Genomic DNA, 115343 nt, shown 5'->3' with positions numbered 1-115343 from the left:
GGTGAACTTTTTGGTGTGGCGAGCCGGGCATGCGGTGCGTCGGGCTCGGTATCGTAAGGGTATGAGACTACTGCACACCTCCGACTGGCACGTCGGGCGCAGCTTCCACGGGGCCAGCACGCTGGCCAATCTGGAGGCCGTGCTGGGGGAGTTTACCCGGATCGTGACCGAGGAGCGGGTCGATGTGATGGTGGTCTCCGGAGACATTTTTGACACCGGGACCCCCTCGGCTGCCGCCTATACGGTGCTCGGGAATGTCCTGCGTGACCTGCACCGCACCGGGGTGCGCATTGTGCTCACCTCGGGTAATCATGATTCGGCCCAGCGGCTGGGATTCCTGGCCGAGTTTGCGGCGACTGCCGGGGTGTATGTATGCACCGATCCCGAGACGCTGGATGTGCCGATCGAACTGACCGATGAGTATGGACCGGTCCTGATCTACGGCATTCCCTATCTGGAACCCGCGCTGCTGCGCTACCGCTATCCCGATGCCGATCTGCGCGGGCAGGAAAAAACCATGCGGTTTGCGATGGATCGCATCCGGGCGGATATCGCCACCCGGCCGCCGACCCGCACGGTGATTGCCGCCCACTGCTTTGCCTCCGGGGCCAGCGGGGGAGACGGGGAACGCGACATCACCGCGGGCGGCATCGACTCGGTCCCGCTGGATGTGTTTGACGGGGTGGACTATGCCGCCCTGGGTCATATTCACGGCCGAGCCACCCTGCGCGAGCACATTCGCTACAGCGGGGCCCCGCTGCACTATTCCTTTTCCGAGGTGAATAAGCCCCGCGGTGGGTGGATCGTGGATCTGGACGGCGCCGGCCTCTCCGAGGTGCGCTGGGTGGACCTCCCGATTCCGCGCCCGCTGGCCGTGCTGCGCGGCACCCTCGAGGAAATCCTCGCCGAGCCGGCCCATGAGGCGCTACGCGAGCACTGGGTGGCCGCGATCCTGACCGATCCGGTGCGTCCGCTGGATCCGATGCGCAGATTGCAGGAACGATTCCCGTTCGCGCTTACCCTGGAGCATGCGCCGGACACCGTCGCCGTGGATACCTCCACAAGCTATGCGACCCGGGTGCGCGAGCGTGGGGACGATGAGATCATTGCCGGGTTCCTGGAACTCGTGCGCGAGGGGGTGGGGCCAGACGCCGACGAGCGGGCGCTGATCGCCGATCTGATCCGTGCCGAACAGCGCCGAGAGCGCTCATGATTGACCCGATGAAAACGAGAGTGCAGGAGAGTGCGGCATGAGGATTCATCGTCTGAGCATCGCGGGTTTTGGGCCGTTCCTGGACACCCAGGAGGTCGACTTTGACGCGTTTGCCGCCGAGGGGCTATTCCTGATCGCCGGGAAGACCGGGGCCGGGAAGTCCAGCATCCTGGACGCGATCTGTTTCGCGCTGTACGACGGTGCCCCGCGCTACGACGGCACGCCGGGAAGGCTGCGCAGCGACCACTGCGGCCCCGGGGATCCCACGCTGGTGGAACTGGAGTTCAGCACCGGGGGTGAGCGGTATCGGGTGCGGCGCTCGCCGGGGTATGAGCGGCCCAAGTCGCGCGGTGCCGGAACCACCATGCAAAAGCCCACGGCGGAGCTGGCGATTCTTCGACCCGACGGCTGGGAGGTCCTCTTTGCTCAGCCGCGCGAGGTGGGCAAGGAGCTGGCCGAGATTGTGAAATTGCGGCGCGAACAGTTCCTGCAGGTGATCCTGCTTGCCCAGAACCGGTTTGGCGAGTTTCTCCGTGCCCAGAGTTCCGAGCGACTGGAACTGCTGCGGACGCTGTTTGGAACCGCTCGGTTTGAACACTATGAGCGGGACATCTTTGAGCGCATGCGGGAGGCCGAGGGCGAGCTTTCCTCCCGCAAGTCGGCCGCCGAGGCGCTGGCCGTGCGGGTCGGGGAGGTGCTTCCCGCCCAATCCTCCGCGGACGACTCCGGGGAGGGCTCCGCGGACAACCTTGGTGACGCCTCCGTGCAGGGCTCGGCGCTCGGCCCCGGACAGCCCGCCGACTCCTTCACGCTGCCCCCGATGCCCGCGGTTCCCGATGCCGACTGGTTTGCGCGGGCACGGGAGGTGTCGGCGGCGGAAGTCGCCCGCACCGAGAGTGCGCTGGGTGTGGCCGATGCCCGCCAGCAGGAGGCGCGGGAGGCGCTGCGAGAGCGCGAGGCGTTGGCCGACCGGCAGCGCCGGCTGACGGCCGCGCGCGCCGAGTTTGCCGCGCTGGGGGAGCGTTCGGCCGAGATCGACGGCGACCGGGTAACCCTGGAGGCCGCCGATCGGGCGGCGCAGGTTGAGCCCCTGGTGCAGCGTCTGGAAGCTGCTCGGGATGCCCGCGCGGCGATCGAGGACACCCACACCGCGCTGATCCGCGCGGCGGAAGCCGCGAAACCTGTGGACACGACCGCCGAGGACACCGACACCGCGCAGACGGAATCCGCGGACCTCAGCCTGGTTGCCGATCCCGCGACCCCCGAAGATGCCCTGACCGCGATCGCCGAGCGCCGCACCCGCCATCTGGGGCGGCTGGAAGCCGAAGCGAAGGCGGGCCGCGAGCTGCCCACCCTGAACGCCCGGGTCGCCACCCGAACGAAAGAGGAGGAGGCCGCAGCGAGTGCGCTGATCCGCGCCCAGGAGCGGGGAGCGGCACTGCCCGCCGACCTCGCCCGGGCGCGCGAGACCCGTAACGAGACCGCCGCGCGAGCCGCACGCCTGGATTCGCTGTTGGGGGAGACACAGTCTCTGAGTGCTCGGGCCGAGGCGCTGAGCGCCCTTATTGCCCTCGGTCCACGGCTCTCATCGGCCCGAGAGGTTGCCGCGCAGGCCGAGACGTCCCAGCAGGCGGCGGCCGCGCATCAGCGCGCGGTGCTCCGGCGTCGCCTGGCCGGTTTCGCCGGGGAGCTGGCGGCCGAGTTGGAATCCGGCGAGCCCTGTGCCGTCTGCGGAAGCACCACCCATCCGCATCCGGCCGAAGTCTCGGCGGACGCCGTGGGGGAGGAGGACGTGACCGCCGCCGAGGCGCGGGTCGCCGAGGCCGCCCGCGCGCTCGCCGCCGCGACCTCAACCCTGGGGGAACTGGCGCAGAACCGTTCGGCGCTGAGTGCCCGTGCCTTCGGTTCGGCCGACGTGCCCGAGGATCTTGAGGCCGCGCGGCACGCGCTGGTCGCCGATCTGGCCGAGGCCACCCGCATACGGTCCGAGGCCGAGCAGGCGGCCCGGGATCTGCCCGCGCGGGAGACCGAAATTGAGGCCCTGGAAGCCGAGCAGAATCGGGCTGATGCGGTGATCGCCGAGGGTCGGGACGCCCTGGCGGCGGCCGCGTCGGCGCGGGTGAGCGCGCATCAGGCGGCGGAGGACCTGTCCCGACGCCTGGCCCTCGCCCACGTCGGCTATCCGGATCTCCCCGCGGCCATCGAGGCGGTGACGCGCGCGCGGGATTTGGCCCGCGATCGTGCCCGGATCATGGGCGACCGGGTCCGGCTCCAGGCGGCCGTAGAGACCGCGCGGGAGGAGCGAGACCTGGCGCTCGCGGCCAACGGGTTCGCCCGCGAGGAGGACTGGGCGGCCGCCCGTCGCGCGGACCGCGAGCAGATTCGCGCCCGAGTCTCGGCCCATGACACCGCCCTGGCAGCGGTGTCCGGCCGGATCGAGTCCCCCGACCTCGTGGATCTGCCCGCCGAGCCGGTGGACCCGGGCGAGGCACGCGAAGCTGAGCACCGCGCCGGTCTGGACCGTGACACCGCCGCGAGTGCGCATCACGATCAGCGCAGCCGGCACCGGGATCTGGACACCCTCCTCACCTCGCTGGCCGATGCTCAGGCCGACATCGCCGAGGAGCTCACCACTTTCGAGCGGCTGCGCGCCCTGGCCACGGTGCTCCGCGGCGGGGAGAATAACGCCCGTCGCATGAGGCTGGAAAGCTTTGTCCTCGCCGCCGAGCTGGAGGAGATCGTGCGGGCGGCAAACCTGCGTCTGGCCGAGATGAGTGGCGGACGGTTCCACCTCGAACACGACGATACCGTGCAGCACGGACGGGGCCAGTCGGGCCTCGGCCTGAATATTTTTGACGGATTTACGGGAGTCGCTCGGGCAACCCAGTCGCTGTCGGGCGGGGAATCCTTCCTCGCCTCCCTGGCACTTGCGCTGGGACTGGCCGAGGTGGTGACCCAGCGTGCGGGCGACATCACGCTGGACACGCTGTTTATCGATGAGGGCTTCGGATCCCTGGATGCGGAGACCCTGGACACCGCGATGGCCACGCTGGACGGTCTGCGGGCCGGCGGTCGCACCGTCGGCGTCATCAGTCACGTCCCGGCCATGCAGGAGCGGATTCCCGCCAGGCTTACCGTGCACGCGAGTGGTGCCGGGCCCAGCCGGATCGAATACGCGGAGGGATGAGCGGAAACAGATTTAACCTCGGTTTAAGAATCGCGTTTCTTGACGCGCAATAAGTCGAAAAACTCCTGCGCCCCGTCGGGGCGTTCCCCTAGTCTCGGGTCATGGCCTGACTGGCCAGAACGTGGAGCTCCCACACCCAGGGTGGCTCGGAGAAGAGGAGAAGCGTGGACATCGACATCCGTGAACATCGTCGCCGCTGGTTGGCCCAGGAGGCCGCCGCCGATCGCATCGTTTCCCGGGTTGGTTCCCTCTATCGCGACCACGGAGTCGTGACCTCCCTCGGCGGTCGCCGTCTGATTGGGCTCGCATCGATCGACGTGCTCGGCACCCTGACGCGCACCGCCACCCACCCCGACGATCTCGCCGGAGTCGATCGTGAGCTTGCGGATCTGGAGCTGATCCTCGACGCGCTCGCCGAGATTGCCCCGGGCCCGGTATCGCTGGATCTCACGGCCCTGAGCGCCGGTTGGCGCGCGGCCGGGGGAGCAGATCCGGTGCGGCACCTGCGCGAAAGCCTGGATCTGCCGGTCGGGATCCCGGGCGAGGTCGGCACGGAAGCGCCCGAGGGGGTCGAGCCCCGCGATGTGGTGCTCTATGGATTTGGACGGATCGGCCGCAACCTGGCCCGTCTGCTGATCACGGCGGCCACGGGCTTCGCCTGCGGGCCATCGTGGTGCGCCCGGGTGGCCCGGGCGACCTACAGAAGCGTGCCAGCCTGCTGCGCCACGACTCGGTCCACGGGGACTTTCCGGGCACCGTGACCGTGGATCCCCAGGGCACAAGCATCCTCGCCAACGGCACCCTGATCCGGGTCATCTATGCCGCCGAGCCCGAGTCGATTGACTACACCGAGTATGGAATCACCGATGCGATCATCGTGGATAACACCGGTCGGTTCCGCGATGCTCAGGGGCTTGAACGTCACCTGGTAGCGCCGGGCGCCGAGCGGGTGCTGCTCACCGCGCCGGGCCGAGGCGACATTAAAAACATCGTTTTTGGTGTGAACGACGCCGCGATTGTGCCCGAGGACCGGATCCTCTCCGCCGCCTCCTGCACCACCAATGCGATCACCCCGGTGCTCAAGGTCATCAACGATGCCTACGGGGTGCGGCACGGACACGTGGAGACCGTGCACTCCTTCACCAACGATCAGAACCTGATCGACAATTTCCACACCGGGGATCGTCGCGGCCGCTCGGCAGCCCTGAACATGGTGCTCACCGAGACCGGTGCGGCCACCGCGGTGGCCAAGGCCCTGCCCGAGCTGACCGGGAAGCTGACCGGAAGCGCGATCCGGGTGCCCACCCCCAACGTATCGCTGGCGATCCTCAACCTTGAGCTTGAGCGTCCGGCCACCCGAGACGAGGTCAACGAGCGCCTGTTCCAGGTGGCCGCCGCCTCAACCCTGCGTCAGCAGATCGATTTTGTGGCCGAGCCGGAGCTGGTTTCCAGCGATCTGGTGGGCTCACACCGCGCGGGCATCGTGGATGGTTTGGCCACGATCTCCCGCGACACAAACCTCATCCTGTACGTCTGGTATGACAACGAGTTCGGTTACAGCTGTCAGGTGATGCGTGTGCTGGAGCGCATCGCCGGTGCGCACCCGCGGGTTCTGCCCGCCCGGGTGCCGGCGTAACCGCGCATCGCCGAAGCGCAAACGGCGACCGGGTCCCATCCTCCCGACAGAGACGGAGGGTGGGACCCGACAATTCTTGCTGGCGTGGGCGTCCCCGCACCAAATGCAGCGGGCCCCGTGCTCCTCGGGAATCGAGGAGCACGGGGCCCGCTGGCCTGGGTCTGAGCGACTAGGCGGACACCGCGGCGCGCGCGCCACCCTGCCACAGTGCGTCAAACGGGGCGTTGGAGGACACCCGGGCGGCGATCCCGGCGGTCACAAACGCCTTGGCGGTGCGGGCGGCCTCGAGCGGGGTCGCGCCCTTGGCCAGCTCGGCGGTGATCGCGGCGGCCAGCGAGCAGCCGGCACCCGAGACGGCGACCTCGCCCACCTTGGGGGCGCTGAGGATCTCGGTGACGGTGCCGTCGTAGTAGACGTCCACGGCATCGGGGCCGGCGATGCGCACCCCACCCTTGGCGAGGACCGCGGCACCGGAGATTTCATGGATGATCCGGGCGGCCTCGGTCAGGTCCTCAACCGAGGTGATGGTGATGCCCGAGAGGGACTCGGCCTCGAAGTGGTTGGGGGTCACGAAGGTGGCCAGCGGCAGGATCTCGGCCTTGAGGGCCTGGTCAGTGTCCAGCGCGTGGCCGGGCTCCTGCCCCTTGCAGATCAGTACCGGGTCCAGCACTACGTTCTTCCAGTCCTGGTTCTGCAGGGCCGAACGCACGGTGGAGATGGTGGTGGGGCTGCCGAGCATGCCAATCTTGACGGTGTCGAGGGATCCGGCGTAGCAGGTCTGGATGGCCTCAAGCTGGTCGGCGATCACACCGGCATCCACCGGCACGAAGCGGTGGTTCCAGTTGTCCTTGGGGTCGAAGGACACGATGCAGGTCAGCGCGGTGATGCCGTAAACGCCGAGTTCCTGGAAGGTCTTGAGGTCGGCCTGCGCACCGGCACCGCCGGTGGCTTCGGATCCGGCAATGGTCAGGGTGATCGCGGGACGCGGGGCGGTTTCGAAAGACATGCCCTCATCTTAGAAGGTCAGACCGAGCCAATCCTGCGGTGAATACATGCCAATTTCCACCCGGTGGACGGTCCGAAATCCGCGAAATACGCCATCCGCAGCGCCCGGGTTCAGTAAATAACGGCCGATTGTACGGCGATTCGTTACGCTAGAGCGCATGACTACCGTCGAGAAATCTCCGCCGTTTAGTCGCTGGGTCTTCTGGCCCGCAGCGATTATTGTCATTGTCTTTGTGGCGTTCGCGATGATCGCGCCGGATGTGGCCGAGTCCACGTTCGCCTCGATTCAATCCACGATCGTCAAGAACTTCAACTGGTACTACGTCCTCATCGCCGCCTTCTTTGTGGCCTTCTGTCTTTGGATGGGCTTCGGGAAGTTCGGCGACATCAAGCTGGGAAAGGATACCGACGAGCCCGAGTTCTCCCTGGGATCCTGGTTCTCGCTGCTGTTCGCGGCGGGCATGGGAATCGGCCTGGTCTTCTACGGGGTCAGTGAGCCGCTGAGCCACTTTGCCAATCCGCGTCCCGGAGTTTCCGGGACCGAGGCACAGATCGCCCAGCAGGCACTCTCGCAGACCTATCTGCACTGGGGTGTGCATGCCTGGGCCATCTACGTGGTGATCGGATTGGCCCTGGCCTACGCGATTCACCGTCGGGGCCGGCCGATCTCGATTCGCTGGGCGCTGGAACCGCTGCTGGGACGCAACGTCCGCGGCGGCTGGGGCAACCTGATCGATGTGGTTGCCCTGGTGGGAACCATGTTTGGTGTGGCCACCTCGCTGGGCTTTGGTGTGTTGCAGATCGGGGCGGGCCTGGAGCACGCGGGCCTGTTTAAGTCCACCGACTTTAGCAACGTCATTATCATCGTGGTCATCACCGGCGCCGTGCTCTTCTCGGTGCTCTCTGGTGTGACCAAGGGCATGAAGTGGCTCTCCAATACCAACCTGATTCTGGCCGCGATCCTGGTGCTGTTCATCCTGATTGTCGGGCCTACCCAGTTCCTGCTGCGCGACTTTGTCCAGTCCATCGGTAACTACCTACAGAACTTCATCGGGCTCTCCTTCAACGTCTCGGCGTTTGCCGGGGCCGAGGGTGAGGCCTGGCAGGCGTCGTGGACCACGTTCTACTGGGGCTGGTGGATCTCCTGGGCACCGTTTGTGGGTATCTTCATTGCGCGAATTTCGCGTGGTCGCACCGTCCGTGAGTTCATCACCGGTGTGATCCTGGTGCCCACGCTGATCACCTTCCTGTGGTTCAGCGTGCTCGGTGGTACCGCGATTTTCCAGGCCCTGCACGGCGGGGGCGGACTGATCGGCCCGAACAACACGGTGGATGTGGAGGGTGCGCTCTTCCAGATGCTGAATAATCTGCCCGGGGGATCGGTGCTCACCATCGGTGCCATCATCCTGATCGCGATCTTCTTTGTCACCTCGGCCGACTCCGGCGCTCTGGTGATGGGAATGATCGCGACCGGCGGCCAGGCCGAGCCCAAGCGCTGGATCCGGGTGTTCTTCGCCTGTGCCTCCTCGCTGCTGGCCATCGCGCTCCTGCTGACCGGCGGTCTGGAAGCGCTGAAAACAGCGGCGATCATCATCGCCCTGCCCTTCAGCGTGATCATGCTGGGTATTTGTTGGTCCACGGCGATCGCGTTTAGACGCGAAATCAGGCTCTACGATCGGGCTCGAAGATCGGCCTTTGTCAGTCAGATCGGCGATCACTACGGCCTGGAGGTGGATAAACCCAACGAGGAGGGTTCGCTCCCGCGGATGGGGGCACGCTTCCTGCGCCGTCGGCGTGGGCTGCCCCAGGTTCCGGTCGCGACCAGCGCGATTGACATCGTGGCGCAGAGTCCGGCCGATGCCGGGGTCACCCTGGTGGCCGGGGACAGCGCCACCACCGAGGCTGGAAGTACCGTGAGCGGTGCGGCGGCGGACGGTGCGGTGGCGGAGCTCCCCTCCGACGATACGCAACACCCGCGCGGCTAATTCCTCGCTACCCGATGCGCCGGGGACCACACGGTCCCCGGCGCATTCTTCTGCCCGGGCTCCCGGCGACGGGCTAGGCTTCAAGCAGCAGGTCACCCCGCCGGGGTGCTGGATGAGGGGCTCCCGATGGTAGACGCACGCATTCGCGCAACCCGCGCCGCGCTCGAGGCGGCGATCCTGCGCCTGGCCGAAACCGAGTCGGTGGCGGCGTTGACCGTGAGCCAGGTGACCGATGCCGCGGGGATCAACCGCGCCACGTTTTATCGCCATGCGGATTCGCCCACGGATCTACTGGCCAGCGTATTGCGCGAGGACCTTGACCGGATTCGCGCCGATGATTGGCGACGCCGGACCGAGCGGTTCGACGCCACCAGGCTCGGGTTGATCGCCGAATCGGTTGAGCAGGTCGCCGATCACGTGGAGCGGTTTGCCGCCGTCTACCGACGAGCCTTTGCCGAGCCCACCAGCGGGGCTGCGCGGTATGTCCTCATCGATCACTTCACCGAGTCCTGCGAGAAGCTGATGCTCGAAACCGAGCCCGACCGGCGGCCCGCGGTGCCCCCGAGTCTGGCGGCGCGGTATCTGGCCTATGGGTTCACGGGTGCGGTGGATGCCTGGACGGCGCAGGGGTCGACGATCACCCGCGCCGAATTTGTGGCCGGCGTACACGCGATGTATCCGGACTCGTGGAACTAGGGCAAGATCACGGCTGCGATCAACGCACAGCGTGAGTTAGCCGAAGCGCAGCGTGATTCCGGGGCTCGTGTTCTCGATGAGCACGGGGCTCGTGTTGTGGGTCCCGCGCACGGACACCCCGGTGACCGCGCGCAGGCGTGCCCAGTATTCGGCGTTCAGGAGCGCGTGATCGGTGTTCACCGAGGCGAGGAGGGCTCGCGGTTCACGCTCGGCCAGCCACTCGGGGGCGGGACCATCATCGCCGCCGTGGTGGGGGAGGATCCAGAATGCGTCGTGCAGGAGACCCGCGCGATCCCGTGCGTGGATCGCCTCCCAGTGTGACCCCTCACCCGCGTGGTCTCCGGCGAAGATGAGGGCGCCACCCAGACGGTCGGGGGAGGCCGTGGCGTGCTCTGCTGTCCCCACCCGGTGCAGGATAAACACGCCCGATTCGGCGTTTGCTCGCTCCGAGATTTCATGGATCAGGGCCGTGGTGGCCGCGGTTCCCTCGGCGGTCTGTGCGCGTTCGGGGGAGATGTCGGCGAGCGCCGCAACCAGACCCGGGGTGGTCACGGTATCGCCGGCTACCGGATACACGCGTTCCAGGGAGAAGCCGTCCGGTCCCGATATGGTCCATACCGTGGGATCGGTGCCGGGGGAGAAGGGCAGCAGGGTGGTGCCACCGACGCGCAGAAGTCGGGTCAGCTCGGCGAACTCCCGCACGGACTGGATCTGCCCGTCCGGGGAATCCACGTGGGCGTCGGGGCGGAAACGCTCCCGCCAGACATCACTGATCGCAGGCTCGCGAATCTGCGGGTACGGGAGGTGGGCGCGCAGCACCGAGACGGCCTTGGCGAGCGCAACCAGGCCCTGCACGTGGTCGCGGTGCAGGTGGGTGAGGATCAGGTCGTCGATTCGGGTGATGCCGTTCTCGCGCAGCCAGGTCACCGGATCGGTGCGCACCGCATATTCGCGCCGAGCACCCCCGTCGATCACGGTCACCCCGTCCCCGGTGCGGATGATCGCGCAGGAACCCTGGCCGACATCCAGGACGTCGACGCGCACGGGCGTGGAGGGGACGAGTGTGGTCATCGGGGGCCTTCCTTTGGACGTGAGATGGGGGCGTGGTGCGTGATGCGCCCAGTGTGACGGGTGTGGGTGGACGCCGGGTGAACGGGTCGTCCGCTGCCAAACACGTGTTTGGCAGGGCCAACCCGCTGGGCGGGACTTCGGCGTCTTTGCTGACCACTCTGCGCCGGGTACCTGTGGGCACACCGTGCGTGCAGCGGGCGTTCATATTCGCGCGTCCGGCAATTCACCGATCGGGACTGCCGGATACGTGCCCCGAACTGGTCTCCTGGGTGCAGGGCGCGACGGGCGTCCACCCACACACTCTTTGGAGAACACCGTGCAGAAAACTCGACTGCGTGCAGTCATTGCGATCGTTGCCGCAGCCACGATCGGACTCACCACCGTTCCGCAGGCCGCCTACGCAGCGACCTGGACTCGCACCGCCAAGTATGAGCGCTGGACCGGCTTCAACGCCCTCGAACGCGGTCAGGGTATCGCCAACGACGGCACCTACTTCTACTATTCGGGCCTGATGAGCATGGTCAAGACCCGCATCAGCGATGACCACGAGGTTGCCGAGAACAACTTCGCGATCCCGGCGGATCTGGCAAACACCTTCAAGTCCAACCACATCGGCGACATCGCCTACCACGATGGTCTCGTGGTGGCACCGCTGGAGGATGGCAAGAACGGCTACCAGAACCCGCTGCTGGCCCTGTATGACGCAAACAACCTCAACTACACCGGTCGCTATGTGAAGCTGCCGCTGGACTCGCTGCCCGGCGGTGTGCCGTGGGTTGCCGTGGACGCCGCGGCCGGCCTGGTCTGGGTGGCCCCGTGGACCCAGCGCGCCGAGGAGGGCACCGATCGCCTGATCGCCTACCGCCTGAACGACCTGCTGACCGCGGCGCCGGGGGCAACCCTGGCCGTAGACCACACGGTGAAGCTCTCGCGTCCGCTGAGCCGGATCCAGGGTGCCACCATGTACAACGGCGAGCTGTACGCGTCGGTGGACATTTCCGGCGACAAGTCGGTCTACTCGATCAACACCGTGACCGGTGCCGTCAACTGGCAGTTCAAGCAGGATGTGGAGCCCAAGGATGAGGTGCAGGGCATCACCGCCGTGGACCTCGGACCGACCGGTGGCCAGCTGCACGTGCTGAACGTGGGTTCGGGTCTGAAGTCGATCTTCATGTACCTGCAGCACTACACCGTCTCCGGACAGTAGGTTTCGCGGGGGACCGGTGTCCCCGCCGGCGCCCGGGTGGCTCAGCCGACGCATCCAGCGTCGGTCCGGTCACCCGGGCGTTGTGCTGTCGGCGCGGAGGTCACCCCCTGTCCGGTCGCCCGGGCGAGGCTCCCGCGTCCAGTCACCCGGGCGCCGTGGCGTCCGCGCGGAGACTACCCCCGTTTGGGGCGCATATCTTTGGCCATTCGCCCGGGAATTGGCTGAGTGTCCGGGGTGCGTGTGCGGCCAGCGCACCCGCCTGTTCGGCAGCACCGAACCCCGACCCCGGGGCTTCATTCGACGTTCATCGTGCGGATGGGAACCGTACCCGGGCCGGGTCTTGGTCCCGTGTCACTCTGTTTTGCGAAGGCGATCCCCCGTTCGCCCCTCCCGAACCAGTCACACCAGATGAGGACACCCGTGCCCGAAGTACTTCTCCGCTCGCTCAGCAAATCGTTCACCGGTACCCGCGGTGACCGCCACACGGTGCTGCACGATGTTGGGTTCACGGTCGCCGACGGTGAGTTCGCCGCGATCCTCGGCCCCAGCGGCTGTGGCAAGTCCACGACCCTGCGCATCGTTGCGGGCCTCGACCGTGCCGACAGCGGTGAGCTGCTAATCGGCGGCCGCGATGTCAGCAACGTCCCCAGCTCCGAGCGCGGCCTGGGCATGGTCTTCCAGAACTACGCCCTGTTCCCGCACCTCAGCGTCGCCGAGAACATCATCTTCGGCCTCAAGGTGCGCCGCGTGGGCAAGGCCGAGCGCAATGAGCGCCTGCTCGAGGCCGCCCGTCAGCTTCAGCTGGAGCCCTACCTGGACCGTCGCCCCGGTCAGCTCTCCGGAGGTCAGCGTCAGCGCGTGGCCCTCGGTCGGGCGCTGGTGGGCGGCTCGCGCCTGATCCTGATGGATGAGCCGCTCTCCAACCTCGACGCGCGCCTGCGTGCCGACATGCGCACCGAAATCCGCGAGCTCCAGCAGCGCCTGGGCCTCACGGTGTTGTATGTGACCCACGACCAGGTCGAGGCGATGACCATGGCCGACAAGGTCATCGTCATGCGTGAGGGTTTCGTGGATCAGATCAGCGCCCCCGAAAACCTCTACGCCCTGCCCGAGAACGCGCATGTGGCCCGCTTTATCGGCGCTCCGCCGATGAGCGTGATCGAGGCGCGTCGGGACGGCGATGCCCTGCTGATCGGTGACCAGCGCATCCCCGCCGCCCACCTGTTTGCCCGCTTCGGACACGACCTGCCCGAGGAGCTGTTGCTGGGCATCCGGCCCGAGGACCTGGTCCCCGGCCTCGGTGCCCCGTCGCGCGCCGAGAACGTGGTCGCCGGCACCGGCACCGGCTCTGCCGCGCTGAGTCTGCCCGGCGTGCTGGAGCGCCAGGAACTGCTCGGTGCCGACCGCCTGGCCACCTACTCGGTGGGGGACCAGAACCTGCGGGTTCGGGTGCGTGCGGCCAGCACCCTGCCGACCATCTCCCAGCTCGGTGCGAGCCTCGACCACGTGCACCTCTTCACCCGCGCCGATCAGATCCGTATCCCCGCGGCAATCCGCCCGGTCCTCGCCCAGGCGTCCTAGTCCGGCCCGCGCCCCAAAACTTTTCCTCCCCGCAACACCTTCAATCACAACCCATCCACAAGGTTCCAGAAAGGACCCTATTTCCCATGTCTTCCCCGATCCGCAAGAAGCTTCTTGCCACGGCCGGTGCCGCACTCGCATTCGCCGTTGTGCTGACCGGTTGCTCGGCGCCCGCACAGGCCGACGAAGAGGTAAGCATCGAGTTTTACTACCCCGACCAGGTGGGCACCCTGGGCACCCTGATCGACGGCTACCTCAAGGAATTTGCCGCCGAGCACCCCAAGATCAAGGTCAAGGGCGTCTACTCGGGCGACTACGACCAGACCCTCACCGCGGTCAACACTGCGATCGATGGCGGCAAGGCCCCCGCCCTGGCCATCATGGACCAGACCTTCGTCCTCGACCTGGTTGAGCGCGACGCGATCTCCAGCTGGGATGACTACCTCAAGGACGACGAGAGCAAGAAGTGGCTCGACGGCTTCTACCCGCAGTTCATGAAGAACTCCACCGACAGTGAGGGCCACGTGTGGGGTGTGCCCTTCGCACGCTCGACCATCGTCCAGTACTGGAACAAGGACTACTTCACCAAGGCGGGCCTCGACCCCGAGCACGGTCCGGCCACCCGCAGTGAGCTGCTGGATGCCGCCCGCGCCACCCAGGAGAAGGGCGGATCCAAGTACGGTCTGTTCATCCCCACCTCCACCGGTACCGCCTACTGGCTGTACCAGGCACTGGTCCAGCAGGCCGGTGGCGACGGCGCAATCAGCAACGCCGACGGCACCAAGGTCACCCTGGACACCCCGGAGAACGTGAAGGCTCTGGAGTTCTGGGCCTCGCTGGGTGCCGAGGGTATCGCCCCGAGCACCGAGGTCGCCTGGTCCACCTCGACCGATGACTTCCTCGCCGGCCAGACCGCCATGCTGTGGACCACCTCGGGCCGCATGGGCACCATCCAGGACAAGGCTACCTTCGACTGGGGCGTGTCCGCACTGCCCAAGGACGTTGCCGCCGGCGCACCCACCGGTGGTGGCAGCCTGATGCTCTTCAACGAGGGTGTCTCCGACAAGCAGCGCGAGGCAGCCGTCACCCTGGCGAAGTTCCTCACCACCCCCGAGCGCGCCGCCGACGTGTCCGTCAAGTCCGGCTACATCGCGACCTCGGACGCAGCCTGGAACGACCCCGCCATGGTTGCCCACGTGAAGAAGTTCCCGCAGGCTATCGCCGCTCACGACGCCGTTGCCGACGCCATCCCCGAGATGTCGACCCTGGATCGTGACCGTGTGGTCTACCAGACCCTGGCTCCGGCCCTGCAGTCGGTCCTGCTGAACGGTGCCGACGCCAAGGAAGCACTCACCAAGGCTCAGGCAGACATCACCAAGATTCTGGCCGAGCACAAGTAACACCCCACTCGCACCACCCCACACCCCGTTCGGGGCGGGCCCTCCCGGTCCGCCCCGAACACCCTCGAACCAAAGGCTGCCACCCGTCATGACCGACGCCCCCGCAGTCGCGCCTCCGACTGAACGTTCGTCGTGGAATCCCCTCCGCGCCGCCCGCAAACTCCCGGATGCCGGCTTCGCCTATTTCCTGCTCCTCCCCGCCTTCATCTTCCTGGCGCTGTTCACGGTGAAGCCACTGATCGGCTCGATCATCGCCAGCACCCAGCCCCGCCGTGGCGACGGGTTTACCCTCGATAACTACGCCCGCCTGGCCACCGATGACGTCTTCCTGAAGGCCCTGGGCAACAACTTCCTGTTCTCGCTGATCACCGTTCCGGTGTCCCTCGGCCTGGCGATGCTGCTCGCGGTCCTGCTGCACCAGAACGTGCGCGGCCGCGGCTTCCTGCGCGCTGGCGTGTTTGCCCCGGCGATCCTCCCGATGGTTGCCGTGGCGGTGATCTGGATGTACTTCTACCAGCCCAACATCGGCGTGATCAACTCGATCCTCGGTGCCGTGGGCCTGCCCACCCCCGACTGGCTGGGCGATCCCGGCCTGGTGCTGCCCTCGCTCATGGTCATGATGGTCTGGAAGGAGGCGGGATTCTTTATGCTGTTCTATCTCGCCGGACTACAGGGCATCGACCCCGAGCTCGAGGAGGCCTCGCGGCTGGAGGGCACCGGCAAGTTCCGCCACTTCTGGAAGGTCAGCTTCCCGCTGCTGATGCCCACCACGCTGTTTGCGGCGATCGTGGCGCTCTCGGATTCGATCAAGATGGTCGACTTCGTGTTTGTGATGACCCAGGGCGGCCCGGACAACGCCAGCAACCTGCTGCTGTTCTACATCTATAAGGTGGCCTTCGCCCAGCACTGGCCGCAGTTCGCCGCCGCCATTTCACTCGTGGTTGTGGCCGTGCTGGTGGCACTGGCCCTGATCCAGATCAGACTGATGGATCGCAAGATCCACTATCGCTAGGAGACATAGTGGATCGCATCCTCACCACCTCGGACCGGATCGAACGGGTTCTCGCCTGGGTCGCCGGCCTGCTCTGGATCGCCCCGCTGGCGTACGTGTTTGTGCGCTCGGTGATCGTGGAATCCCCCGAGGGGAGCCGCTTCGGCTTCGATAACCTCACAAACGCCTGGTCGGCCGCGCCGTTTGGGCAGTACTACCTCAACACCACGCTGCTGGTGGTGGGCATCACCCTGGCCCAGCTGGTGTTCGGGGCGCTCGCCGCCTACGCGTTTGCGCGGTTCACCTTCCCGTTCAAGAATGCACTCTTTGTGTTTGTTCTGATTCAGCTGATGATCTTCCCCGAAGTGTTCATGTCCGAGAACTATCGGACCGTGGCGGGCTTCGGGCTACTGGACACCATCACCGGAATCGGCCTGCCGTATGTGGCCAGCGCATTCTGTATCTTCTTCCTGCGCCAGGCGTTTATGACCGTGCCCAATGAGCTGGTCGAGGCTGCACAGGTGGAGGGCAGCTCGCGTCTGGGCATCCTCTGGAAGGTGTTTCTGCCGGCAGCCAAACCCAGCATCATCGCCTACGCGCTGGTGTCGGTCTCGACCCAGTGGAACAACTTCCTCTGGCCGATGATCGTGGCCACCTCGGATGAGACCCGGCCGATCACCGTGGGTCTGGTGCGCTTCCTGGCCCCCGAAACCGGCATGGACTTCCCCAAGATGGCCGCCGGTACCGTGATCGTGATCGGCCCGCTGCTCGCGGCCTTCCTGATAGGTCAGCGCGGATTCATCAACTCGTTCCTGCGCTCGGGTATCAAATAAGCACTCCGAAAAACACCGTGTGCCCATCCCCGGAGATGAGCACACGGTGTTTTGGGTTATGCCGAGGCTTGTGGACGGCGCGGTGTCGCGGCTACGGTGAAGACAATTGCCAGTGTTAGCGCTGTCAGTGTTAGCAGGATGCCGACCCATGGTGCTGCATCCAGCCAGGGATTTGTATGTAGTGTCCCAAACCTGCCCACGCTTTCATCGGCTGCATTTCCCGCTGCCGTCCCAAGCAGGAGAGTGCCGATCCCGAGCACGACTGTGAGGGCCCATGTAGACGCTGCTCTAATCATCTAAAAATCCGCCCTAATTGCAACTGTTCCTCACGAACCCTGCGTACCCTTTGTCTCGTGTGTACGCCTCGAGGTTCCAGCTAGATTTAAGTGAGGTCACTGGTCGGACGTCATAATGACAGAGGAACTGATTTTGTAGAGTTGCGGTGCGGGGCACCCCTTTTTCTGCAGCTTCCCCCCACGCAGCCCATCGTGCTGCAGCTCCAGCGCCAGCGCGTCCCCAGGGAGTCGGATAAACCATATAGCGAAATCCCTTGGGATCTTTGGTCTTCACCACACGCTCGATAAGGGAAATACCAAGCCAAGGGTCGGCTACAACGGGGAATGTCTCACTCCCGTCAAGAATTACAAGTTGTGTCAGGGTATCGCCGGAAACCTTATATGAGGTCTCAACGTTTGTACCATTGGCATCTTTTGCCCAGGGGGGAAGTATCCCGCCTAGAAAATCACCATCCGCGCCTTCAATCGTGACACTCCCGTCTAGTTCGTTTAAGACAAGTCGAGCGCCTACGGGAAGTTCGAACTTGTATTCAAACTTTGACGGGGCAGAAGCATCGGAGAGGACCGTTGTGATTTGAACGGAGCCGTCAGACTTAATTACGGGAACGGTCGTGGAGCCGTCGTTGTTGTTATAGCCAGGCTGGTCCCCAAATTTTTCAAGGGTTGTTTTCTCCGAAGTAGGAATTTCGACTTCAAACATGGAGTCGGAGCCATCTTTGAAAGATATTACGTTTTGCCCTGGACCTGGTAGGTCGACAGTCGTGCTGTGCTGGAGTCCTGCGGTCGCAGCAACATTTTCGTCTTCAGATGAATTACGTAGTTCGGCTGTTGACTCGAGAACTTCTGGTGCAATTTCTCGAATTGCATCAATAGCGTTCGTTGTCTCGCCGGAGTCTTCGGCGAAGGCTGGTGCGGTGGACATAGAGCAAATTAGTGCGGCAATTGCCGCTCCTCCCACAATGGAAGTAGTCCAATATCGCTTCATTGCGTTTCTCCTAGATCTCGCCTCAATTCCGCATCCGGATTGTGTTCTGGAAGCTTGTAAGCGGCGTTTTTCAGCGTAGAACTGGCCTATTAGATAAAGGCGCTTCTGTCGGTTATCGCTGTTTCCTATGGCGGAGGACGTAAGCCTTGTCGATCAGATTTTGGAGTTCTAAATGGGCGGTTTCGTGACGTTTCTTCAGCCTAAATATGCAACAGTGTGCCTTTGGAGAAAGCTGGCCTCGAAATTACATGACGTTCTCGATGCCCTTTTCAATTCATTAGCCCTGCGGGATCTCCAGCACGATCTTGCCGCGGGCACCGCCCGGGTGGCGCAGCGCGTCCACGGCGGCCACGTAGTCGGTCAGCGCGAAACGGTGGGTGACCAGCCAGCCCGCATCCAGGGTGCCGGCGTTGATCAGCTCCACCACCGAGCGCCAGGACGCCGAGGTCGAGGCGAAGCTGCCCAGCACGGTGAGGTCGGCGTTGATCAGCGCGTCCACATCCAGAGGGAAGCGGACATCCCGACCCAGATAGCCGAGGAGTGCCAGGGTGCCCCCGCGCCGGGTCGCGGCAATCGCGGCGGCGACGCCCGCGGGGGAGCCCGAGGCCTCGATCACCAGGTCGTAGCCCTTGGCCGCGCGCCGGGTGAGGAAGCGGTCCACCCCGGCGTGTTCGGCAAGGATCGCCTGCTCGGTGCGCAGGCCGCGCAGGTCTACCCGCTCGGGCTCCCAGACGCGGGCGAGGGCGGCGGCGAGTAGACCGATCGTGCCGTCTCCGATCACCAGGATGCGCGCCCCGGAGGCGGGAATCGCGCGCTCCATGGCCCGATAGACCACACTCGCGGGTTCGGCGATCACCGCGGCCAGCGGATCGATGCCCGGCGCAATCTCGTGCGCCAGGCTCCGCGGCACGGCCACGGCCGATGCGGCCGCCCCGTCCCGGGTGAAGCCCAGCTCGGCGTAGGTCGCGCACAGGTTTTCGCGGCCCTCGGCGCAGCGCACGCAGGTGCCGCAGGGGATCAGGCCCTCGGTGACCACGGTGCGTCCGGCGGGATCAAGCCCCACCCACTCGTGCCCGAGGGTCAGCGGATAGCGCACAAAGGCCGGGTCCACCAGGCCATCGATCAGGTCCAGGTCGGTTCCACACAGCCCCACCAGCTGCGGCCTGAAGATCTCCTCGCCGGGACCCGCGACGGGCTCGGCAACCTCGGCCAGGTGCAGGGTTCCGGGGTGCGGGATACGCAGCGCCCGCACTAGTCGCGCCCCCGCGGACGGCCGGCAATCTGCGCGGTGATCTGCGCGGCAAACCGGCGCAGGATCCCGCCCAGTTCGCTCGCGCGGCGCTCGGGGGAGCCGGTCTTAATGGTGGTGACCGACAGGGCACCAAAGACGCCCCCGTGCAGTCCGAATACGGGTGCGCTCAGGCAGTAAACGCCGATCTCATCCTCCTCATCATCGATGCCGAAGCCGCGCTCGCGGGTCCGGCGTAGGTCTTCCAAAAACCCGGGCACGGTGGTGATGGTGCGGCGGGTGCGTGCGGGGAGCCCGGTTTCCTCGGCGATGCGGATCGCCTCGCTCTCGGGCAGGTGGGCAAGAATCGCCTTGCCGGCGGCGGAGGAGTGGGGGAGCTCGCGCACCCCCATCGGTGCATGGAAGCGGATCACACCGGGAGCATCCACCCGGGAGATGAACATCGGATAGCCGTCATCGTTGATCGCCGCCCGCGCGGTCATCTGGGTGCGCCGGGTCAGATCGTGCAGCACGGGCTTGACCAGCTCGGTCAGCGGATGTGTCTCGACCGCCCGGTCACCCAGGCGAACCAGGGTCAGGCCCAGCCGGTAGCGGGGCCCGGGGTGCACCTCGCGGATATAGCCCGCGTCCACCAGCGTGCGCGCGATCGCAAAGCCCGCGCTTTTGGACATGCCGGACAGGCGGGCGAGTTCGGTGAGGGTCAGCCCATCGGTTCCGGCTTCGGCAACCACGTCCACCACGCGCAGTGCGCGGGCGACGCTGGCCACCGTGTAGTCACGGCGTTCGACGCCCTGGCGCGACGCGGGTTCGGACACGGTTTCCTCCTGATGGGTGCTGGGCCGAGGTCACTCTATGCCGCGGCGGTGTGCCGAGGTCCCGCCCGCGCGGGCTGATTCGAAGTGTTCACCCGGGCCCGCCGGGGCGGCGAGGATCGTTTACCGGTGCGTCTACTGGTGTCCACCTCCCGGCCACCAAACGCTGCTGCGATGGGTGTGCCGGGGCCCGACCGGTGCTGTGCCCGGTGCCGGCCCCGATGCCCACCCGAGAGAAGTGACCCGATGTATACACCGCGTAGTGCCGAGTGGTTTGTTGGCGATTCCGAAATCTCGGTCATGCACCGGGTCGCGCTACGCAACTCGGGCGTGACCGAGGACCTGGAGTCGGGTCGTCCGCTGATCGGGATCGCCGACTCCTCCTCGACGCTGAACCCGTGTAACCTCCCGCTGCGATCCCTGGTGGAGGATGCCGAGCGCGGCATCCGCGAGGCCGGTGGTATTCCCGTGGTGTTCCCGGTGATGAGCCTCGGCGAGGACCTGATGAAGCCCACGGCGATGCTCTATCGCAACCTGCTCTCAATCGAGGTGGAGGAGTACGCGCGCTCGTATCCGCTGGACGGGCTGCTCCTGCTGGCCGGCTGCGATAAGTCGCTGCCCGGTGCGCTGATGGGGGCGGCCAGCGCCAATCTGCCGACCCTCGCGGTGGTGAGCGGTCCGCGTGCCGCCGGGGTCCTTGACGATGCGCGGCTGGGAACCGGTACGGCCCTCTGGCGCGCCGACCATGATCGGCAGAGTGGCACCCGGGATTCGGCCGCCTGGAAGAGTTTTGAACGGGCGCTCGCCTGCGGTCCCGGAACCTGCAACACGATGGGGACCGCCTCGACCCTGGCGATCCTCACCGAGGTGCTCGGCTTCATGCTCCCGGGCACCGCGGGGGCCGCCGCTGGCAGTGTGGCCCGTGCCGATGCCGCCTATCGCAGTGGGATCACGCTGACCGAGACGGTGCTGCGTGCGGACCCCGCGGACACACCGCAGCGCATCCTCACCGAGTCTGCCTTCCGCAATGCGCTGGTGACGCTGTGTGCGCTGGGCGGCTCACCCAATGCGGTGATCCACCTGATTGCACTCGCCGGGCGGGTGGGAATCACCCTGGATGCGGACACCCTGGATCGCATTTCCCGGGAGGTCCCGGTCATCGCGGACATTGAACCCGCGGGGGCCGGACTGCTCGCCGACTTTGACCGCGCGGGCGGCACACCCGCCCTACTGCACACGCTGGACACTCTGGTCGACGCGGACCTGCGCGCCGCCGACGGACGCCCCTGGCGCACGCACCTGCGCGCCGCCGAAACGGTGCCGGGGCGGAGCCTGGTTGCGCCCGCCGCTGGTGCCGAGGCGCAGCGAGTATCCGGCTCGGTTGCGCCCGCAGACAGTACCGAGGCGCAGCCAGCTCCCGGCCCGGTTGTGCCCGCCGATGGTGCCGAGGCGCATCCAGTTCCCGGCTTTGATGCGCCCGCCGGTGATACCGAGCACGAGCCATCCGCCCGGCCGGGGCATCTCGCGGGAACCGCGCGGCCTATCCGCCCACTCACGGACCCCGTGGCTTCCGAGGCATTCGCCGTCCTGCGGGGCAACCTGGCCCCGCGCGGCAGCTTGATCCGCCTGGCCACCGCCCCCGACCTGCGCCGCGTACACACCGGACCGGCCCTCGTCTGGCACAGCTACGCGCAGATGCGCCGCGAGATTCATGATCCCAACCTGGCGGTCACCCCGGACACCGTGCTCGTCCTCAGTGGCGCGGGACCGGTGGGAGCCCCGGGGATGCCCGAGTGGGGTGTGATCCCCATTCCCCGGGTACTCGCCGCCCAGGGGGTCACCGACATGCTGCGGATCAGCGACGGTCGAATGTCCGGAACCGCGTTTGGGTCCTGCATCGTGCATGTGAGCCCCGAGGCCGCGATCGGCGGTCCCATCGGGCTCCTGCACACCGGTGACCTGATCGCCCTGGACCTGGACGCACGCACCCTGAACGTCGACCTCACTGAGGCGGAACTAGCCGCCCGTCTGGCGGCCCGGGTCCAGCCCGAACCCGCGGATCTGCGTGGATGGCCGCTGCTCTACCGCCGTCACGTGGGGCAGGCCGACACCGGTTGCGATTTTGATTTCCTCACCGCCCACACACCCGAACAGCGCCGGGTGGTGCAGCCCGTCGTGGGGCTGTCCTAGCCTCCGCCTCCCCAGAAAGCGAGCGCGTCCATGACCGCCACTTCCACCCCTGCTCCCGCTGACGCTATTGTCCCCGCAGACGCCGTCTTCTCCGCTGATGCCGCCGTTCTCGCTGGCCCGGCTGTCTCCACTGACCCGGCTGTCCCCACCGATCCTGCTGTCCCCACTGACCTCGCCGACCTGCGCGCGCTCGCCGAATCCGCCGCCCTGCGGGTGCGCGAGCACATCCTTGAGCGCCGACGCACGGGCATCGGTGCCGTGGATACCAAGTCCTCGGCCATCGACGTGGTGACCGAGGTGGATCGCGAGGCCGAGCACCTGCTGCGCGAAATCCTCCTGACCGCCCGTCCCGAGGACGGTTTCCTGGGCGAGGAGGGTACCGCGCACATCGCCGGTACCAGCGGCATCGTCTGGGTGGTTGACCCCATCGATGGCACCACCAACTTTGTCACCGGGGCCGGCCCCTTTGCCGTCTCGGTGGCGGCGGTCAGTGCCCCGGGCGACCCGGCGAGCTGGACCGCCTATGCCGGGGCGATCGCCCTCAGCCTGGGCGATGCCGCGACCACGCTGTTCTCCGCCCACGCGGGCGGCGGAGCCACCGCGGACGGCCGGGCCGTCAGGGTGCTGGACGGTGCCGACCTGAGCGCGGCGATCATCGCGACCGGTCTGGCCTATGACCCAACCATTCGTCGTCGCCAGGCCGCGTCCCTGGAGGCGCTGACTCCGCTGGTCCGGGATCTTCGAATCGGAGGATCGGCCGCCGCCGACCTGTGCGCGGTCGCCGCGGGACACGTATCCGCCTACGTCGAGCGAGGACTGGCACCCTGGGACTGGGCGGCCGGTGCGCTGATCGTTACCGAGGCGGGCGGGCTGGTTGAGGGCTCGGTGGTGGAGGGTGCGACGGTCGAGGGCTCAGCAGTGGAGGGTGCGACGGTGGAGGGTTCAGCGGTGGAGGGTTCAGCGGTGGAGGACGCAGTGAACCGCCGTGCCGATGCCGGACTACTGATCGCCGGAAGTGCGGGAATCGTCGCCGCACTGCGCCCCTACGTCTAGGTCGCGCACGAGCGCCCTGCCACACCGGAGACACGGGTTTCTGTCTGTCCCACCAGACGCGGGCAATACTCGGCAAACCGACGGGTTGAGGATCCCCGGCTTCGAGGCTCCGGGGGAGAACCCCGCAAAGTCGCGGATTCTGGGTGCATGCGTATCCGCTCCGGCAACAAAAGTTTCGGCCCCGTGTCTGTTGGTGGGGACGATAAACCGCGTGGTCATCCCGGAGTTTTGTGCCCCTCGGCGTGTACGCGGCGGTGCCGGGTTACGATGGACGCTGGCACGCCCCGTGGTGCCACTCGCGACGTCGCGACCCGTGAATGGACGAGAGTACCCGGGCATGTGTGCCTCCGGTGAACACATTCCACGGCTGGGGAATGGGAAAGAGTACAAAATTGAGTGAACCGCTGCCCACGAATACCATCGATCTTCCCTCGACTCGGCGTCGTACCGTGGTGCCCGCGGACCTCGCGCGCTCCTGGCTGCTGGTCAACGCCACCCAGCCCGATCTGATCGAGCAGGGCGTCCGCTCCTCGGCCGACGCGGTCATCCTGGACATTGAGGACGCCGTGGACCCGAGCCGCAAGCCGCAGGCACGTGAGGACGTTGCCCGCTGGCTGCACACCGAGGGCAACAGCGCCTGGGTGCGCATCAACGACTACACCACCGAGTTCTGGCGCGACGACCTGGAGGCCCTGCGTCACGCACCGGGTCTGCTGGGTGTGATGCTCGCCAAGACCGAGGATCCCGAGCAGGTCACCGCGACCCACCAGATCCTGGGTGGACAGCGTCCCGTGGTTGCGCTGGTTGAGTCGGCCCTGGGCATCGAGGATGCCGGCCGGATCGCCCGCGCGCCCGGCGCCTTCCGCCTGGCTTTTGGCTCCGGTGACTTCCGTCGCGACACCGGCATGAGCGCAGACCGTGAGGCAATGGCTTACCCGCGTGCCCGCCTGGTGGTGGCCAGTCGCGCGGCCGGTCTGCCCGGCCCGATCGATGGACCGACCGTGGGCGAGAGCCACCCGATCCTGCGCGAGCAGTCGGGCATCACCGTGATGATGGGGATGACCGGCAAGCTCTGCCTGAGCGCGGATCAGACCCCGGTGGTCAACGAGGTCATCAGCCCGACCCGCACCGACGTGAGCTGGGCCAACACCTTCCTGCTGGACTTCACCGCCCGCGGTGAGATCGTTCGCGACGGTTCGGACCTTCCGCGCCTTGGCCGCGCCCGCAAGATCATGGCTCTGGCGGCCGCGTTCAACGTGCGCCCCTTCGACGCCGACTAGATCGATTCGCCGCCGCCCGGTTCGTGTGCACCCCGCACAACCGGTGCGGCGTTGGTGGGTCACTCGGTTCGGTCCCACAACGCGTGCCCGGTTCCGCCTTCGCGGGGCCGGGCATTCGTGTCTGTGCCGTGGGTCCGGAGCGCCCGCTAGGCTGGTGCCACCCCAGGCTGGCCAACGAAGGCGGACCCATGCGCATCGTCATTGCGACCGATAAGTTCAAACACTCCCTCGACGCTCGCGCCGTGGGCACCCATCTGGCGCGCGGCCTGCGCGCGGCTGCCCACGCGGCGGGAGCTTCGGAACCGATCATTGACACGGTGCCGCTGGCCGACGGTGGCGAGGGCACGCTGCGCGCCGCACTGGATGCGGGCGCAGCCGAGGTCCCGGTGCGTGTGACCGGGCCAAACGGCACCGCGGTCGCCGCATCCTTCGCGCTGTTCCCACTCGCCGGAACTTCGCCGATGCCCGCATCCCGCACGGAATCCGGACGCACACACCTACCCGCGGACCCACCGGCCGGGTCTCGCACCGCACTGGTTGAGTTGGCCGCCGCCTCGGGCCTGGAATTGGTGCCGCCGGATCGCCGTGATCCCGGCGGAGCCACCACCCTGGGGACCGGCGAATTGATTCGTGCGGCCCTGGACCACGGGGCCACCCGCATCATCCTCGCGGTGGGCGGCAGCGCTACCACAGACGGTGGGGCTGGACTTCTGATGGCCCTCGGTGCCCGCCTGCAAGATCACGCCGGGGCACAGATCCCGCCCGGCGGACTGGGCCTGGAAAGACTCGCGACGGCGGACCTCTCGGCCCTCGACCCGCGAATCCTCGCCACCGAATTTATTCTCGCCTCCGATGTGGACAACCCACTGTGTGGTCTCCAGGGGGCTGCCCGGGTATTTGGAACTCAGAAGGGAGCCGACGAGGCCCTGTGCGCGCGCCTTGACGCAGCCCTGGCCGGGCTGGTGGGGGTGCTCGCCGCAGCATCGGGCACAGCGGCCGGTACGGTCCGTGATGCCGCCAATGCCCCGGGTGCCGGCGCCGCAGGTGGGGTGGGATTTGCGGCGCTGGGGATCCTGAACGCCACCCGGCGGCCCGGCATCGATGTGGTGCGGGAACTGACCGGTGTGGACCGACTCATCCGGGACGCCGACCTGGTGATCACCGGTGAGGGAAGCCTGGATGCTCAGAGCCTCGGCGGCAAGGTTCCGGTGGGCGTGGCCGAGGTGGCTCATCGCGCGGGTGTGCCGGTGGTGGCAGTCTGCGGGCGCTCCGAGCTCACCGCGGCGCAGGCACGGGACGCGCACCTGGGACGCGTCTTTCCCCTCGCCGAGATTGAGCCCGATCCCACCCGCAGCATGGCCGAGGCGGGGACTCTGCTGGAAACGCTTGCCGGTCACATCTGGGCGGCACTGCCGATTCCTCGGTCATATACAGCTGCCCGGGGCAGTAAAAAAACCCGCCGGGCGTGACGCCCGGCGGGAAAAAGGGGGAGGGGAATTAGCGAACCACAACCGCCACGATGATGTTGACTACGGTCAGCCCGGCGACGGTGGGGATCACCCAGCCGGCCAGAGGTTCCTTCTTCTTGTTGATCAGGGCGATCAACAGGATCGCCACCAGGATCAGCAGCTTGATGCCCACCTTCATGTGATCAACCGTCACGTCGGCGTTCATTTCGGCCAGGGCGACCAGTCCCAGGCCGCTGACCAGCTGCAACCACGAGCCGTGCAGGATGCCGGGAACCAGGCGGGCGGTACCGGTCTTAATGGCCTTGATCTGGGTCATTGCCCCGCCCAGAATGGCGGCCAGACCCACAAAGTGAAGGATGAGCAGAACGTTTCTCAGGATCTCCATGCTTAAAACCCTATCCGACAGATTGTCGGAATCATTACACCTTTTGGAGGATGGTGAGCGATACTTGAGTCATGCCACGTATCACCGCGCCCACCGTAGCCGAGCACCGCTCGCGTCGTCGGGATGAGCTGATCCAGGCCGCCACCGAGGAGCTCCTGGAGTCCGGTGTCGACGCCGTCACGCTTGCCCGGGTGGGCAAGCGCATCGGACTGGCACGCTCCAGCGTGTACGAGTACTTCAACTCCGCTACCGATCTGCTGGCCGAGATTGCTCTCGGATCCTTTGCCGAGTGGACCGGGGAGATCGAACGGGCGCTGGCCGGTTCGGCCACCGCGTCTGAGCGTCTGGACGGTTATATCTTCACCTCCCTGCGCCTGGTTGCCGAAGGCAAGCACGATGTGGCCGACGCACTGGGTGGAACCCGGCTGCCGGACTACCACCGTCGCGAGGTCATCGAACTGCACGTGGCACTGATGTCGCCGTTGCGCGACGCGGTAGACCAGATGGGTGTAGAAAACCCCAGCCTGATGGTGGAACTGATTCAGGGCCTGGTTGAGGCCGGCTCGCGTCGTATCGCGCGCGGGGACGACTACGTGCGTGTGGCCCGTGCAACCATCTCGCTGGTGCACTCGGGGCTGACTCCGGCTACCGGGATCGACACCGCCGAGTCCGCCGTTTCCGGCACTCTCGCCGCCGCGCACTAGTTCGCGCTCGTCGCGAACAATCCATCGCCGCAACGCGCGGTTCTGCGATATCCATTGCCGCAACGCGCCGTTCTGCGCTATCTGTACAGGCTTGGGCCGCGCACAACCTCGGCGCTAGTCGCGTTCGAACCCGCGCAGCTCATCGAGCGCGCGACGCTCGCGCTTGGTGGGCCGACCGGCTCCGCGATCGCGCAGGATCGGCGCGGCCGTTTCCAGCTTTGAGGGTCGCGGTGGTGTGTTGTCCTTCGCTGCCAGCGCGGCGGCGGGGGCGCCGACCCGCTTGGTGATGAGTCCGGTGACTTCGAGGATCGAATCGAAACCGGCGATGCGCACCCGCACCTCGTCGCCGAGTTTGACCTGGGTGGACGCCTTGACCGTGTCGCCATTGACCCGCACGTGGCCGGCGCGGCATGCGGTTGTGGCCTGGGAGCGTGTCTTATAGCGACGTACGGCCCAGAGCCAGCTGTCCAGGCGTACCGAGCCTTCCGTATTCATGAACACAGCCTACCGCCCGCCAACGACGAAACCCCCGTCGTCCGAAGGGACAACGGGGGTTTCGGGATGCGGAATTAGACGCCGCGGATGTTCTCGGCCTGCAGGCCCTTCGGACCAGCAACGGTCTCGAACTCTACACGCTGGTTCTCGTCGAGCGAGCGGAAGCCGCTCGAGGCGATTGCCGAGTAGTGAGCGAAGACGTCAGCCGAACCGTCGTCGGGGGTGATGAAGCCGAAGCCCTTTTCAGCGTTGAACCACTTCACAGTTCCAGTTGCCATGATTATCTCTTTTCTTTAGGTGACCCGGTACGAGTTTCGAACCGGTTCGTCGCGGTGTTCTGTGCTAGCTCCTGAAGAAAAGCGATCATGTCTTGCGAAGAAGACTTGACTGCCCCAAAACCTGTGCAATACAACAACGGTGCGACAACGTTCACCGAGGATCCTGACAGGTTTTGACCGAAATCAAAACCCCTCTGGGCTCGTGTGAACGAGTATGAACGCGCAACCGAGGTCCGGTCAACGCGAAGATCTGAGGATTCCCGGACGGAGACGACGGGGCGCGAGATCGCGACGGTCGTGTCGACGGGGGATGCCGGGCTGGCCGACATCGGGGTGGGGGACATGGAGTGAATCGACATGTCCGATGCACGACGCGGCATACCCGGTGCTGAATACAGCGCCATGGCACCCGCGATGCGGGTCGGCCGGCTCGGCCAAGACCCCAGGGCCGCCGTGGCCCGGGTCTGCGTGGTAATGCGTGACATCTAATTTCCGAGGAACCCCCGTGTGCTTTCTGGGGGTGCCCTGTGTTGGTGCGGAGTGTGTCAGCGGGGGACTTCCTCCTCGATGCACATCGAGGCGAACCGCTCAGACACACTGAGCTTGCTTCGTTCACAGTAGCGCAGAATCAAAAGAAACACACCGCTTTTGTGCGAAAGTGGCGGGTTATGCCGCGAATTGCCGTGATTCTGTCCCGCGGGTTGGGGGTACCGAGGGCGTGTTTCCATAGTCGGCGTTCGGAAAACACATCGAAAATGACTTCTATAAAGAGGTCCGAGCGTTGCACTCCCCACGGCACGTTCAATCCGATAGGCTGGAAAAAGGAGGTACACGGTGTCAATCCATGAAGATAAGAACCCGCACACGCAGTCGTTTGTGCGTCGTCCCGCAACAGGTGACGCGGGAGAACCCGCTGTCGATGCTACGGCTGCTTACAGCCAGGATCTCGGCACCACGGTTGCGCCCATCGATCGAGAGATTTCCGAGGCCGAGCAGTCGGCCATTAACGCGCTGCCCCCGGGCTCGGCGCTGCTGATCGTGCGTCGCGGCCCCAACACGGGTGCCCGCTTCCTGCTCGATTCGGATCTCTCCACCGTCGGGCGTCACCCCAACGCCAGCATTTTCCTTGATGATGTGACCGTGTCGCGTCGTCATGCGGAATTTGTGCGCACCCCAAACGGTTTTGAGCTGCGCGACCTCAACTCCCTCAACGGCACCTACCACGCCGGTGAGCGGATCGAGAGTGTGGAACTCTATGACGGTGCCGAGGTACAGGTGGGCAAGTTCCGCCTGACCTTCTACCCGTCGCGCCACGACCTGCGTGTCGACCAGCACGTACCGGGTGACGCCTAACAACGTGTCGGCACAACCCGCTCGTTCACAGACCGGTCACGCGTCCCAGGATCTGGGACGCGTGACCGGTCTGATCAGTATCGGGCAGGTACTCGCTCGTCTTTCGGGCGATTTTCCCGATCTGAGTAATTCCAAGCTGCGCTTCCTGGAGGAGCAGGGCCTGGTCTCACCGCAGCGCACCCGCTCGGGCTATCGGAAATTCTCGGGCGAGGACGTCGAGCGGCTGCGCCTGATTCTCTCGCTGCAGCGGGATCACTACCTTCCGTTGAAGGTGATCCGGGGCTATCTGTCGGATATGGATAACGGGATCACTCCGGTCCTCCCGGGCGGATCTACCTCGATGCTGCAGGGTGCACGGCGGTTGACCCGTGAGACGCTGCTGTCCGCGACGGGGGCACCTGCCTCGCTGCTGACCGAGGCGGTGAGTGCCGGTCTGATTCCCGCGGGGGAGAGCTACGCCGAGGATGCGGCAACGATGCTCTCCACCCTGGTTTCGCTGTCTCAGCGGGGTATTGAACCGCGCCATCTGCGCGGCTTCCATGCCCAGATCGAGCGCGAGGTGGGCCTGATCGAGCGGTCGGTCTCCTCGCTGGCGGCGCGTCCCGATGCGGCCAGTCGTGCCCGTGCGGCCGAGCAGGCCGCCGAGATCGGCGAGGGATTTGATCGGGTTCGCGCGGTGCTGCTGCGCGCCGCCCTGGATCGCCCGCGCCCCTAACCGACGATCGGCGTGACTCGCGCCCGGCCGGTTCCTTCCGGGCGGATGCTGTCGCGGGGTTCCTGCCGGGCGGTTACCGGGACCACATCCTGGCCTCATACGCCCCGCGGGGTTAGACTGAGTGTCCCCGTCCGCGACACGCCGTTCGGCTGGCTCCCTAGATCACGGAACGATTACGGATCCGTCGATTTGGCTCGACACGCCGCACCTTTTTGGGGGGCCTAAGCCGAGAAGTCCGCGGCTGCCGGTAGCGTGGGAGATATCACCCGCCGAAGACTGCAGAAGGGAGCGGGCACATGAACGAACCGGGTTCGGGCACAGGCCCGCGCTACGACCTTGATCCGCTGTTTACGGATGGCCTGCCGGAGCTGGACGCCGACGCGGGTTACCGCGGTAACGTCGCCGCTCGCGCCGCCGGGATCACCTATCGTCAGCTCGACTACTGGGCTCGTACCGGCCTGGTAGAACCCACCATTCGTGGTGCTGCCGGCTCCGGAACGCAGCGTCTCTACGGGTTCCGCGACATCCTGGTGCTCAAGCTCGTGAAGCGACTGCTCGACACCGGAATCTCGCTCCAGCAGATCCGCACGGCCGTTGAGCAGCTGCGTGAGGCCGGGGTCCATGATCTCGCCCAGACCACGCTGATGAGCGACGGAGCCTCCGTCTACCTCTGCACCTCCAACGATGAGGTCATCGACCTCGTGAGCCGCGGCCAGGGCGTGTTTGGCATCGCCGTGGGTAAGGTTCTGCGCGAGGTGGAATCCACGCTGGTGGAATTCGATCGTCAGCAGCACGAACCCTCGGATGAGCTTGCGGCCCGCCGTCGTGGACGCTCCGTTTCCTAGAGGTCCGCGTTTTCTTCGAGCCAGGGATTTTCCCTGGCTCGTTTGTTTTTCCCTGGCTCGTTTGATTTCCCCGGACCGTTTGAATTCGCCGGCTCGGGTGCATTTCCCCGGCGCTGAGAGTGTGCTGACTAATCTCTGAACTTTTCCCAAAGTGCTCGATTCTTCGGCGTGTCGCGGGGTCAGTACGGCCTGCACGTTTGCGCGAATTGCACCCCAAAATGGGGCAATTCGGAACTCGAGCGGGGGTTCCGGTGGGTGAATCTGGTGCCCTGACGAGGCCCCGGCCGCCGGGAAACCCGAAACGGCGGGTGTGGCGCTCACCTCGACGCACAAAAAAGCGGGCCCGGACCCGAAGGTCCGAGCCCGCTCTGACGGGTGTGTCCGGCTAGTCCGCCTGGATGGCGGCGGCGCGGCTGTTGGAGGGCTGGTCGGGCTCGGCGTACTCGCCCACCCGACCGGTGCGCAGCACGCGCTCCAGAAGCTGGTCGAAGTGCTTGGCCATCTCCTGAGCCGAGTCGCCGGGCCAGATGTGGAGCGGCTTGGCCGCGCCCTGGGCCTGCTGTAGCGAGGTGCGCTCGGGCAGCTGGGGGCTCAGCACCAGGGGACCAAACATGTCCCGCAGCTCCTTGATGCGGAACTGGTGCTCCATCGACTGTGAGCGAACGCGGTTGACGATGATGCCCAGCGGCTGCAAGCGCGGGCTGAGACCGCGGCGAATCTCCTCGATCGCCCGCAGCGCACGGTCGGCGGCGGCGACGGAGAAGAGCCCGGGCTCGGTCACGACACACACGCGGTCACTGGCCGCCCAGGCCGTACGGGTCAGGGCGTTGAGCGACGGGGCGCAGTCGATGATCACGAGGTCGTAATCGTCTTCGACGTAGGCCAGCGCCTCCTCGAGCTTCCAGATATCCCGGATCGAGGGGTGCGGACCGTCGAAGTTGATGGCCGACGGGCTGCCGATCATCACGTCAAGGGTTCCTGGGTGGGTTTTTGTCCAACCTGAGGGCGCGATCGCCTGACGGACGGTCTTCTCTTTGGGGGACGCCAAAACATCCGCTACATTGAGTCGACCGGCCACCGCGATGTCCATCCCCGTTGAGACGTCGGACTGGGGGTCGAGATCAACCACCAGGGTCCTAACGCCCTTAGCGAAGGCGGCGGAAGCGAGGCCGAGACTAACCGTAGTTTTCCCGACGCCGCCCTTGAGGCTAGAAACGCTAAGTACATGCACAAAAATAGATATTACCTTCACTAAGCTGTCTACACCTAAAACTCGCCTGAAAGATCAGGTAGGCCCCGCTGCCAGAAAGGGTTACATGTTCCAGAAAATTCTCGTGGCAAACCGCGGAGAGATCGCGATTCGCGCCTTCCGCGCCGCGTATGAGCTGGGTGCCAAGACCGTTGCCGTCTTCCCGTATGAGGACCGCAACTCGATGCACCGTTTGAAGGCCGATGAGGCGTACCAGATTGGTGAGAAGGGTCACCCGGTACGCGCCTACCTGAACGTGTCGGAAATTATTCGGGTCGCTCTGGAGAGCGGCGCCGATGCAATCTACCCGGGTTACGGCTTCCTGTCCGAGAACCCCGAGCTGGCCGCGCAGGCAGCCGCCCACGGCATCAAGTTCATCGGTCCGGCCAACAACGTGCTGGAGATGGCCGGCAACAAGGTCACCGCCAAGGAGCACGCGATTGCCGCGGGTGTTCCGGTACTGGTGTCGACCCCGGCCTCCCGTAACATCGAGGAGCTGCTGGCCGGTGCCGAGGGTGTGGGCTTCCCGCTGTTCGCCAAGGCCGTCGCCGGTGGTGGTGGACGCGGTATGCGCCGGGTGGAGACCCTCGCCGAGCTGCGTCCCGCGCTGGAGGAGGCCATGCACGAGGCCGACAGTGCGTTTGGTGACCCCACCATGTTCCTCGAGCAGGCGGTGCTGCGCCCCCGCCACATTGAGGTGCAGATCCTCGCGGATGAGCAGGGCAACGTGATGCACCTGTTCGAGCGCGACTGCTCGGTGCAGCGACGCAACCAGAAGGTTGTCGAGATTGCCCCGGCCCCGAACATCTCCGATGAGCTGCGCCAGGCCCTCTACCGTGACGCGGTGGCCTTCGCCAAGTCGATCAACTACGCCAACGCCGGCACCGTTGAGTTCCTGGTGGACACCGCCGGGGCGCGCGCGGGGCAGCACGTGTTCATCGAAATGAACCCGCGAATTCAGGTGGAGCACACGGTCACCGAGGAAATCACCGATGTGGACCTCGTTCAGTCGCAGATGCGAATCGCCTCGGGGGAGACCCTGAGCGACCTGGGTCTCGACCAGGACACCCTGGTGATCCGTGGTGCCGCACTGCAGTGCCGCATCACCACCGAAGACCCCACCCAGGGCTTCCGTCCCGACACCGGCAAGATCACCACCTACCGTTCGCCGGGTGGTGGCGGTATCCGCCTGGACGGTGGAACCATTAACCCCGGTGCCCAGATCAGCCCCCACTTCGACTCGATGCTCGCCAAGCTCACCTGCCGTGGCCGCGACTTCGGTGCCGCGGTGATCCGCGCCCGTCGCGCCCTGGCCGAGTTCCGGATTCGTGGTGTCTCCACCAACATTCCGTTCCTGCAGGCGGTACTGGATGACCCGTCGTTCGAGGCGGGCGACCTGAGCACCTCGTTCATCGACGAGCGTCCGCAGCTGCTCGCCGGACGCGTATCCAAGGACCGCGGAACCAAGATCCTCAACTGGCTCGCCGATGTCACCGTCAACCAGCCCTACGGCCCGCGTCCGAACACCATCGACCCGGCCGAGAAGCTGCCGGCACTGGATCTGACCATCCCCGCCCCGGCCGGATCGCGTCAGCGCCTGCTCGAGGTGGGCCCGGCAGCCTTCTCTGCCGAGCTGCGTGCCCAGACCGCACTGGGTGTGACCGACACGACCTTCCGTGACGCGCACCAGTCGCTGCTGGCGACCCGCGTGCGTACCCGCGACCTGGTCGCCGTGGCCCCGTATGTGGCCCGGATGACCCCGCAGCTGGTCTCGGTTGAGGCCTGGGGTGGCGCGACCTACGACGTCGCCCTGCGCTTCCTCGGCGAGGACCCCTGGGAGCGTCTGGTCAAGTTGCGTGAGGCTCTGCCGAACGTCGCGATCCAGATGCTGCTGCGCGGTCGGAACACCGTGGGCTACACCCCGTACCCCACCTCGGTCACCGATGCGTTTGTGCGTGAAGCCGCCGAGAGTGGTGTGGACATCTTCCGCATCTTCGACGCCCTGAACGACGTGGAGCAGATGCGTCCGGCCATCGACGCGGTCCTGGCCACCAAGACCGCCGTCGCCCAGGTTGCCCTGTGCTACACCGGCGACCTGCTGGACCCCAACGAGGACCTCTACACCCTCGACTACTACCTCAACCTGGCCCAGCAGATCGTGGATGCCGGTGCCCACCAGCTGGCGATCAAGGACATGGCGGGACTGCTGCGTCCGGCCGCCGCGACCAAGCTCGTGAGCGCCCTGCGTGAGCGCTTTGACGTCCCGGTGGTAGTCCACACCCACGACACCGCCGGCGGCCAGCTGGCGACCCTGCTGGCGGCCTCGCAGGCCGGCGCGGACGCCGTGGACGTGGCCAGTGCCCCGATGTCGGGCACCACCAGCCAGCCCTCGATCTCGGCCCTGGTGGCCGCCCTCGCTCACACCGAGCGTGACGCGGGCATCTCGCTGGCCGCGGTGAGCGACCTCGAGCCCTACTGGGAGGCCGTGCGTCACGTTTACAAGCCCTTCGAGTCCGGCCTGCCGGGCCCGACCGGTCGCGTGTACCGGCACGAGATTCCGGGTGGCCAGCTCTCCAACCTGCGCCAGCAGGCCATCGCGCTGGGCCTGGCCGATGACTTCGAGCTGATCGAGGACCTCTACGCCGAGGCCAACCGCATCCTGGGCCGCGTGCCCAAGGTGACCCCGTCCTCCAAGGTGGTGGGCGACCTCGCCCTGCACCTGGCGGCGGTCAAGGCGGACCCGGCCGACTTCGAGGCAAACCCCGAGAAGTACGACATCCCGGACTCCGTGGTGGGCTTCATGGCCGGCGAGCTGGGCGATCTGCCCGGTGGTTGGCCCGAACCCTTCCGCACCAAGGTGCTGGCCGGACGCAACGTGGACATCTCGATCGCTGAGGTTTCCGAGGCCGACGCCGCACTGCTGAACGGCACCTCCGAGGAGCGTCGTTCGACCCTGAACCGCCTGCTCTTCCCGGCTCCGACCGCGAGCTACGAGCGCAGCCGTGAGCAGTACGGTGACCTGTCGATCCTGGCCACCCTGGACTACCTGTATGGCCTGGAGCCGGGCGGGGAGCACGTGGTGGAGTTCTCCAAGGGTGTGCGTCTGTACGCGGGCCTGGAGGCTATCGGTGCACCCGACAGCAAGGGCGTGCGCACGGTCATGACGATCCTCAACGGACAGCTGCGTCCGGTGTTCGTTCGGGACCGTTCGATCACCGTGGAAACCGTGGTTGCCGAGAAGGCCGACGCGGGCAATCCCGCCCACGTTGCGGCGCCGTTCTCTGGAGTTGTTACTCTTAAGGGTCAGATTGGTGATGTTGTGGAGGCCGGAACCCCGGTCGCCTCGATTGAAGCAATGAAGATGGAGGCCGCAATTACGGCCTCGATCGCTGGCAAAATTGAGCGGCTCGCAATCTCCGGCACCCAGCAGGTAGAGGCCGGCGATCTGATCGCAGTGATCAGCGCGAGCGCTTAGGCACGAACTATTCGGTTCGTGCTCCCAGAGCTGGAGGCGAAGGACAATGGCATCACAGGCCGATAATGGCGCTGCCATGGACGAGCACGAAATTGAATTACCCCCGATCGATGAACTCGATCCCGGTGCCGTAACGCTCAGCGTTGCGGCACCGGCCACGGTATCGATCCCCGTGGGCGCTGCGCTTGCGCAGTATGCCGACGATGATGACTTTGATGAGGACGTCCTAGAGGACGACCTGGTGAGTGTGGACGGCAATTTTGCCGCCGACACCGCAGAACGACCGAGCCCGCTCTCGGTTGATGATCTGCACGCGGCCGAGGCCGCCGCCGAGGTTGCACTGGCCGAGCAGGTCGCTGCCGAACGCGAGGCCGAAGAGGCACGCGTGGCCGATGAGGCGGAGGCGGCCCGCATCGCCGAGGAGACTCGCGCGAATGACGAGGCCGAGGCTGCACGCCGAGCCGAGCAGGACGAGGCCGAGCGTCTGGAAGCCGAGCAGCGCGAGGCCGAAGAGGCCGAGGCCGCCCGTGTTGCCGAGCAGGCTCGTGCTGCCGAGCTGGCCGAAGCAGATCGCCTGGCCGAGGAGGAACGTCAGGCTGAGCAGGCCGAGGCGGATCGCCTGGCCGAGGAGCGGCGTCTGGCCGAGGAGGCCGAGGCTGAGCGTGAGGCCGAGGAGCGGCGCATCGCCGATCAGGCCGCGAGTGAGCGTGAAGCCGAAGCCGCCCGTGTGGCCGAAGAGGCCCGCGTCGCCGAGGAGGCGCGTATCGCCGAGGCTGCCGAGCAGGCCCGCCTGGACGAGGAAGCTCGCGTCGCCGAGGAGGAACGCCTCGCCGAAGAAAAGCGCGTGGCGGCCGCCGAGGCCGCCCGCCTGGCCGAGGAAAAACGCCAGGCCCGCGAGGCCGAGCAGGCGCGCATTGCCGAGCAGAAGCGCGCGGCCAAGGAAGCCAAGCTTGAGCAGAAGCGCGCGGCGCGAGAGGCCAAGGCCGCCCGCATCGCCGAGCAGAAGCAGCAGGCCGCCGAGGCTGCCCGTCTCGCCGAGGAGCAGCGCGCCGCCGAGAAGGCCGAGCGCGAGCGCCTGGCCGAAGAGGCCCGCCTTGCCGAGCAGGCCCGCCTTGCCGAGGAAGCCGAACAGGCGCGCATCGCCGAGCAAGAGCGACTGGCGGCGGAAGCCGAGGCTGCTCGTATTGCCGAGGAGGAGCGTGTTGCGGCGGAGGCCGAGGCTGCTCGTATTGCCGAGGAGGAGCGTGTTGCGGCGGAAGCCGAGGCTGCTCGTATTGCCGAGGAAGCCCGCGTTGCCGAGGAGGAGCGACTGGCGGCGGAGGCCGAAGCTGCCCGTGTGGCGGAGGAAGAGCGCGTAGCCGAGCAGGAGCGTCTCGCCGAGGAAGCCCGCGTAGCCGAGGAGGCTCGTATCGCCGAGGAAGCCGAAGCTGCGCGCGTGGCCGAGCACGCACGTATCGCCGCCGAAGCGGAAGCCGCTCGTGTAGCCGAAGAAGAGCGTGTAGCCGAAGAAGAGCGTGTTGCGGAGCAGGAGCGCCTCGCCGAGGAAGCTCGTATCGCTGAGGAAGCCGAAGCTGCTCGTGTGGCCGAGGAAGAGCGCGTTGCCGCCGAAGCCGAAGCTGCTCGTGTGGCTGAGGAAGAACGTGTTGCCGCCGAAGCCGAAGCTGCTCGTGTGGCTGAGGAAGAACGTGTTGCCGAGCAGGAGCGTCTCGCCGAGGAAGCCCGTATCGCTGAGGAAGCCGAAGCTGCTCGTGTGGCCGAGGAGGCCGAGTTCGAGCGCCTTCTGGCAGAGGAGCGCGCCGCCGAGAAGGCCGCAGAGGCCGAACCGGCCGATGCTGAACTGGTCGATGCTGACGCGGTCGACGCTGACGTGGTCGACGCCGAGGTGATTGACGCCGACGTGGTTGACGAGGGCGAACTCGCACACGGCAAGGAGACCGAGCCCGCGGATATCGCCGACGACCAGCGCACGACGAAAGCGGCGTCCGCAGACCAGGACGCCGAAATCGAGGCCGAATACGAGGAGGTCGACGATGAGCACACCAATTCGCCCGTTGACGACATCGCGGCGGCCGAAACTGACACCCCCGACGGCCTCGACCCGGCCGCAGACGTAGAGTCCGATACGGACACCATCACCGCGAGCGAGCCCGGCCCTGCCGAATCACTCGCCGCCCCCTCCGCCGACGCGGAGCCGACCGACGAAAGCCAGGACATGACCAACCCGTCTGACCGGACCAGCGCCGACACCACCACCGACAGGGCATCCGCCACCGGTGTGACCACCAGGACCGGGCAGCAGAGCACCGTGCGTCCCACCGGCGAGATCCCCGTCCCCGTGTCTTCGGCCGTGGTTTCCGCTGCCCGTCCCGGAGGCATTCAGCAGCAGGGCAAGGTGGCCGGTCCCGAATCGGCCGCGCTGCTCACCGCAGACCGCCTGCTGGAAACCCGCCCTTCCAGCCGTCCCGCTCCCGAGGGCTTCTGGCAGCACCTGCTGTACAGCGCCTCGGGTCACCTGATCAACGTGGGTGACGCCAAGGCGGTGCGTGAGCGCAAGGACCTGGACACCAAGATTGGTCGCTCCCTCGGCGGCGAGGCCCGTTTTGTGCCGGTGCTGACCCGGAAGGGTGGCGTGGGTAAAACCACCGTCACCGCCCTGCTGGGCATGGCCCTGGCCGACTCCCGCAGCGACCGCGTGATCGCCGTGGATGCCAACCCCGACCGCGGAACCCTGGCTGAGCGCATCGCCCACCAGAGCCGCTACACCGTGCGCGACGTCGTGCGCGACGCCGAAAACATCGTGGGCTACAACGAGTTCTCCGATCTGGTTGCCCGTGACGAGACCCGCCTGGACGTGCTGGCATCGGACACCGACCCGCACCTGTCCGAGGCGTTCAACGAGGACGACTACAACGTGGTGGCCGACCTGGCCGCCCGGTACTACTCGCTGATCCTCACCGACTGCGGCACCGGAATCGTGCACTCGGTCATGAAGGCGACCCTGGGCCGTGCCGACTCGATCATCATCGTCACCGGTGGCAGTGTGGACGACGCCAAGCTGGCCTCGGAAACGCTGAGCTGGCTCGAGGTCAACGGACACGAGGAGCTCGTGCGCAACGCGGTTGTGGTGGTCAACGCGCCCACCCCGAATAGCCGACTGGTTAAGATCGAGGAGATCGACCGTCACTTCGCCTCCCGCGTGCGTGCCCTGGTGCACCTGCCCTATGACCCGCGCCTGGCTGCCGGTTCGGCGATCGACTTCGCCAACCTGGCCCCGGAAACCCGTCTGGCAGCCCGTCAGCTGGCCGCCGCCGTGGTCGAGGGCCTGCCCAGCGGTCGGGAGAACCACCGGTGAGTGAACGCGAGATCCGCATCTTCGGCGACCCCGTTCTGAAGACCGTTTCGGACCCCATCACAACCATCGATGAGCGCGTGCGCGGACTGATCCGTGACCTGGTGGACTCGGTCAAGCTGCCCGGTCGCGCCGGTGTGGCCGCCGCTCAGATCGGGGTAAACCTCCGTGCGTTCAGCTACAACGTGGACGGGGTAATCGGCTACATCATCAACCCCGAGATCACCGAGCTGGCCGGCGAACTGGTCGAGGTGGGGGAGGGCTGCCTCTCGGTACCCGACCTGTGGTTCCCCACGCCCCGGTATGAGCGTGCCACCGTCACTGGTATCGACCTGGATGGTAACCCGATCACCATCTCCGGTGAGGGGCTGCTGGCCCAGGCACTGCAGCATGAGACCGACCACCTCAACGGCATGCTCTACCTGGACCGGCTGAGCAAGGAAAACCGTCGCACCGCAATGCGTGAGGTGCGCGAGAGTACCTGGTTTTAGCCTCCGCGAAAACGCCCGTGGCCCATCCTCTTCAGGATGGGCCACGGGCGTTTTGCCGTAGGGGCTAGGGCAGGGACACGCTCTGGGTGGGCGTCTTGGCGTAGATGCCGTCGATGACTCCGGCGAAGTCGTGCAGGATTTCGCCACGCTTGATGCTGAGCTTCGGGGTCAGGTGGCCACTGGCCTCGGTGAACTCGGTGCTCAGGATGACGAACTTGCGGATCGACTCGGCGCGCGACACCCGGGTGTTGGCGGCATCGATTGCGCGCTGAATCTCGGCCAGGATGGCCGGGTTCGTGGCGGCCTGGGCGATGTCCAGGCTCTCGTCCTGCCCGTTGTTCTTGAGCCAGGTGGGCAGCATGTCGCGATCCAGTGTGATCAGGGCGGAGATGAACGGGCGCTGATCGCCCACCACCACCACCTGGCCGACCAGCGGGTTGGCGCGGATCGGGTCCTCTAGCGCGGCCGGGGAGACGTTTTTGCCACCCGCGGTCACGATGATTTCCTTCTTCCGGCCGGTGATGCGCAGGAAGCCGTCCTCGTCCAGGGTGCCGAGATCGCCGGTGCGGAACCAGCCGTCGTCGAATGCGGCGGCGGTGGCCTCGGGATTGTTCCAGTAGCTCTGGAAGACACACACGCCGCGCACCTCAACCTCGCCGTCCTCGGCGATGCGGATGGCGTTACCGGGCAGCGGGGGACCGACGGTTCCGATGCGGGCCGTACGGGCACGGTTCACGGTTGCCGGGGCGGTGGTCTCGGTCAGGCCGTAGCCCTCGAGGATGGTGATCCCCAGCGCGTGGAAGAAGTGACCCAGTCGCGGACCCAGCGGGGCCGAGCCGGACACCGCGTACTTGATTCGGCCACCCATGGCCGCACGCAGCTTGCTGAAGACCAGCTTGTCAAACAGCGCAAAACGCAGCTTGAGCCCGAAGGGAACCGAGCCGGATTCCAGGGCGGTGGAGTACTCAACCGCGGTGTCGGCGGCCTTGCGGAAGATCTTGCCCTTTCCGCCGGCCTCGGCCTTTTGCTCGGCCGAGTTGTAAACCTTTTCAAACACCCGCGGCACCGCGAGCAGGAAGGTCGGGTGGAACGAACCCAGCGACTCAACCAGCTTGGAGGTGTCGGGCTGGTGCCCGGTCTTGACCCCCGAGTACACGGTGAGCACCGAGATGAACCGGGCGAACACGTGGGCAGTGGTGATGAACAGGAGCGTGGAGGCGCCGGGCATGTTGACCACCTCGGCCAGATCCACGGCCGAGTTGCGGGTGAGCTCGACGAAGTTGGAGTGGGTCAGCACACAGCCCTTGGGGCGTCCGGTGGAGCCCGAGGTGTAGATGAGCGTGGCCATGTCTTCGCCACGCGCCAGGTTGCGGCGGCGTTCGATCTCCTCGTCGGGGACCTCGGCACCGGCGACGATGAGCTTTTCGATCGCGCCCAGGTGCATCTGCCACACCTGTCCGATTTCGGGCAATTCGGGGTGTACCTCATCAAACTTGGCGAAGTGTTCGGGGCTCTCCAGAATCAGCGCGGTGGCACCCGAGTCGCTGAGGATCCACTGGATCTGACTCGGCGAGCTGGTCTCGTAGATCGGGACCAGGATGGCTCCGGCAAACCAGGTGGCGAAGTCGATCAGGGTCCACTCGTAGCGGGTCTTGGCGAGCAGGCCGATCTTCTGACCGGGCTCGATTCCGGCGGCGACCAGGCCCTTGGCCAGGGCGGTCACCCGATCTAAAAACTCGGTAGCGCTGATATCGACCCACTCGCTGTCGCCACGGGGAACGGCAAACAGCGCACGGTCTGGGGTGAGTCGCACTCGCTCAATCAGCAAATCGGTGGTGTTGGCTTCCGGATCTGCGGGGACGACGGCGGGTATCTCGATCTGAGCCACGGTATCTCCTTTGGTACCAGTTGGAATCGGGTACACCCCACCTTAGTTCGCAAAACGTGGGTTGGGTGAAAACGTAACCGAGTTCCCAGCGAGAATCATGAACGTTTTGCCGAATATCGGCGTGGTCGTGCAGGGCGCGCCGGGGGCCACTAAACTCGACCAGGGCGTTAATACCCAGACAGCCCGAGGAAAGGTTTTGCGCAGCATGCATGCAGTCGGTATCGACATTGGTGGCACGAAGATCGCGGGTGCGGTTGTAGACGAGCAGGGCAACATTGTGGCAGCCCGCCGAGTACCCACCGACGCGTCGGACGTGAAGAGCATCGAGGACGCCGTTGTCGCGATGGTAGAGGACCTGCGCCAGGAGTTTGAGGTGGCCGCCGTGGGCGTCGCCGCCGCCGGCTTCATCGACGCCGCCCAGTCGGAGATCTACTACGCACCGAACCTGGCGTGGCGCAACGAACCCTTCCGTGACAAGCTGCAGGCGCGAATCGACCTGCCCGTGATCATCGAGAACGACGCCAACGCCGCCGGCTGGGCCGAGTTTGTGCACGGCGCCGGCGCACTCACCAGCGACATGGTCATGCTGACCATCGGAACCGGCGTGGGTGGTGCGGTTGTGCTGAACGATCGCCTGCTGCGCGGCGGGTTCGGCGTGGGTGGCGAGCTGGGCCACATCCGCCTGATCCCCGACGGGATCCAGTGTGGCTGTGGTGTGCACGGCTGCTTTGAGCCCTACGGCTCGGGCCGCGCCCTGCAGCGCTACTGCGAGGAGATCGCGGACACCCAGGCCGACGGCATCGGCGCCGAGCTGGCCCGCGTGCGCGCCGAGAACGGCGGCGAGCTCAACGGCACGCTGATCTCCCAGCTGAGCCAGGCCAAGGATCCGGGTGCGCTGGAGGCCCTGCGCATCCTCGGCACCTACATCGGCACCGCGGCCGCCTCGCTGGGCGCCGTGCTGGACCCGCAGCTCTTTGTGATCGGCGGCGGCGTCGCCCAGGCCGGAGAGGACCTGCTGGGCCCGATCCGCGAGGCCTATCGCGCCCACCACCCCGCTCACGGTTTCCACCCCGAGGCCACCTTTGTGATCGCCGAGCTCGTGAACGACGCCGGTGTCGTGGGTGCCGCGGACATCGCCCGCCGCTATGCCGAGGGTATCCCGGCCTAGTCAGCGCGCGCTGCGACGTGCACCCGGGAGCAATTGCTTCCGGGTGCACGTCTGTTTTGAGCCCCACGCGCTATGCTCGAACGATCCGGCAACCGAAATAAGGTCCCCATGTTTTATCGGTTTATGAAGCTGTTCATCATCGCCCCCATCCTTAAGCCCCTCTTCCGGGTCTGGGTTGTGGGCGCCGAAAACGTGCCCACCCACGGTGCCGCGATCCTCGCCAGCAACCACCTCTCGGTGGTGGACTCGATCTTTTTGCCGCTGTATCTGCGCCGCCGGGTCACCTTCCTGGCCAAGAGTGACTACTTCACCGGGAAGGGCCTCAAGGGCTGGCTGGTGAAGCACTTCATGCTGGCTACCGGGCAGCTCCCGATTGACCGCTCGGGAGGCAAAGCGTCCGAGGCGGCGCTGAACACGGGTCTGCGTGTGCTCTCCGAGGGGGATCTGATGGCGATCTACCCCGAGGGAACCCGCAGCCCGGACGGGCGCATGTACCGCGGACGCACGGGTGTGGCCCGGATGGTCCTGGAGTCCGGAGTCCCGGTGATCCCGGTCGCGATGATCGACACCGAGAAGGCACAGCCGCTGGGTAAGGCCCTGCCGCGTCCGCGTCGGCTGGGCATCATCATCGGTGAGCCGCTGGACTTCAGCCGCTTCGAGGGAATGGCCAGCGACCGTTTTGTGTTGCGTTCGGTAACCGACGAGCTGATGAGTGAAATGCAGCGATTGAGCCGTCAGGAGTATGTAGATGTGTACGCCACGACGATGAAAAACAAGACCGCCTCAACTACCCGCTAGGCTGGGTATCGCTGGCCCCAATCGGTCGGCCAGGTAAGACATCAACAACAGATATAGGAAGTGCCGTGGGAAATCCATTAGAGCCGGTTGTGCAAGCAGATGACGCTGTGATTGCCGGGCTGGACTATTGGCGCGAACTTCCGATCAAGCAGCAGCCAAACTGGCCGGACAAGGACGCCGTCGCGCGTGCCTCGGCCACCATTTCGACCCTGCCTCCGCTGGTGTTTGCCGGCGAGGTAGACGTGCTGCGTGATCGCCTGGCCGCCGCCGCGAGCGGTCACGCCTTCCTGCTCCAGGGTGGCGACTGCGCCGAGACCTTTGCCGGGGCGACCGCCGACCAGATCCGGGACCGCGTTCGTACCCTGCTGCAGATGGCTGTTGTCCTGACCTACGGTGCCTCGATGCCCGTGGTCAAGATGGGCCGCATGGCCGGTCAGTTTGCCAAGCCGCGTTCGAGTGATGACGAGACCCGCGATGGCGTGACCCTGCCCGCCTACCGCGGCGACATCGTCAACGGGTACGACTTCACCCCGGAGTCGCGCACCGCGAACCCCGAGCGCCTGGTGCAGGGCTACCACACCGCCGCGTCCACGCTGAACCTGGTGCGCGCCTTCACTCAGGGCGGTTTCGCCGACCTGCGCGAGGTGCACCGCTGGAACCAGGGCTTCGCCGCCAACCCGGCCAACGCTCGCTACGAGAAGCTGGCCAAGGACATCGACCGGGCCATCCGGTTCATGGAGTCCGCCGGGGCTGACTTCGACTCGCTGCGCGGGGTGGAGTTCTACACCGGTCACGAGGGTCTGCTGATGGACTACGAGCGTCCGATGACCCGGATCGACTCGCGTACCGGAACCCCGTACAACACCTCCTCGCACTTCATCTGGATCGGCGAGCGAACCCGTGAGATCGATGGTGCACACGTCGACTTCCTCTCGCGCGTCCGCAACCCGATCGGTGTGAAGCTGGGACCCACCACGAGCGTGGACGACATGCTGCGCCTGGTGGACAAGCTGGACCCCAACCGCGAGCCGGGTCGTCTGACCTTCATCACCCGGATGGGTGCGGGCAAGATCCGCGACGCCCTGCCCCCGCTGCTGGAGGCCATCAAGGCCTCCGACGCGACCCCGCTGTGGGTCACCGACCCGATGCACGGCAACGGCTTCTCAACCCCCAACGGCTACAAGACCCGTCGTTTCGACGATGTGGTGGACGAGGTCAAGGGCTTCTTCGAGGCGCACCGTCAGGTGGGCACGTTCCCCGGTGGTATCCACGTGGAGCTGACCGGCGACGATGTGACCGAGTGCCTGGGTGGTGCCGAGCACATCGATGAGGCCGACCTGGCGACCCGCTACGAGTCGCTGTGTGACCCGCGTCTGAACCACAAGCAGTCCCTCGAACTCGCGTTCCTGGTGGCTGAGGAGCTGGCCGCGCGCAACGCGTAGTCCGCTCAGAAACGGCGATGGCCCACGTTCCCTCGGGAACGTGGGCCATCGCCGTTTTCGGGCCGCACACGGCCGCAGGAGCACCCCTACCGGCGGCGGTCGCGTGCCCCGCGGCGCTGGATCCACTTGGCGGCCAGTCCGCCACCGATAATAACCAGGGCGTAGCCCACCAGGATCAGCCAGGACCAGTCATCGGGCACCACGTAGGCGAGCCCCCACAGCGCCAGCAGCGCGGCCACGCCAACAATCAGGAGCGTTCGAAAGCGGCGCATGGGTGTGGCCTAGAAGTTGGCCTGGATGGTTACGGCGGCGCCGCGCTTAATCTTGGTTCCGCCGGCGGGGTCGGTTCCGGCCACGGTGAAGGAGTCGCCCAGCAGATCGGCCACGGCCTGGGGGATCCCCGACTTCACGGTCACGGTGAACCCGGCGTCCTCCAGGGCCTTCTTAGAGGCCTTGACCGGCTTACCGGTGACGTCGGGGACGGCGACCAGGTCGGGACCCAGCGAGACCACCAGGGTCACCGTGCCCCCGACATCGGGGACCACGCCGGCGCGCAGCTCGCTGACCGCGATCACATTCCCCGCGGGGACCGTGTCACTAAACTCGGTCTTATTTTCGCTGGCCACCTGGAGTCCCACCCCGGTGAGCGCGCTGCGGGCGGCATCCTCGGAGAGTCCACTCACCGGGGGAATCGGCCCGGCGGACACCGAGAAGTCGAGGGTCTGACCCCACTGGGTTTCCCCACTCTCGGTGATGTCGGTACCACCCACGCTGACTCCCAGAATGTTGCCGGCGGCAACCTTGCTGGAGTAGTGCTTGGTGATCGTGCCCTCGGTGAGGTTGTTCTCGGCGAGAACCGGGCGCAGCTCTTCGAGGGACTTGCCACCCAGCGCGCCGAGGGACACGTTCTTGAGGCCCAGGGACACGGTGATCTTCACCACCCGGTCCTTATCGATTCGGGTCGGCCCCGCGGGGTCGGTGGCAATGACGGTATCGGCGGGCACGGTGAGGGAGTATTCCTCGGCCCGCTCGGTCTTGATCTCAGCTTTTTTCAGGGTGTCGAATGCCTCCGCCGCGGGCTTACCCACGAGGTTCGGGACATCCAGCAGCCCGCCCGGGCCAAATCCGAAGTACCAGCCGGCAGTTCCGGAGCCGATGCCCAGAACGAGCACCAACAGGAGCACCCACCAGCCGCGCTTAGCGCGACGGTTGGAGCGTACGCTGAGCGCCGAGGTCTGATCGTGCGGATCCACCGGTCCGGTGCGCACGCTCGGCGAGGTGAGCACGCGGGTCACATCGGCACCATCATTGGCCCCGAGCAGAGCCGGAAACACGGTGGTGGCCACGGCGGTCGGGGTGGGGGGTGCCGGAGTCGAGTGGGACAGTCCCAGGTGGCGCTCCACCTCGCGCAGCCGTTCGAGCAGCTCCCCGGCATCGGTGGGGCGCTCCTCGGGCTCGCGCTCGGTGCACCACAGCACCAGGTCATCGAGATCCGCGGGGACCTGGGGGACCTTGGCGCTGGGCCGCGGTACCGACTCGTTGGCGTGCTGGTAGGCGATCTGCATCGGCTGCTCGCCCTGGTAGGGCTGCTCACCGGTCAGCATCTCGTACATCATGATGCCGAGCGCGTAGATGTCACTGCGGGCGTCGGCCTCACCGCGGGTCACCAGCTCGGGGGAGAGGTAGGCGATCGTACCGAGCAGGGCCTGGCCGCTGCCGGTCTGCGCGGTCACCGCCCGAGCGAGCCCGAAGTCACCGATCTTGATCCGGCCATCATCGGCCAGTAGCACGTTTTCGGGTTTGAGGTCACGGTGCACGATGCCGCTGCGATGGGCGGCAGCGAGGCCACTGGTGACCGCATCCATGATGTCGATGACCTGGCGGGCCGTGAGCCGGCCGTGATCACGCAGCAGATCGCGCAGGGTAATGCCCGGCAGATACTCCATGACCAGGTAGGCCATATCGGCATCCTGGCCCTGGTCAAACACGCTCACCACGTTGGGGTCGGCCAGCCGGGCGGCCGAGCGAGCCTCCTGAATGAAGCGGTTTTTGAAGTTGGTGTCGTCGGAGAGGTGCCCGTGCATCACCTTGAGCGCGACTCGGCGCTCCAGGCGCAGGTCGGTGGCCAGGTACACGGTGGCCATGCCGCCACGGGCGATACGCGAGCGCACCTGATAGCGGTCATCAATCAGACGACCGATCAGGGGATCGGGAAGTGGGCTGGACGTCACGGGTCAAGTTTACGGTCAGAGCTGCGTGGACCCTGTACAAAACGCCTTGTGGCGCGGTGTGGCGGCCCGAAATCGCCCTATCGGATGATGTTTCTGCGTCGCTGAACGCCGGGATTCGGGGTTTTTGGGCAAAAAGTGACCGCGTGTCGCGTTCAAAGTGGGCTCCCGGGGGCCACGCGTGTAAGACTTGTGGGGTGACCGATGTATATGCACAGCGTGAGTGGCTCGCAATGCCCGAGCTGGTAGAGATCCTTGACCAGACCCCGAGCCGGATTCGCCGGTTGATTGAGGACAAGCACCTGCTTGGAATCAAGCGAAACGGTGTCCTGAGTGTCCCCGCGGACTTCCTGAAGGACGGTGAACCGCTGGTGCACCTGCGCGGAACCCTGTTCCTGCTCGAGGATGCCGGCTTCAGCACCGAGGAGGCCATGGAGTGGCTGCTCTCCGAGGAGGAGACCCTGGGAGTGGCCCCGATTGATGCGCTGATCTCCGGTCGGAAGACCGAGGTACGGCGCATCACGCAGGCCCTGGCCTAACCCCAGACAACACACCGCCGCGCACCCCATGGTGCGCGGCGGTTTTGTGTGTGCGGGCTAGGCGGTGCGGCTGCTCATTTTGAGGGCCAGAGCATCCAGGGCCGCCGTGGCCTCCTCGCCGAGTCCGGCCTCATCCAGCACCGCGCGGCCGGTGGCGACACTCTCGGCGATGATGGTCTCCAGCGCGGCCACCGCGCCGGTCTCGTGCATCAGGGTCTGCAGGGCGAGGATTTCCTGATCGCTCAGATCCGGGTTGCCGATCTGCGCATCGAAGCGAGCCCGCTCGGCCTCGGGCAGCTCGCGCCGGGTCAGCGCCACCAGCAGGGTGCGCTTGCCCTCGCGCAGATCATCGCCGCTGGGCTTGCCGGTGACCCGAGCATCCCCGAAGACACCAAGAATGTCATCCCGCAGCTGGAAGGCCGTTCCCACGCTCAGGCCGTAGGCGCGCAGTGCGGCCAACTGGGTTTCCGACCCGCCGGCGACACTTGCCCCCAAAGCGAGGGGCACCTCGACGCTGTACTTGGCCGACTTATAGGTGAGGATCTGGCGCGCCCGGGTGATCAGCTCCTCATCGGAGTGGCCAAACCAGGCGCTCTCCTCGAGGACATCGAGATACTGTCCGGCGGTCACGTCGGTGCGCATGTTTTGGTACTCGGCTCGCGCGGCCGCATCGTTCTCGCGGGGGAGCGCGGCGAGGGTGTTGTACATCAGCTCGTCGCTCCAGCTGAGCAGCATGTCGCCAAAGAGGATCGCCGCGCCACGCCCGAACGTCGAGTGATCCCCACGCCAGTTTGCCTCGGCCGAGAGGGCTTCGAAGCGGCGGTGAATGGCCGGTTCTCCGCGGCGAGTGTCGGAGTTATCCAGGATGTCGTCGTGGACCAGGGCGGCCGCGTGGAAGATCTCAAGCGCCGCGCCCACACCCAGGATGATGTCGCGGGCGGCGGGTTCGTCCAGGATCACCGAGGGATCGCTCGCGCGGACACCGTGCCAGCCCCAGTAGGCGAAGATCGCTCGAAAACGCTTGCCTCCGCTGAGGAATTTCTGGGAGTACGTCGAGAACGTGGAGAGGTCGGGGGCAATCCGCGCCAGAATGGATTCATGCTCGATCAGAAACTGATCGATGCGGAGCTGGAGCTGGTCACGGAGGTGCTCGGTTTCGTTCACGCGTCTAGCTTAGCTTTCCCTGGGCGGCTAGAGTGAGAGGGCGCACTTGCGCATTAGGTTGATGGAGGAGGCGATCGGAATGCCGCTATCCGAGCAGGAGCAGCGTCTTCTTGACGAGATGGAGCGTAGCCTGTACGGGCATGACGCAGATTTTGTGTCGACCGCGGGCAGTAAACGTGGGCGTCCGAGTTACCGCAGCATCGCGCTGGGCGCGCTGCTGGCAATCGTCGGAATTGGCGGATTGATCGTCGCGGTAATGCTGAAACAGCCACTGTTTGGGATCGTCGGCTTCGCCGCGATGCTCGCCGGTGTGCTGGTGGCCATTACCCCCTCCAAAAAGGCGGCACCAACCGCGGCCCCCTCGGGTGAGTTCTTCGCCCAGCCGGCCAAGGCCAAGGGTGGTTCATCTTCCTCCCCGTCGAGCTCCTTTATGGATCGCTTGGGGGAACGCTGGGATCGTCGCGACGGCGGCGAGCAGTAGCTCTCAAGAATTTATTGACATGGGTCACCCTTCGGGGTGGCCCATGTTTGTTTGTGCGGTTCGTGTCGCATTGCTCCACATCCCTCCCCGTGGTTCTCCACCCTCCTCCCCGGAGCCCTCCACGCCCCTCCACTTGTGCTGTGGAGGGTATTTTTTTGCCCAAATTCCGGCCTATACCGGCACATAGACTCGCTGAGCGGATTTAACGCTCCATTTCCCTCCACTTTCACAGGTCGCGTATTTACTGGGCTCTCGGCGCGTTAAATCGAAAAATTAGGTTTGGTTCCTAGGAAAGTGGTAGGGGGTGGAGTAAAGTGGGGGCAAGCGGTGGATGTCGTCCGATCGGGGGAGGGAGCTGGAGACATGTTTCTCGGTACCTATGCCCCGAAGTTGGATGAAAAAGGCCGCCTGATCCTGCCGGCCAAGTTTCGTGAGGAACTCGCCGGCGGGGTGGTGATGACCCGTGGCCAGGAACGCTGCATCTACGTGTTCAGTACTCGAGAGTTCGAGGACATGCACACCAAGATTCGGCAGGCCCCGGTGACCAGTAAGCAGGCCCGCGACTATCTGCGTGTGTTCCTCTCGGGGGCGAGCGCGGAGACTCCGGACAAGCAGAACCGCATCACGGTTCCCTCGGCGCTGCGTAACTATGCCGGGTTGAGCCGCGAACTCACCGTCATCGGTGCGGGTAGCCGCGCCGAGATCTGGGACACCGAAGCCTGGGAGGCCTATCTGGCCGAGCAGGAAGCGGCGTTCGCCGACACCGCCGAGGAGGTGATTCCGGGACTGTTCTAGTCCCTGCACCCCGACCCCCCGCCGTTCATCCACGTGCCGACGCCCCTTCCCTGGCGGCGGGACGGAGCGGATGGGGATCAGGCCCCAGGGATTGCCCATCGGGCACCGGAAGAAAACACTATGGAACTCGACAAGATTCATACCCCCGTACTCCTCGAGCGTTGTCTCGAGCTGCTCGACCCCGCGCTGGCAAAGCCCGGGGCCTGGGCGATTGACGCGACCCTCGGCATGGGTGGGCACTCGCTCGCCATGCTGACCCGCTACCCGAACCTCAACCTGATCGGTTTGGACCGCGACCCGCAGGCGTTGGAGATTGCCGGTACCCGGCTCGCTGCCGTGGCCGACCGGGCCCACCTCGTGCACACCGTCTATGACGGCATCGAGGGCGCCCTGGAAAGCGCTGGGGTCTCCGGCGTGGACGCGATCCTGTTTGACCTCGGCGTCTCCTCGCTCCAGCTGGACCGCGCCGAGCGTGGTTTCTCCTACGCCCAGGACGCACCGCTGGACATGCGCATGGACGGCACCAGCGAACTGACCGCCGAGATCATCCTGGCGACCTATCGCGAGGGTGATCTGCGCCGCATCTTCGAAGACTTCGGTGAGGAAAAGCTCGCCGGTCGCTACGCTCGGGCGATCATCGCCGCGCGCAATGAGGCCCCGATTACCCGCTCGGGTCAGCTCGTGCAGATCCTGCAGGATGCAACCCCGGCCGCGGTCTCCCGCAACGGCCACCCGGCCAAGCGTGTGTTCCAGGCCCTGCGGATCGAGGTCAACACCGAACTCAGCGTGCTGTCCGCGGCCATTCCCGCCGCGCTGGACGCGCTGAATGTGGGAGGACGCATCGTGGTGCTGTCCTATCAGTCCCTCGAAGACCGCATCATCAAGCGTTTGTTTGCCAAGGCCACGGCGTCCACCGCGCCGGCCGGTCTGCCCATGGAGCTGCCCGAACACGCGGCACGCTTCCGGCTCCTGGTTCGTGGCGCCGAGCTTGCCTCGGACGCCGAGATCGAAGAAAACCCCCGCGCCAAGCCGGTCCGGCTGCGCGCGGCAGAACGAGTACGTGAGGGCTGATCATGAGTGAAAACCTGGCACGCAACGATTTCGCGTGGGACGTTACCGCCGCACCGGTCGAGGCACCCGAGCGCGGCCGGGAACGGCCGCTGCGCGCGGTCTCCCCGGGCACGCGTACCCGCGCTCAGGCCAAGCCCAAGCTGCTCTATGCGTTTATGGCGCTGGGAGCCATCGGCGCGATTGTGCTGACCCAGATCCTGCTCAGCGTGGGCCTCAGCCAGGGCGCCTATGAGCTCAATGCCCTGCAGAAGGAGCACCGTGAGCTGGGCTGGCAGAGCCAGTCGATCGGCACCGATCTGGCCGCGATCTCCTCGCCGCAGTACATTGCCGCCAACGCCCAGGCGCTCGGCATGACCTTCGGGGGCACCCCCGCCTATCTCTCGCTGAAGACCGGTGAGGTGACCGGCACTGCCGCGGGCACCGGTCCGGTTAAGCAGGTCCCGGCGAACTCGATTCAGAACTCGATGATCCAGGGGGCGCCCATCGCGACCGCCGGGGGAGATGTTGTGATCAACTCGGGCGCGGCAAACGCTCCCGCGGGCCCGGCCAACGTATCGTTGGACGCGGGACTTCCCTCACCGAAGACCCACTAGTTTCACGCGGCAACCTCGGTTATCGCGCGGGCCTCGCCCGCACCCACCGGTTCGCGTAGCCCACGCTGCGCGAACCGGTACCGTGTCGTCATCCTCGCCCTCCGCCTCGGGGGACGCAACTGAGGAGAAAATGTTCCAGGTGTTTGCATGACCTCATCGGCAATGTCCACCAGGCGGCGACTCGTCGCGGTCCTGATCGTGGTGGCCCTGATCCTGGCCGGGTTTGTTGCCCGGCTGGTTGATATCCAGGTGGTGCGGGCCGAGAGCCTGGTCGCCGACTCGCTGGAGAAGATGGGTGGATCCAGCACCATCTACGCGCCGCGCGGAAACATCGTGGATGCCAACGGCGCGGTGCTGGCCTCCAGCATCGCCCAGTTCGAAATCACCACCTCGCCGAAGGACGTCAAGGCCTTCGACCGTAAGGACGGCAAAAAGACCGTCAAGATTTCGACCCAGCAGGCCATTGCCGACATTGCCGGGGTCCTCGAGGTTGATCCCGCGACCCTGCAGGCCAAGATCGACGATGCCCTCGCCAAGAACAAGGACGCGGCCTATGCGCTGCTGGCCGAAAAGGTCAGCTACGATCAATTCGCCAAGATCCGCGCCATGAACATTCCCTGGCTCTACATCCGGCAGACCTTCGGCCGGGTGTACCCCAATGGGGCCGTCGCTGGAAACATCGTGGGCTTTGTGGGAGCCGACAACCAGGGCCAGGCCGGGATGGAGCTCAGCGCCGAACAGTGCCTCGAGGGCACCGATGGGCGTCAGCAGTTCCAGCAGTCCAAGGACCGTGTGCCCCTGCCTGGCACTACCGAGACGGTGACCGAGGCCAAGCCCGGTGGCACCCTCCAGCTCACCCTGGACAAGGACCTCAACTGGACCCTGCAGCAGCTAGTAGCCTCGCAGGTGGCCGACACCAAGGCCGAGTACGGTATCGCGATGGTTACCGAGGTCAAGACCGGCAAGATTCGCGCGATCGCCGAGGCCCCCAGCGTGGATCCCGGCAACGTGGATGGCACCCCGGCGGAATTCCGTGGATCCCGCGCGTTCCAGGTTCCGTTTGAGCCCGGTTCGATTTTTAAGCCGCTGACCGCCGCGATGCTCGTGGATGCCGGCCTTGCCGACCACAACTCGCAGGTTGTGGCACCCTACCGGTACCACCCCAAAAACGGCGCCAGCATCAAGGACGCCCTTCCGCATGAAGACGAGCGCCTGACCCTGAGTGGCGTTCTGCAGCAGTCCTCCAACACCGGGTTGAGCATTCTCGGGGAGAAGATGCCCGACGATCAGCGCTACGAGTACCTGAAGAAGTTCGGGATCGGTCAGTCCACCGACATCAAGTTCCCCGGACAGTCCTCGGGTGTGCTGCACCCCGTGGATAAGTGGGACAACCAGACCAAGTACGTGACCATGTTCGGTCAGGGTCTGTCTACCACCGCTGTGCAGATGGCCCAGATCTACCAGGGCATCGCCAACGACGGTGTGATGAAGCCGCTTGAACTGGTGGAGGGCTGCTCCTACCCCGACGGCACCGTAACCGATGCCCCTGCCAAGACCGACGGCGAGCGGATCCTCTCAGCGAGCGCCGCCAAAGAAACGATCGGTATGATGGAGACCGTGGTTACCGACGGATTCCTTGCCGACCAGCTGCGCATGCCCGGGTATCGGGTCGCGGCGAAGTCCGGTACCGGTGAGCAGTTCGTTGATGGCCAGCTGCAGACCACGTTCGTGGCCTCGATGGCGGGCATGTTCCCGGCGGACGACCCGCAGTATGTGGTCACCGTCCACCTGAAGTCTCCGCTGACCTACCGCTCCTCGGCCGCGGCCGCTCCGCTGTTCAAGGAGATCGTCGCCCAGGTCATCAAGAAGTACGGCATCCCGCCGTCGACCACCACCCCGCCCGGTTGGAAGGGCACCTACTAACACGCGCCGCCCGCACCCCGAGGCAAACGGGGGTGCGGGTCAGACTCAACACGGCCACACCCCGGTTCGTGTGCACGAAAGATCGTAAACACCATGATTGCTTTGACCCTCACCGAGATCACCGAAATTGTTGGAGGTGAACTCCACAGCACCCCCACCACGCTCTCGGCGTCCGACACCGTTTCGGGTCTCGTCGACACCGATTCACGGCTGATCCAGCCCGGCGATATCTTCGTGGCCAAGCCCGGGGAGGTCACCGACGGACATAACTTCGTGGGCACTGCCCTGGCTGCCGGTGCCGCACTCGCGCTGACCGAGCGCGTGGTGGATGAGGACATCGCCCAGATCGTGGTTGCCGACGTTGTGGTGGCCATCGCCGATCTCGCCCGTGCCGTGGTCGCCCGGGTGCGAGCAGCGGGGGACCTGAAGGTGGTCGGGATCACCGGCTCCAACGGCAAGACCACCACCAAGAACATGCTGAACGCGATCCTCTCGGCTCAGGCTGAGACCGTGGCCCCGCGTGCCTCCTTCAACAACCACGTGGGAGCGCCGCTGACGATCCTGCGCACCACCTATGACACCCGCTTCCTGATCATCGAGATGGGCGCGAGCCACGTGGGCGACATCGCCCGCCTGGTCTCGATTGCCAAGCCCGATGTGGGCATCGTGCTCAAGGTGGGCCTGGCCCACGCCGGCGAATTTGGTGGTGTGGAGCGCACGGTTTTGGCCAAGAGCGAAATGGTTACCGAACTGACACCTTCGGATGTGGCCATCCTGAACGCCGATGACTATCGGGTCATGGGCATGGCAGACAAGACCGTCGCCCGGGTGCGTACCTTCGCGATGGACACCGACCAGGCGACCTTTGGTGCCCGCGGTGTGGAGAGCACCCGTACCGGCACCGACTTTGTGCTGCACACCGAATCCGGTGCCGAGTATCCGGTTCACCTGCGCATCCTCGGCGAGCACCACGTGTACAACGCGCTGGCCGCGCTGAGCGCCGCCGACGCGCTCGGGATCGCACTCGAGGACGCCATTGCGGCGCTGGGTACCCTGGCCCGCGCCGAGCGCTGGCGGATGGAGGTCCTGGGTGGTCGTGACGACGTCACGATCATCAACGACGCCTATAACGCGAGCCCCGATTCGATGGCCGCCGCGATCCGGACCCTGGCCCAGATCACCCCGCGAGACCGGCGAACGGTCGCGGTTCTGGGCGTGATGACCGAACTCGGTGAAATCGCCGGAGACGAGTACGACCGTATTGCATTGCAGCTGGTCCGCCTCAATATTTCCCAGCTGGTGGTGGTGGGTCAGGCAGCACGCCGCCTGCACATAACCGCCATCAATGAGGGCTCGTGGGACGGGGAGTCGGTATATTGTGAGGAGGCAGATGCGGCGTTCGAGTATCTGTCCACCGCGATCCGGCCCGGAGACACGGTGCTTGTTAAGTCCTCCAATTCGGCGGGGCTGCGACTACTCGGCGACCGACTGGGAGAATTTTTCACGTGCTAGCACTGCTCTTGGCCGTTGTCCTATCAATGGTCTTCTCCCTCACGCTGACCCCGGTCTTTGTGAAGCTGTTCCATAAGCTCCAGTGGGGTCAGTTCATCCGCAGTGATGGACCCCAGTCGCACCACTCCAAGCGGGGAACCGCCACGATGGGTGGCATCGTCATCATCATCGGCACCCTGTTTGGCTACTTCATTGCCAAGCTGGTCACCGGGGAGGCCATTTCGGTTTCCGCCCTGCTGGTGCTCTTTATGATGGTGGGCCTCGGCCTCGTGGGCTTCACCGATGACTTCCTCAAGGTCCGCAAGCAGCAGAGCCTGGGCCTCGGTGGATGGTCCAAGATCGCCGGGCAGCTGGTGGTAGCCGTGGCCTTCGGAATCATGGCGATCAACTTCGCCAACTCCAACGGCGTCACCCCCGCGAGCACCGCGATCTCCTTCACCCGGGATCTGAACTTCGACCTGATCTTTGCCGGTCCGTTCATCGGATACGCGCTCTACCTGATCTGGACCTCCTTCCTGGTGGTGGGAACCTCCAACGGGGTGAACCTCACCGACGGCCTGGACGGTCTGGCCACCGGTGCCACCATCCTGGCACTCGGCTCCTACATCATCATCGGGTTCTGGCAGTTCAACCAGTCCTGCTTCAACCCGGCCCTCGCCGCCGACGTGGTGCACAAGTGCTACAACGTGCGGGACCCGCTGGACCTGGCCATTGTTGCCGCCGCTATTGCCGGCGCGCTGATCGGCTTCCTCTGGTGGAACACCTCGCCGGCCGACATCTTCCTGGGTGACACCGGTTCGCTCGCCCTCGGTGGTGCGGTGGTGGCCCTGGCCATCCTGACCCACACCGAGCTGCTGCTGATCCTGATCGGTGGTCTGTACGTGATTGAGGCCGGATCGGTCATCATCCAGCGGGCCTACTTTAAGGCCACCCACGGCAAGCGCATCTTCCTGATGTCTCCCATTCATCACCACTTCGAACTCAAGGGCTGGGCCGAGGTTACCGTGGTGGTCCGCTTCTGGATCGTCGCCGGACTGCTGTGCGCAGCCGGTGTCGGAGTGTTTTACCTCGAGTGGTTCTACCGCTAGGCCAAGAAAGAACGTATGACTGCATCGCTTGATTCCCTCAACAGCTGGTACTCGGACTGGAAGGGCCTGCGGGTCGCGGTCCTGGGCCTCGGTAAAACCGGATTCTCGGTGGCCGATACCCTGACCGAGCTCGGAGCCGAGGTTCTGGTACTGGCCGAGTCGGCCGAGAGTGACCTGGCCCGCCTGGTCCCGGTGATCGGGGCAACCCTGTACACCGGAGACCTCGGCTCGGTTCCCGCGGAGCTGAGTGCCCACAACGCAGACCTACTGATCGTGTCCCCGGGCTTCCGCCCGGACCACCCGCTGGTGCGCTGGGCCGCCGAGACCCACGTCCCCGTCTGGGGCGACATTGAGCTGGCCTGGCGAGTGCGCGATAAGGTCGGGACCCCGGCCGAGTGGATCCTGGTCACCGGAACCAACGGCAAGACCACCACAACCCAGCTGACGGCCTCGATGATTGCCGCCCAGGGGTTCAAGGTTGCCCCGTGTGGAAACATCGGTGTGCCGGTCCTGGACGCCGTGCGCGACCCCGAGGGATTCGACTTCTTTGTGGTGGAGCTCTCCAGCTTCCAGCTGCACTACCTGGCCGTCCAGGCAGGGAAGACCCCGCTTGAGCCGATTTCCGCGGTGTGCCTGAACATCGCCGACGATCACCTCGATTGGCACGGTGGGCTGCAGAGCTACATCGCCGCCAAGGGGTTCGTCTACGAGAACGTGGCCAACGCCTGCGTGTACAACAAGGCCGATGTGGTGACCGAGGAGATGGTTCGCGCGGCCGATGTCCGTGACGGTGCCCGCGCCATCGGATTTGACCTCGGTGTGCCCGGACCCAGCGATGTGGGTGTGGTGGAGGGGATCCTGGTGGATCGCGCCTTCCACGAGGACCGCCACCACTCGGCCCTCGAACTGATCACCGTCGAGGACCTGGCCAAGCGCGGCCTGGGTGCCCCGCACCTGGTTGAGGACGTGCTGGCCGCCAGCGCCCTAGCCCGCTCGGTGGGGATCACCCCCGAGTCGATCAACACCGCGCTGTCGACCTTCCGCGCGGACGCCCACCGGGTGGAGTCCATCCTGGAGGCCCACGGTATCCACTGGATCGATGATTCCAAGGCCACCAACGCCCACGCGGCGCGCGCCTCGCTCGGTGCCTTCGGCTCCGTGGTCTGGATTGTCGGTGGGCTGCTTAAGGGTGCCCACCTCGATGATCTGATCACCGACTTCGCCCCGCGCCTGCGCGGAGTGGTCCTGATCGGGGCCGAGCGGGACGAGTTGCGGGACGCGTTCGCGCGACACGCCCCCGAGGTGAGCCTGGTTGAGGTCACGGCAGCGGAAACTGGAGATGTCATGCCGCAGGCGGTCGAACTGGCCGCCGAACTGGCGCAGGAGGGCGACACCGTTCTGCTGGCTCCGGCCGCGGCATCGATGGACCAGTTTGTGAGCTACGCCGATCGTGGAACCCGCTTTGCGGCCGCGGTCATCGAGAAGTGGGGAGGAAGCGCCAGTGGACTCTCCGGTGAGCACACCGCAGGATAAAACCACCGCCCGGGTGAGTGTGGGCAAGCTGTTTTCCCCGCAGTCCTCCACCTACTACCTGCTGCTGGGCACCACGATCTTCCTGGTGCTGATCGGCCTGGTTATGGTCCTCTCCGCCTCGAGCGTGGACTCCTGGCTGGACGATAAGGGCTTCTTTGGGGGGTTCTGGAAGCAGGCCACCTTCGCGGTGATCGGGATTCCGCTGATGCTGATCATCAGCCGGTTCAGCCTGGAGTTCTGGAAGAAGTGGGCGTGGGTCCTGCTGGGGATCACCCTGATGCTGCAGCTGCTGGTCTTCACACCGCTGGGTATCGAAGACGGTGGTAACCGAAACTGGATCTCCCTGGGTGTCTTTACCGCTCAGCCCTCCGAAGCCGTCAAGCTCGCGCTGTGTATCTGGCTCGGCGTGGTCCTCGGCCGCAAGTACAACATGCTGGATAACTGGCGTCACGTGGTGATCCCGGTGGTTCCGGTGTCGATCGTGGCTCTCGGGCTGGTCCAGCTGGGCCACGACCTCGGTACCGTGATGATCATGGCCGTGCTGGTGTTTGGCGGCCTGTTCTTTGCCAACGTCAAGCTGCGCTACCTGGCCGTGCCGATTTTGTTGGCCGGTGTGGCCGTGATTTTCTTCGTGATGACCAGCCAGAACCGTACCGACCGCATCGGCTCGTTCCTGGAGGAGGGCTGCGCCGACTATAACGGTCTGTGCTGGCAGCCCCTGCACGGCACCTGGGCGCTGGCCAACGGTGGCGTGTTTGGGCTGGGCCTCGGTAACTCGCGGGAGAAGTTCTCCTGGCTGCCCGCGGCCTCCAACGACTACATCTTTGCCATAATCGGTGAGGAGCTCGGCCTGATCGGCGCGATCGTGGTCCTCGCCCTCTTTACCCTGCTGACCATCGGCTTCATCCGGGTGATTCGCTCGGCCACCGACCCGATGGTGCGCATCACCACGGGTGCGATCCTGGTGTGGATCGTCGGCCAGGCCCTCGTGAACATCGCGGTGGTGCTGCGTCTGTTGCCGGTTCTCGGTGTGCCACTCCCGCTGCTCTCCCAGGGTGGTACCGCGCTGATCACCTCGCTTGCCGCCATCGGAGTGGTGCTATCCTTCGCCCGGGGGCAGTCGCAAAATAACATGCGTGAGGCGTCCGTCGTCTCCGCCCAGAAATCGGAGTAATCCATGACCAACTACCTTCTCGCCGGAGGTGGAACCGCGGGCCACGTGAACCCGCTGCTCGCCACCGCGGACGCCCTGCGTGCCCGCGATCCCCAGGCTCAGATCTTTGTTCTGGGAACCAAGGAGGGACTCGAGGCGCGCCTCGTCCCCGCCCGCGGCTATGAGCTGCTGACCATCGAGCGTCTGCCCTTCCCGCGCCGCCTCAACGGTGCCGCCTTCAGCTTCCCCGCCCGCTTCCGCCGAGCCGTGGGGGATGTGGAGCGGATCATCCGCGACCGCAACATTGACGTGGTGATCGGCTACGGCGGCTATGCCTCCGCGCCCGCCTACCGCGCGGCCAAGCGCACCAAGACCCCACTGGTCATCCACGAGGCCAATGCCAAGCCGGGCCTGGCCAATAAGGCCGGTGCTCGCTACACCGATCACATCGGTGTTGCCTTCCACGGCACCCGGCTGCGGGGGAGTAGCTATGTGGGCATGCCGCTGCGCAGCGAGATCGTGAACCTCGAGCGCGACAGCGCCCGGGCCGAAGGCTATGAGCTGTTTGGTCTGGATCCGAAGCTGCGCACGCTGCTGGTCACCGGTGGTTCCACCGGTGCCCGCAAGCTCAACCAGACCATCGCCTCCTCGCAAGAGCAGATTGTGGCCGCGGGCTTCCAGATCCTGCACATCGTCGGTGGACGCTCCGACCTGCGCGACACCGGCGCCCCCAGCTACCGGGTGATCGAGTACTGCGACCGAATGGACCTGGCCCTCGCCGTGGCCGACTTCGCCGTCTCGCGTGCCGGAGCCGCGACCGTGAGTGAGATTTCGGCGCTGGGTATTCCCGCCGCCTACATTCCCTACCCGGTGGGTAACGGCGAGCAGCGCTTCAACGCGGCCGACGCCGTGCGTGCCGGCGGTGCGCTGCTGGTTAATGACGCCGACTTCACCCCCGCGTGGGTGCGCGACACGCTGATCCCGCTGCTGGGTGACCGAACTCGCGTTCAGGATATGGCTGTACAGTCGCGTCTGATGGGCAGCCTGGACGGGACCGAGCGCCTGATCGCGGTGATCGATGAGGCCGTGGCCGAGGGTTAGTCCCGGCCGCACACATATTTACAGCGCGGGGTGCACCCGCGAAGGAGGAAACACATCGTGATCAAACCGGACTTCTCGGTAGAGATTCCCGAAAACCTCGGCCGTCTGCACTTTGTGGGCATCGGCGGCTCGGGCATGAGCGGCATCGCACGCATGTACCTGCAGGCGGGCTTTGAGGTGTCGGGTTCGGACCGTGAGGACTCGCCCAAGCTGGCGAGCCTGCGTGAGCTGGGTGCCACCACCTCGGTGGGCCATGACGCCGCCAACGCGGTGGGCGCGGACACCCTGGTGGTGACGAGCGCGCTGTGGCCGGAGAACCCCGAGTACCGCTATGCGATCGACAACGGTATTCCGGTGCTGCACCGTTCGCAGGCCTTGGCCGGGCTGACCCGGGGCAAGCGCCTGGTCGCCGTCGCCGGCGCTCACGGCAAGACCACCTCGACCGGCATGCTGGTCACCGGCCTGCTGGGCCTTGGCGAGAGCCCCAGCTTTGTCAACGGCGGCGTGATCGAACCCTTCGGTGTCTCCAGCGACGGCGGCACCGGCGAGCTGTTTGTGCTGGAAGCCGACGAGTCCGACGGCTCTTTCCTGCTGTATGACACCGCGGTGGCACTGATCACCAACGTGGATACCGATCACCTGGACCACTACGGCAGTCTCGACGCGTTTGACGCGGCCTTTGTGGAGTTCGCCGAGAAGACCAGCGAGTTTGTGGCGATCTCCTCGGATGATCCCGGTGCCAAGCGGATCACCGCGCAGTTCTCCGCGGACACCCGCGTGCTGAGTTTCGGGGAGGCCGAGGATGCCACCGTGCGCGTGCACAATGTCCTCACCGACGGCAACGTGACCTTCACCCTGACCTACCAGGGAGTGGACCATGTGGCCACCCTGAAGGTTCCCGGTCACCACAATGCCCTGAATGCCGCGGGTGCGGTAACCGTGCTGATCGGCCTGGGCTTCGATCCGGCCGCCGCGCTGGCCGCCGTCGCCGAATTCGGTGGCACCCAGCGCCGCTTCGACCTGCACGGTGTGGCCTCCGGCGTGAGCGTGTATGACGACTACGCCCACCACCCGACCGAGGTTGAGGCCGCGCTGACCGCCGCCCGCGACGTGGTGGGGGAGGGGCGCATCATTGCGATCCAGCAGCCGCACCTCTTCAGCCGCACGATGGCCCTGGCGGGCGAGTTCGCCGAGGTGCTTGAGCGCGTGGCCGACCACACCGTGGTGCTGGACATCTGCGCCGCCCGCGAGGACCCGATCCCCGGCGTGACCGGAGAGATCGTCTCCTCCCGCTGGGAGGACCCCACCCGCGTGCACTATGAGGCCGACTGGCAGGCGGCCGCCGACTATGTGGCCACCGTTGCCCGTCCCGGTGACTTTGTGGTGACCCTGGGCTGTGGCGATGTGTATAAGATCATCCCGCAGGTGCTGACCTCCCTCGAGGAACACGGCAACTAGGTGAAGCGCCCGTCCGGAATCCCGCACACGCCCGCATCCGGTGAGGGAAAGAACACGCGTCGTCCCGCCCGGGACGAGGCGTCGCCGGTCGAGCCCACCGCGGATGAGGGTGCGGCTAACCGACAAACCGTCGAGTCGGCCGGGGAATCACCCGTTAGCTCGGAGTCCGGACGGCCGAGCTCGCCCGACACCTCAAGCACGCGAGATACCTCCTCGCCAACCGGGTGGGTAGCCGAGGCGCTCTCGCGTGCCCGGGCCGCGGCCGGGGCCCAGGCAGCCGATGCGACGGCGGCGGAAAACGCCAAGCCCTCCGCGCCGCGGAACGCTGCCGAACACCCCGTCTCGTCGTCGCCTGCCGACCGAGGAGGCGAAACGGTCTCCGCTCGCGGCGACGATGAGGCCACCCAGGACCTCTCGGCGCTGCGCGCACCCACGATTCCCGCGGGCCTCTCCGAACCGCGCGGCACGGATGCTCCTCGTCGCGAGGACCAGGTCGCACCGGCTCCCGAGCGTGCGGCGCAGACCGCGCGGGAGGCGCGCCGTGAGCGGAAGCGGTTCGAGCGCGCCGAGGTGCGTCGCTTCACCGTGCGGAGTCGACGTCGTCGCCGAGCCTGGCTGATCGGTCTCGGATCGGTAGCGGTCGTGGCGCTGCTCGCGTTGATCGTGAGTTATACCCCGATCCTCTCGGTGCGCAAGATCGAGGTGCGCGGCACCGATCGGCTCAGCGCCTCCGCCCTGGAACACAAGCTTTCCGGAGAGCTGGGTACCCCGTTCCCGCTGGTGGATCAGAGCGCGATCAAGGCCGTACTCACCGAGTTCCCGCTGATCGAGTCCTACCGGGTGGAATCTAGCCCGCCCTCGACGCTGATCCTGCGCATCGTGGAACGCACCCCGGTCGGGGTGGTGGCCGTGGACGGAGGGTTTGAGCTCGTGGATGCCGCCGGTGTGGTGATCGAACGCACCGGGGAAAAGCCCGCCGACTATCCGGTGATCACCGTGGATCGAGCGAAGTCAATGGACGCGTTCCGTGCCGCGGCCGCGGTACTGCGCGCGATGCCCGAAGACCTGCGGGCCAAGGTGTCCTCGATCGGTGCCACCACGCGGGACGATGTCACCTTCGGGCTCGTCGATTCGGAGACGGTGGTGCTGTGGGGCGATGCGAGCGATGGGGTGGTCAAGGCGAAGCTTTTGGAGGCCCTGATGCGAGCCCAGCCCGACGCGCAGCGCTTTAACGTGACCTCGCCGGAGATTGGTGTGGTCGGCTAGGCCAGGAAATCTGCCTGGGAAACCGCCCTGGACCACCCGGTCCGGGCGGTTTTTCCCATCTTTGCCGGGAAACTCTCGACACGCGGGCGTGTCGGCGGCGCGGGAGCGTTCGTTGGGCATACCGTCAGGGGAAGGAAATGCATACTGAGCATAACTTTAAGCCTCAAGTAGAGGTTGAAAGTTCTCACCGGAGGTCGACGTGACAGCAAACCAGAACTACCTCGCCGAGATCAAGGTCGTCGGCATCGGCGGAGGCGGCGTGAACGCCGTCAACCGCATGATCGAGCTTGGCCTCCGCGGCGTTGAATTCATCGCCATTAACACCGACGCCCAGGCGCTCTTGATGAGTGACGCCGACGTCAAGCTCGACGTCGGCCGTGAGCTGACCCGCGGCCTCGGTGCCGGCGCAGACCCCGAGGTGGGCCGCCGTGCCGCCGAGGACCACGCCGAGGAAATCGAGAACGCCCTCGCCGGCGCCGACATGGTCTTTGTGACCGCGGGAGAGGGTGGTGGAACCGGAACCGGTGGCGCCCCCGTCGTCGCACGCATCGCCAAGTCGATCGGAGCCCTGACCATCGGTGTGGTGACCAAGCCCTTCGGATTCGAGGGTCGCCGCCGTCAGGCCCAGGCCGAGCTTGGTGTGGCCAAGCTCAAGGAAGAGGTCGACACCCTCATCGTGGTGCCGAACGACCGCCTGCTGGAAATCAGCGACCGCGGCATCTCCATGGTGGAAGCCTTCGCCACCGCCGACCAGGTGCTGCTCGCCGGTGTCCAGGGCATCACCGACCTGATCACGACCCCGGGTCTGATCAACCTCGACTTCGCCGACGTCAAGTCGGTCATGCAGGGTGCGGGCTCCGCGCTGATGGGTATCGGTTCCTCGCGCGGTGCAGACCGCGCAATCAAGGCCGCCGAGCTCGCCGTGGCATCGCCGCTGCTGGAAGCCTCAATCGAGGGTGCACACGGTGTGCTGCTCTCGATTCAGGGTGGATCCAACCTGGGTATCTTCGAGATCAACGACGCCGCGCGTCTGGTCCAGGAGGCCGTCCACCCCGAGGCAAACATCATCTTCGGTACCGTGATCGACGACAGCCTCGGCGACGAGGTGCGCGTTACGGTCATCGCTGCGGGCTTTGACGGCGGCGAACCGCCGGCGAAGAACGTCGAGGCCATGAAGGACGCGAAGATCGGTGCGGGCGGGGTTCTGACCTCGACCGAGGAGGTTGCCGCGACCGAGATGATCGTCGACGAGCCGGCCTCGGGCTGGAACGTCACCGCCGAGAACCTCGACACCCCGCCGGCCACCGCCGACCCGGCATTCGCCGACTCGGCCGAGCTGGACATCCCGGACTTCCTCAAGTAACTAGAGATTTTCCGCATGACGCTCAGTGTGCCCGCCGGCGGCGAGGGAAATTCCCTCGCCGCCGCTGCGGCATCCACCCCGGTACTCACCGATCCTGGCCGCGCTATCGCGCTGGCCGAGATGACCGCACGGATCGAGTCTGCCGCCCGTACCGCGGGCCGCAGTCCCGAGGACATCACCACGATCGTGGTCACCAAGTTCCATCCGGCTGATCTCGTCCGCGACCTGTATGCCCTCGGCGTGCGGGACGTGGGGGAGAACCGCCATCAGGAGGCCCGGGACAAGGCCGAGGAAACCGTGGATCTTACCGGTTTGCGCTGGCACTTTATCGGCCAGCTCCAGTCCAAGAAGGCACGCCAGGTGCGGCGCTATGCCAGCAGCGTGCACTCGCTGGATCGAGCCAGCGTCGTGGATGCCCTCGCCCAGGTGGACCCCGAGTTCCCCGACGCACCCCCGCTGCCCGGGTTCATCCAGGTCAACCTGACCGATGATCCCGCCCGCGGCGGAGTACATCCCGACGATGTCCTCGCCCTGGCAACCCGCGTGCTCGAGGCACCCGCCCTGAGCCTGCAGGGGGTCATGGCCGTGGCACCACTGGAGGGCGACCCGCGGATCGCCTTCGAGCGTCTGCGCGAACTCTCAGATCGCGTGCGTACGCTCAAACCAGACGCCCGGTATATCTCTGCCGGGATGTCTCACGACTTTGCCGAAGCCATTGCCGAGGGTGCGACACACCTGAGAATTGGTTCCGCAATCACCGGCAATCGCCGCTGACCACGTTAACATTTTCCTAAGAACCGCGCGAAAATCGGAGGTACCAATGTCCAACCCGCTCAAGAAGACCATGGTCTATTTGGGACTGGCTGATGATGACCTCGAGTATCAGGAGGCTCAGCAGAAGGCTGCCGCACAGACGCAGGCGGCCGAACCCGCCGCGCCCGCCAGTGCCGCACCCGCTCCGGCTCCGGTAGCTCCGGTCCAGGCACCCGTGCGTGCCTCGGTCACCCCGTTGCGCCGTCCGACCGTGACCCGTCAGGCCGCGCCGAACGAGCTCAACGAGATCCTCACCGTGCACCCCAAGCAGTACAAGGATGCCCAGGTGATCGCCGAGACCTTCCGCGAGGGAGTGCCGGTCATCATCAACCTGTCGCAGATGAGCGACGGTGACGCGCGTCGCCTGATCGACTTCGCCAGTGGCCTCTCCCAGGGCCTGGGCGGAAAGATCGAGCGTGTGACCAGCAAAGTATTCCTGCTCTCGCCGCAGCACGTGGCAATCCTGGGTGACGCGGCCGAGTCCGCGGACGCCGAGAACACCTTCTTCGCTCAGCAGTAGTTGATTTCGCGGTGATTGGTCTTCTCCGGTTCATTATTGGGAACCTGCTCCTCCTCTACTTTCTGATCCTCTGGGCGCGGTTTGCGCTGGAGCTTTTCCGCTCCATCCGGCCGGGCTGGCGTCCGGGCCGAGCCCTCATGGTGATCGCGGAAATCGTGTTCACCGTGACGGATCCGCCGATTCGGTTCTTTCGGCGGATCCTCCCTCCGGTGCGAATCGGTGGGGCGATGCTCGACTTCGGGTGGAGCATCACAATGTTCTGTGTCCTCATTGCGATGACACTCGTAAACAACTTTCTCCGTATTTAGGCGCTTCACGGTAGGGTGAAGTGTCACGACCCTCGTCTTCTGGCGGGGTCATCCATAAAGTTTTTGGGTCCTCGCAACCGCGGGGATATCAAATCCGCAATCTGTCGTTACAAGTAAGGGTGAACAGCCATGGCGCTAACTCCGGAAGATGTAGTCAACAAGCAGTTCCAGCAGACCAAGTTCCGCGAGGGCTATGACCAGGATGAGGTTGATGACTTCCTGGATGAGGTCGTTGTTGAGCTGCGTCGTCTGACCCAGGAAAACCAGGAGCTCGCCGAGCGTCTGAAGGCCTACGAGAGCGGCAACGCTCCCGTGGCTGCCGCTCCGAGCACCACCCCCGTGGCCGCCGTGCCGGCACCGGTCTCCGCCGTGCCCGTGCCGGTTGCCGCCGCTCCGGCCGCTGCCGCGCCGTCCGGCGACGATGCAGAGAGCTCCTCGAGCCTGCTGCAGCTTGCCCGTCGTCTGCACGATGAGCACATCAAGGAGGGCACCGAGAAGCGCGACGCGCTGATCGCCGAGGGCCACGCCACCGCCGCCCGCCTCATCGCTGAGACCGAGGCCAAGCAGCGTGCACAGGTCGAGATCCTCGACAAGCAGAAGGTTGTCCTGGAGACCAAGATCGACGAGCTGCGCACGTTCGAGCGCGACTACCGCAAGCAGCTGCGTGGCTACATCGAGGGTCAGCTGAAGGAGCTCGACGAGCAGTCGGGCACCGGTTCCTCGAAGTAAGTTCTTGTCGCAGGAATCTCCGGCCAGAACCGGTAAGTGGGCAGTCCCGCTGTTGGCGATCATCGCCGCGGCGGGACTGTCTGCTGATCAGTTCGCCAAATATCTGGTCACCACCAACCTGACCCTGCACGAGCCGGTCCCGATCATCGGTGACTTCCTCGTGTTTTACTACATTAAAAACCCCGGTGCCGCGTTCTCGCTGGCCAGCGGAATGACCTGGATCTTCTCGATTCTGGCCTCCGCGGTGGTCATCGCGATTATCGTGTTTGCTCGCCGTGGCAAGATCCGCTCCCGTGCCTGGGCCGTGATGATCGGTCTGCTGCTGGGCGGGGTGCTGGGTAACCTCACCGACCGACTGTTCCGTGAGCCCTCCTTTGGGCTGGGACACGTCGTGGACTTCATCTCGACGCCGTGGATGCTGCCGGCCGTGTACAACGTCGCGGACATCCTGATCGTGTCCTCGATGGGCCTGTTCCTGATCCTCTCGTTCATGGGGATTAACCTGGACGGAACCCGCGCCCCCAGCCGCGCCGCCCAGCGCGCCGAGCGCGCGCGTGCGGAGGCCGAGGCGGCCGAGGCGATGACCCCGATTGAGCCCGATCTGATCGATGGCTCCCACATCTCCAAGGAGAACCCCGATGCAAAGCCGTAGCCTTCCCGTGCCCGACGGGCTCGAGGGCACCCGGGTGGACGCCGGTTTGGCTAAGCTGTTGGGATTCTCCCGCACCTTCGCCGCCGAGGTTGCCGATCTGGGCGGGGTTACCCTGGCCGGACGCACCCTGGGCAAGTCCGACCGCCTGTCGGCGGGGGACTGGCTTGAGGTGTCCTGGACGCCCAAGGCCGAACCCACGATCGTTCCGGTTGTGGTGGAGGACCTCGACGTGGTCTACGACGATGAGGACATCATCGTGGTGGCCAAGCCCTCGGGTGTGGCCGCTCACCCCTCGCTGGGCTGGACCGGTCCCACCGTGCTGGGTGCCCTGGCCGGTGCCGGGTACACGGTCTCGACCTCGGGTGCCGCCGAGCGCGCGGGCATCGTGCACCGCCTCGACGTGGGCACCAGTGGTCTGATGGTGGTGGCCAAATCCGAGCGAGCGTACACCGAGCTCAAGCGCCAGTTCCACGACCGCGAGGTGGAGAAGATCTATCACGCGGTAGTTCAGGGACACCCCGATCCGCTGGCCGGGACGATCGACGCCCCGATCGGACGCCACCCGCGTCACGACTGGAAGTTCGCGATCACCACCGACGGTAAGCACTCGATCACCCACTATGAAACCCTCGAGGCGTTCCTGCGTGGATCCCTGCTGGAGATCCACTTGGAGACCGGACGGACCCACCAGATTCGTGTGCACATGGCCGCGCAGCGTCACCCCTGCGTGGGCGACCCGCTCTATGGCGGCGACGCTCAGTTGGCCGAGCGCCTGGGCCTGACCCGGCAGTGGCTACACGCCCGTCAGCTGGCCTTTACCCACCCGGGTACCGGCGAGTGGGTCACCTTTGAGGCACCGTATCCCGAGGACCTGGAACACGCCCTGGAGATTCTGCGTAACGACTAGAGTCATCCCCGGTTTGACCCTCCAAAAACACCCCGCGATCACTCGCGGGGTGTTTTTGCGTGTGCCCCGGTCGGTGGTGAGGGGTATCCTAGAAGTTCATCCTCGGAAGAAGTAGCGGAGCAGTTTTGACCCCTTCGGATAAGCAGTTTGTCCACCTTCACGTGCACAGCGAGTACTCGATGCTCGATGGAGCGGCGCGGGTCAAACCGCTGATTGAGGCCGCCAAAGAATCGGGGATGCCCGCCGTCGCCGTGACCGACCACGGAAACGTGTTTGGTGCGTTCGACTTCTGGCGTACCGCGACCGATGCGGGGATCAAACCGATCATCGGTACCGAGGCCTATCTGACCCCGCGCACGCACCGCACCGACCGCACCCGGGTGCGCTGGGGCGACGGCTCGCGGGACGACGTCTCGGGTTCGGGTTCGTACACCCACATGACCCTGCTCTCGGAGACCACCGAGGGCATGCACAACCTGTTCCGGTTGAACTCGCTGGCCTCGATTGAGGGCTACTACTTCAAGCCGCGTATGGACCGCGAACTGCTGGAGACCTACGGCAAGGGCCTGATCGCCACCACCGGCTGCCCCTCAGGGGAGGTTCAGACCCGCCTGCGCCTGGGCCAGTATGACGAGGCGATCAAGGCGGCCGCGGAGTTCCAGGACATCTTCGGCAAGGAAAACTTCTTCTGCGAGCTGATGGATCACGGTCTCGGGATCGAGAAGCAGGTCATGGGCGACCTGATCAAGATCGCCAAGGACCTCAGCATCCCGCTGGTGGCCACCAACGACCTCCACTACACCCACGCCCACGACGCCAAGTCGCATGCGGCGCTGCTGTGTGTGCAGTCCGGTTCCACGCTGGATGACCCCAACCGCTTCAAATTCGACGCCGATGAGTTCTACCTCAAATCAGCCGAGGAAATGCGCCACCTCTTCCGCGACTACGAGGAGGCCTGCGACAACACGCTGGCCATCGCCGAGCGCTGCAACGTGGAGTTCAACACCAAGGCCAACTACATGCCGCGCTTCCCGGTGCCGGCGGGGGAGACCGAGGACAGCTGGTTCATCAAGGAGACCGAGAAGGGCCTGCACGAGCGCTACCCCAACGGTATTCCCGCGGATGTGCGTGAGCGTGCCAACTACGAGGTGGGCGTCATCATCCAGATGGGCTTCCCGGGTTACTTCCTGGTCGTGGCCGACTTCATCAACTGGTCCAAGAAGAACGGCATCCGGGTGGGGCCGGGCCGTGGTTCGGGTGCCGGTTCGATGGTCGCGTATGTGATGAAAATCACCGACCTGGACCCGATCCAGCACGGTCTCATCTTCGAGCGGTTCCTCAACCCCGAGCGTGTGTCCATGCCCGACTTCGACGTCGACTTCGATGACCGTCGCCGTGGGGAGGTCATTCAGTATGTGACCGCCAAGTACGGCGACGAGCGTGTGGCGCAGATCGTGACCTACGGCACGATTAAGGCCAAGCAGGCACTCAAGGACTCCTCCCGGGTGCTGGGTTTCCCGTTCGGGATGGGCGAGAAGCTCACCAAGGCGATGCCCCCGGCGATCATGGGTAAGGACATCCCGCTCACCGGCATCTTCGATAAGGATCACCCGCGCTATAAGGAAGCGGTGGATGTGCGCACGGTGGTCGAAACCGACCCCGAGGCCAAGCAGGTCTTCGAGACCGCGCTGGGCCTGGAAAACCTCAAGCGTCAGTGGGGTGTGCACGCCGCGGGTGTGATCATGTCCTCGGATCCGCTGATCGACATCATCCCGATCATGAAGCGCGAGCAGGATGGCCAGATCGTCACCCAGTTCGACTATCCGGCCTGTGAGAGCCTCGGGTTGATCAAGATGGACTTCCTGGGGCTGCGCAACCTCACGATCATCGATGACGCGCTGGACAACATCAAGTCCAACCGCGGCGAGACCCTGGTGCTGGAAGACCTGGACCTGAGCGATGTTGGCTCGTATGAACTGCTGGCGCGGGGCGACACCCTGGGTGTGTTCCAGCTCGATGGCGGGCCGATGCGCTCGCTGCTGCGCCTGATGAAGCCCGACAACTTCGAGGACATTTCCGCGGTGCTCGCGCTCTACCGTCCGGGCCCGATGGGTGTGAACTCGCACACCAACTACGCCCTGCGAAAAAACAAGCAGCAGGCGATCACCCCGATTCACCCCGAACTCGAGGAGCCGCTTGAGGAGATCCTCGGTGGAACCTACGGCCTGATCGTGTATCAGGAGCAGGTGATGAGTGCGGCGCAGAAACTCGCCGGCTTCAGCCTCGGACAGGCCGACGTGCTGCGCCGCGCGATGGGTAAAAAGAAGAAGTCCGAGCTGGATAAGCAGCAGGCCGACTTCTTCGCCGGAATGGCCAGCAACGGTTACTCCCAGCAGGCGATGGACGCCCTCTGGAAGGTTCTGGAATCCTTCGCCGACTACGCCTTCAACAAGGCTCACACCGCCGCCTACGGGCTGGTGTCCTACTGGACCGCGTACCTCAAGGCACACTATCCGGCCGAGTACATGGCGGCGCTGCTCACCTCGGTGGGAGACTCCAAGGACAAGCTGGCGATCTACCTCAACGAGTGTCGCCGGATGGGCATCAAGGTGCTGCCGCCGGATGTGAACGAGTCGATTGGGTTCTTTGCCGCCGTCGGCGAGGACATTCGCTTCGGTCTCGGGGCGATCCGCAACGTGGGTGGCAACGTGGTGGAGGGTATCCGTTCGGCCCGTGAGGAAAAGGGTGCCTACGCCACCCTGCCGGACTTCCTCAAGAAGGTGCCGCTGCAGGTGGCCAATAAGCGTGCGATCGAGTCGCTGATTAAGGCCGGTGCCTTCGATGAGATGGGTAATACCCGGCGCGCGCTCTCCGAGGTGTTTGAGGACCTGGTGGAGGACGCCGCGAAGACCAAGCGTAAGGAGTCCAATGGTGACTTCGCGTTTGACTTCGACAGCCTGTTCGACGACCCGCAGGAATCCGACCCGATTCCCGTGCGTCCCGAGTGGTCCAAGAAGGACAAGCTCGCCTTTGAGCGGGACATGCTGGGCCTCTACGTGTCCGACCATCCGCTTGCGGGGCTGGAACTCCAGCTGGCCAAGCATGCCTCCACCACGATCCTTGACCTGATGAGCTCCGAATCCACTCAGGACGGCGACACCGTGACCATCGCGGGTCTGGTGACCAGCGTGCAGCACCGGGTGGCCAAGCAGTCGGGCAACCAGTACGGCATGATCACCGTCGAGGACTTCAGTGGTGAGATCACCGTGATGTTTATGGGCAAGGGCTATCAGGAGTTTGGCCCGATGCTGCTGGGCGACTCGATCGTGGTGGTCCGCGGGCGCGTCTCGATGCGGGATGACGGCATGAACCTGCACGCCTACAGCCTGATGGCACCGGAGTTTGTCCAGGAGGATGGCGACACCACGCTGTTCCTGACCATGCCCGACGCCCGGGCGACCGCACCGGTGATCGCCAACCTGCGTGAGATCCTGGAGCGCCACCGCGGCGACGGCGAGCTGCGGGTGCGACTCACCCGCGGCGACGTGGCGCGGGTGTTTGAGGTGCCAAATTACCCGGTTCGGGTAAGCCCGGACCTCTTCGGCGAGCTCAAATCATTGCTCGGCCCCGGCTGCCTCGGTTAGGTTGAATCTACCCCGCACTACCCGTGTTCATGAGAGGACCCGATGAGTACACCAGAGAACCCGACCTCACCCGAGCAGCCCGCCGACGAGCAGGCCGAAACCGGGGTCTGGGAGCGTTTGGAGCGTGCGGCCGAGGCACCACAGGTTGTGGCACCCGTAGCCGACACCTTCACGCCTCCGCACGCGAGCCAGCAGGCGACGCCGCTACCCGGGTTCGCGCAGGATCCGCAGGCTGCGCCGCTTCCCGGGTTCGCGCAGGGTACGGCCGCGAGTGCGGGACACTCGGCCGCGGGTCAATCGGCCGCAGGTCATCCGGCCGCGGGGCATCCGGTGGGACAGCCCGGTGACCAGTCGGCCGCGCACTCGGCCGCGGGCCCGTTCTCGGTGGGGCAGTTCGCCGGGCAGCCCGGTGCCGAGCAGCCCGCTCGCGCCGCGCGTGAGCCGCGTCCGGTCCGAACCGTAGGGGTATTCACCCTACGCGAGGTTCTGTTTGTGATCCTCAGCGCGCTGCTGGTGCTGATCTCGTTTGTGCCGGCCTTCCACCTGGGCCAGTTTGGTGCCCCGCTGACGCTGTGGAACCTCCAGTTCGCGCCGATGCCGGTGGCCGTGTCGATTCTGCCGCTGATTGCGCTGGCCCTGGTTCTGCTGCGCCGCCTGGTTCCCCGGGTGTCCTGGCGGGTGGGTTCGCTCTCGGTGGATCAGTTCGCCTCGGTTGCCACGGTGATCGCCGCGGTCGGTTACGTCCTGTTTGTGTCGGCCTACACGGTGCTGACCGTCCCGGGGCAGATCAACTGGTCACTTCCGGTGGGCACCATCCTCGCCCTGGCGACCCTGTTCACCTCGACCTTCGCGCCGTTCCTCCCGGTCTTTAAGACCGAGTTCGGTGAGCGGGACGAAAGCCCGGCCGCACCGGCTGCTCGCGCACCCCGCGTGATCACCCCGACGCCGCGTCCGCGTGCCGCGCAGCCAACCCCGGGTGCCGCTGGTTTCGGCGCGCCCGTGGGCGCACCGGCTCAGCCCGTTCGAACCGCGCCGTTCTGGGTCTACAGCTACACCCCGCGTCCGGTGCACAGCGTGGATGGCCAGTCGGTGCTGTTCGAGATGGGACCGGGTGCCTGGGTGCTCGCCGTTGAAGATCGGGGAACCGCGCTGGTGCTGCGCACCGACGACGGTCGAATCGGAATTCTGCACGATCTGAGTAACCTCACCCGCGGATAACCGTCGCGATATATAACGAGCCGGGAATGTGCGAGAGCACGTCCCGGCTCGTTGGTGTTAATCCTGGACGGGTGTGCACCGGATTCTCGGGGGATACCCGGCCCGTCTCGCCGCGGAGATACCCGAAAACCCGCTAAACTGGGCGTCGACATGATTCAGACGATTGATCTTCGCGAGCTCCGCCCCGGCCGTGCCGAGCTCACCGCCCTCCTGCCGCGTCCCACCGTGGACATCTCCGTCGCGATGACAGCCGCGAGCACCCTCATCGATGAGGTGCGCACCGGTGGCGAGGAAGCACTGCGCGAGCATGCCCGTCGTTTCGACGGAGGCGAGCCCACCAGCGTTCGTGTGTCGGCCGAGGCCATCGCCGCCGCGGTGGAGGCGCTGGATCCCGCCGTGCGCGCGGCGCTGGAAACCGCGATCGAGCGGGTGCGTCGCGCATCTGCCGCTCAGGTCCCCGCATCCCAGGTGACCGAGCTCACCGACGATTCGCGTATCGTGCAGCGCTGGCAGCCGGTGGACCGAGTGGGTCTCTACGTGCCCGGTGGCAAGGCCGTCTACCCGTCGAGTGTGATCATGAACGTGGTTCCCGCGCAGGTTGCCGGTGTGGGGTCGCTCGCGCTGGCCTCGCCCGCGCAGCGTGACTTCGACGGCAATGTGCACCCGGTGGTCCTGGGGGCCGCGGGTCTGCTGGGGATCACCGAGGTGTACGCGATCGGTGGTGCCAGCGCGATTGGTGCGCTGGCGTACGGTGTGCCGGACATCGGTCTGGAGCCGGTGGATATCGTCACCGGTCCGGGTAACATCTACGTGGCTGCGGCCAAGCGCCTGGTCAAGGGACAGGTGGGAATCGACTCCGAGGCCGGTACCACCGAGATCCTGGTGATCGCCGATCAGCACGCCAATGCCGCCTATGTGGCCGCCGACCTGATCAGCCAGGCCGAGCACGATGAGGCGGCCGCCTCGCTGCTGGTCACCGATTCGGCCGAGTTTGCCGAACGGGTGCGTGACGAGCTTGCCCGCCAGACGGCCGAGACCACCCACTCCGCCCGCGTGGCCCAGGCCCTGGCCGGTCCGCAGTCGGCGATCGTGCTGGTTGCCGACCTGGCTGCCGCCGCCGAGTTCAGCAACGCCTACGGCCCCGAGCACCTGGAGATTCAGACCGCGCACAACACCGAGGTGCTGGGAAACATCACCAGCGCCGGCGCGATCTTCGTGGGGGAGCACTCCCCGGTCAGCCTGGGCGACTACCTCGCCGGGTCCAACCACGTGCTGCCCACCGGCGGTCAGAGCCGCTTCTCGGCGGGCCTCGGTGCCGCCACCTTCCTGCGTCCGCAGCAGATCATCGAGTATGGCCCTGCCGGGCTGACCGAGGTTGCCGCGGGCATTCGCGCGCTCTCGGATGCCGAGGCGCTGCCCGCGCATGGTGATGCCGTCGCGATCCGTTTTCTTCCGTCCGCTCAGTAGTCTGGTACCCCGATGCACTGTCCTTTTTGCCGCAACCCCGACTCTCGGGTGATCGATTCGCGCACCAGCGATGACGGCCTCTCCATTCGCCGACGCCGGCAGTGTCCCAAGTGCGGCGGTCGATTCAGCACCTCGGAGACCGCGAGCCTGAACGTGATCAAGCGCTCGGGCGTGGTGGAACCCTTTAGCCGCGACAAGGTCGTGGCGGGTGTGCGTAAGGCCTGCCAGGGCCGCCCGGTCACCGATCCGGATCTGGCGATGCTCGCGCAGACCGTGGAGGAGACCATTCGGCAGACCGGCACCAGCCAGATCAACGCCAACGAGATCGGTCTGTCCATCCTGCAGCCGCTGCGCGAACTGGATGAGGTCGCCTACCTGCGCTTTGCCAGCGTGTACCAGGCGTTTGAATCGCTTGAGGACTTCGAGTCGGCGATCGCCGCGCTGCGTGCAGGCACCGCCTAATCAGACTCCCCTTTTCCCCGTTCGCCCACGCCCAGCTTGGACCCCGCATGTACCCGTTCCTGTTCAAAACCGTTCTGACCCGCTTCTCGCCCGAGCAGGCACACCACCTCGCCGCGACCGCGATTCGGGCCATTCCTCGGGTGGGACTCGGCCGGGCCGCGCGAAAGTTCACTGCCGGGGGAGCGGATCTCTCGGTGCATACCCTGGGGATCACCTTCCCAACCCCGTTTGGGATCGCCGCCGGCTTCGATAAGGACGCCACGATGATTGAGGGCCTCGGGGTGCTCGGCTTCGGCCACATCGAGGTGGGCACGATCACCGCCCACGCGCAGCCGGGGAACCCCCAGCCGCGCCTTTACCGCCTGCCCGCCGACCGTGCGCTGATCAACCGGATGGGCTTCAACAATCACGGCGCCGCCGAGGCCGCCGAGCGCATTCGCGCCCTGCGTGCCAGCGGGAAGTCGCTGCCGGTGGTCGGGATCAACATCGGCAAGAGCCGTGTGGTGGATGTGGACAACGCGGTCGAGGACTACCTGGAGAGCGCCCGCCTCCTGGCACCGGTCGCCGACTACCTGGTCATCAACGTCAGCTCACCCAACACCCCGGGCCTGCGCGGCCTGCAGGAGTTGGACCGCCTGGAACCCCTGCTCACCGCGGTGAAGGCCGCCGCCGGCCGTACCCCGCTGCTGCTCAAGATCGCCCCGGACCTTGAGGACGATCAGGTGGCCAAGATCGCCGAGCTGGTGGTCTCCACCGGCCTGGACGGCATCATCGCGACCAACACCACGATCAGTCGTGACGGTCTGGACACCCCCGCCGACAAGGTTGCGGGCATGGGCGCCGGTGGGCTATCCGGTGCGCCGCTCAAGGCCCGCTCGCTCGAGGTGCTGCGCCTGATCCGCGCGGCCGTCCCCGCCGAACTGTGTGTGATCTCCGCCGGCGGCGTGGAGACCGCCGAGGAGCTCAACGAACGCCTGGAGGCCGGTGCCACGCTGGTGCAGGGCTATTCGGCCTTCATCTACCGCGGCCCGCTGTGGGGCCGCGAGCTCAACCGCGGCCTGGCCGAGATCCGCGCCGCGCGCCGGGTCTAGCCGTCCGCGCGAACACGCGCATAACAAAACACCCGCCGAGAAGATCTCGGCGGGTGTTTTGTGTGGTCTGGGACCGGTTACTGCGGGTACTGGCGGCGACGCACCTGCGGCTTGGGCAGACGCAGGAAGCGCATCTGCAGGGCCCGCATTGCCGCATACCAGCGCACACCCTTTTCGGCGTAGCCGTACTTGGCGGTGAGCTTGCGACGCAGACGCAGGCCGAGGAAGACGCAGTCGAGGATCGCGATCAGCAGCAGACCCCACACCACAAACAGGGAGTAGGCGGCCACGCGGGTGTCCTGAATGAAGGAGGCGATGACCACGAGCAGAAGCAGCGGCATCAGCCACTCGCCGGCGCTGAAGCGGGCATCCACGAAGTCGCGGACGAACTTCTTCTGCGGTCCGCGGTCGCGGATGGGGAGGTAGCGCTCTTCGCCGTTGGCGAGGCCCACACGGGCCTTTTCGCGCTCGACCGACATCTGGGCGCGAGCCTGCTTGGCCGCTTCCTTGCGGTCGTTCGGAACGAGGGGACGCTTATTAGCCGCCTCGCGCTCCTTGCGGGTGGGGGTGGGGCGTCCCTTGCCAGCGGACGCGTTCAGCCGCGCCTCGGTCTGCTCGAGGGATTCCATGCCCGGCTCTGCCGGCGTGCCGTTAGTCTGCTTAGTCACTTATTGATCCTTGGGTTGGCGTTACGCTCTAAGATTACCCGTATGAACGCCTCGAACCACACCATCCCGCAAAACCTGCACGATCCGATTGAGCTGAGCCTGCGCGAGACCGTGCAGAATCAGCTGCCGCGCACCCTCGCCGATCTGGGCGATCTGGTGCGGATTCCCAGCGTGGCCTGGGACGGCTTCGACCACGATCACGTCCGCAAGAGCGCCGAGGCCATCGCCGAACTCGCCCGGGACACCGGCGTTTTTGATGATGTGGTGATCTCGCAGGCACCGCTTGAGGGCTCGACCGAGCTCGGCCAGCCCGCCATTCTGGCGACCCGCAAGGCGCGCGCCGGGGCCCCCACCGTTGTGCTCTACGCGCACCACGACGTCCAGCCGCCCGGGGACGATGCCGAGTGGAACACCCCGGTCTACGAGCCCACCGTCGTGGGCGACCGCCTCTATGGGCGTGGTTCGGCCGACGATAAGGCCGGTGTGATGTCGCATATTGGTGCCATTCGTGCGCTGCGCGAGGTCGCCGGTACCGACTTCAACCTGGGCATCACCCTGTTCATCGAGGGGGAGGAGGAGTTTGGATCTCGTTCGTTTGCTAACTTCCTCGCTCAGCACCGCACCGAACTCGCCGGCGACGCGATCGTGGTGGCCGACTCGGCGAACTGGGACACCGAGACCCCCGCGCTGACCGTGGGCCTGCGTGGCAACGTCACCTTCCGTCTGACCGTGCGCACGCTGGATCACGCGTCCCACTCGGGCATGTTCGGGGGAGCGGTCCCGGATGCAATGCTGGCAACCTTCCGCCTGCTCAACACGCTGTGGGATGACGAGGGTTCGGTGGCCGTGCCCGGCCTGATTGTGCGTGAGGCCGAGACTCCCGCCTACGATGAGGCTCAGCTGCGCCTGGAAACCGGACTCACCGAGGGGGTGTCTCCGATTGGAACCGGATCGATCCTCGGCCGGATGTGGGACAAGCCCTCGATTACCGTGACCGGCATCGACGCGCCGAGCATGCAGAACGCCTCCAACACGCTGATCCCCGCGGTCACCGTGCGGGTGAGCGTGCGCATCGCTCCGGGGCAAGACCCGCAGCAGGCGGTCGAGTCCATCACCGCGCACCTGCGCGCGAACGCTCCGTTTGGTGCGCAGCTCTCGATTGATGACATCGACACCGGCAGCCCGTTCCTGGTGGACACCAGCCACCCCATCGTCACCACGGCCAAGCAGGCCATGGCCGACGCCTGGGAGGTTGCCCCGGTTGAGCTCGGTATCGGTGGCTCGATTCCGTTTGTGGCCGACCTTGTCCGCGAGTTCCCCGAGGCGGCGATCCTGATCACCGGCGTCGAAGACCCGCACTCGCGCGCCCACAGCCCGAACGAGTCCCTGCACCTGGGCGTGTTCCACCGCGCCACGCTGACCGAGGCGCTGCTGCTGGCGCGTCTGAACGGCCAGACCAAATAATTTTCTGAATTCCGGGAATCCCCGATCGATGATCGCGGTTATCCTGGTTGAAGACCGTGTCCACCGCGGTACCCGTCACGAAGGAGAAACATGAGCGACGCAACAACCCTGACCGAGGCCCCCGCCCACGGTGTGGCGCTGACCGATACCGCGGCCGACAAGGTTCGTAGCCTGCTGAACCAGGAGGGTCGCGACGACCTGCGCCTGCGCGTAGCCGTGCAGCCCGGTGGCTGCTCGGGCCTGATCTACCAGCTGTACTTTGACGAGCGTTTCCTCGATGGCGACGTCACCGTCGACTTCGACGGCGTTGAGGTCATCGTGGATGGCATGAGTGTTCCCTACCTCGATGGTGCCACCATCGACTTCGAGGACACCATCCAGAAGCAGGGCTTCACGATCGACAACCCCAACGCGGGCAGCTCCTGCGCGTGTGGAGATTCGTTCGCCTAAATCGAGATAACTTCGACACTCCGACCGAATGGGGCCCATTTTGGGCCCCATTCGGCGTTTTTTCAGTCTTTCTTGGGAAAATGAACGTACGTATGTAGAGCTTTGGGCCTGAATGGTCCCGAACGTGCCCCACATTCGGGATACACTGGACGCTGAACCAATAGTGTCTTTGCGAAAGGTCCCAGGTGCGCTCGAAACGTAGACTCCGCTGGGCTTCACTCCCGTTAGCCGCCGCGCTTGTCGCGGTGCTAGCCGGTTGTACCCAGGCCGAGCTTCACGGCTATCTCCCCGGCTTCAATAACGAGGGTGAGACCCCCGTAACCAACCACACCGAGAGGGTTGCTGCCCTCTGGACTCACTCGTGGATTGTCCTGCTCGTCGTCGGTGTTCTGACGTGGGCTCTGATCATTTGGGCAATTGTTGTCTACCGTCGCCGGAAGGGCCAGACCGGCCTGCCCGTGCAGATGCGGTACAACATGCCCATCGAGATCCTTTACACGGTGATTCCGCTGATCCTGGTGGTGGGCTTCTTCGCCTTCACCGCCCGCGATCAGGCGGCTATCGAAACCCAGTACAAAAACCCCGACGTAGAGATCCAGGTCTTTGCGAAGCAGTGGTCCTGGGACTTCGTGTACCCCAAGTCGGTAGACGGACAGGATGTCTGGACCGCCGGCGTTCAGGCCCGTCAGCTCGAGGGCGGCAAGCCCGGCGAGCTCGACCCCAAGAGCATTCCGGAGCTTTACCTCCCCGTAGGTAAGACCGTGAAGATTGCCCTGGAGTCGCGTGACGTCATCCACTCCTTCTGGGTAGTGGACTTCCTTTACAAGAAGGACATGTACCCGGGTAAGACCAACTACATGTCGTTCATCCCGCAGCGCGAAGGCGAGTTTGTGGGTAAGTGTGCGGAGCTGTGTGGTCAGGACCACTCGATGATGCTCTTCAACGTGAAGGTAGTGTCCCAGGCTGAGTACGACCAGCACCTCGCCGATCTCAAGGCCGCCGGTAACGTCGGAAACTTCGGTAGCGAGTTCAACCGTAACCAGAACCTTCCCGGCATCGACAAGCCCGCCGAGGCTGAAAAGGGAGAGGGTCACTAAACGATGTCTACTACATTGAACATCCCGGCCGGTCAGGCCAGTGTCCTCAACCGTTCGAAGGTTGAGAGCAAGGGAAACATCCTGGTCAAGTGGATCACCTCCACCGACCACAAGACCATTGGGTACATGTACCTGATCGCGTCGTTCATCTTCTTCTGCATCGGTGGCGTCATGGCGCTGCTGATCCGTGCACAGCTCTTCGAGCCCGGTCTCACCGTGATCGAGACCAAGGAACAGTACAACCAGCTGTTCACCATGCACGGCACGATCATGCTGCTGATGTTCGCAACCCCGCTGTTCTCGGGTTTCGCAAACGCCCTGATGCCGCTCCAGATCGGTGCTCCCGACGTGGCCTTCCCGCGTCTGAACGCCTTCGCTCTGTGGCTGTACGTCTTCGGTAGCCTCATCGCCGTGGGTGGATTCCTCACCCCGCAGGGTGCCGCCTCGTTCGGCTGGTTCGCGTATGCGCCACTATCGAGTCAGACATACTCACCGGGTATCGGTGGAAACCTCTGGGTTCTGGGACTGGCGATGTCCGGTTTCGGTACCATCCTCGGTGCCGTGAACTTCATCACCACGATCATCACGATGCGTGCCCCGGGTATGACGATGTGGCGTATGCCCATCTTCACCTGGAACACCCTGGTGACCTCGCTGCTGGTTCTGATGGCCTTCCCGGTGCTGGCCGCCGCACTGTTTGCGCTGGCCGCCGACCGAGTATTTGGTGCCCACATCTTCGACGCCGAAAACGGTGGCGTGATGCTGTGGCAGCACATGTTCTGGTTCTTCGGTCACCCCGAGGTGTACATCATCGCCCTGCCGTTCTTCGGTATCGTGTCCGAGATCTTCCCGGTGTTCAGCCGCAAGCCGATCTTCGGTTACAAGACCCTGGTCTACGCAACCATCGCGATCGCCGCCCTGTCGGTGACCGTGTGGGCTCACCACATGTACGTGACCGGTTCGGTCCTGCTGCCGTTCTTCGCGCTGATGACCATGCTCATCGCCGTGCCGACCGGTGTGAAGATCTTCAACTGGATCGGTACCATGTGGCGCGGTTCGGTCACCTTCGAGACCCCGATGATCTGGTCGCTCGGCTTCCTGATCACCTTCGTTTTCGGTGGTCTGACCGGTGTGATCCTGGCTTCGCCGCCGCTTGACTTCCACGTCTCCGACACCTACTTCGTGATCGCACACTTCCACTACGTGGTGTTCGGTACCGTGGTGTTCGCGATGTTCGCCGGATTCTACTTCTGGTGGCCCAAGTGGACCGGCAAGATGCTCAACGAGAAGCTGGGTTACTGGCACTTCTGGCTGCTGTTCATCGGCTTCCACACCACCTTCCTGATCCAGCACTGGATCGGTGTGATGGGCTTCCCGCGTCGTTACTACACGTACTCGCCCGCGGACAACATCACCTGGATGAACCAGCTGTCCACCATCGGCTCCTTCATCCTCGCGGTCTCGCTGATCCCGTTCTTCCTGAACGTGTACATCACCGCCCGCAAGGCACCGAAGGTCACCGTGAACGACCCCTGGGGTTACGGTGGATCGCTTGAGTGGGCCACCTCGTGCCCGCCCCCGCGTCACAACTTCACGTCGATCCCGCGGATCCGCTCCGAGCGTCCCGCGTTCGACCTGAACCACCCGGAGGCAGCCGAGTTCACCGGCCGCGACACCCCGGCAATTACGACCGTTGAAGAAGGAGGAGCGAAGTAATGAAGTCCAACATTTCGATCCTCTGGATCCTCGCCGTCTTCTGCCTGATTCTGGCGGGTGTCTACACCTTCTGGAACGTCGCCGACCCGGCCCACGGCCGTGTCGAGTGGGTGGGTACCGTGGCGCTGCTGCTCTCGGCCATCCTCTCCGGTTTCATCGCCTTCTACCTGCGTCTGGTCTACCGGGCTCAGGGCGGCGAGCTGCCCGAGGACAACGTTGCCGCGAACATCGACGACGCCGACCCGGAGCTGGGACACTTCGCTCCGTGGAGCTGGTGGCCGTTCGTTCTGGTTGGCGGTGCCTCGGTGGTCATCATCGGCATCTCGGTCGCCCAGGAGGGTAACTTCTGGCTGGCATGGTTCGGTGCCCCGATCGTCCTGGTCGCCCTGGTTGGCTGGGTATACGAGTTCTACCGCGGTCGTTTCGCACACTAAGGTTCAGTAACACAGGAGCGGGTCCGCTTCCCTTCGGGGAGGCGGACCCGCTTTGTTGTACCCGGAGCATGCGAACCCGCGCGGCCGTCTCGATGGGGAGTGGTCCGTGCGACGCCCGTCGGTGCCCGGTGCCCGGTGCCCGGTACCCGACGGTGGCAAGGGTTGGGTTAGCGCTGCTGCGTGAGGCGTCTGAGCGCGCGCAGATAGCCGTGGGAGGCATAGGACTGCCCGAGGAGCGTCAGCGGGTAGATCGGACTCCAGCGGGGCGCACGCGGCCGCCAGAACCCCCGCAGGCGGAACCAGACGGTGCCATCGGGCTCATGGGTGATCAGGAAGTGCTCCTGCCCCTCCTCGCGGTGTCGGGGGTCGGCCTCATAGCCGAAGCCGCGGTCGATCGACCCGGGCAGCAGATCAAGCCCCGGTCCCTCGGGCGGTTCGCCGGCCCAGAGGATGGCACAGTGCACGGTGGTGATGGTGATCGGGACCGTACGCCGCAGCGGGCGGTAGCGCATCCGAATGGTTTCGCCCACGATCTCCGATGCCGCCCCGTTCGCACTGACCAGCAGCCCGGACTCGTGGTGTAGCCGCCAGGAATCGACGTCTGCCATCACCTCGGCGTGCAGCGCCGCGCCCGAGCCGACACACAGGTCGTATCGGATTTCACGAAATCCCACGGGGGTGGCCGCGCCGCCGTAGTTCACCGGGGAAGCGGAGGCGGATGCTGCATCTGACGGGGACACGGTGTCTCGATTCGAGGCTGGGACAGATCCGGGGAGGTTTCGGGAAGGTGCTGGGGTGGCTCCGGCGAGGTTTCGGGGTGCATTCAGGGGCGTGCCGTGGCCGCTGAGGGCGCGTTCTAGAGCGTCTGAATCTCAGAATACCCGCCGGTTGTTATCGTCGCGCCTCGGCCGCCGAGAAACTCCGATAGGTGCGGACGTTCGGTGGGGGAGGGGAGCGCTCTACCCCAGAGCCGGCCCAACCGGCGGCCGAGGAGAGGAGGGAGCGCCGGGCAAGCGGTAGTGCGCGCCGGCGGGGTCTCGTTCCAGGAGCCCGTGATCGACCAGGTAGCGCCGCAGCAGGGCAACATCCGAGCTCCAGGCCCCCAGGCGTTCGTTGACCTCGGGCTCGGTCAGGTCGATACCCGGCTCAAACGTACGTGCAACGACCAGTTCCAGGAGTTCTCGGCGCTCATCCGGCCTGACCGGAAAGGCGAGGATCCTGCCGTCATTCAAAAATCGTTCGATTCCCACCGGGGTACTCGGTGTCGCCCGGGAGAGCGCTGCCGCGAAGACCTCGGGATGCTGTGTCCACGGCTCTGTGGAGCGGTCTAGCAGCCCCGCCCGCTCCAGTGCGGTGAGTGCGCGCTCAGCCCTCTGCGGGGGTATCGGGGACGCGCCCAGCGCCTCCTGCCCACCCACGATCAGGTGGGCCCACACCTCTCGGGTGGTGTCGTTGGCCAGCAGTGCAAGTAGCGGACGCCAGTCGGCAGACGAGCTCATGTTTCCTCCTGAGGAATCCGAGCCAGCCTAACGTACATCCGGTTAAACACCGAGTGCCGGATCCTCCAGTGGAGAATCCGGCACCCTTATGTGACGTGCTGTGTGGGGGAGCGCCTAGTGGTGCTCGTCGTCCCCGTGCGACTGGTCCAGCTCGGTCTGGGTGACCGGAGCGATCCGGTCCTCGAAGAACCAGCGGGACATCGCGGCGCGCAGGCGCATCGATCCGGTGATCTTGCCCTGAGCGTTCGGACGGAGCATGATCGGTGCCTGGTCCTTGTAGCTGACCAGTTCCCAACGCTCGTAGTCCGAGACCTGCTCGTGAACCTCGATGTACTCGCCACCGGGGAGGCGGACAATGCGTCCGGTCTCGTAACCGTGCAGCGCGATCTCGCGGTCCTTCTTCTGCAGACCCAGGCAGATGCGCTTCGTGACGAAGTACGCAATAACCGGTCCGAGGAAGAGCAGGGCCTGCAGGGTGTGAATCACACCCTCCATGGTCACCCGGAAGTGGGTGGCGATGAGGTCCGAGCTCGCGGCGGCCCACATGACCGCGTAGAAGGTCACACCGGCCGCACCGATAGCGGTACGGGTCGGGGCGTTACGCGGGCGGTCCAGCAGGTGGTGCTCACGCTTGTCGCCGCTGACCCACGCCTCGATGAAGGGGTAGATCAGGACGGTCACGATGAACAGACCCAGGATGATAACCGGCAGCAGGATTCCGAAGCTCCAGGTGCGGTCCAGCCACACAAACTCGAGGTGCGGCGGGGCCAGACGGAGCATACCGTCGGCGAATCCGATGTACCAGTCAGGCTGGGTACCCGCGGACACGGGCGAGGGGTCATACGGTCCGTAGTTCCAGATCGGGTTGATCTGGAAGAACGTCGCGCAGGCCATGATCACACCGAACACGATGAAGAAGAATCCACCGGCCTTGGCCGCGTACACGGGGAGGATCGGGAAGCCGACCACGTTCTCCTCGGTACGGCCCGGCCCGGGGTACTGAGTGTGCTTGTGCACAATCAGGAACATCAGGTGCAGGGCGATGAACACGATGACCAGCGCGGGCAGGATCATGATGTGCAGCGAGTAGAGACGACCCACGATGTCCTCACCCGGGAACTCTCCACCAAACAGGAGGAAGGAGATCCAGGTGCCGACCAGCGGGAAGGACTTGATCATGCCGTCGATGATGCGCAGACCGTTACCGGAGAGCAGGTCATCGGGGAGCGAGTAACCGGTGAAACCCTCGGCCATGGCGAGCACGAAGAGGACAAAACCGATGACCCAGTTGATCTCGCGCGGCTTGCGGAATGCACCGGTGAAGAACACGCGGAGCATGTGCAGGCCGATCGAGGCCACGAACAGCAGGGCGGCCCAGTGGTGGACCTGGCGCATCAGCAAACCACCGCGGATATCGAAGGAGATATCCAGGGTCGAAGCCATAGCGGCCGACATGTGCACACCGTTCATGGGGGCGTAGGAGCCCTCATAGGTGGTGTGGGTCATGGCTGCGTCGAAGAAGAAGGTCAGGAAGGTTCCCGACAGCAGGATCACAACGAAGCTGTAAAGCGCGACCTCACCGAGAAGGAAGGACCAGTGATCCGGGAAGATCTTGCGACCGAACTCCTTGACGGCGCCCGAGATGCTCGTGCGCTCGTCGAGGTAGTTGGCAGCCTTGCCGGTGAAACCACCGGACTGCTTAGCGGGGGCCGTCGGTGCGGCCGTTGCGGTACTCAATGACGCTCCCAGAAGCTCGGTCCGACAGGCTCGTGGAAGTCACTCTGAGCGACGAGGTAGCCCTCATCGTCCACGGTGATCGGGAGCTGCGGAAGGGGACGGGCGGCCGGACCAAAGATCACGGTCGCGTGGTTTGCCACGTCGAACTGCGACTGGTGGCAGGGGCACAGCAGGTGGTGGGTCTGCTGCTCGTACAGAGCAACCGGGCAACCCACGTGGGTGCACACCTTCGAGTAAGCAACGATGCCGTTGTACGACCAGTTCTTACGCTCGGGGAGCTCGTTCAGGTCCTCGGGCTTCAGACGCATGAGCAGAACGATGGCCTTGGCCTTCTCGTTCAGCACGTCCTTGGCGTCGTTGAGATCCTCGGGGATGACGTGGAACGCCGAACCCAGGGTCACATCGGAGGCCTTAATGGGCGCACCGGAAGGGTCACGCGCCAGGCGGGTGCCCTTCTTCCACATGGTGTGGTGCAGCAGCTCTACCGGGTCCTCGTCATACGGTGCCAGACCGCGGAACAGGGCCACGGCGGGCAGCGGGAAGACCACCAGGGCACCGATCAGCGAGTTGCGGATGAGCGAGCGACGGCCAAAGCCGGACTCCTCATTCGCCTCCTCGAAGATCTCGATGGCGCGGGCGCGGGTCTCGTCGGTACCGCGCACGGGGTGGCGGTGGTCCACGGACTCGTGGTCGGCCATCAGGGCCTTACCCCAGTGGACGGCTCCGATACCCAGGGCCATCAGAGCCAGGGTGGCACCGAGGCCGATGAAGAGGTTGTTTGACCGAACCAGTTCCATCTGACCGTCGATCGGGAACATCATGTAGGCGGCAACCGCCCACAGGCTTCCCACGGCGGAGAGGAAGAAGAGGATGAAGACAGTGCGCTCGGCCTGCTTTTCCTTCTTCGGGTTCAGGTCGGTGACGCGCTGACGGTGTTCCGGGTGACCCGGGTTCTCAACGGCGTCGGGGCTCACCACGCCTGTGCCGGTATCCACCGGCAGCAGGTCATGGGAAGAGGAGTTCGCAGCGGCGAGATCCTTGCCGCTGTTATCGTCCTGTGCCATTGTGCTCCTTACGTGATTGCAGTGTCATGATCAGGGCCGTCCTAGTTGGACTTGGCCGTGATCCAGACCGTAAGCGCCACAACGGCGCCGAGGCCAAAAATCCAGATGAACAGACCCTCGGCCACCGGGCCGAGCGATCCGAGTCCGATACCACCGGGGGAACCGACCTTCTCCTGGTACTTCAGCGCGGTGATGATGTCGCGCTTGCCCTCGGGGGAGATGTTCATGTCGTTGAACACCGGCATGTTCTGCGGGCCGGTGATCATTGCCTCGTAGATGTGAGCCGGGGTAACCCCGACCAGGCTGGGGGCGAACTTACCCTCGGTCAGTGCACCACCGGCACCGGCCACGTTGTGGCACATGGCGCAGTTGATCCGGAAGAGCTCCGCACCGTGAGCGGCGTCGCCGTCTGCATCCAGGTACTTAGCGTCCGGGATGGAGGGGCCGGGAGCGGTGCTTCCGACGTACACGGCGAGCTGGTTGATCTGCTCCTGGGTGAACTGAACGGGCTTCTTCTGAGCCTGCGGTCCGTGACCCTGCATGGGCATACGGCCGGTTCCGACCTGGAAGTCGACCGCGGCGGCACCCACACCGATCAGGCTGGGACCGTCGCTGGTGCCCTGTGCGTTGAGACCGTGGCAGGTAGCGCAGTTCGCCTGGAACAGCTTCTTGCCGTCCTCAACGTTGGACTGGCTGGCTGCGGCCGGTGCGGGCTGAGCGTTGGCGGTGGTTGCGCTCACCGCGGCGTAGGCACCGCCGGTGAACAGCAGGCCGACAGCAATAAGCGCCGCGGCGGCAGCCGGGGAACGGCGACCGGTGCGGCGGCTCTTGCCGGCGGCTGGACGTGAAGTTTTGCGTGACATGGCTTTATTAGGCTCTCGGTTGTTATCTCAGGACGTACACGACGAGGAACAGAGCGATCCACACAACGTCAACGAAGTGCCAGTAGTAGGACACAACGATGGCGCTGGAGGCTTCCTTGTGACCAAAGTTCTTCACGGCGTAGCCGCGACCAATGATCAGGAGGAAGGCGATCAGTCCGCCGATAACGTGAATGCCGTGGAATCCGGTGGTGATGTAGAAGGCGGATCCGTAGGCGTCAGAGTTCAGCGCGACTCCCTCGCTGACCAGGGTGGCGTACTCCCAGATCTGGCCGGCGACAAAGATTGCACCAAGGGCATAGGTGAGGAAGAACCACTCAACCATTCCCCACTGGCTCGGCTTAGGCCCGGTCGACCGCGGCTGGAGACGCTCGGCTGCAAACACGCCCGCCTGGCAGGCAAAGGAGGAAGATACGAGGATCAACGTGTTAATCAGCGCGAACGGCACGTTAAGTACGGACGTTCCGTGAGCCCAGATTTCGGGGGCTACGGAACGCAGGGTGAAGTAGATCGCGAACAGACCCGCGAAAAACATGACCTCTGAACCCAGCCACACAATGGTGCCCACGGCTACGTTATTGGGTCTGTTGATCTTCGGGGCTTTCGCCGCATAGTTCAAAGAAGTGCTCGTCACTCCTCCATTATGGCTGATTTGCGGGCGAGTATTGGCCATTTCCCGTCTCGCTCGACCTTCACAAGGGGTTAGGGCTACCTAAGTTTTCGCCGTGAATTCACCTTGAATGTCCGAGATTCCGCGGCTTTCCGGTCGTGGTGTCGGCAAAACGTCGGCATAAAGGTTTTTGCGGGTCGGAGCGTCGCGGATACCAATATGCTTGACCTATGTTGGATACCTTCACCTGGCCCTCCCTGTTCACCTCTCTTTTGTCTGGCGAGAACCTCAGTGTCGCCGAGGCGACCTGGGCGATGCAGCAGATTATGAGCGGAGCGGCCACTCCGGCGCAGATTGGCGCTTTCCTGGTTGCGCTGCGCTCCAAGGGTGAGACCGTGGATGAGGTTGTCGGTTTCCGTGATGCGATTCTTGAGCACGCCCTCCCGCTGCCCTTGGACTCGATGGCACTCGACATCGTGGGTACCGGCGGTGACCGCTTCGGGACCGTGAACGTCTCGACGATGGCGGCCATCGTCTCGGCCTCCACCGGAATCCCGGTGATCAAGCACGGCAACCGCGCCGCGAGCTCGGCCTCCGGTTCGAGTGATGTGCTGGCGGCCCTCGGCATTGACCTCTCGCTGGCACCGTCGGCGGTGGCGGATGTGGCCCGTGAGACCGGGGTGACCTTTGCCTACGCCTCGGCATTCCACCCCGGGTTTGCGCACGCCGGCCCGGTTCGCGCTCAGTTGGGTATCCCCACCGTCTTCAACTTCCTCGGCCCGCTGACCAACCCGGCTCGCCCCGAGGCTTCCGCCGTGGGTGTCGCACAGGCCGATCGGGTGCCGCTGATCACCGGCGTGTTCCGCACCCGTGGCGCCACCGCACTGGTGTTCCGTGGGGACGACGGCCTGGATGAGCTCACCACGACCGGCCACTCCCACATCTGGGAGATCACCCGCGGTCGGATCGCCGAGCACGATCTCGACCCGGGGGATCTGGGCATCGCCCGGGCCCGAATCGAAGACCTGGTGGGCGGGGATCCGGTGCGTAATGCCGAGATCGTCCGTGAAACCCTGGCCGGTCAGACCGGGGCTGTGCGCGATATCGTGCTACTCAACGCGGCCGCGGGGATCGTGTCCTATCGCCTCGCCGAGGATCACACCCAGATGGAGCAGCCGATTCTGGCGCGCTTCCGGGACGCCCTGGAAGTTGCCGCCGAGGCTGTTGATTCCGGGGCCGCCCTCGCTAAGCTGGATCAGTGGGTCGCCGCAACGTCGCGACGATCCGAGCACACGGCATAGCCGCCGCACCGGGCCACAAGCCTCCGCGGCGAGAGTATTGGGAGATATCGGTGAAGAAGCTGATGAACGATCCACGCGCGGTGACCGAGCAGGCCGTGGCCGGTTTTGTGCGCGCCCATGGCGCGCGACTGCGTCGGGTGGGAACCGGCTACGGGGTCGCTCGAGTTGACCCCCTGCTGCCCGGGACCGTGGCCGTGATCGGTGGCGGTGGCAGCGGGCATGAGCCGTTGCACGTGGGTTTTGTGGGTGGCGGTGCCCTGGCTGGAGCCGTGCCCGGGGAGATTTTCAGCGCGCCCACCCCTGAGTCCATCCTTGAGGTGGTTCAGGCCACCCACACCGGTGCCGGAGTCCTGTTTGTGGTGGGAAACTACTCGGGTGACCGGTTCAACTTTGAACTCGCCGCCGAACGCTGCGCCGAACTCGGTATTCCCGCCCGTCTGGTGGTGGTGTCCGATGACGTGGGTCTCGGCTCGCTAATCCCCGCCGATCGTCGTCGCGGGATCGCCGGCATGCTGGTGGCTCTGAAGATTCTCGGGGCGGCCGCCGAACGCGGTGACGACCTGGAGACGCTGGTCGCGATCGGCGATCGCCTGAACGCCGGGCTTGCCTCGATGGGTGTGGGTCTGCGCGCGGGCACCTCTCCGCTGGCCGATGTCGCCAGTTTTGACCTGGGCGAGGACGAGATGGAGGTCGGTATCGGCATCCACGGCGAGCTCGGCCGTGACCGCGTGCCCCGTGGCCGCGCCGATGAGATCGCCGAACTCCTGCTGACCGAGATTTTGGGTGAGCTGAGGGCGACGCCCGTGGACACCCTGCTGGTGTTTGTCAATGGCATGGGAGGAACGCCGCCGGGTGAACTCGCGCTGTTTTTTGACAGTGTCGCGCGCGATCTGGAGGGCCGTGGCTTCGCGGTAGGCCGTGCGCTGGTGGGCGCGTATGTGACAGCGCTTGATATGCAGGGCGTCTCGGTGAGCATCGCGCGGCTGGATCCCGAGTTACTCTCGCTGTGGGATGCCCCGTTGGACACCCCGGTGCTGCGCGCCCCGTAAGAGAACCGTGTCGCCCCGCACAACAACAGTTTTGTCAGTGAAGGAGAAAAGATGACCCTGAATGCCGAATGGGCCGCACGGTGGCTGGTTGCCGCGGGCGATGTCTGTGACCGCGACCGCGCCTACCTCAGCGAGCTTGACCGCCTCATCGGAGACGGCGATCATGGCGAGAACCTGGCACGCGGCTTTGGTGCCGTGCGTGGACAGCTGCTCTCCAGCCCGGGCGGGGAAACCCCGGCCGAGCTGTTCCGCACCGCGGCCCACACCCTGATCTCCACCGTCGGCGGTGCCTCGGGCCCGCTCTACGGCACCGCACTAATGCGCGCGGCCGACGCGCTGCAGGGCCACTCCGAACTCGACGCGCAGGGCGTGGTGGATCTGCTGGGGGCCGCGGTAGATGGTATCTCCAGTCGTGGCGGTGCCGAGGCGGGGGACAAAACCATGCTGGATTCCTGGCTTGCCGCCCAGGCAGAGGCACGCGCGGTTCAGGCTGCCGGTGGTTCGGTAGAAGAGGTCATCGAGGCCGCCGCTCGCGGTGCCGCCGCCGGTGCCGAGTCCACCGAGCCGATGATCGCCAAGCGCGGACGTGCCAGCTACCTGGGGGAGCGTTCCCGCGGTCACCGTGATCCCGGTGCGGCGTCCAGCGCCCTGCTGCTGGAGGCGGCGGCCGCGGCGGTTCGCTCGTGACCCGAGGGTGCTCGCGCGAGGAAGTGAGGGGCCGATGAGCGTGGAACAGACCCGGGTGGGCATCGTGGTGGTGTCCCACAGTGGTCGCATCGCCGAGGGTGTGCGAGAGCTTGCCGGGCAGATGGCCCCGAGCATCACCATTCTGGACGCCGGGGGAGACGCCGAGGGCGGTCTGGGTACCGACTTTGCGCGCGTGAGTGATGCCCTGATGGGTGCAGACACCGGTGGGGGAGTCCTGGTCCTGGCCGATCTGGGCTCGGCGATCATGACGGCCGAGTCGGCCATTGAGTTCCTCGACGCCGAGCGCCGCTCACGCGCCCATGTTTCCCCAGCCCCGCTGGTCGAGGGCGCGGTGGCCGCGGCGGTCGCAGCTGAACAGGGCGGTGATCTGGCCGCGGTGATCGCCGCCGCGCTGAGTGCGGGAGACGGGACCCCGGCAGCCTCGGCGAATAGCGCCGACGCGCTGGCCGCCGAGGAGCACCGCCCCGAGGTGGCGCCGCTCGGCTATGCGCGCAGCGTGGTGGTGGTGAACCCCGAGGGGCTGCACGCACGCCCGGCAGCGGAGTTTGCCAAGCTGGCCGCGACCTTCCCGGTGGCAGTGACCGTCAACGGGCGCGACGGCAAGAGCCTGCTGCAGATCATGTCGCTGGGGCTGATGCCCGGTGCCGAGGCCGAGATCGCCTCCCCGGATCCCGACGGTCGCGCCGCCGTGGATGCGTTGGCCGACCTGATCGAGTCCGGGTTTGGCGATCGAGGCAACGCCGCGCCCGGGAAGTGAATTTTTCCCCAACGAGGGCGCGCGGGCGTGTCGCGAATCAGGCTCGCGTGCCCCGTTTTGGGGTCTTCGTCACCCGGGGTAAATGACTGCGGGGCGTGGCGGGCGTGCAGTACTGTCGGAGTCGGATCGAGCGTGTTATCTAGGGGGCTCGACCATCAACCGAAAGGACTGCTATGGCTTCCAGCATCTGGGAAAACTTCTGGAACGTTTTGGCACTGCTGCTCTACATCGTGGTGTTTGTCAGCTATCTGTTTGCGCTGTTCGCGGTGATCTCGGATCTGTTCCGTGACCACAAGCTCGCCGGTGGGTGGAAGGCGCTGTGGATCGTGGGACTCATCTTCATCCCGGTCCTGACCCTGCTGGTCTACCTGATCGCTCGCGGCAGCGGCATGGCTCAGCGCTCCGCCGAGGCTCAGCGTTCGGCGCAGAACGCCGCCGACGCCTACATTCGTGAGGCCGCCGGTAAGGCGACTCCGAGCGATGAGATCGCGACCGCGAAGGCACTCTTTGACGACGGTGCAATCAGCGAGGAAGAGTTCGCGCACCTCAAGTCCAAGGCTCTCGCCCGCGCCTAGCACGTAGCGTCACGGCCCTCGGCCTCCCCTCGGGGAGGACCCGGGGGCCGTTTGGGTTTTCGGGATGGATGATCCGACACGCCGATACACAAAAAAGCGGCCCTCGCACATCCTCCCGGTTGGGAGTTTCTGCGAGGGCCGCGGTGGTGCCGGTGGTGGGACTCGAACCCACACGTCCTTTCGAACAAAGCATTTTGAGTGCTCCGCGTCTGCCATTCCGCCACACCGGCTAACGTCGATATCTGAAACTGTATCGTACAATTGAACCGTGACTGAGCAAGAAGCAACCTCTACCCCCGCCCCGCGACGCGTTGTTGTCGCCGAGGACGAATCCCTCATCCGTATGGACATCGTGGAGATCCTCCGCGACAACGGATTCGAGGTGGTAGGCGAAGCCGGTGATGGCGAGACCGCCGTCGCCCTCGCAACCGAACTGCGTCCGGACCTGGTGGTCATGGACGTGAAGATGCCCCAGCTGGATGGCATCTCGGCAGCCGAGCGCCTGCACAAGAACAACATCGCCCCGGTGGTGCTGCTCACCGCGTTTAGCCAGAAGGAACTGGTGGAGCGCGCGAGCGAGGCCGGCGCGCTGGCCTACGTGGTCAAGCCGTTCACCCCGAACGACCTGCTGCCGGCCATCGAGATCGCCCTGAGCCGCCACCAGCAGATCCTCACCCTTGAGGCCGAGGTCGCCGACATGGTTGAGCGCTTCGAGACCCGCAAGCTGGTGGACCGCGCCAAGGGCCTGCTGAACGAGAAGATGGGCCTGACCGAGCCCGAGGCATTCCGCTGGATCCAGAAGGCATCCATGGACCGCCGTCTGACCATGCACGATGTGGCCCAGGCCATCATCGAGCAGCTCAGCGCCAAGAGCTAACACACACCTTAAAAACCGCAGGCCCTCTCGACTGAGAGGGCCCGCGGTTTTGTGTTTAGCGACTCGGCTTGTCCTTGATCAGGTTGGTGATCCGGATGGTGGAGCAGCGGCGGCCGCGTTCGTCGGTCACCACGATCTCGTGCACGGTCAGGGTGCGGCCGAGATGGATGGGGGTGCAGACGCCGGTGACGATGCCCGAGGTGGCCGAGCCGGTGTGGGTGGCGTTGATGTCTACACCCACGGCCACACGGTCGGCGCCGGCATAGAGGTTGGCGGCCATCGAGCCGAGCGATTCGCCGAGCACCACGTAGGCACCGCCGTGCAGCAGGCCGATGGGCTGGGTGTTGCCCTCGACGGGCATGGTGGCCACCGAGCGTTCCACCGAAAACTCGGTGAACTCGATGTTCATTTTTTCGGCCAGCGCTCCCATGCCGCGCTCAATCAGGTAGCGCATGCCGGGATCCTCGGTGGGGGTAGTGTCGCTCATGATCTCAGCCTAGGAGAGGATTCCGAGTGCCGCCAGGGTACCCAGCAGGCTGCTGGCGACCAGCGCAAACGCGACGATGCCGGCAATCCAGGCGCGACGACGCTTGGTGCGGGCGCGCTGGGCGAGTTCGGCGGGGGTGTAGTCGGCAACGTTCCAGTCGGTCATGATTCCTCGTTTCGGGGATGGGGATCGGCGTCCCCCGATACTCCCACACTCGCCCGGGTGGGAACGGCTGCCCGGGCGGCGTGGGGGATATCCCCGTGACGGTGGTCCCTTGTAGGCTGGGGCTGTGTCGGAAAACAAGAAGCCTACCCTCCTGATCATCGACGGCCACTCGCTGGCCTTCCGGGCCTTTTACGCGCTCCCGGTAGACAGCTTTAAGACCCGTGACGGGCAGCACACGAACGCCATCCACGGCTTCATCTCGATGCTGCTTAACCTGCTGAAGAACGAGCAGCCCACCCACCTCGCGGTGGCGTTCGACATTTCCAGGTTCTCCTTCCGTACTCGTGAATACCCCGAGTACAAGGGCACCCGTGGGGAGACTCCTAGTGAGTTCATCGGTCAGATCCCGCTGCTGCAGGAGACTCTGGCGGCGATGAACATCACCACCATCACCAAGGAAGACTTCGAGGCCGACGACATCCTGGCCACGCTCTCGGTGCGCGGCACCGAGGCCGGTTACCGCGTGCTTGTGGTCTCCGGTGACCGCGACGCGATCCAGCTGGTTAACGACAACGTGACCCTGCTCTACCCCTCGCGTCAGGGCGTGTCCGACCTCACCCGCTACGATCCCGCCAAGGTGCAGGAGCGCTACGGCATCCGTCCCGAGCAGTATCCCGATGTGGCGGCGCTGGTGGGCGAGACCTCCGACAACCTGATCGGTGTGCCCAAGGTCGGCGAGAAGACCGCGGTCAAGTGGCTGGGCCTCTACGGGAGCCTGCAGGGCATCCTGGACAACGCCGACAACATCACCGGCAAGGTGGGCGAGAGCTTCCGCGAGCACAAGGAAAATGCGGTCCGTAACCGTCGTCTGAACCACCTGGTGCGCGATGTCGAGCTGCCGGTCACGGTCCAGGATCTTGAGCGCAAGCCGATCGATGCCGATGCCGTGCGCGACATGTTCGCCCGGCTGGAATTCCGCACCCTGCTGGACCGCGTGTTCAAGCTTGAGGGTGTCGTGGCCGATGCCCCGGCCGAGCCCGTAGCACCCGCCGCCGTGGCACCCGCGGTTCAGGAGCTGCTGGATGAGGAGCTGGGCGCCTGGCTTGCCCGCAACTCCGCCGCCCACCCGGGTGGCCTGGCACTGCACGTGGACGTGGCTGATGGCCTGCCGACCGCGATCGGGATCGCCTCCGAGACCGAATCCACCGTGCTTGCCTGGCACGCCGGCAGCGCCGACTATGCACCGTTCGAGACCTGGCTGGCCGGTCCCGATCCCAAGATTCTGAACGACGCCAAGCCCATCATTAAGGCATTCACCCACGCGGGCCTGGCCTTCGAGGGGCTGCGCACCGACACCCTGGTGGCCGGCTGGCTGCTGCGTCCTGCCAGCCCGGACAAGACCCTGGGCGACCTGGTCACTCGCTACCTCGACGAGCACATGCCGGTGGATGACCCCAACCAGCTAGTTCCCGAAGACAACGCGGACAACCCGGCGCTCAAGGCCTGGTACGTCGCCCGCGTGGCCGCCGCACAGATTCTGGCACTGGATGAGGGCTCGGCCCGCGTGCTGCGCGACATCGAGACCCCCTCGACCCCGATCCTCGCCCGGATGGAGGAGTTCGGTGTGGCCGTGGACCACGACCTGCTGGCCGGACTCTCCGAGTCGCTCGGCGTGACCGCCGCCGACCTGGCTGCCCGCGCCTATGCGGAGATCGGTCGCGAGGTCAACCTGGGTTCCCCCAAGCAGCTGCAGGAGGTCCTCTTCGACCAGCTGAACATGCCCAAGACCCGCGCTAACAAGACCGGCTACTCGACCGATGCCGACTCGCTGGCCGACCTCCAGGCCAAGGCACCGCACCCGTTCCTCGGGCTGCTGCTGGAGCACCGGGATGCCACCAAGCTGCGTCAGATCGTCGAAACCCTGGACAAGGCGATCGACGAGGAGGGGCGCATCCACACCTCCTATATCCAGACCGGCACCAGCACCGGTCGGCTCTCCTCGGCCGACCCGAACCTGCAGAACATTCCGGTGCGCTCCGAGGTGGGTCACCAGATCCGCTCGGCATTCACCGTGGGTGAAGGCTTCGACTCGCTGCTGACCGCCGACTACTCGCAGATCGAAATGCGGATCATGGCGCACCTCTCCGGTGATGCGGGCCTGATCGAGGCGTTCCGCAGCGGTGAAGACCTGCACCGCTTCGTGGGTGCCCGGATCTTCGGGGTCGAGCCGGCCGATGTGACCCCGCTGATGCGTACCAAGGTCAAGGCCATGTCCTACGGCCTCGCCTATGGACTCAGCGCGTTTGGTCTGTCCAAGCAGCTGCGCATCGACACCGCCGAAGCCAAGCAGCTGATGGGTGACTACTTCGCCCGCTTCGGTGCCGTGCGCGACTATCTGCGCGACGTGGTGGAGCAGGCCAAGATCGACGGTTACACCACCACGATCTTCGGTCGTCGCCGCCTCTTCCCGGACCTCGCCAGTGCCAACCGCGTGCTGCGCGACAACGCCGCCCGTGCGGCGCTGAACGCCCCGATCCAGGGCAGCGCAGCCGACATCATGAAGATCGCGATGATCAACATCGATGCCGACATGCGTGAGCAGGGTCTGGAGAGCCGGATGCTGCTGCAGGTTCATGACGAACTGATCTTCGAGGTCAAGGCCGCCGAGGCTGAAACCCTGGAGAACATCGTGCGCACCCGGATGGCCTCGGCCGCCGACCTCAGCGTGCCGCTCGAGGTCCAGGTGGGTCACGGCCAGAACTGGGACGCCGCCGCGCACTAGCTCTCTACCCTCGAAATGCCCGCTCGGGTGCCGTTTTCGGTATTCGTGCGGGCATTTTGGTGTATCGAACCGGCCGTGGAGAATTACGCTCTGGGATAACTCCGCGCGGTTCTGTCGCCCGGCGGTGGGGGAGGGATACGCTGGAGCTATGACTGAGAAAGTTTCCCGACCCCAGACCCCGATTGATCGCATCGCCGAGGAGTGGGTTGACACCCTGGTATCCCTGAGCCCGACAACCGGTACGTACATTGGACGGACCGAGGCAAACGAATTTGTGGGCGACTTCTCGCCCGCGGGTCTTGCCGCCTACCGCGCCGCAGCCGCGGCCGTGATCGAGCAGCTTGACGCCGCCGAGGTGCAGGACAAGCAGGATCGTGTGACCCTGGCCGACCTGCGCGGTTCGTTGCAGCTCGACATCGACATTTACGACGCCGGTCTGCCGCTGCGCGACCTCAACGTGATCGCCTCCCCGCCGCAGGAGATCCGCGACGCGTTCGACCTGGTTCCCACCGAAACCGCCGAAGACTGGGCGATCATCTCGCGCCGCCTGGCCCGCGTTCCCGCGGCCCTCGCCGGCTACATCGAGACCCTGCGTCTCGGTGTGGAAAAGGGCATCACCCCGGCCAAGCGTCAGGTGATCGAGGTTGCCGACCAGTCCGACCGCAACGGTGCCGTGGACGGCTTTTTCCCGTCCTACATTGCCGCCGCCGGTGAGGCCGGAGCGGCCGTTCGTGCCGAGCTGGAGGCCGGCGCCGAGGCCGCCGCCACCGCATACCGCGAGCTGGCCAGCTTCCTGCGCGATGAGCTCGCCCCGGTCGCAACCGAGGTGGACGGTGTGGGCCGCGAGGCCTACTCGTTGTTCTCGCGTCGCTTCCTTGGTGCCGAGATCGACCTGGACGAGACCTATGAGTGGGGTATCCAGGAGCTTGCCCGCATGGTTGCCGAGCAGGAGGCCATTGCCGACCAGATCCTCCCCGGTGCCACCGTGCACGAGGCCATCGCGCACCTCGAGCAGGACCCGAACATGAAGCTGCACGGCGTGGACGCCCTGCAGAAGTGGATGCAGGAGACCAGCGACCGTGCGGTTGCCGAGCTCGGTGCCACCCAGTTCGACATTCCCGAGGAAATCCGCACCCTCGAGTGCATGATCGCCCCCACTCAGGAGGGTGGCATCTACTACACCGGTCCGACCGATGACTTCTCGCGTCCGGGCCGCATGTGGTGGTCCGTTCCGCAGGGTGTCACCGAGTTTGACACCTGGCGTGAGCTCACCACCGTGTACCACGAGGGTGTTCCCGGTCACCACCTGCAGATCGGTCAGGCCGTGTACAACCGCGACCAGCTGAACTCCTGGCGTCGACTGCTGGCCGGTACCTCCGGTCACGCCGAGGGCTGGGCCCTCTACGCCGAGCGTCTGATGGATGAGCTGGGCTACCTGAGCACCCCGGCCGACCGCCTGGGCATGCTCGACGGTCAGCGCATGCGTGCTGCCCGCGTGGTTCTCGACATCGGTGTGCACCTGGGCAAGCAGCGTCCCGACGGTCAGGGTGTCTGGACCGCCGAGTACGCGTTTGAGTTCCTGGCACAGCACGTCAACATGAACGCCGGATTCGTGCGCTTCGAGGTCAACCGTTACCTCGGCTGGGCCGGGCAGGCGCCGTCCTATAAGGTCGGTCAGCGCATCTGGGAGCAGCTGCGCGATGACTACCGTGCCCGTGCCGGGGAGTCCTTCGACATCCGCGACTTCCACCGTGAGGCCCTGGGCCTGGGTGGCGTGGGTCTCGACACCCTCCGCGACGCGCTGCGCGCAGAGTAGTACCGGGGGTCTGGGGTGAGTGCACCAAAGCACGTAGTACTGGCGGGGGTATCGGGCTTTATCGGTGCGCACCTCGACTCCTATTACCGGGGGCTCGGGGCCCGGGTGAGCCGGATTGGCCGCTCGGGTCCCGATGCCCGCTGGGGGGAGCGGGAGAAAATTGCCGCGCTGCTTGAGGGCGCGGACCTGCTGATCAATATGGCGGGGAAGAGCGTGAACTGCCGCTATCACGAGGCGAATCGCCGAGAGATTCTGCGTTCCCGAGTTGAGACCACCCGTGAGCTGCGTGAGATTATGGCGGGCCTGAAGAATCCGCCGCCGATCTGGATGAACGCCTCCACCGCGACGATCTACCGCGACGCCCGGGACCGCCCGATGACCGAGTCCACCGGAGAGATTGGCTCGGGTTTCTCGGTGTCGATCGCGACCGCCTGGGAAACCGAGTTTTTCGCCGGCGACCTGCCCGGAGTGCGCCGCGTGGCGCTGCGGATGGCGATCGTCCTCGGGGACGGCAGCGCGCTGGTGCCGCTGACCCGCCTGGCCCGGCTGGGTATCGGCGGTCCGCAGCTGGATGGGCGCTGGCCCGCGAGCCGCGCCCGCCTGGCCGCCGGCACCTACCACCGCTTCGGCGGGGGAGGTGGCACGCAGAAGATGAGCTGGGTGCACATCGACGATGTGATCTCGGCGATCGAGTTCATTCGAGACCATGCGGACCTGGACGGGGCGATCAACGTGTCCTCGCCGGGGACCGTGACCAACGCCGAGTTCATGCGCGAGCTGCGCCGAAGCGTGGGGGCACCGTTTGGGATGCCCGCGTTCCGCTGGATGATCGAACCGGCCATGGCCGTCCTGCGCACCGAATCGGAGATGATCCTCAAGAGCCGCTGGGTGATCCCGGAAACACTGGAAAATGCGGGATTCACGTTCGGATACCCGACCCTGGCGCCGGCGCTGACCCAGATCGCGACATACCGCGCGATCCCGGCTTGAAGTCGGGCGAGTCGCCGGGATAAGATAGAGCGTCACGCTCGTGACAAATCTATCCGTTCTGCCGTGATGATCAACCCGTGTTACCAACCAGGTGACCCGGACACCACGGCCCGAAACCCTGTCCATTCTGGAGCAACCACTACATGACAAGCGAAACGACCGCCAAGAACCTCAAGCAGGTCGCGATCAACGACATCGGCACTGCCGAGGACTTCCTGGCTGCGGTCGAGAAGACTCTGAAGTTCTTCAACGATGGTGACCTCATCGAGGGTACCGTTGTGAAGATCGACCGCGACGAGGTCCTCCTCGACGTCGGTTACAAGACCGAGGGTGTTATCCCCTCGCGTGAACTTTCCATCAAGCACGACGTAGACCCGAGCGAGGTCGTCAATGTCGGCGACTCGGTCGAGGCCCTCGTTCTCCAGAAGGAGGACAAGGAAGGTCGTCTGATCCTGTCGAAGAAGCGCGCACAGTACGAGCGCGCATGGGGCGATGTGGAGAAGATCAAGGACACCGATGGCGTCGTGACCGGTTCGGTCATCGAGGTTGTCAAGGGTGGTCTGATCGTAGACATCGGCCTGCGCGGCTTCCTGCCCGCATCGCTGATCGAGCTGCGTCGCGTCCGCGACCTGACCCCGTACCTGGGCCAGGAGATCGAGGCCAAGATCCTCGAGCTCGACAAGAACCGCAACAACGTTGTGCTTTCGCGTCGCGCCCTGCTGGAGCAGACTCAGTCCGAGTCGCGCACCACCTTCCTCAACAACCTCCAGAAGGGACAGGTCCGCAAGGGTGTTGTCTCCTCGATCGTCAACTTCGGTGCCTTCGTGGACCTGGGTGGCGTCGACGGTCTGGTGCACGTTTCCGAGCTGAGCTGGAAGCACATTGAGCACGCCTCCGAGGTAGTCGAGGTTGGCCAGGAAGTTACCGTTGAGATCCTCGAGGTTGACCTGGACCGTGAGCGCGTGTCGCTCTCGCTCAAGGCCACCCAGGAGGACCCGTGGCAGGTCTTCGCCCGCACCCACGCCATCGGCCAGGTTGCACCGGGTAAGGTCACCAAGCTCGTTCCCTTCGGTGCGTTCGTTCGCGTCGCCGACGGTATCGAGGGCCTCGTGCACATCTCCGAGCTGTCGGGTAAGCACGTTGAGCTCGCCGAGCAGGTTGTCTCGGTTGGCGAAGAGGTCTTCGTCAAGGTCATCGACATCGACCTGGAGCGTCGCCGCATCTCGCTGAGCCTCAAGCAGGCCAACGAGGGTGTCGACCCCGAGGGTACCGAGTTCGACCCGGCACTCTACGGCATGCTGACCGAGTACGACGAGCAGGGTAACTACAAGTACCCCGAGGGCTTCGACTCCGAGACCAACGAATGGCGCGAGGGCTTCGAAGCTCAGCGCGAGAAGTGGGAGCAGGACTACGCTGCCGCTCAGGCACGTTGGGAAGCTCACAAGAAGCAGGTCGCACAGGCCGCTATCGAAGAGGCAAACGCACCCGAGGCTCCGGCCGCTGGTTCGTCCTTCTCGAGCGAGTCGACCGGCGCCGGCACCCTTGCCGACGACGAGTCGCTGGCCGCACTGCGCGAGAAGCTCTCCAGCAACAACTAATTGGCAACAACTAATTGGCAACAACTAGCCTTTAGTGGTTCGCTGAGCGTTTCGCTTCGGTAAACAAACGGGCCGTTCTCCTTCGGGAGGGCGGCCCGTTTGTTGTTCTCCGAGTTGTTGAGCGGCGTTCGGTTCGCCCGGCCGTGTTCGGGGAGTAGGGTGGAGGAGAATCAACCGCGAAAGGGCACAGCGTGTATCTGATCGGCCTGACCGGGGGCATCGCCTCGGGCAAATCCACCATTGCCAAACGTCTCAAGAAACGCGGTGCCGTGCACCTGGATGCCGACCGCCTCGCCCGCGAGGTGGTCGAGCCGGGGGAACCCGCACTGGAAAAGATCCGTGCTCGCTTTGGTGAGGGTGTGATCGCCGCAGACGGTTCACTCAACCGTCCGGCCCTGGGTTCTATCGTGTTCAGCGACCCCGAGGCCCTGACCGATCTCAACGGCATCGTTCATCCCGCCGTACAGGAGCGTACCCGCGCACTGTTTGCCGCGGCCGAGGCCGAAAACCCCAACGCGGTGGTGGTGTATGACGTGCCTCTCCTGGTGGAGGCCAAGCTTCCCTATCCGTTCGACGCGGTCGTGGTGGCCGAGGCACCCGCCGACGTGCGGATCGAGCGGATGGTGCGCCTGCGCCAGATGGAGCGCGCCGAGGCCGAGCGCCGAATTGGTGCGCAGGCCACCGACGCCGAACGCCGCGCGGTGGCGACCCACATCATCAACACCGGTGGGACCCTGGGCGAAACCCTCGACGCGGTCGATGCGTTCGCCGACGGGGTGCCGGGGCTGTCGCCGCGGCGCTAAGAAAACACAAAAGAGGCCGCCCGGATCATCCGGACGGCCTCTGCCACAACGCGAGCTAGCGAGCCAGCGCCGCCTTTTCATCCTTGTTGATCAGCGCTAGGAACACCACGGTGAGCAGCGCTATCGCGATCAGGGCGATGAACGTGATGTTCCAGCCGAAGTTTTCCACCAGGAACCCCACCCCGCTGGACGCCATGGTGGCGCCGATAACGTAGCCAAACAGCCCGGTGAATCCGGCGGCGGTTCCGGCGACGTGACGCGGGGAGAGGTCCAGAGCCTGCAGCCCGATGAGCATGACCGGACCATAAATCAGGCCACCGATCAGGGTCACCGCGACCAGCGGCATCCAGATCGGGACGCCCTCGGGCAGCAGCCAGTAGATAGCGGTCATTCCGGCCACCGCGACCATGAACGCGATCCCGGTCATCGACCGGTTGCCACGGAACACCTTGTCCGAGAGGATGCCACAGAGGATCGTGCCGCCGATGCCGGCGAGTTCAAACAGCGAGAACCCGGCAATACCCCCGGTCACGCTGGCACCACGCACCTGGGTCAGATAGATCGGTGCCCACACCAGGATGCCGTAGCGCAGGGCGTACACACAAACATTCGCCAGGGCAAGCAGAACCATCGTGCGATTCATCAGCACGTGCTCCTTGATCAGGCTCCAGGCGCTGCGGGTGGAATCCTCGGTCTCATCCGCCGCGACCTTGGCTGGGTCGTTGCGGTACTCCTCGATCGGCGGTAGACCCTGAGACTCGGGGGTATCCCGGATCAGCAGGAATGCCGCCAGGGCCACCACCAGCGCTACCACCGCGGGGAGCCAGAACGCGGTGGTCCAGTCATTGGCGGTGAGTTGCAGACCGAGGGCAACCAGCGCACCCGCGCCCACGCCACCCACATTGTGGGCGACGTTCCAGATCGAGGTCTTGATGCCGCGCTCACTGGTGGAGAACCAGTGCACCAGCACGCGTCCGCTGGGAGGCCAGCCCATGCCCTGGAACCACCCGTTGATGAACATGACCGTCGCGAAGATCGCCAGCGACGCGGTGACCGCCGGGATAAAGGCCACCGCGAGGTTGGCAACCGCCGAGAGCGCCAGGCCAAGCGGAAGGAAATACCGTGCGTTTGAGCGGTCGGAGATGATTGCCGAGAAGAACTTGGAGAACCCGTAGGAGATCAGGGTGGCGTTGGCAACCAGCCCGATGCCAGCCTTGTTGATCTGGCCGTTGTCCTCAAGGATCGCCGCAACCAGGGGCAGATTGTTGCGGATCAGATAGAACCCGGCATACCCGATGAAGATTCCGATAAACACCTGCAGGCGCAGTCGCGGATATCGTTTGGCGATCACCTCCGCCGAGAGGCGGGGAGCGGGTGGCGGGGCCGCAAGCAGTCCCTTGGCGCGCGTCTTGAGCGGCATAGATCGTGTCCTTTGTTCGATGGCACGCCATCACACTCGGGATTGGAACGGGGCGGCGTTGCCGTCGCCAACTCTAGGCAGGATCGCTGCATGCCCGGGGATCCCGGTCGCACGCGGTACGTTTGTCTGTCTGACCAGACCGTTGAGGGGCGTGAGAAGCCCGGTATCACGCGGAACTGTATGCGCTTCGTGAAACGCAACGGTGTCCGGGCGCGGCGGACAATGTGGACAGCCTGGATCCAATTCCCGCTGCATTGACGGAACAGTCAGCGCTCACTGGCGTCTGCGTGCGCTAGCGAACCGGAGCCTCCAGGAGCGCGACGCTTACCGAACCACCCTTGGTTGAGAGCGTCCCCACCTGCTCGAAGCCGAGGCGTGTGTGGAAGGCAAGGGACCCCGGGTTCGGCGGATCCGTGTTGACCTCGCAGGTCACCGTTCCCAGCCCGGCCGCGCGGGCCGCGTCAAAGACCGCCGCGTAGAGGATCGGGCCGAGACCGCGACTGCGGGCCCGCTCGGCCACGACGATCCGGTCCACGTAGAGGAAGTCGAGGCTGCGCGCCGAGAACCAGGCATAGTTCTCGCTGGCATAGTCGGCACCCGGTGCAAAGGTGATGACGGCACCCAGTATGGTGTCCGGGTCGGCGGGATCCACCACGGCCACCGCAAGGTGTGCGGTCTCGACCAGGGTGCGCAGTTCGTGTGTGTCCAGGTGATTCACCGCGGGAACCGCCACATTATTGAGGGTGAGGAGGGCGGTAAGCTCGCTCGGGTTGTTGGGATCCAGGGGGCGAGTCACTGCGGTCATTCGCCTATTCTATCGGCGGGGATGCGGCGGCGGCGGGTGTAGCCGTGCCGCGGCCCTCAGCCGGCGTGGTTGTGACGCGTCGTGATTATCGCGACGACCCGTGCGTGAGCGGTTCGAGGCCCGTCCGGGAAACGCTGAGATCCCAGATCTCGCGAGCCAGATCGCGGGTGCGCAGTTTTCTCGGCAGGCGTTCGCGGACCGGTGCCCCGCGACTGGAGAGGAACCGTGGACCCCACATCTCGCCGCCGTTTACCCGCGGGTCCAGCGCCGCGCGCACCGCCGGCCAGGCACCGGCATCCTTGCCCTGGGAGAATAGGCGCGCGGGTATCGCGCGTGGCGCCGGCCAGGGTACATAGGGGAGTGCCGGGCGGCGATCCGGGGCCAGCTGGTCCATGGCCACGCCGGGGTGGGCAATCACCGAGACTGTTGATGACCCGGCCGCGCGCAGACGGCGGTCCAATTCGAAGGCCGTGAGCATCTGCGCGTACTTGGAGGCCGTATAGAAGGGGAGCGAGCGGTAGGGCTGACCTGCATGGCCCACGTCTGCCGGATCGAGTTTGGCCAGCGTGTAGCCGAGACTCCCCATCGTCACCAGACGTGATCCTGGTGTGCGTTCCAGCACCGGCAGGGTGCGCGCGATCAGCGCGAAGTTGCCCAGCTGGTTGGTGCCAAACACCAGTTCGTCTCCGGCCACGGATGTGAGGTGTTCGGTCTGTGGCTTGAGTCCGGCGTTGAGGATCAGGCCGTCTACCCGGGTGAGCGCCGCGATCTCGGCCGCGGCGGATTCGATTGATCCGGGATCGGCCAGATCCAGGCGAATGAACCCCAGTTTTGCGTGCGGATCCCGCGCGGACAGGGTTTCCAGTGCCCGGCTCGCCCGCTCCTCGCTGCGGGCCGCAATGATCACCTCAGCACCCGTGGAGGCGAGCTGTTCGGCGATGAAATAGCCGATACCGGCCCCGCCGCCGGTCACCACAAACGTCCTGGCGTTCTGGCGAGGGAGGTTGGTGGGGTTCCAGGTGCTCATGGGCTCACGTTAGCGGACATCGTGGGTGGCATGCGAGCGTTGAGGATCAGCCTCGGGCGAACGAGCCGTGCGGTGTCGGTGGTGGTGCCTAGACTGGAGACATGGAACCCACCCGCTCCGTTCGCCCGTTTGAGGTCATCAGCCAGTACACCCCGAGTGGTGATCAGCCCACCGCGATCGCCGACCTGGCCGCGCGCATTAACGCCGGTGAGGCCGACGTGGTGCTGCTGGGAGCCACCGGTACCGGTAAATCGGCCACCACCGCGTGGCTGATCGAACAGGTTCAGCGTCCCACCCTGGTGATGGCACACAATAAGACCCTGGCCGCGCAGCTGGCCAATGAGTTCCGCGACCTGCTCCCCAACAACGCGGTGGAGTACTTCGTGTCCTACTACGACTACTACCAGCCTGAGGCCTACGTTCCGCAGACCGATACCTTCATCGAGAAGGACTCCTCGGTCAACGCCGAGGTTGAGCGCCTGCGCCACTCCACCACCAACTCGCTGCTCAGTCGGCGCGACGTCGTGGTGGTCTCCACCGTATCCTGCATCTACGGCCTGGGTGCGGCCGAGGAGTATTTAGACGCGATGGTGGCCCTGCAGGTGGGCGAAAACGTGGGGCGTGATCGCCTCATCCGTCGCTTTGTGGGCATGCAGTACAACCGCAACGACATCGACTTCTCGCGCGGAAACTTCCGTGTGCGCGGCGACACCATCGAGATTATCCCGGTGTATGAGGAGCTCGCGGTGCGAATCGAGCTGTTTGGCGACGAGATCGAGGCGATCTACTCGCTACACCCGCTGACCGGCGAGATTGTCAAGCAGCTGGATGCCGTCTCGATCTTCCCGGCTACCCACTATGCGGCCAGCCCCGAGACGATGCAGCGCGCGATGAAAACCATCGAGGAGGAGCTGGAGATCCGGCTGGCCGAGCTCGAGGGCCAGGGCAAGCTGCTCGAGGCGCAGCGCCTGCGCATGCGCACCACCTTTGACCTGGAGATGATGCAGCAGATCGGGTTCTGCTCGGGCATCGAGAACTACTCCCGCCACATCGACCAGCGTCAGGCGGGGGAGGCCCCCAACTGTCTGCTCGACTATTTCCCCGACGACTTCCTCACCGTGATCGATGAGTCCCACGTGACCGTCCCGCAGATCGGTGCGATGTTCGAGGGCGACGCCTCGCGTAAGCGCACCCTGGTGGATCACGGCTTCCGGCTGCCCAGCGCGATGGATAACCGGCCGCTGACCTTCTCCGAGTTCAAGAACCGGGTGGGCCAGACCGTCTACCTCTCCGCCACCCCGGGCAAGTACGAGATGGGGATCGCCGACGGCGTGGTGGAGCAGATCATCCGTCCGACCGGCCTGGTCGACCCCGAAATCGTGATCAAGCCCAGCGAGGGTCAGATCGACGACCTGCTTGAGGAGATCACCGCCCGCGCCGAGCGTGATGAGCGCGTGCTGGTGACCACCCTGACCAAGAAGATGGCCGAGGAGCTCACCGACTTCCTCACCGAGGCCGGGGTGCGGGTGCGCTACCTGCACTCGGATGTGGACACACTGCGCCGGGTTGAGCTGCTGACCGAGCTGCGCCAGGGTGTGTATGACGTCCTGGTGGGTATTAACCTGCTGCGTGAGGGACTCGACCTCCCCGAGGTGTCGCTGGTCGCGATCCTCGATGCGGATAAGGAGGGCTTCCTGCGCTCGGCGACCTCGCTGATTCAGACCATCGGTCGTGCGGCGCGTAACGTCTCCGGTCAGGTGCACATGTACGCCGATAAGATCACGCCCTCGATGCGCCTGGCCATCGATGAGACCGATCGCCGCCGTGAGAAGCAGGTCGCGTACAACCTCGAACACGGCATTGATCCGCAGCCGCTGCGCAAGAAGATTGCCGACATCACCGATCAGCTGCTGCGTGAGGGTGCCGATACGGCCGAGCTGCTCGCGGGTAAGCAGGGGGATAAAAAGAAGTCGCCAACCCCGCGCCTCCGTCGGGAGGGCATCGCCGCCGAGGGTGCGGCCGAGCTGGAAACGCTCATCGCCGACCTTACCGAGCAGATGCTCGCCGCCGCCTCCGAACTCAAGTTTGAGCTCGCCGGTCGTCTGCGTGATGAGGTTCAGGACCTCAAAAAGGAGCTCCGGCAGATGGAAAAGGCCGGGCACATCTAGGTGTGAGTGCCGCCCACGAGGCCCCGCGTTTAATCACAACGCGGGGCCTCGTGTTTCCCCGGATGACGGGAAGCTGTGGGGTTAATTAGTATTGCGTGTCACCCGTTCGGGTGTCGGTCGAGGTGGGCGTAGTATGGCCCCATGTTGTCCGACTTCGATGCCGCAAAACCCTCGCGGCGCGCATCCGCAGATTCACACCCCGCCGATCGGGACGGTGATCCCGGTCTGATCGTGAGCCTCGACGCACACCCCGGACGACGCCGGTCAAAGCCGAGTCGGGCCGTGCGCCGCAATCGCGCGGTCTTTGCGCTCCTGGCGGGGATGATTCCGGTGGCGCTGATCGCCCTGCTCGCGATTCCCGGAGATGACGGCGTACTCGGTGCCGTGGGCACCGATGCGCATAATTTTGAACTGTCGGTTGCCGGGGCGTTTGAGGGGAAGTCGGTGGCCCCCGCGGGGTCTAATACGAAGGTTTACATCCTGGGCGATTCCTACTCCCGGGATAGTGGTGCTACCGATCCGCAGCACGACAACATGAATCTGCTGGCCGCCCACTACGGGTGGAGCCTGGAAAACCTGGCGGTGGGTGGCGTGGGCTACGGCATGTCCATCGAGGGGGATAACAGTCAGGGAGAGTGTGGGGAGGATCGCTGCCCGTCCTATCTGGAACAGATCGCCGAGATTCCCGCCTCCGCCCAGCGCATTCTGGTCAACGGCGGGAAGAACGAGGTCAACGTGGATGAAACCGACTCGGACGCCCATATCGACACGTTCTATGCGCTGCTTCGAGCCGCGCATCCATCGGCGGACATCGTGGCCACCAGCCCGATTTGGCAGACCAACGATGAGCCCGACTCGATGGTGCACATGCGTGAACGCGTGCAGCACGATGTCCAGGCGATCGGCGGGCACTACCTTGACATCGGACAGCCGTTGGTCTCGGCGCCGGACCTGCTCTATGAAGACGGGGAGCATCCCAATGATGCGGGCCATGTGGCCGTCGCCGATGCGATGATCGCCGGGTTTACCAAGCTGGGGGATAAGGCATGGACCAGCGCCAAGGGCATTCCCGCGGCCACCGCGACGGCACGCCCATAACGCATTGCGCCGCTGGCGGAATGCAATGTCGGTGGTCGCGCGTAGACTAATCGGGTGTCGATCCAACTGCCTGATTCCCTGAATTCGCTGAGTGTCCGTGGTGCCCGTGTGCACAACCTGCGCGACGTCAACCTGGAAATTCCCCGTAACTCGCTCGTGGTGTTTACCGGCCTTTCGGGGTCGGGAAAGTCCTCGCTCGCGTTCGATACCATCTTCGCCGAGGGGCAGCGTCGCTACGTCGAGTCGCTCTCGGCGTATGCCCGCCAGTTCCTGGGCCAGGTGGATCGCCCCGACGTCGACTTCATCGAGGGCCTGAGCCCCGCGGTGTCGATCGACCAGAAGTCGACCAACCGCAACCCCCGCTCGACCGTGGGTACCATCACCGAGGTGTGGGACTACATGCGTTTGCTGTGGGCGCGCATCGGTATCGCGCACTGTCCCGAGTGTCATGAGCCGATCCAAAAGCAGACCGTGCAGCAGATTGCCGATCAGCTGATGGAGCTCGAGACGGGTACCCGCTACCTCATCATGAGCCCGGTGGTGGTGCAGAAAAAGGGCGAGTTTGTTGACCTGTTTGCCGAGCTGGTGGCCGCCGGATTCTCCCGCGCACTGGTGGACGGCGAGCAGATCCAGCTGAGCAGCCCGCCCACCCTGAAGAAGAGCTATAAGCACGACATTTCGGTGGTGGTGGACCGTCTGGTCGCCGGCCCCGAGCTGCTGGGCCGACTGACCGACTCGCTGGAGACCGCCCTGCGCCTGACCGATGGCATCGTCCAGGTGAGCTTTGTGGACCGCGAGGGGGATGACGCCCTCCGCAGCTACAGCGAGAAGCTGTCCTGCCCGAACAACCACCCGATCTCGCTCACCGAGATCGAACCGCGCACCTTCTCCTTCAACGCCCCGTTTGGTGCCTGCCCCGAGTGCTCGGGCCTGGGAACCCGGATGAGTGTGGACGAGGAACTCCTGGTGGGAGACCCGGAGGCAAGCATCAACGAGGGTGCGATCGTCCCCTGGTCCACCCAGGGCAAGGGTCTCTACCAGTACTACGAAAAGCTGCTGGTGGGCCTCGCCGACGACCTGGACTTCTCGCTCAACACCCCGTGGAATCAGCTGCCCAAGAAGATTCAGGAGGCCGTCCTCCGTGGCAATAACTTCTCGGTTAAGGTGCGCTATAAGAACCGCTTCGGGCGCGAAATGACCTACTCCTCGGGCTTCGAGGGTGTGATGCCGTATATCGAGCGTCAGTACCTGCAGGCAGAGACCGATACCCAGCGTCAGCGCTGGACCGAGTACCTGCGTGAGGTGCCCTGCCCGGTGTGTGCGGGTAAGCGGCTCAAGCCTGAGGTGCTCGCGGTGCTGATCAACGGCGAGAACATCTCCGATGTTGCCGAGCTCAGCCTGAGCGATGCCCGTGCCTTTATGGAGACCCTGACCCTCACCGGGCGTGAGGCGAAGATCGGTGCGCAGGTGCTGCGTGAGATCAAGGTGCGTCTTGACTTCCTGATTCAGGTGGGCCTGAACTATCTCAACCTGGCCCGCTCGGCCGGTTCGCTCTCCGGTGGCGAGGCGCAGCGTATTCGCCTGGCTACCCAGATCGGATCGGGCCTGACCGGCGTGCTGTACGTGCTGGATGAGCCGAGCATCGGCCTACACCAGCGCGATAACCGCCGCCTGATCGAAACCCTGGTGGCCCTGCGCGACCTCGGCAACACCCTGATCGTGGTGGAGCACGATGAGGACACCATCCGCACCGCCGACTGGATCGTCGACATCGGACCCGGCGCCGGCGTCAACGGCGGCCGCGTGGTCCACTCCGGTGGCTACAAGGAGCTGCTGGCAAACACCGAGTCGGTGACCGGAGACTACCTCTCCGGACGCCGGGCCATCGCACCGCCGAGCGTGCGCCGACCGATCGACAAGCAGCGGATGCTGCACGTGGTGGGTGCCACCGAGAACAACCTCAAAAACGTCAGCGCGGACTTCCCGCTGGGTGCCTTCGTCGCGGTGACCGGTGTGTCCGGCTCGGGCAAGTCCACCCTGGTCAACGACATCCTGTACCGGGTGCTGGCCAATAAGCTCAACGGTGCCCGCCGGGTCGCCGGTAAGCACACCCGGATCACCGGACTGGAGCACCTGGACAAGGTCATCCACGTCGACCAGGCGCCGATCGGCCGCACCCCGCGTTCGAACCCGGCCACCTACACCGGTGTGTTTGACAAGATCCGCAACCTCTTCGCCGAAACGCAGGAGGCCAAGGTTCGGGGCTACCTGGCCGGGCGGTTCTCGTTCAACGTCAAGGGTGGACGCTGCGAGGCGTGTGCCGGTGATGGAACCATCAAGATCGAGATGAACTTCCTGCCCGACGTCTATGTGGCCTGTGAGGTGTGCCAGGGTGCACGCTACAACCGCGACACCCTGGCGGTGCACTACAAGGGCAAAAACATCTCCGAGGTGCTGGACATGCCCATCGCCGAGGCCGCCGACTTCTTCGAGCCCATCTCGGCTATCCACCGCTACCTGAAGACCCTCGTGGAGGTGGGGCTGGGCTACGTCCGACTGGGACAGAGCGCGACCACGCTCTCCGGCGGTGAGGCGCAGCGCGTGAAGCTCGCGACCGAGCTGCAAAAGCGCACCAACGGACGTTCGGTTTACGTACTGGATGAGCCGACCACGGGTCTGCACTTCGAGGACGTGCGCAAGCTCCTGCTGGTGCTGGACGGTCTGGTGGACAAGGGCAACACGGTGATCACCATCGAGCACAACCTCGACGTGATCAAGTCCGCCGACTGGATCATCGACATGGGACCCGAGGGTGGTGCCGGCGGTGGAACCATCATCGCCACCGGAACCCCCGAGCAGGTGGCCGAGAACCCCGAGAGCTTCACCGGGATGTTCCTCAAGGAGATCTTTGAGCTGAACCCCGAGCGCTATGAGCGGGTGCTGCCCACCCCGATTGTGGTGGCCCCGGCCAAGGGGGCCGTCAAGAAGGCCACCGGGAAGCCGGCGGCCAAGACCGCGGCCGCCAAGAAGGCAGCGGGGGCTTCGGCCGCCGATGCCGCCGCCCCGGCCAAGCCCAAGCGTTCACGTTCCTCCAAGGTTGTGACCACGCGGGTCGCCCCCACCAAGACCCGAAAGACGGGTTCCGATAACTAAATGAGCGACGTCCTCAGCTATCGACCAAAGGCGGGGGAGATTCCCACCAGCCCCGGCGTGTATCGGTTCTCCGACGCGTCGGGGCGGGTTCTCTATGTGGGCAAGGCCAAAAACCTGCGCCAGCGCCTGAGTAACTATTTCGCGCCGCTGCGCAGCCTGCATGAGCGCACCCGGCGGATGGTCACCAGCGCCGCCAAGGTGGACTGGACCGTGGTGGGCAGTGACATCGAGGCGCTGCAGCTGGAGTACACGTGGATCAAGGAGTTTGATCCGCCCTTCAACGTCAAATTCCGCGATGACAAGACCTACCCGTACCTGTGCGTGACCCTGGGGGAGGAGTCGCCCCGGGTCATGGTGACCCGCAACCATAAGATTCGTGGGGCCCGTTATTTCGGTCCGTATCCGAAGATCTGGGCCGTGCACGAGACGATGGATCTGATGGTCAAGGCCTTCCCGATCCGCACGTGCAACGACACAAACTATAAGCGTGCCATGCAGACCGGGAAGCCCTGTTTTGCCGGGCAGATTGGCAAGTGTGGTGGGCCGTGTTCGGGCCGGGTGACCATCGCCGAGCACCGTGAACGGGTCAACGACTTTGTCTCGTTCCTGGCCGGGGGAGACCGCCGGTTTGTGACCGAGTTCACCGCCAAGATGAAGCAGGCTTCGGCCGAGCTCGACTTCGAAAATGCCGCGCGCTACCGCGACACCCTGCTCTCCCTGGAGGCCGTGCTGGAAAAGAGCGCGATGGTGCTGCGGGATTCCCTGGACGCCGACGTGTTCGGTGTGGTCCACGATGAGCTTTCGGCCGCGGTGCACCAGTTCATGGTGCGCGGAGGTCGTATTCGCGGTGTGATGAGCTGGACCGTGGACAAGGAGCTGGAGCTCTCAACCGGTGAGCTGGTGGACGGGCTGTTGCAGCGCGTCTACGCGAGCGCCGATCGGGCGGATATCCCGCGCGAAATCATCGTGCCCGAGCTGCCCGAGGACGTCAGTGAGATGGAGTCCGTGCTGGCCGAGCGTCGCGGCGCCAAGGTGCGCATCAAGACCCCGCAGCGCGGGGAGAAGGCCGCGCTGATGCAGACCGCGCAGATCAATGCGGCCGGCACACTCAAGCTCTACAAGACCCGACGGACGGCCGATTTTGCCGCCCGCTCGCAGGCTCTGGCCGATATCCAGGAGGCCATCGGGATGGACCAGGCCCCGCTGCGGATCGAATGTTATGACGCCTCGCACCTGCAGGGCACCAACATCGTGGCGTCGATGGTGGTGTTTGAGGACGGTCTGCCACGTAAGGACCAGTACCGCCGCTTTAACGTCGCCGAATCCACCGATGACACCGACTCGCTCTATCAGGTGCTCTCGCGCCGCCTGGCGTACCTGAACGAGCCCGAGGAGCCGGTGCTGGAGGCGGCCCTGGCCGCAGGAGCAGACGAGTCCACCGGCGCGGGCACCGACGCCGAGGGGGAGGCGCTGGCACTGGCCTCGGAGATCGTGGCCAAGCCCAAGAAGTTTGCCTATCCGCCGCAGCTGCTGATCGTGGACGGTGGACAGCCCCAGGTGGCCGCCGCCAAGCGGGCGCTGGAGGACTCGGGACAGACCGGAATCCAGCTCGCCGGGATCGCCAAGCGCCTTGAGGAGCTGTGGCTGCCCGATAGCGATTACCCGGTGATTCTGCCCCGCAATAGCGAGGCACTGTTCCTGATTCAGCGCCTGCGAGACGAGGCTCACCGCTTCGCAATTACCCATCAACGCTCCCGGCGCAAGCGTGATATCACCACGATCCTGGGTGAGATTCCGGGCCTTGGCCCCGCACGAATCTCGGCGCTGCTCAAGCACTTCGGATCGGTGGCGCGGCTGCGCGAGGCCGATGCCGCGGCGATCGCCGAGGTTTCCGGTGTGGGGGAGAATCTGGCTGAAACCATCGTTTCCACGCTGGCGGCGCCGCGCGAAGCATAAATTTTGGAGGCAAATCCCTGGGAGTTTCCCCACGGTTTTTCCACTTTCGAGGGCTCGTATCGGGGTGATGCGGGCCCTCGCCGCGTGTATTCACGAATGCCGGCGGCCGGATCTGTCGAGCCCCAATCGACGGTCAGGGATGACGCATTGCATCCGATATCCTGGGGTTTTTCCGGATGCACCCCGCGTGGATGGCGAGGCCTTCCCTTCGTGCGTAGTCCGGGATAAGCTCGACGCCACGCCCGACGCACACTTCCCCGGAAATCCGGGGCGACACGCCGTAGCCGCGCTCGGGCGCGTCCTGCCCCTCGAACGGGGCACGTGGGATCCCACGGAAGTGCGCCGCGCCGGATATGCTAGACGATGCCCACGAACCAAGACGGGGCAGAAAGGGCAGGTCATGAACGTCCAAGCCGAAGGAACACCCCAGCAAGAGGTGCTCATCGTTACCGGAATGTCCGGTGCGGGGCGATCGACCGTGGCCAATGCCCTCGAAGACCTCTCCTGGTACGTGGTGGACAACCTCCCGCCGCAGATGCTGCGCCCCCTGATCGACCTCGCCGAACGGGCCGAGGGGGCGATCCCCAAGATCGCCGTGATCGTCGACGTACGTGGTCGAGACTTCTTCGGCGACCTGCAGTCGATGATCCAGAGCCTGCGTGAGGGCACGCTATTGCGCGTTTTGTTCCTCGACGCGTCGGATGCGGTGCTGGTTCGGCGCTTCGAAGCGGTCCGTCGGCCGCATCCGCTGCAGGGTGGCGGCACCACTTTGGACGGAATTGCATCCGAACGTGCACGTTTGGCCACAATTCGTGAATCCAGTGACCTGGTGATCGATACCTCGGAGCTGAATGTCCACCAATTGGGCGGTAAGGTCCGCGACTATTTCGCGGCCGAAGGCACCCCCGGCGTCACGCTCACGGTAATGAGTTTTGGTTTCAAATATGGTTTACCGCCGGACGCCGATATGGTTGCAGATGCACGTTTTATTCCGAACCCCTTCTGGGTGCCGGAGCTACGCCCCCTTACCGGGCAGGATGCTGCGGTCAGCGAATACGTGCTCTCCCAGCCTGGAGTCGAGGAATTCGTCTCCGGCTACCTGAACGTGCTGGAGCCGGTACTTGCCGGCTACCAGCGTGAAAACAAGCGGCACGCCATGCTCGCGATCGGCTGTACGGGTGGTAAACACCGTTCCGTCGCCATCGCGACCAAGATTGCCGCTGCCCTGGCCGCGTCTCCGGGCGTCGCAGTGAGCCTGTCTCACCGCGACCTGGGGCGCGAGTAGTACCGGGCAGAACTTACCCTTTCAGAGATTCAACGATTGGAACACGCGTGGCATTGACCGACGAGGTCAAGAAAGAACTCACCTCGGTTGTCTCACCCAAGACAACCGTGCGCGCTGCGGAGCTCACCAGCATCCTGCGCTTTAGTGGCGGACTTCACCTGATTAACCAGCGACTGGCCATTGAGGCCGAGGTTGACACCCCCGAGCTCGTACGCCGGGTTCGTAAGGACCTGGCCGAGCTCTTCGGCATCCGCAGCGAGGCCGGCCGGATGGCCCCCTCGGGATCGCGCCGGAATGAGTTCTTCCTCATCCGCGTGCTGGACGGCGAGACCCTCGCCCGTCAGACCGGACTCATGGACCAGCGTCGCCGTCCCGTACGCGGACTGCCCAACCGGCTGACCACCGGTGGCCGCGAGGAGCTCGCCGCCATCTGGCGCGGTGCCTTCCTCGCCCGAGGAACCCTCACCGACCCGGGTCGCAGCGCGGCCCTGGAGATCACCTGCCCGACCGGCGAGTCCGCGATGGCCCTGGTGGGTGCCGCGGGTCGCCTCGGCATTCCCGCCAAGGCCCGCGAGGTGCGCGGCATCAACCGCGTGGTCATCCGCGACGGCGAGGCCATCGGTGCCATGCTGATCGCCATGGGTGCCGCGGGAACCGTGGCCGAATGGGAGGCCCTGCGCCAGCGCCGCGAGGTGCGTGCCACCGCCAACCGCCTGGTGAACTTCGACGACGCCAACCTGCGCCGTTCGGCCCAGGCCGCCGTGGCCGCCTGTGCCCGCGTGGAGCGTGCGATCGAGATCCTCGGGGATGAGATCCCCGATCACCTCAAGTACGCCGGCCAGCTGCGGCTGAGCCACCGCGAGGCCAGCCTCGACGAGCTGGGTCAGCACGCCGAGCCGCCGATGACCAAGGACGCGATTGCCGGACGCATTCGCCGCCTGCTGGCCATGGCGGACAAGCGCGCCTCGGACAAGGGCATCCCCGGTACCGAGGCCAACCTTCCGGTCGACATCGACGCGTAGTTTCGGCTTTTTTCTCGATATCGAGAAA

The 115343-nt window shown here is 65.4% G+C and carries 95 protein-coding genes, 1 tRNA gene and 1 pseudogene; 71 read left to right on the top strand and 26 right to left on the bottom strand.

Translation table 11 applies throughout. The features are described from left to right. The first annotated feature begins 61 nt into the window (after positions 1-61). From D9V34_RS06325 to D9V34_RS06315, 3 genes and pseudogenes are all read left to right on the top strand, one after another. Positions 62-1213, top strand: a complete 1152-nt coding sequence (locus D9V34_RS06325; protein WP_121688011.1) for an exonuclease SbcCD subunit D — start codon at positions 62-64, stop codon at positions 1211-1213. A 37-nt stretch (positions 1214-1250) separates the two neighbouring features. Further along, the gene (locus tag D9V34_RS06320) at positions 1251-4400 is read left to right on the top strand and encodes an AAA family ATPase (protein ID WP_121688010.1); all 3150 of its coding nucleotides are present in this window, start codon (positions 1251-1253) and stop codon (positions 4398-4400) included. Between the two features lie 200 nt (positions 4401-4600). Continuing rightward, a pseudogene (locus tag D9V34_RS06315) lies at positions 4601-6036 on the top strand (glyceraldehyde-3-phosphate dehydrogenase). Between the two features lie 169 nt (positions 6037-6205). Here D9V34_RS06315 and D9V34_RS06310 read toward each other — a convergent pair. Then, a complete protein-coding gene (locus D9V34_RS06310) occupies positions 6206-7042 on the bottom strand; it encodes a hydroxymethylpyrimidine/phosphomethylpyrimidine kinase (protein WP_030143284.1) in 837 nt (278 codons plus the stop codon). Between the two features lie 157 nt (positions 7043-7199). Here D9V34_RS06310 and D9V34_RS06305 point away from each other — a divergent pair, with 157 nt between their 5' ends. Beyond that, a complete protein-coding gene (locus D9V34_RS06305) occupies positions 7200-9026 on the top strand; it encodes a BCCT family transporter (RefSeq protein WP_121688009.1) in 1827 nt (608 codons plus the stop codon). Positions 9027-9152: 126 nt separating this feature from the next. Further along, entirely contained in the window at positions 9153-9722 is a 570-nt protein-coding gene (locus D9V34_RS06300) for a TetR/AcrR family transcriptional regulator (RefSeq protein WP_121688008.1), read from the top strand. A 36-nt stretch (positions 9723-9758) separates the two neighbouring features. On the opposite strand, the gene D9V34_RS06295 is transcribed toward D9V34_RS06300, so the two are convergent. Continuing rightward, positions 9759-10793 carry an MBL fold metallo-hydrolase gene (locus D9V34_RS06295; RefSeq protein ID WP_121688007.1) on the bottom strand — a complete coding sequence of 345 codons (1035 nt, stop codon included), beginning with the start codon at positions 10791-10793 and terminating at the stop codon, positions 9759-9761. A gap of 316 nt (positions 10794-11109) precedes the next feature. Here D9V34_RS06295 and D9V34_RS06290 point away from each other — a divergent pair, with 316 nt between their 5' ends. The 5 genes from D9V34_RS06290 to D9V34_RS06270 all read left to right on the top strand — a co-directional run bounded on the left by D9V34_RS06290 (position 11110) and on the right by D9V34_RS06270 (position 16805). Further along, on the top strand, positions 11110-12000 hold the full coding sequence (locus tag D9V34_RS06290; protein WP_121688006.1) for a hypothetical protein: 891 nt from the start codon (positions 11110-11112) through the stop codon (positions 11998-12000). Positions 12001-12420: 420 nt separating this feature from the next. Continuing rightward, on the top strand, positions 12421-13581 hold the full coding sequence (locus D9V34_RS06285) for an ABC transporter ATP-binding protein (RefSeq protein WP_220700547.1): 1161 nt from the start codon (positions 12421-12423) through the stop codon (positions 13579-13581). A gap of 86 nt (positions 13582-13667) precedes the next feature. Beyond that, positions 13668-14981 (top strand): ABC transporter substrate-binding protein, encoded by a 1314-nt coding sequence (locus tag D9V34_RS06280; RefSeq protein ID WP_121688005.1) that lies wholly within the window; start codon positions 13668-13670, stop codon positions 14979-14981. 88 nt (positions 14982-15069) lie between these two features. After that, positions 15070-15993 carry a carbohydrate ABC transporter permease gene (locus tag D9V34_RS06275; RefSeq protein WP_220700546.1) on the top strand — a complete coding sequence of 308 codons (924 nt, stop codon included), beginning with the start codon at positions 15070-15072 and terminating at the stop codon, positions 15991-15993. A gap of 8 nt (positions 15994-16001) precedes the next feature. After that, positions 16002-16805: a carbohydrate ABC transporter permease gene (locus tag D9V34_RS06270; protein WP_245991933.1), complete on the top strand. Its 804-nt coding sequence runs from the start codon at positions 16002-16004 to the stop codon at positions 16803-16805. Between the two features lie 309 nt (positions 16806-17114). On the opposite strand, the gene D9V34_RS06265 is transcribed toward D9V34_RS06270, so the two are convergent. The 3 genes from D9V34_RS06265 to D9V34_RS06255 form a co-directional block, all read right to left on the bottom strand. Next, a complete protein-coding gene (locus D9V34_RS06265; RefSeq protein WP_183091877.1) occupies positions 17115-18023 on the bottom strand; it encodes a DUF2599 domain-containing protein in 909 nt (302 codons plus the stop codon). Positions 18024-18363: 340 nt separating this feature from the next. Next, positions 18364-19338: a zinc-dependent alcohol dehydrogenase gene (locus D9V34_RS06260; RefSeq protein ID WP_121688002.1), complete on the bottom strand. Its 975-nt coding sequence runs from the start codon at positions 19336-19338 to the stop codon at positions 18364-18366. After that, on the bottom strand, positions 19338-20150 hold the full coding sequence (locus D9V34_RS06255; protein WP_121688001.1) for an IclR family transcriptional regulator: 813 nt from the start codon (positions 20148-20150) through the stop codon (positions 19338-19340). Before D9V34_RS06255 ends, D9V34_RS06260 begins: the two co-directional genes overlap by 1 nt. A gap of 243 nt (positions 20151-20393) precedes the next feature. Between D9V34_RS06255 and D9V34_RS06250 the strand changes: the two genes are divergently transcribed. The 4 genes from D9V34_RS06250 (at position 20394) to D9V34_RS06235 (ending at position 26139) form a co-directional block, all read left to right on the top strand. Next, positions 20394-22337: a dihydroxy-acid dehydratase domain-containing protein gene (locus D9V34_RS06250; protein WP_183091876.1), complete on the top strand. Its 1944-nt coding sequence runs from the start codon at positions 20394-20396 to the stop codon at positions 22335-22337. A gap of 30 nt (positions 22338-22367) precedes the next feature. Then, the gene (locus D9V34_RS06245; RefSeq protein WP_121687999.1) at positions 22368-23390 is read left to right on the top strand and encodes an inositol monophosphatase family protein; all 1023 of its coding nucleotides are present in this window, start codon (positions 22368-22370) and stop codon (positions 23388-23390) included. Positions 23391-23764: 374 nt separating this feature from the next. After that, positions 23765-24670 (top strand): HpcH/HpaI aldolase/citrate lyase family protein, encoded by a 906-nt coding sequence (locus D9V34_RS06240; protein ID WP_121688466.1) that lies wholly within the window; start codon positions 23765-23767, stop codon positions 24668-24670. Between the two features lie 188 nt (positions 24671-24858). Next, the gene (locus D9V34_RS06235) at positions 24859-26139 is read left to right on the top strand and encodes a glycerate kinase (protein WP_121687998.1); all 1281 of its coding nucleotides are present in this window, start codon (positions 24859-24861) and stop codon (positions 26137-26139) included. A gap of 28 nt (positions 26140-26167) precedes the next feature. Here D9V34_RS06235 and D9V34_RS06230 read toward each other — a convergent pair whose 3' ends face one another. Beyond that, positions 26168-26524 (bottom strand): hypothetical protein, encoded by a 357-nt coding sequence (locus tag D9V34_RS06230; protein ID WP_121687997.1) that lies wholly within the window; start codon positions 26522-26524, stop codon positions 26168-26170. A 71-nt stretch (positions 26525-26595) separates the two neighbouring features. Here D9V34_RS06230 and D9V34_RS06225 point away from each other — a divergent pair, with 71 nt between their 5' ends. Continuing rightward, entirely contained in the window at positions 26596-27228 is a 633-nt protein-coding gene (locus tag D9V34_RS06225; RefSeq protein WP_121687996.1) for a TetR/AcrR family transcriptional regulator, read from the top strand. 114 nt (positions 27229-27342) lie between these two features. On the opposite strand, the gene D9V34_RS06220 is transcribed toward D9V34_RS06225, so the two are convergent. Together D9V34_RS06220 and D9V34_RS06215 are read right to left on the bottom strand one after the other, a co-directional pair. Continuing rightward, positions 27343-27723 (bottom strand): RNA-binding S4 domain-containing protein, encoded by a 381-nt coding sequence (locus D9V34_RS06220; RefSeq protein WP_121688465.1) that lies wholly within the window; start codon positions 27721-27723, stop codon positions 27343-27345. Positions 27724-27797: 74 nt separating this feature from the next. Continuing rightward, positions 27798-28001: a cold-shock protein gene (locus D9V34_RS06215; RefSeq protein ID WP_121647134.1), complete on the bottom strand. Its 204-nt coding sequence runs from the start codon at positions 27999-28001 to the stop codon at positions 27798-27800. 876 nt (positions 28002-28877) lie between these two features. On the opposite strand from D9V34_RS06215, the gene D9V34_RS06210 reads away from it, so the two are divergent. The 3 genes from D9V34_RS06210 to D9V34_RS06200 all read left to right on the top strand — a co-directional run bounded on the left by D9V34_RS06210 (position 28878) and on the right by D9V34_RS06200 (position 30914). Beyond that, positions 28878-29354 carry an FHA domain-containing protein gene (locus D9V34_RS06210; protein ID WP_396822998.1) on the top strand — a complete coding sequence of 159 codons (477 nt, stop codon included), beginning with the start codon at positions 28878-28880 and terminating at the stop codon, positions 29352-29354. A gap of 4 nt (positions 29355-29358) precedes the next feature. Next, complete coding sequence (ftsR, locus tag D9V34_RS06205; RefSeq protein ID WP_121687995.1) at positions 29359-30069, top strand: transcriptional regulator FtsR; 711 nt, start codon at positions 29359-29361, stop codon at positions 30067-30069. Positions 30070-30365: 296 nt separating this feature from the next. Further along, positions 30366-30914: a MerR family transcriptional regulator gene (locus D9V34_RS06200; protein WP_030143303.1), complete on the top strand. Its 549-nt coding sequence runs from the start codon at positions 30366-30368 to the stop codon at positions 30912-30914. A gap of 385 nt (positions 30915-31299) precedes the next feature. Here D9V34_RS06200 and D9V34_RS06195 read toward each other — a convergent pair whose 3' ends face one another. Continuing rightward, positions 31300-32145: a ParA family protein gene (locus D9V34_RS06195; protein WP_051701507.1), complete on the bottom strand. Its 846-nt coding sequence runs from the start codon at positions 32143-32145 to the stop codon at positions 31300-31302. 85 nt (positions 32146-32230) lie between these two features. On the opposite strand from D9V34_RS06195, the gene D9V34_RS06190 reads away from it, so the two are divergent. The 3 genes from D9V34_RS06190 (at position 32231) to def (ending at position 39478) form a co-directional block, all read left to right on the top strand. Next, positions 32231-35638 (top strand): pyruvate carboxylase, encoded by a 3408-nt coding sequence (locus tag D9V34_RS06190; protein WP_121687994.1) that lies wholly within the window; start codon positions 32231-32233, stop codon positions 35636-35638. Positions 35639-35714: 76 nt separating this feature from the next. Further along, positions 35715-38990 (top strand): MinD/ParA family ATP-binding protein, encoded by a 3276-nt coding sequence (locus D9V34_RS18095; protein WP_245991931.1) that lies wholly within the window; start codon positions 35715-35717, stop codon positions 38988-38990. After that, positions 38987-39478, top strand: a complete 492-nt coding sequence (gene def / locus D9V34_RS06180) for a peptide deformylase (RefSeq protein ID WP_121687993.1) — start codon at positions 38987-38989, stop codon at positions 39476-39478. Before D9V34_RS18095 ends, def begins: the two co-directional genes overlap by 4 nt. Before the next feature lie 64 nt (positions 39479-39542). Here the strand turns inward: def and D9V34_RS06175 are convergent, their stop codons facing one another. Next, positions 39543-41366, bottom strand: coding sequence for an AMP-dependent synthetase/ligase (locus D9V34_RS06175; RefSeq protein ID WP_121687992.1), 1824 nt, complete (start codon positions 41364-41366; stop codon positions 39543-39545). A 205-nt stretch (positions 41367-41571) separates the two neighbouring features. Between D9V34_RS06175 and D9V34_RS06170 the strand changes: the two genes are divergently transcribed. From D9V34_RS06170 to D9V34_RS06160, 3 genes are all read left to right on the top strand, one after another. Then, positions 41572-42534, top strand: coding sequence for an ROK family glucokinase (locus tag D9V34_RS06170; RefSeq protein WP_121687991.1), 963 nt, complete (start codon positions 41572-41574; stop codon positions 42532-42534). Positions 42535-42642: 108 nt separating this feature from the next. Next, on the top strand, positions 42643-43332 hold the full coding sequence (locus D9V34_RS06165) for a lysophospholipid acyltransferase family protein (RefSeq protein ID WP_030143309.1): 690 nt from the start codon (positions 42643-42645) through the stop codon (positions 43330-43332). Between the two features lie 107 nt (positions 43333-43439). After that, positions 43440-44774: a class II 3-deoxy-7-phosphoheptulonate synthase gene (locus D9V34_RS06160; RefSeq protein ID WP_121688462.1), complete on the top strand. Its 1335-nt coding sequence runs from the start codon at positions 43440-43442 to the stop codon at positions 44772-44774. Positions 44775-44860: 86 nt separating this feature from the next. Here the strand turns inward: D9V34_RS06160 and D9V34_RS06155 are convergent, their stop codons facing one another. Together D9V34_RS06155 and pknB are read right to left on the bottom strand one after the other, a co-directional pair. Next, entirely contained in the window at positions 44861-45046 is a 186-nt protein-coding gene (locus tag D9V34_RS06155; protein ID WP_121687990.1) for a hypothetical protein, read from the bottom strand. A 9-nt stretch (positions 45047-45055) separates the two neighbouring features. Next, positions 45056-47005, bottom strand: a complete 1950-nt coding sequence (gene pknB / locus D9V34_RS06150) for a Stk1 family PASTA domain-containing Ser/Thr kinase (RefSeq protein WP_121687989.1) — start codon at positions 47003-47005, stop codon at positions 45056-45058. A gap of 194 nt (positions 47006-47199) precedes the next feature. On the opposite strand from pknB, the gene D9V34_RS06145 reads away from it, so the two are divergent. Further along, positions 47200-47541, top strand: coding sequence for an Rv2175c family DNA-binding protein (locus D9V34_RS06145; RefSeq protein ID WP_030143313.1), 342 nt, complete (start codon positions 47200-47202; stop codon positions 47539-47541). 57 nt (positions 47542-47598) lie between these two features. Here the strand turns inward: D9V34_RS06145 and D9V34_RS06140 are convergent, their stop codons facing one another. Continuing rightward, positions 47599-48705, bottom strand: coding sequence for a polyprenyl synthetase family protein (locus D9V34_RS06140; protein ID WP_121687988.1), 1107 nt, complete (start codon positions 48703-48705; stop codon positions 47599-47601). 79 nt (positions 48706-48784) lie between these two features. On the opposite strand from D9V34_RS06140, the gene D9V34_RS06135 reads away from it, so the two are divergent. From D9V34_RS06135 to D9V34_RS06020, 24 genes are all read left to right on the top strand, one after another. After that, positions 48785-49186, top strand: a complete 402-nt coding sequence (locus D9V34_RS06135; RefSeq protein WP_121688461.1) for a DUF3040 domain-containing protein — start codon at positions 48785-48787, stop codon at positions 49184-49186. A gap of 363 nt (positions 49187-49549) precedes the next feature. Beyond that, a complete protein-coding gene (gene mraZ, locus D9V34_RS06130; protein WP_030143316.1) occupies positions 49550-49981 on the top strand; it encodes a division/cell wall cluster transcriptional repressor MraZ in 432 nt (143 codons plus the stop codon). Positions 49982-50101: 120 nt separating this feature from the next. After that, positions 50102-51052 carry a 16S rRNA (cytosine(1402)-N(4))-methyltransferase RsmH gene (gene rsmH, locus D9V34_RS06125; RefSeq protein WP_121687987.1) on the top strand — a complete coding sequence of 317 codons (951 nt, stop codon included), beginning with the start codon at positions 50102-50104 and terminating at the stop codon, positions 51050-51052. Between the two features lie 2 nt (positions 51053-51054). After that, entirely contained in the window at positions 51055-51645 is a 591-nt protein-coding gene (ftsL, locus tag D9V34_RS06120) for a cell division protein FtsL (RefSeq protein ID WP_121687986.1), read from the top strand. Between the two features lie 147 nt (positions 51646-51792). Beyond that, a complete protein-coding gene (locus D9V34_RS06115; protein ID WP_121687985.1) occupies positions 51793-53568 on the top strand; it encodes a peptidoglycan D,D-transpeptidase FtsI family protein in 1776 nt (591 codons plus the stop codon). 93 nt (positions 53569-53661) lie between these two features. Further along, entirely contained in the window at positions 53662-55080 is a 1419-nt protein-coding gene (locus D9V34_RS06110) for a UDP-N-acetylmuramoyl-tripeptide--D-alanyl-D-alanine ligase (protein ID WP_121687984.1), read from the top strand. Further along, complete coding sequence (gene mraY, locus D9V34_RS06105; protein ID WP_121687983.1) at positions 55074-56168, top strand: phospho-N-acetylmuramoyl-pentapeptide-transferase; 1095 nt, start codon at positions 55074-55076, stop codon at positions 56166-56168. The genes D9V34_RS06110 and mraY overlap by 7 nt, the downstream gene beginning before the upstream one ends. Positions 56169-56183: 15 nt before the next feature. Continuing rightward, positions 56184-57701: a UDP-N-acetylmuramoyl-L-alanine--D-glutamate ligase gene (gene murD / locus D9V34_RS06100; RefSeq protein ID WP_121687982.1), complete on the top strand. Its 1518-nt coding sequence runs from the start codon at positions 56184-56186 to the stop codon at positions 57699-57701. After that, on the top strand, positions 57682-58875 hold the full coding sequence (gene ftsW / locus D9V34_RS06095) for a putative lipid II flippase FtsW (RefSeq protein ID WP_245991930.1): 1194 nt from the start codon (positions 57682-57684) through the stop codon (positions 58873-58875). The genes murD and ftsW overlap by 20 nt, the downstream gene beginning before the upstream one ends. Before the next feature lie 3 nt (positions 58876-58878). Further along, positions 58879-59955 carry a UDP-N-acetylglucosamine--N-acetylmuramyl-(pentapeptide) pyrophosphoryl-undecaprenol N-acetylglucosamine transferase gene (locus D9V34_RS06090; protein WP_121687980.1) on the top strand — a complete coding sequence of 359 codons (1077 nt, stop codon included), beginning with the start codon at positions 58879-58881 and terminating at the stop codon, positions 59953-59955. A 57-nt stretch (positions 59956-60012) separates the two neighbouring features. Continuing rightward, positions 60013-61413: a UDP-N-acetylmuramate--L-alanine ligase gene (murC, locus tag D9V34_RS06085; RefSeq protein ID WP_121687979.1), complete on the top strand. Its 1401-nt coding sequence runs from the start codon at positions 60013-60015 to the stop codon at positions 61411-61413. Further along, positions 61414-62679, top strand: a complete 1266-nt coding sequence (locus tag D9V34_RS06080) for a cell division protein FtsQ/DivIB (RefSeq protein WP_121687978.1) — start codon at positions 61414-61416, stop codon at positions 62677-62679. A 199-nt stretch (positions 62680-62878) separates the two neighbouring features. Next, on the top strand, positions 62879-64042 hold the full coding sequence (gene ftsZ, locus D9V34_RS06075) for a cell division protein FtsZ (RefSeq protein ID WP_030143327.1): 1164 nt from the start codon (positions 62879-62881) through the stop codon (positions 64040-64042). 15 nt (positions 64043-64057) lie between these two features. Further along, on the top strand, positions 64058-64816 hold the full coding sequence (locus D9V34_RS06070) for a YggS family pyridoxal phosphate-dependent enzyme (RefSeq protein ID WP_281272271.1): 759 nt from the start codon (positions 64058-64060) through the stop codon (positions 64814-64816). A 46-nt stretch (positions 64817-64862) separates the two neighbouring features. Further along, positions 64863-65375: a cell division protein SepF gene (locus D9V34_RS06065; RefSeq protein ID WP_121687977.1), complete on the top strand. Its 513-nt coding sequence runs from the start codon at positions 64863-64865 to the stop codon at positions 65373-65375. A gap of 11 nt (positions 65376-65386) precedes the next feature. Beyond that, the gene (locus D9V34_RS06060) at positions 65387-65683 is read left to right on the top strand and encodes a YggT family protein (protein ID WP_121687976.1); all 297 of its coding nucleotides are present in this window, start codon (positions 65387-65389) and stop codon (positions 65681-65683) included. A gap of 129 nt (positions 65684-65812) precedes the next feature. Beyond that, positions 65813-66412, top strand: coding sequence for a DivIVA domain-containing protein (locus tag D9V34_RS18090; RefSeq protein WP_121687975.1), 600 nt, complete (start codon positions 65813-65815; stop codon positions 66410-66412). 4 nt (positions 66413-66416) lie between these two features. Beyond that, entirely contained in the window at positions 66417-67064 is a 648-nt protein-coding gene (gene lspA, locus D9V34_RS06050) for a signal peptidase II (protein WP_245991929.1), read from the top strand. Then, positions 67051-67971 carry an RluA family pseudouridine synthase gene (locus D9V34_RS06045; RefSeq protein WP_121687974.1) on the top strand — a complete coding sequence of 307 codons (921 nt, stop codon included), beginning with the start codon at positions 67051-67053 and terminating at the stop codon, positions 67969-67971. Before lspA ends, D9V34_RS06045 begins: the two co-directional genes overlap by 14 nt. Before the next feature lie 179 nt (positions 67972-68150). Then, positions 68151-71615 (top strand): DNA polymerase III subunit alpha, encoded by a 3465-nt coding sequence (dnaE, locus tag D9V34_RS06040; protein ID WP_245991968.1) that lies wholly within the window; start codon positions 68151-68153, stop codon positions 71613-71615. Between the two features lie 42 nt (positions 71616-71657). Beyond that, entirely contained in the window at positions 71658-72833 is a 1176-nt protein-coding gene (locus D9V34_RS06035; protein WP_121687972.1) for a hypothetical protein, read from the top strand. Between the two features lie 150 nt (positions 72834-72983). Beyond that, positions 72984-74300, top strand: a complete 1317-nt coding sequence (hisD, locus tag D9V34_RS06030; RefSeq protein WP_121687971.1) for a histidinol dehydrogenase — start codon at positions 72984-72986, stop codon at positions 74298-74300. 12 nt (positions 74301-74312) lie between these two features. Continuing rightward, positions 74313-74762: a transcriptional regulator NrdR gene (nrdR, locus tag D9V34_RS06025; protein ID WP_121687970.1), complete on the top strand. Its 450-nt coding sequence runs from the start codon at positions 74313-74315 to the stop codon at positions 74760-74762. A gap of 47 nt (positions 74763-74809) precedes the next feature. Continuing rightward, on the top strand, positions 74810-75853 hold the full coding sequence (locus D9V34_RS06020) for a quinone-dependent dihydroorotate dehydrogenase (protein ID WP_121687969.1): 1044 nt from the start codon (positions 74810-74812) through the stop codon (positions 75851-75853). Between the two features lie 77 nt (positions 75854-75930). Here the strand turns inward: D9V34_RS06020 and D9V34_RS06015 are convergent, their stop codons facing one another. Beyond that, positions 75931-76482 carry a DUF3043 domain-containing protein gene (locus D9V34_RS06015; RefSeq protein WP_183091922.1) on the bottom strand — a complete coding sequence of 184 codons (552 nt, stop codon included), beginning with the start codon at positions 76480-76482 and terminating at the stop codon, positions 75931-75933. 81 nt (positions 76483-76563) lie between these two features. On the opposite strand from D9V34_RS06015, the gene D9V34_RS06010 reads away from it, so the two are divergent. From D9V34_RS06010 to D9V34_RS05990, 5 genes are all read left to right on the top strand, one after another. After that, complete coding sequence (locus D9V34_RS06010; RefSeq protein ID WP_121687967.1) at positions 76564-77985, top strand: dipeptidase; 1422 nt, start codon at positions 76564-76566, stop codon at positions 77983-77985. A 90-nt stretch (positions 77986-78075) separates the two neighbouring features. Then, the gene (gene erpA, locus D9V34_RS06005) at positions 78076-78435 is read left to right on the top strand and encodes an iron-sulfur cluster insertion protein ErpA (protein ID WP_030143341.1); all 360 of its coding nucleotides are present in this window, start codon (positions 78076-78078) and stop codon (positions 78433-78435) included. A gap of 185 nt (positions 78436-78620) precedes the next feature. After that, on the top strand, positions 78621-79532 hold the full coding sequence (ctaC, locus tag D9V34_RS06000; RefSeq protein ID WP_121687966.1) for an aa3-type cytochrome oxidase subunit II: 912 nt from the start codon (positions 78621-78623) through the stop codon (positions 79530-79532). A gap of 3 nt (positions 79533-79535) precedes the next feature. Then, complete coding sequence (gene ctaD / locus D9V34_RS05995; protein ID WP_121687965.1) at positions 79536-81248, top strand: aa3-type cytochrome oxidase subunit I; 1713 nt, start codon at positions 79536-79538, stop codon at positions 81246-81248. Continuing rightward, positions 81248-81682: a cytochrome c oxidase subunit 4 gene (locus tag D9V34_RS05990; protein WP_121687964.1), complete on the top strand. Its 435-nt coding sequence runs from the start codon at positions 81248-81250 to the stop codon at positions 81680-81682. The genes ctaD and D9V34_RS05990 overlap by 1 nt, the downstream gene beginning before the upstream one ends. 167 nt (positions 81683-81849) lie before the next feature. On the opposite strand, the gene D9V34_RS05985 is transcribed toward D9V34_RS05990, so the two are convergent. From D9V34_RS05985 to ctaE, 6 genes are all read right to left on the bottom strand, one after another. Further along, positions 81850-82422 (bottom strand): DUF1990 family protein, encoded by a 573-nt coding sequence (locus tag D9V34_RS05985; protein ID WP_183091875.1) that lies wholly within the window; start codon positions 82420-82422, stop codon positions 81850-81852. A 219-nt stretch (positions 82423-82641) separates the two neighbouring features. Further along, positions 82642-83181, bottom strand: a complete 540-nt coding sequence (locus tag D9V34_RS05980) for a DUF2087 domain-containing protein (protein ID WP_121687962.1) — start codon at positions 83179-83181, stop codon at positions 82642-82644. 114 nt (positions 83182-83295) lie between these two features. Next, positions 83296-84918 carry a cytochrome bc1 complex cytochrome b subunit gene (qcrB, locus tag D9V34_RS05975; protein WP_121687961.1) on the bottom strand — a complete coding sequence of 541 codons (1623 nt, stop codon included), beginning with the start codon at positions 84916-84918 and terminating at the stop codon, positions 83296-83298. Beyond that, complete coding sequence (qcrA, locus tag D9V34_RS05970) at positions 84915-85982, bottom strand: cytochrome bc1 complex Rieske iron-sulfur subunit (protein WP_121687960.1); 1068 nt, start codon at positions 85980-85982, stop codon at positions 84915-84917. Before qcrA ends, qcrB begins: the two co-directional genes overlap by 4 nt. 41 nt (positions 85983-86023) lie before the next feature. Further along, the gene (gene qcrC / locus D9V34_RS05965; protein WP_121687959.1) at positions 86024-86845 is read right to left on the bottom strand and encodes a cytochrome bc1 complex diheme cytochrome c subunit; all 822 of its coding nucleotides are present in this window, start codon (positions 86843-86845) and stop codon (positions 86024-86026) included. A 22-nt stretch (positions 86846-86867) separates the two neighbouring features. Further along, positions 86868-87536, bottom strand: coding sequence for an aa3-type cytochrome oxidase subunit III (ctaE, locus tag D9V34_RS05960; protein WP_081863820.1), 669 nt, complete (start codon positions 87534-87536; stop codon positions 86868-86870). A gap of 167 nt (positions 87537-87703) precedes the next feature. Here ctaE and trpD point away from each other — a divergent pair, with 167 nt between their 5' ends. From trpD to D9V34_RS05935, 5 genes are all read left to right on the top strand, one after another. Then, on the top strand, positions 87704-88774 hold the full coding sequence (trpD, locus tag D9V34_RS05955) for an anthranilate phosphoribosyltransferase (protein ID WP_121687958.1): 1071 nt from the start codon (positions 87704-87706) through the stop codon (positions 88772-88774). A 50-nt stretch (positions 88775-88824) separates the two neighbouring features. After that, positions 88825-89823, top strand: a complete 999-nt coding sequence (locus D9V34_RS05950) for a dihydroxyacetone kinase subunit DhaK (RefSeq protein ID WP_121687957.1) — start codon at positions 88825-88827, stop codon at positions 89821-89823. Between the two features lie 51 nt (positions 89824-89874). After that, complete coding sequence (dhaL, locus tag D9V34_RS05945) at positions 89875-90510, top strand: dihydroxyacetone kinase subunit DhaL (RefSeq protein ID WP_121687956.1); 636 nt, start codon at positions 89875-89877, stop codon at positions 90508-90510. A gap of 34 nt (positions 90511-90544) precedes the next feature. Beyond that, positions 90545-91288 (top strand): dihydroxyacetone kinase phosphoryl donor subunit DhaM, encoded by a 744-nt coding sequence (dhaM, locus tag D9V34_RS05940; RefSeq protein WP_121687955.1) that lies wholly within the window; start codon positions 90545-90547, stop codon positions 91286-91288. Positions 91289-91461: 173 nt separating this feature from the next. Then, the gene (locus D9V34_RS05935) at positions 91462-91863 is read left to right on the top strand and encodes an SHOCT domain-containing protein (protein WP_121687954.1); all 402 of its coding nucleotides are present in this window, start codon (positions 91462-91464) and stop codon (positions 91861-91863) included. Between the two features lie 144 nt (positions 91864-92007). Here D9V34_RS05935 and D9V34_RS05930 read toward each other — a convergent pair. Next, positions 92008-92093, bottom strand: a tRNA-Leu gene (locus tag D9V34_RS05930). Between the two features lie 38 nt (positions 92094-92131). Here D9V34_RS05930 and D9V34_RS05925 point away from each other — a divergent pair. After that, entirely contained in the window at positions 92132-92740 is a 609-nt protein-coding gene (locus D9V34_RS05925) for an ANTAR domain-containing response regulator (RefSeq protein WP_030143355.1), read from the top strand. A 55-nt stretch (positions 92741-92795) separates the two neighbouring features. Here the strand turns inward: D9V34_RS05925 and D9V34_RS05920 are convergent, their stop codons facing one another. Both D9V34_RS05920 and D9V34_RS17750 read right to left on the bottom strand, forming a co-directional pair. Continuing rightward, positions 92796-93227 (bottom strand): hotdog fold thioesterase, encoded by a 432-nt coding sequence (locus D9V34_RS05920; protein WP_183091874.1) that lies wholly within the window; start codon positions 93225-93227, stop codon positions 92796-92798. 9 nt (positions 93228-93236) lie between these two features. Beyond that, positions 93237-93392 carry a hypothetical protein gene (locus tag D9V34_RS17750; RefSeq protein ID WP_183091873.1) on the bottom strand — a complete coding sequence of 52 codons (156 nt, stop codon included), beginning with the start codon at positions 93390-93392 and terminating at the stop codon, positions 93237-93239. A gap of 124 nt (positions 93393-93516) precedes the next feature. On the opposite strand from D9V34_RS17750, the gene polA reads away from it, so the two are divergent. The 5 genes from polA (at position 93517) to coaE (ending at position 101381) form a co-directional block, all read left to right on the top strand. Then, entirely contained in the window at positions 93517-96174 is a 2658-nt protein-coding gene (gene polA / locus D9V34_RS05915; protein ID WP_121687952.1) for a DNA polymerase I, read from the top strand. A 148-nt stretch (positions 96175-96322) separates the two neighbouring features. Continuing rightward, entirely contained in the window at positions 96323-97990 is a 1668-nt protein-coding gene (locus D9V34_RS05910; RefSeq protein WP_121687951.1) for a DUF885 domain-containing protein, read from the top strand. 15 nt (positions 97991-98005) lie between these two features. After that, complete coding sequence (locus D9V34_RS05905; protein ID WP_121687950.1) at positions 98006-98980, top strand: epimerase; 975 nt, start codon at positions 98006-98008, stop codon at positions 98978-98980. A gap of 143 nt (positions 98981-99123) precedes the next feature. Continuing rightward, positions 99124-100578 (top strand): 30S ribosomal protein S1, encoded by a 1455-nt coding sequence (rpsA, locus tag D9V34_RS05900; protein ID WP_030143360.1) that lies wholly within the window; start codon positions 99124-99126, stop codon positions 100576-100578. A gap of 191 nt (positions 100579-100769) precedes the next feature. Next, positions 100770-101381, top strand: coding sequence for a dephospho-CoA kinase (gene coaE / locus D9V34_RS05895; RefSeq protein ID WP_121687949.1), 612 nt, complete (start codon positions 100770-100772; stop codon positions 101379-101381). 55 nt (positions 101382-101436) lie between these two features. Here the strand turns inward: coaE and D9V34_RS05890 are convergent, their stop codons facing one another. The 3 genes from D9V34_RS05890 to D9V34_RS05880 all read right to left on the bottom strand — a co-directional run bounded on the left by D9V34_RS05890 (position 101437) and on the right by D9V34_RS05880 (position 104633). Next, positions 101437-102801 (bottom strand): MFS transporter, encoded by a 1365-nt coding sequence (locus D9V34_RS05890; RefSeq protein WP_121687948.1) that lies wholly within the window; start codon positions 102799-102801, stop codon positions 101437-101439. Between the two features lie 292 nt (positions 102802-103093). Further along, positions 103094-103606 (bottom strand): GNAT family N-acetyltransferase, encoded by a 513-nt coding sequence (locus D9V34_RS05885; RefSeq protein WP_121687947.1) that lies wholly within the window; start codon positions 103604-103606, stop codon positions 103094-103096. 85 nt (positions 103607-103691) lie between these two features. Continuing rightward, entirely contained in the window at positions 103692-104633 is a 942-nt protein-coding gene (locus tag D9V34_RS05880) for an SDR family NAD(P)-dependent oxidoreductase (RefSeq protein ID WP_121687946.1), read from the bottom strand. Positions 104634-104734: 101 nt separating this feature from the next. On the opposite strand from D9V34_RS05880, the gene uvrB reads away from it, so the two are divergent. From uvrB to whiA, 6 genes are all read left to right on the top strand, one after another. Beyond that, positions 104735-106801 carry an excinuclease ABC subunit UvrB gene (gene uvrB / locus D9V34_RS05875; protein WP_121687945.1) on the top strand — a complete coding sequence of 689 codons (2067 nt, stop codon included), beginning with the start codon at positions 104735-104737 and terminating at the stop codon, positions 106799-106801. A 141-nt stretch (positions 106802-106942) separates the two neighbouring features. Next, positions 106943-107899 (top strand): SGNH/GDSL hydrolase family protein, encoded by a 957-nt coding sequence (locus D9V34_RS05870; RefSeq protein WP_121687944.1) that lies wholly within the window; start codon positions 106943-106945, stop codon positions 107897-107899. A 54-nt stretch (positions 107900-107953) separates the two neighbouring features. Then, positions 107954-111052, top strand: a complete 3099-nt coding sequence (gene uvrA / locus D9V34_RS05865; protein ID WP_121687943.1) for an excinuclease ABC subunit UvrA — start codon at positions 107954-107956, stop codon at positions 111050-111052. Continuing rightward, positions 111053-113008, top strand: a complete 1956-nt coding sequence (gene uvrC, locus D9V34_RS05860; protein ID WP_121687942.1) for an excinuclease ABC subunit UvrC — start codon at positions 111053-111055, stop codon at positions 113006-113008. A 400-nt stretch (positions 113009-113408) separates the two neighbouring features. Then, entirely contained in the window at positions 113409-114293 is an 885-nt protein-coding gene (rapZ, locus tag D9V34_RS05855) for an RNase adapter RapZ (protein WP_121687941.1), read from the top strand. Between the two features lie 47 nt (positions 114294-114340). Continuing rightward, complete coding sequence (gene whiA / locus D9V34_RS05850; protein ID WP_030143370.1) at positions 114341-115315, top strand: DNA-binding protein WhiA; 975 nt, start codon at positions 114341-114343, stop codon at positions 115313-115315. The last annotated feature ends 28 nt before the right edge of the window (positions 115316-115343 follow it).

The organism is Mycetocola lacteus, from assembly GCF_003667575.1.
GTDB lineage: Bacteria > Actinomycetota > Actinomycetes > Actinomycetales > Microbacteriaceae > Mycetocola > Mycetocola lacteus.
Note: the sequence above shows the minus strand (reverse complement) of the source record. Positions and strands in the feature narration are given on the sequence as shown.

Excerpts from the sequence above, each read along its gene's own strand:
- D9V34_RS06235 (WP_121687998.1), top strand. The coding sequence starts at position 24,859 with ATGCGCATCGTCATTGCGACCGATAAGTTCAAACACTCCCTCGACGCT.
- murD (WP_121687982.1), top strand. The coding sequence starts at position 56,184 with ATGACTGCATCGCTTGATTCCCTCAACAGCTGGTACTCGGACTGGAAG.
- D9V34_RS06015 (WP_183091922.1), bottom strand. The coding sequence starts at position 76,482 with ATGGAATCCCTCGAGCAGACCGAGGCGCGGCTGAACGCGTCCGCTGGC.
- D9V34_RS06165 (WP_030143309.1), top strand. The coding sequence starts at position 42,643 with ATGTTTTATCGGTTTATGAAGCTGTTCATCATCGCCCCCATCCTTAAG.
- D9V34_RS06070 (WP_281272271.1), top strand. The coding sequence starts at position 64,058 with ATGACGCTCAGTGTGCCCGCCGGCGGCGAGGGAAATTCCCTCGCCGCC.
- rpsA (WP_030143360.1), top strand. The coding sequence starts at position 99,124 with ATGACAAGCGAAACGACCGCCAAGAACCTCAAGCAGGTCGCGATCAAC.
- D9V34_RS06320 (WP_121688010.1), top strand. The coding sequence starts at position 1,251 with ATGAGGATTCATCGTCTGAGCATCGCGGGTTTTGGGCCGTTCCTGGAC.
- D9V34_RS18095 (WP_245991931.1), top strand. The coding sequence starts at position 35,715 with ATGGACGAGCACGAAATTGAATTACCCCCGATCGATGAACTCGATCCC.
- D9V34_RS05990 (WP_121687964.1), top strand. The coding sequence starts at position 81,248 with ATGAAGTCCAACATTTCGATCCTCTGGATCCTCGCCGTCTTCTGCCTG.
- D9V34_RS06215 (WP_121647134.1), bottom strand. The coding sequence starts at position 28,001 with ATGGCAACTGGAACTGTGAAGTGGTTCAACGCTGAAAAGGGCTTCGGC.
- D9V34_RS06010 (WP_121687967.1), top strand. The coding sequence starts at position 76,564 with ATGAACGCCTCGAACCACACCATCCCGCAAAACCTGCACGATCCGATT.
- ctaE (WP_081863820.1), bottom strand. The coding sequence starts at position 87,536 with ATGGCCAATACTCGCCCGCAAATCAGCCATAATGGAGGAGTGACGAGC.
- mraZ (WP_030143316.1), top strand. The coding sequence starts at position 49,550 with ATGTTTCTCGGTACCTATGCCCCGAAGTTGGATGAAAAAGGCCGCCTG.
- D9V34_RS06250 (WP_183091876.1), top strand. The coding sequence starts at position 20,394 with ATGTATACACCGCGTAGTGCCGAGTGGTTTGTTGGCGATTCCGAAATC.
- D9V34_RS06245 (WP_121687999.1), top strand. The coding sequence starts at position 22,368 with ATGACCGCCACTTCCACCCCTGCTCCCGCTGACGCTATTGTCCCCGCA.
- erpA (WP_030143341.1), top strand. The coding sequence starts at position 78,076 with ATGAGCGACGCAACAACCCTGACCGAGGCCCCCGCCCACGGTGTGGCG.
- D9V34_RS06115 (WP_121687985.1), top strand. The coding sequence starts at position 51,793 with ATGACCTCATCGGCAATGTCCACCAGGCGGCGACTCGTCGCGGTCCTG.
- ftsL (WP_121687986.1), top strand. The coding sequence starts at position 51,055 with ATGAGTGAAAACCTGGCACGCAACGATTTCGCGTGGGACGTTACCGCC.
- trpD (WP_121687958.1), top strand. The coding sequence starts at position 87,704 with ATGTTGGATACCTTCACCTGGCCCTCCCTGTTCACCTCTCTTTTGTCT.
- D9V34_RS06325 (WP_121688011.1), top strand. The coding sequence starts at position 62 with ATGAGACTACTGCACACCTCCGACTGGCACGTCGGGCGCAGCTTCCAC.
- D9V34_RS05885 (WP_121687947.1), bottom strand. The coding sequence starts at position 103,606 with ATGACCGCAGTGACTCGCCCCCTGGATCCCAACAACCCGAGCGAGCTT.
- D9V34_RS06135 (WP_121688461.1), top strand. The coding sequence starts at position 48,785 with ATGCCGCTATCCGAGCAGGAGCAGCGTCTTCTTGACGAGATGGAGCGT.
- D9V34_RS06240 (WP_121688466.1), top strand. The coding sequence starts at position 23,765 with ATGGGAAAGAGTACAAAATTGAGTGAACCGCTGCCCACGAATACCATC.
- D9V34_RS06295 (WP_121688007.1), bottom strand. The coding sequence starts at position 10,793 with ATGACCACACTCGTCCCCTCCACGCCCGTGCGCGTCGACGTCCTGGAT.
- D9V34_RS06310 (WP_030143284.1), bottom strand. The coding sequence starts at position 7,042 with ATGTCTTTCGAAACCGCCCCGCGTCCCGCGATCACCCTGACCATTGCC.
- D9V34_RS06190 (WP_121687994.1), top strand. The coding sequence starts at position 32,231 with ATGTTCCAGAAAATTCTCGTGGCAAACCGCGGAGAGATCGCGATTCGC.
- D9V34_RS06220 (WP_121688465.1), bottom strand. The coding sequence starts at position 27,723 with ATGAATACGGAAGGCTCGGTACGCCTGGACAGCTGGCTCTGGGCCGTA.
- D9V34_RS05980 (WP_121687962.1), bottom strand. The coding sequence starts at position 83,181 with ATGAGCTCGTCTGCCGACTGGCGTCCGCTACTTGCACTGCTGGCCAAC.
- dnaE (WP_245991968.1), top strand. The coding sequence starts at position 68,151 with ATGCTCGATGGAGCGGCGCGGGTCAAACCGCTGATTGAGGCCGCCAAA.
- D9V34_RS06110 (WP_121687984.1), top strand. The coding sequence starts at position 53,662 with ATGATTGCTTTGACCCTCACCGAGATCACCGAAATTGTTGGAGGTGAA.
- D9V34_RS05870 (WP_121687944.1), top strand. The coding sequence starts at position 106,943 with ATGTTGTCCGACTTCGATGCCGCAAAACCCTCGCGGCGCGCATCCGCA.
- D9V34_RS06230 (WP_121687997.1), bottom strand. The coding sequence starts at position 26,524 with ATGGAGATCCTGAGAAACGTTCTGCTCATCCTTCACTTTGTGGGTCTG.
- D9V34_RS18090 (WP_121687975.1), top strand. The coding sequence starts at position 65,813 with ATGGCGCTAACTCCGGAAGATGTAGTCAACAAGCAGTTCCAGCAGACC.
- D9V34_RS06225 (WP_121687996.1), top strand. The coding sequence starts at position 26,596 with ATGCCACGTATCACCGCGCCCACCGTAGCCGAGCACCGCTCGCGTCGT.
- D9V34_RS17750 (WP_183091873.1), bottom strand. The coding sequence starts at position 93,392 with ATGACCGACTGGAACGTTGCCGACTACACCCCCGCCGAACTCGCCCAG.
- D9V34_RS06065 (WP_121687977.1), top strand. The coding sequence starts at position 64,863 with ATGTCCAACCCGCTCAAGAAGACCATGGTCTATTTGGGACTGGCTGAT.
- D9V34_RS06275 (WP_220700546.1), top strand. The coding sequence starts at position 15,070 with ATGACCGACGCCCCCGCAGTCGCGCCTCCGACTGAACGTTCGTCGTGG.
- D9V34_RS05880 (WP_121687946.1), bottom strand. The coding sequence starts at position 104,633 with ATGAGCACCTGGAACCCCACCAACCTCCCTCGCCAGAACGCCAGGACG.
- qcrC (WP_121687959.1), bottom strand. The coding sequence starts at position 86,845 with ATGTCACGCAAAACTTCACGTCCAGCCGCCGGCAAGAGCCGCCGCACC.
- D9V34_RS05935 (WP_121687954.1), top strand. The coding sequence starts at position 91,462 with ATGGCTTCCAGCATCTGGGAAAACTTCTGGAACGTTTTGGCACTGCTG.
- dhaM (WP_121687955.1), top strand. The coding sequence starts at position 90,545 with ATGAGCGTGGAACAGACCCGGGTGGGCATCGTGGTGGTGTCCCACAGT.
- ctaD (WP_121687965.1), top strand. The coding sequence starts at position 79,536 with ATGTCTACTACATTGAACATCCCGGCCGGTCAGGCCAGTGTCCTCAAC.
- uvrB (WP_121687945.1), top strand. The coding sequence starts at position 104,735 with ATGGAACCCACCCGCTCCGTTCGCCCGTTTGAGGTCATCAGCCAGTAC.
- D9V34_RS06265 (WP_183091877.1), bottom strand. The coding sequence starts at position 18,023 with ATGTCCACCGCACCAGCCTTCGCCGAAGACTCCGGCGAGACAACGAAC.
- rapZ (WP_121687941.1), top strand. The coding sequence starts at position 113,409 with ATGAACGTCCAAGCCGAAGGAACACCCCAGCAAGAGGTGCTCATCGTT.
- D9V34_RS05920 (WP_183091874.1), bottom strand. The coding sequence starts at position 93,227 with ATGAGCGACACTACCCCCACCGAGGATCCCGGCATGCGCTACCTGATT.
- D9V34_RS06045 (WP_121687974.1), top strand. The coding sequence starts at position 67,051 with ATGCAAAGCCGTAGCCTTCCCGTGCCCGACGGGCTCGAGGGCACCCGG.
- qcrA (WP_121687960.1), bottom strand. The coding sequence starts at position 85,982 with ATGGCACAGGACGATAACAGCGGCAAGGATCTCGCCGCTGCGAACTCC.
- D9V34_RS06155 (WP_121687990.1), bottom strand. The coding sequence starts at position 45,046 with ATGCGCCGCTTTCGAACGCTCCTGATTGTTGGCGTGGCCGCGCTGCTG.
- D9V34_RS05890 (WP_121687948.1), bottom strand. The coding sequence starts at position 102,801 with ATGCCGCTCAAGACGCGCGCCAAGGGACTGCTTGCGGCCCCGCCACCC.
- D9V34_RS05910 (WP_121687951.1), top strand. The coding sequence starts at position 96,323 with ATGACTGAGAAAGTTTCCCGACCCCAGACCCCGATTGATCGCATCGCC.
- D9V34_RS06280 (WP_121688005.1), top strand. The coding sequence starts at position 13,668 with ATGTCTTCCCCGATCCGCAAGAAGCTTCTTGCCACGGCCGGTGCCGCA.
- hisD (WP_121687971.1), top strand. The coding sequence starts at position 72,984 with ATGATTCAGACGATTGATCTTCGCGAGCTCCGCCCCGGCCGTGCCGAG.
- D9V34_RS06090 (WP_121687980.1), top strand. The coding sequence starts at position 58,879 with ATGACCAACTACCTTCTCGCCGGAGGTGGAACCGCGGGCCACGTGAAC.
- dhaL (WP_121687956.1), top strand. The coding sequence starts at position 89,875 with ATGACCCTGAATGCCGAATGGGCCGCACGGTGGCTGGTTGCCGCGGGC.
- D9V34_RS06305 (WP_121688009.1), top strand. The coding sequence starts at position 7,200 with ATGACTACCGTCGAGAAATCTCCGCCGTTTAGTCGCTGGGTCTTCTGG.
- D9V34_RS06300 (WP_121688008.1), top strand. The coding sequence starts at position 9,153 with ATGGTAGACGCACGCATTCGCGCAACCCGCGCCGCGCTCGAGGCGGCG.
- D9V34_RS06170 (WP_121687991.1), top strand. The coding sequence starts at position 41,572 with ATGCATGCAGTCGGTATCGACATTGGTGGCACGAAGATCGCGGGTGCG.
- D9V34_RS06035 (WP_121687972.1), top strand. The coding sequence starts at position 71,658 with ATGAGTACACCAGAGAACCCGACCTCACCCGAGCAGCCCGCCGACGAG.
- rsmH (WP_121687987.1), top strand. The coding sequence starts at position 50,102 with ATGGAACTCGACAAGATTCATACCCCCGTACTCCTCGAGCGTTGTCTC.
- D9V34_RS06020 (WP_121687969.1), top strand. The coding sequence starts at position 74,810 with ATGTACCCGTTCCTGTTCAAAACCGTTCTGACCCGCTTCTCGCCCGAG.
- nrdR (WP_121687970.1), top strand. The coding sequence starts at position 74,313 with ATGCACTGTCCTTTTTGCCGCAACCCCGACTCTCGGGTGATCGATTCG.
- uvrC (WP_121687942.1), top strand. The coding sequence starts at position 111,053 with ATGAGCGACGTCCTCAGCTATCGACCAAAGGCGGGGGAGATTCCCACC.
- D9V34_RS06200 (WP_030143303.1), top strand. The coding sequence starts at position 30,366 with ATGAACGAACCGGGTTCGGGCACAGGCCCGCGCTACGACCTTGATCCG.